Origin of the sequence: Marinifilum caeruleilacunae (genome assembly GCF_013141825.1) — a bacterium.
Lineage (GTDB): Bacteria > Bacteroidota > Bacteroidia > Bacteroidales > Marinifilaceae > Marinifilum > Marinifilum caeruleilacunae.
In genome coordinates this window covers 1-84,641 of record NZ_RZNH01000023.1, presented here as the reverse complement: position 1 = coordinate 84,641, position 84,641 = coordinate 1, and the positions used below count along the sequence as shown (strand labels likewise).

General features: G+C 36.7%; 66 protein-coding genes and 1 tRNA gene. 41 read left to right on the top strand and 26 right to left on the bottom strand.

Translation table 11 applies throughout. The annotated features are described in order from the left end of the window. Positions 1 to 187: 187 nt before the first annotated feature. The 4 genes from radA to panC all read right to left on the bottom strand — a co-directional run bounded on the left by radA (position 188) and on the right by panC (position 3,479). A complete protein-coding gene (gene radA, locus ELS83_RS13800) occupies positions 188 to 1,564 on the bottom strand; it encodes a DNA repair protein RadA (RefSeq protein WP_171596145.1) in 1,377 nt (458 codons plus the stop codon). Between the two features lie 29 nt (positions 1,565 to 1,593). After that, complete coding sequence (rfaE2, locus tag ELS83_RS13795) at positions 1,594 to 2,091, bottom strand: D-glycero-beta-D-manno-heptose 1-phosphate adenylyltransferase (protein ID WP_171596144.1); 498 nt, start codon at positions 2,089 to 2,091, stop codon at positions 1,594 to 1,596. Between the two features lie 179 nt (positions 2,092 to 2,270). After that, entirely contained in the window at positions 2,271 to 2,621 is a 351-nt protein-coding gene (gene panD / locus ELS83_RS13790) for an aspartate 1-decarboxylase (protein WP_171596143.1), read from the bottom strand. Positions 2,622 to 2,639: 18 nt separating this feature from the next. Beyond that, positions 2,640 to 3,479, bottom strand: coding sequence for a pantoate--beta-alanine ligase (panC, locus tag ELS83_RS13785; RefSeq protein WP_171596142.1), 840 nt, complete (start codon positions 3,477 to 3,479; stop codon positions 2,640 to 2,642). Positions 3,480 to 3,672: 193 nt separating this feature from the next. Between panC and ELS83_RS13780 the strand changes: the two genes are divergently transcribed. Beyond that, positions 3,673 to 4,482 (top strand): glycogen/starch synthase, encoded by an 810-nt coding sequence (locus tag ELS83_RS13780; protein ID WP_171596141.1) that lies wholly within the window; start codon positions 3,673 to 3,675, stop codon positions 4,480 to 4,482. 248 nt (positions 4,483 to 4,730) lie between these two features. Further along, positions 4,731 to 6,566 carry a glutamine--fructose-6-phosphate transaminase (isomerizing) gene (gene glmS / locus ELS83_RS13775; RefSeq protein ID WP_171596140.1) on the top strand — a complete coding sequence of 612 codons (1,836 nt, stop codon included), beginning with the start codon at positions 4,731 to 4,733 and terminating at the stop codon, positions 6,564 to 6,566. 88 nt (positions 6,567 to 6,654) lie between these two features. Here the strand turns inward: glmS and rfbB are convergent, their stop codons facing one another. Together rfbB and galE (ELS83_RS13765) are read right to left on the bottom strand one after the other, a co-directional pair. After that, positions 6,655 to 7,710, bottom strand: coding sequence for a dTDP-glucose 4,6-dehydratase (gene rfbB, locus ELS83_RS13770; RefSeq protein WP_171596139.1), 1,056 nt, complete (start codon positions 7,708 to 7,710; stop codon positions 6,655 to 6,657). 22 nt (positions 7,711 to 7,732) lie between these two features. Then, complete coding sequence (galE, locus tag ELS83_RS13765; protein WP_171596138.1) at positions 7,733 to 8,767, bottom strand: UDP-glucose 4-epimerase GalE; 1,035 nt, start codon at positions 8,765 to 8,767, stop codon at positions 7,733 to 7,735. A gap of 174 nt (positions 8,768 to 8,941) precedes the next feature. Between galE (ELS83_RS13765) and ELS83_RS13760 the strand changes: the two genes are divergently transcribed. After that, complete coding sequence (locus ELS83_RS13760; RefSeq protein ID WP_171596137.1) at positions 8,942 to 9,895, top strand: HU domain-containing protein; 954 nt, start codon at positions 8,942 to 8,944, stop codon at positions 9,893 to 9,895. A 71-nt stretch (positions 9,896 to 9,966) separates the two neighbouring features. On the opposite strand, the gene metG is transcribed toward ELS83_RS13760, so the two are convergent. Then, positions 9,967 to 11,997 (bottom strand): methionine--tRNA ligase, encoded by a 2,031-nt coding sequence (gene metG, locus ELS83_RS13755; RefSeq protein WP_171596136.1) that lies wholly within the window; start codon positions 11,995 to 11,997, stop codon positions 9,967 to 9,969. A gap of 201 nt (positions 11,998 to 12,198) precedes the next feature. Between metG and ELS83_RS13750 the strand changes: the two genes are divergently transcribed. Beyond that, positions 12,199 to 13,101, top strand: coding sequence for a S66 peptidase family protein (locus tag ELS83_RS13750; RefSeq protein WP_171596135.1), 903 nt, complete (start codon positions 12,199 to 12,201; stop codon positions 13,099 to 13,101). 12 nt (positions 13,102 to 13,113) lie between these two features. After that, positions 13,114 to 13,479: a YraN family protein gene (locus ELS83_RS13745; protein WP_171596134.1), complete on the top strand. Its 366-nt coding sequence runs from the start codon at positions 13,114 to 13,116 to the stop codon at positions 13,477 to 13,479. Here the strand turns inward: ELS83_RS13745 and ELS83_RS13740 are convergent. After that, on the bottom strand, positions 13,476 to 13,877 hold the full coding sequence (locus ELS83_RS13740) for a response regulator (RefSeq protein WP_171596133.1): 402 nt from the start codon (positions 13,875 to 13,877) through the stop codon (positions 13,476 to 13,478). The genes ELS83_RS13745 and ELS83_RS13740 overlap by 4 nt on opposite strands. A 493-nt stretch (positions 13,878 to 14,370) precedes the next feature. Between ELS83_RS13740 and ELS83_RS13735 the strand changes: the two genes are divergently transcribed. The 13 genes from ELS83_RS13735 (at position 14,371) to ELS83_RS13675 (ending at position 31,385) form a co-directional block, all read left to right on the top strand. After that, a complete protein-coding gene (locus ELS83_RS13735; protein ID WP_171596132.1) occupies positions 14,371 to 14,724 on the top strand; it encodes an MmcQ/YjbR family DNA-binding protein in 354 nt (117 codons plus the stop codon). 29 nt (positions 14,725 to 14,753) lie between these two features. Next, a complete protein-coding gene (locus tag ELS83_RS13730; protein ID WP_171596131.1) occupies positions 14,754 to 15,926 on the top strand; it encodes a C1 family peptidase in 1,173 nt (390 codons plus the stop codon). 157 nt (positions 15,927 to 16,083) lie between these two features. Further along, positions 16,084 to 16,638, top strand: coding sequence for an RNA polymerase sigma-70 factor (locus ELS83_RS13725; protein WP_171596130.1), 555 nt, complete (start codon positions 16,084 to 16,086; stop codon positions 16,636 to 16,638). Between the two features lie 96 nt (positions 16,639 to 16,734). Beyond that, complete coding sequence (locus tag ELS83_RS13720) at positions 16,735 to 17,898, top strand: FecR family protein (protein ID WP_171596129.1); 1,164 nt, start codon at positions 16,735 to 16,737, stop codon at positions 17,896 to 17,898. A 121-nt stretch (positions 17,899 to 18,019) separates the two neighbouring features. Beyond that, complete coding sequence (locus tag ELS83_RS13715; protein ID WP_171596128.1) at positions 18,020 to 21,646, top strand: SusC/RagA family TonB-linked outer membrane protein; 3,627 nt, start codon at positions 18,020 to 18,022, stop codon at positions 21,644 to 21,646. Between the two features lie 19 nt (positions 21,647 to 21,665). Then, positions 21,666 to 23,087 carry a RagB/SusD family nutrient uptake outer membrane protein gene (locus ELS83_RS13710; protein WP_171596127.1) on the top strand — a complete coding sequence of 474 codons (1,422 nt, stop codon included), beginning with the start codon at positions 21,666 to 21,668 and terminating at the stop codon, positions 23,085 to 23,087. A gap of 2 nt (positions 23,088 to 23,089) precedes the next feature. After that, entirely contained in the window at positions 23,090 to 23,995 is a 906-nt protein-coding gene (locus ELS83_RS13705; RefSeq protein WP_171596126.1) for a substrate import-associated zinc metallohydrolase lipoprotein, read from the top strand. Positions 23,996 to 24,076: 81 nt separating this feature from the next. Continuing rightward, positions 24,077 to 25,090, top strand: a complete 1,014-nt coding sequence (locus tag ELS83_RS13700; RefSeq protein WP_171596125.1) for a GntR family transcriptional regulator — start codon at positions 24,077 to 24,079, stop codon at positions 25,088 to 25,090. Positions 25,091 to 25,221: 131 nt separating this feature from the next. Continuing rightward, positions 25,222 to 26,385 carry a galactokinase gene (locus tag ELS83_RS13695; RefSeq protein WP_171596124.1) on the top strand — a complete coding sequence of 388 codons (1,164 nt, stop codon included), beginning with the start codon at positions 25,222 to 25,224 and terminating at the stop codon, positions 26,383 to 26,385. Between the two features lie 17 nt (positions 26,386 to 26,402). Then, positions 26,403 to 27,449 (top strand): UDP-glucose--hexose-1-phosphate uridylyltransferase, encoded by a 1,047-nt coding sequence (locus tag ELS83_RS13690; protein ID WP_171596123.1) that lies wholly within the window; start codon positions 26,403 to 26,405, stop codon positions 27,447 to 27,449. A gap of 82 nt (positions 27,450 to 27,531) precedes the next feature. After that, positions 27,532 to 29,193, top strand: a complete 1,662-nt coding sequence (locus tag ELS83_RS13685; protein WP_171596122.1) for a sodium/sugar symporter — start codon at positions 27,532 to 27,534, stop codon at positions 29,191 to 29,193. 73 nt (positions 29,194 to 29,266) lie between these two features. Beyond that, positions 29,267 to 30,286 carry a UDP-glucose 4-epimerase GalE gene (gene galE / locus ELS83_RS13680; RefSeq protein WP_171596121.1) on the top strand — a complete coding sequence of 340 codons (1,020 nt, stop codon included), beginning with the start codon at positions 29,267 to 29,269 and terminating at the stop codon, positions 30,284 to 30,286. A gap of 91 nt (positions 30,287 to 30,377) precedes the next feature. Next, on the top strand, positions 30,378 to 31,385 hold the full coding sequence (locus ELS83_RS13675; protein WP_171596120.1) for an aldose epimerase family protein: 1,008 nt from the start codon (positions 30,378 to 30,380) through the stop codon (positions 31,383 to 31,385). A 148-nt stretch (positions 31,386 to 31,533) separates the two neighbouring features. Here the strand turns inward: ELS83_RS13675 and ELS83_RS13670 are convergent, their stop codons facing one another. The 3 genes from ELS83_RS13670 to ELS83_RS13660 all read right to left on the bottom strand — a co-directional run bounded on the left by ELS83_RS13670 (position 31,534) and on the right by ELS83_RS13660 (position 38,874). Next, positions 31,534 to 32,517 (bottom strand): LuxE/PaaK family acyltransferase, encoded by a 984-nt coding sequence (locus tag ELS83_RS13670; RefSeq protein WP_171596119.1) that lies wholly within the window; start codon positions 32,515 to 32,517, stop codon positions 31,534 to 31,536. Between the two features lie 95 nt (positions 32,518 to 32,612). Next, positions 32,613 to 37,550 carry an Ig-like domain-containing protein gene (locus ELS83_RS13665; RefSeq protein ID WP_171596118.1) on the bottom strand — a complete coding sequence of 1,646 codons (4,938 nt, stop codon included), beginning with the start codon at positions 37,548 to 37,550 and terminating at the stop codon, positions 32,613 to 32,615. A 136-nt stretch (positions 37,551 to 37,686) separates the two neighbouring features. Next, complete coding sequence (locus ELS83_RS13660) at positions 37,687 to 38,874, bottom strand: phosphoglycerate kinase (protein WP_171596117.1); 1,188 nt, start codon at positions 38,872 to 38,874, stop codon at positions 37,687 to 37,689. A gap of 343 nt (positions 38,875 to 39,217) precedes the next feature. On the opposite strand from ELS83_RS13660, the gene ELS83_RS13655 reads away from it, so the two are divergent. The 10 genes from ELS83_RS13655 (at position 39,218) to ELS83_RS13610 (ending at position 51,643) form a co-directional block, all read left to right on the top strand. Further along, positions 39,218 to 40,342, top strand: coding sequence for a DNA polymerase III subunit (locus ELS83_RS13655; RefSeq protein ID WP_171596116.1), 1,125 nt, complete (start codon positions 39,218 to 39,220; stop codon positions 40,340 to 40,342). A gap of 215 nt (positions 40,343 to 40,557) precedes the next feature. Then, on the top strand, positions 40,558 to 41,712 hold the full coding sequence (locus tag ELS83_RS13650) for a PSP1 domain-containing protein (protein WP_171596115.1): 1,155 nt from the start codon (positions 40,558 to 40,560) through the stop codon (positions 41,710 to 41,712). Then, positions 41,709 to 42,179: a gliding motility lipoprotein GldH gene (locus tag ELS83_RS13645; RefSeq protein ID WP_171596114.1), complete on the top strand. Its 471-nt coding sequence runs from the start codon at positions 41,709 to 41,711 to the stop codon at positions 42,177 to 42,179. Before ELS83_RS13650 ends, ELS83_RS13645 begins: the two co-directional genes overlap by 4 nt. Positions 42,180 to 42,200: 21 nt before the next feature. Next, complete coding sequence (gene trmB / locus ELS83_RS13640; RefSeq protein ID WP_171596113.1) at positions 42,201 to 42,944, top strand: tRNA (guanosine(46)-N7)-methyltransferase TrmB; 744 nt, start codon at positions 42,201 to 42,203, stop codon at positions 42,942 to 42,944. Continuing rightward, complete coding sequence (locus ELS83_RS13635) at positions 42,944 to 43,282, top strand: MGMT family protein (protein ID WP_171596112.1); 339 nt, start codon at positions 42,944 to 42,946, stop codon at positions 43,280 to 43,282. The genes trmB and ELS83_RS13635 overlap by 1 nt, the downstream gene beginning before the upstream one ends. 110 nt (positions 43,283 to 43,392) lie before the next feature. Further along, a complete protein-coding gene (locus ELS83_RS13630) occupies positions 43,393 to 44,490 on the top strand; it encodes an Mrp/NBP35 family ATP-binding protein (protein WP_171596111.1) in 1,098 nt (365 codons plus the stop codon). 226 nt (positions 44,491 to 44,716) lie between these two features. After that, the gene (gene porW / locus ELS83_RS13625; protein WP_171596110.1) at positions 44,717 to 48,298 is read left to right on the top strand and encodes a type IX secretion system periplasmic lipoprotein PorW/SprE; all 3,582 of its coding nucleotides are present in this window, start codon (positions 44,717 to 44,719) and stop codon (positions 48,296 to 48,298) included. Positions 48,299 to 48,329: 31 nt separating this feature from the next. Next, the gene (gene porX, locus ELS83_RS22575) at positions 48,330 to 49,889 is read left to right on the top strand and encodes a T9SS response regulator signal transducer PorX (protein WP_171596109.1); all 1,560 of its coding nucleotides are present in this window, start codon (positions 48,330 to 48,332) and stop codon (positions 49,887 to 49,889) included. A 20-nt stretch (positions 49,890 to 49,909) separates the two neighbouring features. Further along, positions 49,910 to 50,326, top strand: a complete 417-nt coding sequence (tsaE, locus tag ELS83_RS13615; RefSeq protein ID WP_171596108.1) for a tRNA (adenosine(37)-N6)-threonylcarbamoyltransferase complex ATPase subunit type 1 TsaE — start codon at positions 49,910 to 49,912, stop codon at positions 50,324 to 50,326. 93 nt (positions 50,327 to 50,419) lie between these two features. Further along, positions 50,420 to 51,643 carry an alanine dehydrogenase gene (locus ELS83_RS13610; protein WP_171596107.1) on the top strand — a complete coding sequence of 408 codons (1,224 nt, stop codon included), beginning with the start codon at positions 50,420 to 50,422 and terminating at the stop codon, positions 51,641 to 51,643. A 3-nt stretch (positions 51,644 to 51,646) separates the two neighbouring features. Here ELS83_RS13610 and ELS83_RS13605 read toward each other — a convergent pair whose 3' ends face one another. Together ELS83_RS13605 and ELS83_RS13600 are read right to left on the bottom strand one after the other, a co-directional pair. Continuing rightward, positions 51,647 to 52,486: an HAD family hydrolase gene (locus tag ELS83_RS13605; RefSeq protein WP_171596106.1), complete on the bottom strand. Its 840-nt coding sequence runs from the start codon at positions 52,484 to 52,486 to the stop codon at positions 51,647 to 51,649. A gap of 72 nt (positions 52,487 to 52,558) precedes the next feature. Beyond that, positions 52,559 to 55,972 (bottom strand): hypothetical protein, encoded by a 3,414-nt coding sequence (locus ELS83_RS13600; RefSeq protein WP_171596105.1) that lies wholly within the window; start codon positions 55,970 to 55,972, stop codon positions 52,559 to 52,561. A 176-nt stretch (positions 55,973 to 56,148) separates the two neighbouring features. Between ELS83_RS13600 and ELS83_RS13595 the strand changes: the two genes are divergently transcribed. The 4 genes from ELS83_RS13595 to gltX all read left to right on the top strand — a co-directional run bounded on the left by ELS83_RS13595 (position 56,149) and on the right by gltX (position 62,703). Beyond that, positions 56,149 to 57,378 carry a 3-deoxy-D-manno-octulosonic acid transferase gene (locus ELS83_RS13595; protein ID WP_171596104.1) on the top strand — a complete coding sequence of 410 codons (1,230 nt, stop codon included), beginning with the start codon at positions 56,149 to 56,151 and terminating at the stop codon, positions 57,376 to 57,378. A gap of 370 nt (positions 57,379 to 57,748) precedes the next feature. Continuing rightward, entirely contained in the window at positions 57,749 to 60,301 is a 2,553-nt protein-coding gene (locus ELS83_RS13590; protein ID WP_171596103.1) for an adenosylcobalamin-dependent ribonucleoside-diphosphate reductase, read from the top strand. A 404-nt stretch (positions 60,302 to 60,705) separates the two neighbouring features. Beyond that, positions 60,706 to 61,092: a response regulator gene (locus tag ELS83_RS13585; protein ID WP_171596102.1), complete on the top strand. Its 387-nt coding sequence runs from the start codon at positions 60,706 to 60,708 to the stop codon at positions 61,090 to 61,092. Positions 61,093 to 61,170: 78 nt separating this feature from the next. After that, positions 61,171 to 62,703, top strand: coding sequence for a glutamate--tRNA ligase (gltX, locus tag ELS83_RS13580; protein ID WP_171596101.1), 1,533 nt, complete (start codon positions 61,171 to 61,173; stop codon positions 62,701 to 62,703). A gap of 90 nt (positions 62,704 to 62,793) precedes the next feature. On the opposite strand, the gene ELS83_RS13575 is transcribed toward gltX, so the two are convergent. Continuing rightward, complete coding sequence (locus tag ELS83_RS13575) at positions 62,794 to 64,506, bottom strand: glutamine--tRNA ligase/YqeY domain fusion protein (RefSeq protein ID WP_171596100.1); 1,713 nt, start codon at positions 64,504 to 64,506, stop codon at positions 62,794 to 62,796. 300 nt (positions 64,507 to 64,806) lie between these two features. Here ELS83_RS13575 and folB point away from each other — a divergent pair, with 300 nt between their 5' ends. After that, positions 64,807 to 65,157, top strand: a complete 351-nt coding sequence (folB, locus tag ELS83_RS13570) for a dihydroneopterin aldolase (protein WP_171596099.1) — start codon at positions 64,807 to 64,809, stop codon at positions 65,155 to 65,157. A gap of 117 nt (positions 65,158 to 65,274) precedes the next feature. Then, positions 65,275 to 65,345, top strand: a tRNA-Cys gene (locus tag ELS83_RS13565). A 533-nt stretch (positions 65,346 to 65,878) separates the two neighbouring features. Here the strand turns inward: ELS83_RS13565 and ELS83_RS13560 are convergent. Continuing rightward, entirely contained in the window at positions 65,879 to 66,112 is a 234-nt protein-coding gene (locus tag ELS83_RS13560) for a hypothetical protein (protein ID WP_171596098.1), read from the bottom strand. Between the two features lie 162 nt (positions 66,113 to 66,274). Here ELS83_RS13560 and ELS83_RS13555 point away from each other — a divergent pair, with 162 nt between their 5' ends. Continuing rightward, on the top strand, positions 66,275 to 70,393 hold the full coding sequence (locus ELS83_RS13555; RefSeq protein ID WP_171596097.1) for an NACHT domain-containing protein: 4,119 nt from the start codon (positions 66,275 to 66,277) through the stop codon (positions 70,391 to 70,393). A gap of 579 nt (positions 70,394 to 70,972) precedes the next feature. Here the strand turns inward: ELS83_RS13555 and ELS83_RS13550 are convergent. From ELS83_RS13550 to ELS83_RS13500, 11 genes are all read right to left on the bottom strand, one after another. Continuing rightward, positions 70,973 to 71,809, bottom strand: a complete 837-nt coding sequence (locus ELS83_RS13550; protein ID WP_171596096.1) for a hypothetical protein — start codon at positions 71,807 to 71,809, stop codon at positions 70,973 to 70,975. A 164-nt stretch (positions 71,810 to 71,973) separates the two neighbouring features. Further along, the gene (locus ELS83_RS13545) at positions 71,974 to 72,648 is read right to left on the bottom strand and encodes a hypothetical protein (RefSeq protein ID WP_171596095.1); all 675 of its coding nucleotides are present in this window, start codon (positions 72,646 to 72,648) and stop codon (positions 71,974 to 71,976) included. Beyond that, positions 72,635 to 73,375, bottom strand: coding sequence for a TIR domain-containing protein (locus tag ELS83_RS13540; RefSeq protein WP_171596094.1), 741 nt, complete (start codon positions 73,373 to 73,375; stop codon positions 72,635 to 72,637). Before ELS83_RS13540 ends, ELS83_RS13545 begins: the two co-directional genes overlap by 14 nt. 4 nt (positions 73,376 to 73,379) lie before the next feature. Then, a complete protein-coding gene (locus ELS83_RS13535) occupies positions 73,380 to 73,856 on the bottom strand; it encodes a toll/interleukin-1 receptor domain-containing protein (protein WP_171596093.1) in 477 nt (158 codons plus the stop codon). 910 nt (positions 73,857 to 74,766) lie between these two features. Beyond that, positions 74,767 to 75,450: a hypothetical protein gene (locus ELS83_RS13530; RefSeq protein WP_171596092.1), complete on the bottom strand. Its 684-nt coding sequence runs from the start codon at positions 75,448 to 75,450 to the stop codon at positions 74,767 to 74,769. A gap of 90 nt (positions 75,451 to 75,540) precedes the next feature. Next, positions 75,541 to 75,870: a hypothetical protein gene (locus tag ELS83_RS13525; RefSeq protein ID WP_171596091.1), complete on the bottom strand. Its 330-nt coding sequence runs from the start codon at positions 75,868 to 75,870 to the stop codon at positions 75,541 to 75,543. Between the two features lie 33 nt (positions 75,871 to 75,903). Beyond that, positions 75,904 to 76,140: a hypothetical protein gene (locus ELS83_RS13520; protein WP_171596090.1), complete on the bottom strand. Its 237-nt coding sequence runs from the start codon at positions 76,138 to 76,140 to the stop codon at positions 75,904 to 75,906. A 132-nt stretch (positions 76,141 to 76,272) separates the two neighbouring features. Next, positions 76,273 to 76,902 carry a recombinase family protein gene (locus ELS83_RS13515; protein WP_171596089.1) on the bottom strand — a complete coding sequence of 210 codons (630 nt, stop codon included), beginning with the start codon at positions 76,900 to 76,902 and terminating at the stop codon, positions 76,273 to 76,275. After that, positions 76,899 to 78,242 (bottom strand): hypothetical protein, encoded by a 1,344-nt coding sequence (locus ELS83_RS13510; protein WP_171596088.1) that lies wholly within the window; start codon positions 78,240 to 78,242, stop codon positions 76,899 to 76,901. Before ELS83_RS13510 ends, ELS83_RS13515 begins: the two co-directional genes overlap by 4 nt. A 439-nt stretch (positions 78,243 to 78,681) precedes the next feature. Further along, on the bottom strand, positions 78,682 to 78,975 hold the full coding sequence (locus tag ELS83_RS13505) for a helix-turn-helix domain-containing protein (protein ID WP_171596087.1): 294 nt from the start codon (positions 78,973 to 78,975) through the stop codon (positions 78,682 to 78,684). Between the two features lie 43 nt (positions 78,976 to 79,018). Further along, entirely contained in the window at positions 79,019 to 79,255 is a 237-nt protein-coding gene (locus ELS83_RS13500; protein ID WP_171596086.1) for a helix-turn-helix domain-containing protein, read from the bottom strand. A 135-nt stretch (positions 79,256 to 79,390) separates the two neighbouring features. Here ELS83_RS13500 and ELS83_RS13495 point away from each other — a divergent pair, with 135 nt between their 5' ends. From ELS83_RS13495 to ELS83_RS13470, 6 genes are all read left to right on the top strand, one after another. After that, entirely contained in the window at positions 79,391 to 80,014 is a 624-nt protein-coding gene (locus ELS83_RS13495) for a helix-turn-helix domain-containing protein (protein WP_171596085.1), read from the top strand. An 18-nt stretch (positions 80,015 to 80,032) separates the two neighbouring features. Further along, positions 80,033 to 80,815, top strand: a complete 783-nt coding sequence (locus ELS83_RS13490; RefSeq protein ID WP_171596084.1) for a hypothetical protein — start codon at positions 80,033 to 80,035, stop codon at positions 80,813 to 80,815. Between the two features lie 528 nt (positions 80,816 to 81,343). After that, on the top strand, positions 81,344 to 82,162 hold the full coding sequence (locus ELS83_RS13485; RefSeq protein ID WP_171596083.1) for a hypothetical protein: 819 nt from the start codon (positions 81,344 to 81,346) through the stop codon (positions 82,160 to 82,162). A gap of 19 nt (positions 82,163 to 82,181) precedes the next feature. Beyond that, positions 82,182 to 82,670, top strand: a complete 489-nt coding sequence (locus ELS83_RS13480) for a hypothetical protein (RefSeq protein ID WP_171596082.1) — start codon at positions 82,182 to 82,184, stop codon at positions 82,668 to 82,670. Between the two features lie 174 nt (positions 82,671 to 82,844). Next, the gene (locus ELS83_RS13475; RefSeq protein ID WP_171596081.1) at positions 82,845 to 83,699 is read left to right on the top strand and encodes a toll/interleukin-1 receptor domain-containing protein; all 855 of its coding nucleotides are present in this window, start codon (positions 82,845 to 82,847) and stop codon (positions 83,697 to 83,699) included. Between the two features lie 245 nt (positions 83,700 to 83,944). Beyond that, positions 83,945 to 84,433 carry a hypothetical protein gene (locus ELS83_RS13470; protein WP_171596080.1) on the top strand — a complete coding sequence of 163 codons (489 nt, stop codon included), beginning with the start codon at positions 83,945 to 83,947 and terminating at the stop codon, positions 84,431 to 84,433. Positions 84,434 to 84,641: the final 208 nt, after the last annotated feature.

Genomic DNA, 84,641 nt, shown 5'->3' with positions numbered 1-84,641 from the left:
ATCTGTTTGGATCTATAATAACAAGAGACCTCATTTGAGTTTGAATTATAAAACACCTAATTTTATACATCAAAAATCCAGTGAGGCTAGCCTCACTGGATCATATAATTAATTTATAAATGTGTCAACCTATTTTAGGACGACTCATGCCATAAAAATGTGAATGTAATCTGTACAGATCGAACTCTTACTGTCTGAATAAAGTTTGAAACACCTGGCCCACCTTACTCACCAAGTGCACTTTAATTTTAAACTTTGAGATATCCAATCCTTTTGAGTTGTGTTTTGGAATAAAAATCTGTTTAAAACCTAATTTTTCGGCTTCGCTAATTCGTTGATCGATACGATTTACCGGGCGGATTTCTCCTGATAATCCAATTTCTCCGGCAAAACAAACTTCTTTCGGAATGGCGATATCGGTACTTGATGAAAGTACAGCAATAATCACAGCCAAATCGATGGCAGGGTCGTTTACTTTTATTCCTCCGGCAATATTCAGGAACACATCTTTGGTCGACAAGCGGAATCCGGCACGTTTTTCGAGAACTGCCAGGAGCATATTTAATCGACGCAAGTCGAAGCCGGTTGAAGAGCGCTGTGGCGTACCATATGCAGCCGAGCTTACCAATGCTTGTATTTCGATTAGAAAAGGTCGCATGCCTTCAATCGATGCTGAAATGGCAGTTCCGCTTAAGCTTTCATCTTCCTGGGATAAAAGCAATTCCGACGGATTGGAAACTTCACGTAAGCCTGTGTGCTGCATTTCGTAAATTCCCATTTCGGAGGTAGAGCCAAATCGGTTTTTTGTAGCTCTCAAAATGCGATACATGTGGTTTTGATCGCCTTCGAACTGAAGAACCGTGTCAACCATATGTTCCAGAATTTTTGGTCCGGCCAGGTTGCCATCTTTGGTAATGTGTCCAATTAAAAGTACCGGAACAGCCGATTGTTTGGCATATTGCAGCAGTTGAGAAGTACACTCTCTAATTTGAGAAACACTACCGGGTCCCGCCTCTATTCTCTCTGTTGCAAGGGTTTGAATCGAATCGATTACAACAATATTTGGTTTGGTGTTTTTAATGTGAGAGAAGATATTCTCCATTGAGGTTTCACTAACAATCAGACAGTTGTCGTTGTCCGAATTGATACGGTTTCCTCTCAATTTAATTTGTTGGGCACTCTCCTCTCCCGAAACGTAAAGTGTTTTGTAGTTTTTTAGATGTAAAGCAATTTGCAGGGCTAAGGTTGATTTTCCAATGCCAGGTTCTCCACCAATCAGAATCAGCGATCCAGGAACCAAACCTCCACCCAGTACACGATTCAATTCCAGGTTTTGGGTGTTGAATCTTTTTTCTTCCGACGATGAAATTTCGGATATTTTTAGAGGTTTGTTTTTGCTGTCGCCTGATGTGCCAACAACATTTACATTTTTCGATTTGACAACAATCTCTTCTACAAATGTATTCCATTCGCCACAAGATGGACATTTACCTACCCATTTGGCCGATTCGACACCACAATTCTGACAGAACCATGCACTTTTTGTTTTTGCTTTAGCAACCATGAAATGAATTACGAATTAAAAATTACGAATTACCCTTCGCGTTGAATTTTTTTGATGATACCTGTTGAAGAAAATCCTTGGATAAAATCCAGGGTTTTGATTTCGCCTCCTTTTGCTTTAACGATATCATATCCAACAATATCTTCAGCATTGTAATCGCTTCCTTTTACCAAAATATCAGGCTGAACAAAATCAATTAAATTGTAAGGAGTATCTTCTTCAAAAAGAATCACCATATCAACAAAACCAAGCGAAGCCAGCAAGAGCGCACGCGAGTATTCGTCGTTAATGGGGCGTGTAGGGCCTTTTAATCTTTGAGTCGATGCATCGGTATTCAGGCCAATAATCATTTTGTTTCCCATAGATGCAGCCGAAGCCAAATACTCCAGGTGACCACGATGAACAATATCGAAACAGCCATTCGAGAATACGATTTTTTCTTCTTTAAAACGCCAGGTTTGTAAAAGATTATAGGCATCTTCTTTTTTGAAGATGATTTTATTTTTGATCAATTGTAATTTATCCATTTTTTGTAGATTTTGCTTAAAGGTAAGTTTTCGATTAGTTAGAAACAAGGAGAAATAGCCTTCCGGTTTCTATTGACTCATTTACAGCTTTTATTCAAAATGATAAGCACTTTTTCTGCTGTAGCACAAAAAAAGGCTGATCCCGAAAGAACAGCCTTTTGCATGTATTCTAATTAAATTTAGATCAATTTATTAGTTGCCGTGTCTGGAAATACCAGGCTTGGTTCCCAGCTCTTTGCTTCCTCAAAATCCATCGATGCATAGGAGATAATGATAATCACATCGCCAACAGCACACTTTCTTGCAGCAGCTCCGTTCAAGCAAATAGTACCTGAACCTCTTTCGCCACGAATCACATAGGTTTCTAAACGTTCACCATTGTTAATATTCACAATCTGAACCTTCTCATTTTCAATAAGGTTTGCTGCATCCATTAAATCTTCATCAATGGTTACGCTACCAACATACTGAAGATCTGCACCAGTTATCGATGCCTTGTGAATCTTCGATTTACAAACTTCAATGTACATTTTAATTTTAACTAATATTTAAAAAGTTATATTATCAATTAATCGAATTTTTCCTACCTGAACGGTGATACACCCAACTTTTACATTGTTTTCGTCCCAGCTTTTAACAGGCTGCAAGTATGTATCATCAACAATTTCAAAATATTCGACCGAAAGATATGGGTTTTTATTGATTTCATCAACTACCCAAGCTTTCAATTCGTTTACACTTAAATCGGCTGCTAAGTTACAAGCTTTAAACAAAGTTTCAGATATTTTAGAAGCATTTTTTCGTTGCTCTACCTCAAGCAGTAAATTTCTGGAGCTCATTGCCAAACCATCTTCTTCCCTGATAATCGGGCATGGAACGATATTTACATTTAACTTAAGATCTTTCACCATCTGCTTAATAACAGCTACTTGTTGAAAATCTTTTTGACCAAAATAGGCATTATCGGGAGTAACAATGTCGAAAAGTTTGCTTACCACCTGTGCAACACCATTAAAATGACCTGGTCGATTTTTTCCTTCCATTACCTGATCAAGCTTTCCAAAATCAAACACGCGAGTATCTGGTTCTGGGTACATTTCTTCCACTTCAGGAATAAAAATTAAATCAGGATTGTATTTCGAAAGCTTATCAAGATCCTCTTCAATACATCTTGGATAGGTTTTTAAATCGTTCGGGTTATTAAACTGTGTTGGATTTACAAAAATGCTTACAACTGTAATGTCATTTTCGTCTACAGATTTTGCTGTAAGTGACAAGTGTCCATCGTGTAAGGCACCCATAGTTGGTACGAATCCGATGCTTTTTCCTTCCTCTTTAAACTTGCTGATTTTAGCTTTTGTTTCAGCAACAAGTTTGATTATTTCCATCCCGTTTCAAAAATCTTACAAAACCATTTCGGTTTTTGGTTGAGACTGCAAATAAAATAAATAATTAAATACCTGAGAAATAATAAGTGCATTTAATTGTTTTGTAGGTGCTTTAACCCTTAATAAAGATCAAGTTTGTTAAATATTTTTATTAATTTTGCGCAGATAATCTGTATTAATATTTAGCGACTATATGGAAAAGACAAAAGTATTGTTTGTTTCACAAGAAATTACCCCTTACCTTCCTGAAACTGAAATGTCTGAAATCGGAAGATACCTTCCCCAAGGAATCCAAGAAAAAGGAAAAGAAATTAGAACATTCATGCCTCGTTACGGTTGCATTAACGAAAGAAGAAATCAGTTGCACGAGGTAATCCGCTTGTCTGGTATGAATTTAATTATTGATGATACGGATCATCCGTTGATTATCAAGGTTGCTTCGATTCAGGCGGCAAGAATGCAGGTGTATTTTATTGATAACGAAGACTATTTCCACAGAAAACAAATTTTAACGGACGAGAACGGTGATGGATTTGCAGATAATGACGAGAGAGCAATTTTCTTTGCACGTGGAGTTCTGGAAACGGTAAAAAAATTACGTTGGGCACCAGATGTAGTTCATTGTCAGGGATGGTTTACAGGCTTAACGCCTTTGTATTTGAAGAAAGCATTTAATGAAGATCCTTTGTTTACAGACACAAAAGTGGTGTTTTCTGTTTACGATGATGAATTTGCAACACCTTTTAGTGCTGATTTCAAATCAAAAGCGATTATTGAAGGTGTTGAGGAAGATGACGTGAAAGTTTTGGAAGGTGCGAATTATGTGGCACTTCACAAATTGGCGATCGATCAATCTGATGCAATAATTATGGGTAGCCCAAATATTAATGAAGAAATTAAGGCTTATGCCGAAGCTTCGGGCAAGCCTTTTATGCCTTATAAAAACAAAGAAGAATACGTTTCAGCTTATTCTGAATTCTACGATGAATTGGTTGCTGAATAGTAAAGTCTTAATAATATTCAAAAATGCATTATAACTTCGGTTGTAATGCATTTTTTATATGGATATAAATTCAAGTTAAGTTTGGTCGGTAGGCGAACTTATTATATTTTTAGGAGGAATTTATTGATAATTGAAATGAACTTACAGATTTAAAGCTAACTCTCAAATAATTAGGTTTGTAGGTCGATGTTTCAATTTAAAATTATAAACCAGTCTCGAGTGGTACCGAGATTGAAATATGTGTATTTATGTGTGGAATAGTTGGTTATATTGGCGATAAGGATGCTTATCCTATTTTGGTCAATGGCTTAAAAAGATTGGAATATCGCGGTTATGACTCTGCCGGTATTGCACTTCGAACAAACCAAACTCAAGTATTTAAGTGCAAGGGTAAGGTAAAAGATTTAGAAAATCATGTAAAAGGTCATGATATTTCGGGTTCAATTGGGATTGGACATACCCGTTGGGCAACCCATGGTGAACCAAACGATGAAAATGCTCACCCTCACCGATCAATGAATAACAAATTTGTGATTATTCACAATGGTATTATCGAGAACTATGCTTTTTTGAAAGATAAGTTATTGAAACGAGGATATACTTTCCAGAGCGAGACTGATACCGAAGTATTGGCTAACCTAATTGAATACATCTACCTAAAAGGAGAAGTTACTGCGGAAATTGCGGTGCGTTTGGCACTTACAAAAGTTGTGGGAGCATACGGATTGGTTGTAATCTGCGAAGATGAACCTAATCAGTTAATTGCAGCGCGTAAAGGTAGTCCGCTTGTTGTTGGAGTTGGAAATGGTGAATATTTCCTGGCATCCGATGCAACTCCAATTATCGAGTATACTCAAAGTGTAATTTATCTGAACGATGATGATGTTGCCATTATTAATCGTGATGAGTTGGTTCTAAAAACACTTCAGAACGATAAGTTAACACCTCATGTTCAGCAGTTGGATTTGGATATCGAGCAAATCGAAAAAGGTGGATATGAGCATTTTATGCTGAAGGAGATTTTTGAGCAAACAAGCTCAATTCATGATACAATTCGAGGTCGAGTTTCTGCTCAAAACAAAGAAGTTTTCCTTGGCGGGATTAACGATGTAATACCAAAATTGGTAAATGCAAGAAGAATCCTGATTATAGGTTGTGGAACTTCATGGCATGCCGGTATGGTTGGGGAGTATTTATTCGAGGAGTTTGCAAGAATTCCTGTAGAAGTAGAATATGCATCTGAATTCCGTTACAGAAACCCTGTAATTTTTGAAGATGATATTGTACTTGCTATCAGTCAGAGTGGTGAGACTGCCGATACTCTAGCTGCTATTAAGCTTGCTAAAGAAGCAGGAGCAACTGTTCTGGGTATCTGTAATGTGGTAGGTTCTAGTATTCCTAGAGAAACCGATGCTGGAGTGTATACTCACGCAGGTCCGGAAATTGGGGTGGCATCAACCAAAGCATTTACGGCTCAGGTTACCGTTCTTACCATGATGGCCATGTTGGTAGGATTCAGAAAAGGAACTTTGGCAAAAGAGGAATACCATAAGCTAATCGAGGAGTTTTCAAATCTTCCAGAGAAAATCGCGAAAATTCTTGAAAAAGATCAAGATATTAAAGAGTTATCGAAAAGATATATTGAATCTACTAATGCTCTATACCTGGGTCGAGGCTTCTTGTTCCCGGTTGCATTGGAAGGAGCGCTAAAACTAAAAGAGATTTCTTACATTCATGCCGAAGGTTATCCTGCTGCTGAGATGAAGCATGGTCCGATTGCATTAATCGATGAACACATGCCTGTATTTGTTGCAGCAACAAAAGATAAGTCTTACGAGAAGATTGTGAGTAATATCCAGGAAGTGAAAGCACGTAAAGGTCATGTAATTGCTATTGTAACCGAAGGTGATACAGTAATTGCTGATATGGCTGATTACGTAATCGAAATTCCGGAAACTTTGGAAGCTTTGGCTCCATTATTGACAGTGGTTCCATTCCAGTTGATCTCATACTACATTGCAGTATTACGTGGTTGTAATGTAGATCAGCCGCGTAACCTTGCAAAATCGGTTACTGTAGAATAAGAAATTCAATTTTCAAACATATAAAAAGAGCAATGACAATGTCATCGCTCTTTTTTTGTATCTGGCAACTTCTATAAAAGAAGATTATTTATCTTTTTTCGTACTGCTGTTCGTAGTACTTTTCGTAATCTCCCGAAAGGATATTTTCCAGCCATTCGGTGTTGTTGAGGTACCAATCGATGGTTTGTTCAAAACCTTCTTCGAACTGAATGCTTGGTTCCCAGCCCAATTCATTTTTTATTTTTGTTGCATCAATTGCATATCTTAAATCATGCCCCGCACGATCTTTAACAAAAGTGATCAGTTTCTGAGAAGTACCTATTTCCTGAGCCATTTTCTTGTCCATAATATCGCAAAGTTTTCTCACCAAATCGATATTGGCCCACTCGTTGTTACCACCAATATTATAGGTTTCGCCAATTCTTCCCTTGTGGTAAATCAAATCAATGGCTAAAGCATGATCTTCCACAAAGAGCCAATCCCTAACATTTTCGCCTTTCCCGTAAATTGGCAATGGCTTTGAGTTTTTGATATTGTTGATAACCAGTGGAATCAATTTTTCGGGGAATTGATTTGCACCATAATTATTGGAGCAATTTGATAAGATTACTGGCATTTTATAAGTATGGAAGTAGGCGCGCACCAAATGATCGGAACTAGCCTTGGAAGCAGAGTAAGGACTTCTTGGATCGTAAGGAGTAGTTTCCAAAAACTTACCGGTTTCGCCTAAAGAGCCATATACTTCGTCGGTTGAAATATGATAGAATCGCTTTGTTTCGAAACTGTCTTTCCAAATTTCCCTGGCAGCATTCAATAAATTCACTGTTCCAATAATATTGGTAGTGATAAAAGCCATAGGATCTGAAATTGAGCGATCTACATGCGACTCTGCCGCAAGATGTAGCACGCCATCGAATTGAAACTCTTTAAATAAATCATGAATAAAATTCATATCCGTAATATCACCTTTTACAAAAGTGTAATTTGGCTTTGAATCGATATCCTTAAGATTTTCAAGATTTCCGGCATATGTAAGTGCATCCAGATTAATAATATGATATTCTGGATATTTGTTTACAAAAAGCCGGACAACATGTGAGCCTATAAAGCCTGCACCACCCGTGATTAGTATGTTCTTTTTCATTGATGCGATTTTTTGTATGATTTTATTTTGCTTCCTGCTCCATGATGCTAACTTGCCAATTCCAGGCAGAAAGCAAGGTGTCGTCGAGTGTACTTTCCGATTTCCAACCTAAATTCTTGTTGGCAAATGATGTGTCGGCAAAAATTTGTTCAACATCACCATGTCTTCTGTCCACAATTTTATGAGGAACCTTTTCGCCAGTTGCTCTTTCAAAACCTTCAATAATCTCAAGTACTGAAACGCCCTCGCCTGTACCCACATTAAAATACTCGTAATTCGATTCGTTTTTGTCCTGCAATAATCTTTCAATGGCTACAACATGAGCCTTGGCAAGGTCAACTACATTAATGTAGTCTCTAATACACGAACCATCAGGAGTATTATAATCGTTCCCAAATACGCTAAGCTCTGGACGAATTCCGGCAACGGTTTGAGTCAAAAATGGAATTAAGTTATTCGGTACGCCCAAAGGCAGTTCACCAATTTTAGCACTTGGATGAGCTCCAATCGGATTGAAATATCTTAAAGCAATCCCTTTTAATTCAGGATGAGCTTTTACTGTATCGCGAATGATATCTTCACTAATCGATTTTGTGTTACCATAAGGAGATTCGGCTTCTTTTCGAGGTGTAGATTCTGTTACCGGCAATTGATCGGGTTGACCATAAACGGTACAAGATGAAGAGAAAACCAAATTTGGAATATTGTGCTCCTTCATGGCCTCCAGTATATTCATCAAGGAATTTAAATTGTTACGATAGTACATTAAAGGTTTGGCAACCGATTCACCCACAGCCTTATTGGCTGCAAAATGAATGATAGCTGATAAATTAGGGTATTTCTTGAAAAATTCAGCGGTTTCTTCCTCTTTGCTCAGATCGACCAGTTCGAAAATTGGTCGAATTCCTGTGATGGCTTCAATACCATCTAATACTTCAATTTTTGAATTGGATAGATTATCGGCCACGATTACTTCAAAACCATTGTTTTGCAATTCTACAGCAGTGTGAGATCCAATATATCCGGCACCGCCGGCAACCAAAATTTGCTTTTTCATAATTTATTTAGTCTATCAATTTAACAAGTAAAATTAAGTCCTTTTTTAATGATTTGATTCAGTAATTTAATTAATTTAAAATTAATTACGGAATGCATTGATTTAAAGTTAATTGCTTTTTATACGAAAAGAATCCATTTGAGTGACATTTATTTTTAATTATATTTGTGTATTATGCTTGAGATATCTAAATACATACAAGATTTATTGTTTGTGCACGATTGTGTGATTCTGCCTGGATTTGGTGGCTTTGTTGCGAACTATCGCCCAGCTGCAATTGATGAGAATCAGCAAATGGTTTTTCCTCCTTCCAAAGATTTGGGATTTAACCGTAATCTAACACAAAATGATGGATTGCTAATTAACCATCTGGCAGAATCGGAAAACTTAAGTTACACCGAAGCCGAAAAGGCGGTGCTGTTTTTTGTTGAAGATATTCGAGTAAGGATTCAACGAGGAGAGAAGGTTGAAATAGAAGAGGTTGGGATATTTTTTAACGACAAAAAACACAACCTGCAATTTGAGCCTATTGCCAATCAAAACTACCTGGTTGATAGTTTGGGGCTCGAGCAATTTGTTCTTCCAAGTATCAACAAACCTATCGAGGAGAGAATTCCATCGATTAGCGAGAACACACAAAAGTTTAAAGGATTTTTCACCAAAAAACGCATTTGGTATACATCTGCGGCGGCAGTTTTGTTGCTTGCAGTTGGTGTATTGCCTATGAATTCTGAAAGAAATTCATTTTTAGATTCTGCATCGATGAGTTTTTCTGGTGATAAAAAAACATTAACTGAAAGTCATGTTCAATTGAAGCCACAAATTTCGCCTGTTGAGGAATTGGTGAAGTATGAACCTAAAATTGAAAAACAATTGGTTCCTGTTGAAATCACGAAAACGACCCAAAACAAATTTTACCTTATTGCAGGTAGTTTTACAACTGTTGAGAATGCAAAGATTTTGCAGGACGAGTTAAAATCAAAATCCTATCCTGCTGTAATTATTAAGAATAAGAATTTATTTTCGGTTGCATTAAGTCAGTTTAATAGCAGACAAGAAGTGGATGCTTTTAAGAAAAAGGCGATTGCTGCAAACCCTAAATCATCTTATTGGGTGTTAAGGAAGTAAAAAATAAAATTACTGATAAAAAAAAAGCGCTTTCCAAAAGGAAGCGCTTTTCTATTATGTGCATTATTCTTTTATCTAATTTCCGAACCTGGTTTTACTGCCTGATCAGGAGAAACAAAAGATAGTTTACCATCTGCATCTTCAGCCATAAGGATCATTCCTTGCGATTCGATTCCTTTTAATTTCTTAGGCTCTAAATTCACCAAAATACTCACTTGCTTTCCAATGATTTCTTCTGGCTTGTAGTGTTCAGCAATACCCGAAACCACAGTTCTCTGATCGATTCCGGTATCAACAGTTAACTTCAAAAGTTTCTTTGTTTTCGCAACTTTTTCAGCTTCTGTAATGGTACCTACACGAACATCCATTTTCATAAAATCATCGAAATTGATGTTATCTTTAGCAGGCGTAACCGGCTTGTTTTCCGCTTCGTTGGCTGCTTTGGTAGCCAAAAGCTTGTCAACTTGCTCTTGAATTGTTGCATCTTCGATTTTTTCGAACAACAAAGTAGCTTTGTTAATTTGATGACCAGCTTCGATTACATTCTCACCAATATTCTCCCAGGCTAATGCTTCAATATTTAAGAATTCTCTTAGTCTAATAGCAGTGAATGGAAGGAATGGCTCCATCAAAGTTGAAAGGTTGGTAGAAATCTGAAGACAAATGTTCATAATGGTCTTCACTCTTTCTTCATCTGTTTTAATTACCTTCCAAGGTTCTGTATCAGCAAGGTATTTATTACCCAAACGAGCAAGGTTCATTGCTTCTTTCAAAGCTTCACGGAAATGATATGTTTCAAGATTCTTCTCAACATTTGCTTTAATTACCGGAATTTCAGCAAGAGTTTCTTTATCGAAGTCATTTAACTCGCCAGCTTCAGGAACAATTCCTTTGTAATATTTATGAGTTAACACCAATGCACGGTTCACAAAGTTTCCTAAAATCGCAACCAGCTCATTGTTGTTTCTTGCCTGAAAATCTTTCCAGGTAAAATCGTTATCCTTGGTTTCAGGTGCATTAGCTGTTAATACATAGCGCAAAACATCCTGCTTTTCTGGAAATTCTTCAAGGTATTCGTGCAACCAAACTGCCCAGTTTCTCGAAGTCGAAATTTTATCGCCTTCCAGATTTAGGAATTCGTTTGAAGGAACATTTTCCGGAAGAATATAAGAACCTTCAGCTTTTAGCATCGACGGGAAAATAATACAGTGGAATACAATATTATCTTTTCCGATAAAATGAACCATTTTTGAATCTTCGGCTTTCCAGTATTTTTCCCAATCCGGAGTATGCTCTTTGGTTGCCGAGATGTATCCAATTGGAGCATCAAACCAAACGTATAACACTTTTCCTTCGCCACCATCAACAGGAACCGGTACACCCCAGTTCAAATCTCTGGTTACGGCACGTGGGTGAAGACCATTGTCAAGCCAAGATTTACATTGTCCGTAAACATTTGGTTTCCATTCTTTGTGTTCTTCAAGAATCCATTGTTTAAGATATGGTTCATATTTATCCAATGGCAGGTACCAGTGCTTGGTTTCTTTAAGTTCTGGTTTGTTACCAGTGATTGATGATCTTGGATCGATAAGGTCAGTAGCATTTAATGATGTACCACAACTTTCGCACTGATCACCGTAAGCACCTTCGCTTTTACAATGTGGACAAGTTCCTGTAATGTATCTGTCTGCAAGAAACTGATTGGCTTCAGCATCATAATACTGCTCACTGGTCTTCTCGATAAATTCACCTTTTTCATGCAAGGTTTTAAAGAATTCCGAAGCTGTTTCGTGATGAATATCATTACTGGTTCTCGAGTATACATCGAAAGAGATACCAAATTTCTCAAATGAATCTTTAATAATGTTGTGATATTTATCTACAACATCCTGAGGAGTAATGCCTTCTTTTTGAGCTTTAATGGTAATTGGTACACCATGCTCATCGGAACCACCAATTAAAAGAACATCCTCACCTTTCATTCTAAGATATCTTACGTAGATATCGGCAGGAACATATACACCAGCAAGGTGGCCAATATGAACAGGACCATTTGCATATGGAAGAGCTGTAGTTACAAGAGTTCTGTTAAATTTCTTCATTTGAGATATGTTTTGTGATTTGAAAATAATATTCCTTCTGACTATTTATTTTCAATACATTATTTTGCTTACTTATGAATTGAAAAACATGCGGTTTAACAAATCGATGGCAAAGATAAGATAGAATTATCAAAAAATATTGTTCTTCGTTTGTATTTTATTCTTAATTTGAACTCACTTTACAATAAAAACTAAATAAATATGTATCAGCCTGCTGCCTTGCAAAAAGGAGATAAAATTGGAATTATTTCACCTGCTGGAAAGATCGATCCTGAAAAAGTTGGTATTGCAGTTACCAAATTGGAAGATTTGGGCCTGAAAGTAGTGCTGGGCAAGCATGTTTTTGATGAGTATCATCAATTTGCCGGGCGAGATTTAAATCGCCTAAAGGATTTGCAACAAATGTTGGATGATCCTGAGATTAAGGCAATACTTTGTGCACGAGGAGGATATGGTTGTGTGCGAATACTAGAATATGTAGACTTTGATCTCTTTCTTCGTAAACCTAAATGGATTGTTGGATATAGCGATATTACTGTTTTTCATAGCTATCTGAATAATATTCTGGAAGTGGAAAGTTTACATTCTGTAATGCCAATCAATTTTCTGGATGATGAGTCGGGAAAATCGGTACAATCTATGTTCGATGGAATTATGGGGAAAGTAGAAGATTACCAAATACCTTCGAATGATTTGAATCGATTGGGCGTAGCCGAAGGTGAGCTTATTGGTGGAAATTTATCCATATTATATAGTTTACGGGGTACGATTATGGACTTTGAAACTCATGGTAAAATACTATTTATCGAAGATGTAGGCGAAGAGTTGTACCATCTTGACAGAATGATGAATAACCTTAGAATGGGTGGAAAATTGTCGGAATTGCAAGCCTTGGTAGTGGGAGGATTCAGTTTGATGAAAGAAGGTGAACCAAAATTTGGAAAAACTGCCTATGAAATTATTCAAGAGTCGGTGTCAAACTACTCCTTCCCGGTTGTATATGGTTTTCCTGCAGGTCATATAAACGACAACTGGACCTTACCACTGGGCAGATATGTGAAAATAAATGTTGACGTGAACGAGGTGAAGTTTACCTGGCATTAAAAATACTTGCACATGGCAAAGCATAATGAATTGGGGAAGTTGGGAGAAGATCTTGCAGTAAAATATCTCGAAGAAAAGGGGTTTAATCTACTTGATCGAAATTGGATATATCAAAAAAAAGAACTTGATATTATTGCCTTAAAAGATGATTGCCTTGTTGTTGTTGAAGTGAAATCTCGCTCAACTGATTATTTTGAACACCCTACTGATGCCATAAGCCTTTCGAAGATTAAATTTATTGTCAGAGCTACACAGGCATACGTAGATTTAAGAGAAATTAAACAAGAAGTAAGATTTGATGTCGTTAGCGTAATTAAGCGTGAAGAAAAATTTGTGATTGAACATATCGAAGATGCATTTATAGCACCTGTTGATTAATCTGCCAAATACTTATCAATGGTAGCAAGCAACTCTTCAAATCGGATTGGCTTAGCCAGGTAATCATCACAACCAGCATCCAGAATTCTTTCTCGGTCGCCTTCCAGGGCATAGGCAGTTTGGGCGATAATAGGTATTTCGCTATGACGTTTTTTAATTCTTCTGGTAGCTTCACATCCATCCATTATTGGCAAACGTATATCCATTAGAATTACGTCAACATCTTGAGTAAGGTCGACAATATCAACAGCTTCCTTGCCGTTTTTTGCCCATAATAATTCAGATTCGGTTCTGCTTAATGCAGCATCGAAAAACATATTATTGATTTCCTCGTCTTCAACAATGAGGATTCGTTTATCTTTCCAGTTGTATTTTTGGGTGTAGCTAACTTGATTCATAACAAAATCTACTTTTAAAAAGCGTTTATGATGTTATAAATATACAAAATCAAGACTAGTTAAAAAAAAATCATTTTCAGAGCTCTTACTCGGAATATATGTTTTGGGATTGTAGAACTCAGTGTATTGTAGGGTTTTGAGAGATAGTTAAGTAAAACTTAAACAAGTGTTAGAGTTAACATAAAGCGCATGTTCGATCATGTTGAATCTAAGTTTGTTTTATGTTGATAAGCTTTTATCAATTCTTTGTGTTCAATTGTCGTCATTTTATCAAAATTAACGCTGAACTGAAAAATTGATCCGATCTGAGGTGAACTGGAGACATCAATTTCTCATTTTAATTAATTGAAGGATTTGCATTCAAATTTTAGTATTTGCAAGAATGCTTTTAATTTTTTTTAAAAGTCATTGCGCTGATCGTTAAAAGATGTCTGTAAAACTATCTATATTTGTTTGTCTTGATTTTAAGAGATTTTTAATAAACCATTACATCATGAATATTGAAGAGCTGAGAATGTATTGCTTATCAAAGAAGGGAGTTACTGAAAGTTTTCCCTTCGATGAAGAGACTTTGGTTTTTAAAGTTCTGGACAAAATGTTCTTACTCACTAATATCAATAAAGAGCTGAGTATGAATGTGAAGTGCGAAGAAGATATCGCCGTGGAATTACGTGAGGAATATTCGGCAGTTTTGCCAGGATATCATATGAATAAAAGGTACTGGAACACAGTATTGATCGACGGTAGTGTTTCGGATGATCTATTGAAAAGTTGGATCGATAAATCCTACCATCTAGTTATTGAGAAAATGCCTAAGAAAAAACAGGCAGAACTAAATATGATGTAATTACATACCTTAAACTTAAACAAAAACAAATGAATAAATTACTCCTTACATTACTGTTGTTAAGTGGTTTGCATGTGGTAAATGCACAGGAACAACAGGAAGAAAAGAAATTTACAACAGTTACAGAGGTGAAAACCACAAACGTAAAAAATCAACAAAGCACGGGAACTTGTTGGTGCTTTGCAACAATGTCTTTTATCGAGACTGAACTTTTGCGAATGGGTGCTCCTGAAATTGATTTGTCGGAAATGTATATCGTTAGAGAGGCTTATTCACAGAAAGCAAAACGATATTTTAGATTGCATGGAAAAGGCAATTATAGTGAAGGTGGACAAGCTCATGATGTTATGAATGTTGTAAAAACTCACGGATTTGTACCTGAATCAGCTTATTCGGGGAACGAATACCAGGGCGATTTTCATATCCATAGAGAAATGGTGAAATCAACCAAAGCCATGATGGATGAAATTGTAAAAAATCCGAATAAAAAAATTACACCTGTGTGGTTTGCTTCTGTAAACGGTGTGCTTGACACTTATATGGGTAAATTGCCAGAAACTTTTGAATATGAAGGAAAGCAAGTAACACCTCAGAAGTATGCTGCCGATTTGGGTTTTAATACAGAAGATTATATCGAATTAACATCCTATACACATCATCCTTTTTATTCAAAAATTAATTTAGAAATTCCTGATAACTGGTCGGATGACTTGTACTATAATGTGCCTATCGAAGAACTGATGGAAGTGATGGATAATGCTTTGAATAATGGATACTCGGTTTGTTGGGATGGTGATGTTAGTGAAAAAGGATTTTCTCACCGTAAAGGATATGCAGTTTTACCAAGTGTAAAGGAAACAGATATGAGTAATTCTGAAATTTCTAAATGGGAAGATGGTGTAGAAAATAAAAAAGAAAAGACACAAAACACGAGTAAAGAGCCTAAGGTGAGCCAGGAGTTGCGTCAGAAAACTTTTGATAATTTCCAAACAACCGATGACCATTTAATGCATTTAACAGGGATTGTAAAAGACCAGGATGGTACCATTTATTACAAAACTAAAAATTCATGGGCCGACGATAGCAATAAATTTGGCGGTTACTTAAATATGAGTGAATCCTATGTGAAATTGAAAACTGTTGCAATAATGGTTCACAAGGATGCCGTTCCAAAACAAATTTTAAAGAAATTAGGACTTTAATAAAAAGAGATCAGATTACAAGTAAGGGTGTCTGTTTAAGGCACCCTTTTTGTATATAGTAATTTGTGATTTAGTTGTTTAAAAAAATTGAAACACTAGGAAAGTATAGATTTCTAAAATTATTTTATAATATTGTCTGTCCAATTAGAATTTTTATATGCCAACAACTGCTAACATAGCAATCGATAAGTTTAGAGGTGGGAGTCAATCTGCTTTCAAAAATTTGTATGATAAATACTACGAGGCATTGTTCTTATTTGGACAAAAATACATTCCCAATAGCGATGTTGTTGAAGATTTGGTTCAGGAAAGTTTTATCAAAGTTTGGGAGAAAAAGTCATCCTTTTTTCATGAAGCAGCTTTAAAAGCCTATCTGTATAAAACAGTTCGCAATGCCTGTTTAAATTATTTAGATCATCAGAAAGTGGAGAGAAACTACGAAAGTCAATCTAAGGAAGATGTTCTTAGCGAAGACTATTTTCTAAATAATGTAATTGATGAAGAGGTGAACCGGATTATTGCAGAAACGGTAAATAAACTTCCAGAATCGGCAAGAATCATTTACCTGCTAAGTTTAAAGGGCCTTAAGAATGCTGAGATTGCTGAAGACCTGAATATCTCTATTAATACCGTAAAAACACAAAAACAAAGAGCAAGTAAATTCCTGAAGGAAAACCTAAAGGATTTGTTTACAATGTTGTTATTTCTATAGACTACCTACCCCAATGAGAAAAAAAGTGATAAATTTTAAATGTTTTGTCACCCTTTTTTGAACCTAAACTGTTTTAGCACATATTAAGTGAAAAAGATGAAGGAAGATTTAAATTCAGGATTTAAAATTGCTGATTTAATCGTTAAGCGATTGGAAGGTCGATTAAGCGATGAGGAAAGCCAGTACCTGAATAATTGGAAGAATGAAAAAGAGGAGAACCTTGCTTTGTTCCACAGTCTTTCACAAAGTCCTGAAAAGCAGTATTTCGATCGAGAATTAAAATTGGAAAAAGCCAATAAAGCTGCAGGTTGGGATAAAATTCAATCGAAAATTAGAAAAGATAAAGTTCGAAAATTAAGGTTGAATGTAATGAGAATTGCGGCAGTTTTGATTATTGCCATTGGAACGACCTTCTTCTTTTCAACACTTATTGATCAAAGCTCTGATGGACTTATCAATCCTGGCAGACATCAAGCTGTTTTAATCACGAGCGATGGCGAGCAATATCAGCTCGACGAAGAAATCACGCTAAGTGAAGGTGATGTAGTCATTTCGAACAGTACAAAAGAATTGATATATCAAAAAAGATCAGATAACAACAAAACGCAATTAACCTATAATACCATTATTATTCCCAAAGGGGGGGAATATAAGTTGACACTGATGGATGGAACCAGAATTTGGCTGAATTCAAATTCGAAACTTAGGTTTCCATCAGAATTTGGATCGGGGGTAAGAAAAGTAGACCTAGAAGGGGAGGGATACTTTGAAGTAGCTAAAGATCCGGCTCATCCATTTGTTGTCGACGTAAATAAAGCACAAGTGAAAGTGCTTGGTACCTCGTTTAATGTAAATGCCTACCCCGATTTAAACGAAATTGTAACTACCTTAGTCGAGGGTAAGGTTGAAGTTCGTGATACCATATTTGGCAGTAAAGATCAACTAATGCCAAACGACCAGTACCTTTTCAATAGGGTTACAGGTAAAGCCAAAAAGCATGTAGTTGATACAGATGTATTTACTGCATGGAAAGATGGGAGATTTGTTTTTGAAGATGAGAGCTTGGAAAAGATCATGATGAGACTTTCAAGATGGTATGATGTTGAAATTATCTTCTTAAATGAGTCTGTAAGAGATTTAAGATTTACAGGAGATCTTACCCGATACGACAATATCGATCAGATATTGGAGTTGATTGAGCTGACAAAAAAAGTGAAATTCACTATAAAAGATAGAAGCCTACTAGTAGAGGAAGTGTAAAAAAAACCGGGATTTGCTGCCACAAATCCCGGACAAAGCCAATAAACACTACTTTATTAGAAGTGTAATACTAACCAAATCACAGCTCAAAATTATGAAAAAAAATCGGAATTAGTCGTTTATGCAGAAAAGAAAAGAGTTTTTTGCAGTAAGACTCCTGTTTTTCTTCTTGCTATTTGTGTTTTCTGGACAAAAATCCAGAGCCTTGCCCCAGGAAGAAAGACTAGAGTTAAATATGAAAGGTGTTGATTTGATTCAGGTAATTTCTGAAATCAAGGAAAGGACTGATTATACTTTTCTGTATAGCGTTGACGACATAAAGAAAGTAAAAGGAATAAACCTTTCCGGCCCACCTAAAAGTGTTAAGGATATTCTAACTCAATGTTTATCAGAGTCAGGATTGACCTATGAAATTAGAGATCGTCTAATTATTATCAAACCTGAATCTAATGGTAAAACTTCTGACGAATCAGGTAAAAAATCTGAACAAGTAAAAAAGTTTAGCGGGAATATTACTGATCGTAAAGGTATGGCCTTGCCCGGAGTATCAGTTTTAATTAAAGGAACGTATTTCGGAACTTCGACCGATATTAACGGTAACTATTCCCTGATTGCAGCCAATGATCCAAATACTATCCTGGTTTTTTCATTTATAGGCATGGAAACCAAGGAAATTCGTGTTGGGGAATTGGAAAATTTAGATGTAATTCTCTTTCCTTCTGATGAAAAACTTAGAGAAGTTGTTGTCACTACCGGGTTTCAAAAAATAGACCGAAGTTTATTTACCGGTGCAGCAAATAAATTAAATCAGGAAGATATTGCCCTAAGCGGTATTGCCGATGTGAGTCGTTCGCTGCAAGGGCATGTTTCCGGAGTTCAGGTAGATAATATATCCGGAACTTTCGGAACATCACCTATTGTTCGTATTCGTGGTAAAGCATCGATTAATGGAAGTAACAAGCCACTGTGGGTGGTCGATGGCGTTGTTCAGGAAGATATCGTAGAGCTTACCAATAATGATTTAACCTCTGGAAATCTATCCACTGTATTAAGTTCTGGTGTAGTGGGTATAAATCCAGATGATATCGAATCCTATCAGATCTTAAAAGATGCATCGGCGACCGCCTTATATGGGGCAAGGGCCATGAATGGTGTAATTGTTATTACTACAAAACAAGGAAAAACGGGGAAGCCACAGGTTCGCTATTCGGGTAGTGTTATTTTGCGTCAGAAACCAAGCTACTCTCAATTCGATATTTTATCATCCAACGAAGAGATGGTCTTATATGAAGAGCTTTATGAGAAAGGCTGGATTGATATTGCACAAGCATCGTCGGCTTCGAATCATGGAGCATTAAGCAAAATGTTTAACGAGATTGCAAACAACAATTTAAGTTGGGGACCTGATGGAGGCTTGAACTACCAGTTCTTGTCGAAGTATGCAAACACAAATACCGATTGGTTTGATGTTTTATTTCAAAATTCACTTTCTCAACAACATTCCTTTGCCATATCAGGAGGAGATGATAAATCTCGTTATTATGGCTCTTTGGGATATTATCATGACAATGGTCAAACAGTTGCCGATAATGTAAAAAATTACACCGCTTTAGCGAAGGCCGATTTTGATGTTTCAAAACGATTGAAGCTGGGTTTTAAATTATCTGCAAACAAGAGGGATCAGCACTTGCCAGGATCAAAGGATAGGAAGTTCGAACCAATCACAGGTATTTATGAGCGCAATTTCGATATCAACCCATTTAATTATGCATTGTATACCAGCCGCAGTATAAGGCCATATGACGACCAGGGCGAACTGGAATATTTTAGAAGAGATTATGCCCCATTTAATATTTTGTATGAACTCGATCATAATTATGTGAATGTTGATGTAGACGATATTTTGTTCCAGGGTGATTTGCAATTTGCAATTACCTCGAAGCTTAGGTTTCGTACAAAATTTCAAGGGCGTTGGGTAAGTACTTTGCGGGAGCAGAAAATTCACGAATCATCAAACCATGCAGAATCTTATCGTGCAGATAATCCTTTATTTGTAGACCGAAACAGTTTCTTGTTCGATGATCCGGATGCTCCTGAAAGAGATCCATATACAGTTTTACCTCGTGGGGGATTTTACAACACAACCAAAAATACGCTAACCAGTTATTTTGTTAGAAATATTGTTGATTGGAAAATAAAATCGGATCATGACCACATTGCCAATTTATTGTTCGGACAGGAAATAAGGTATACCGACAGAGTAGAAACCCACAACGAAGAATGGGGATATCTTTATAATGAGGGAGGGCTAATTGTGACCGACCCTAATGTAGCCAGGTATTTAAAATTCCGTGATCAGAAAGACCATTACAGGTATAAGGAAAAATATAGGTTTACCGGTATTTTTCTAACGGGAGCTTATTCTTATAAAGGAAGGTATATCTTTAATTCTACATTTAGATATGATGGTGATAACCGACAGGGAAAGAATAGTGATTCGAGGTATCTGCCAACCTGGAACATTAGTGCTGCCTGGAATATGCACGATGAAGATTTTATGAAAACATTCAATTTTATCGATCGATTAAAATTGAAGGCAACATATGGCTTGTCGGGCGATAACGGCGTAGGGGCAAGTCCATCTCTTATTTTAAAAGCCGATCAACCCTTAAGACCAACAAGTGGCGATGGAGAAACAATTTTGTATATAGATGAATTGGCCAATAAGGATCTTACCTGGGAAAAATTGTATGAATTCAATATGGGTATGGAATTGGAAGTTTTTAAAGGACGATTTTATGCCGATCTGGAATACTATCGAAGAAAATCGAAAGATTTGCTTGGCTTTGTAACAACAAGTGGAGTTGGAGGAATTCGCACGAAGTATGGCAATGTAGGAGAAATGGAAATTAATGGATTCGAATTCACTCTAAGCTCACAAAATATTCGGGAAGGTAATTTTAAGTGGGACACGCGACTTACCTTTAGTTATGGCAAAGACAAGATAACAGAATACTTTGATGAGCCTAGAATTGGAGATGCAATTCAAACATTAGGTACCAACATAAAAGGATACTCTTCGAATAGTTTGTTTTCAATTCCTTTTGCAGGATTAGATGGGAATGGAGTTCCTCTGTTTTACGGACCGGATGGGAGAACAATCCAAAGCCTGAACCTTCAAAAAAGAATTGATATCCTGAATTACTTAAAATACGAAGGTCCGACTACACCTAAAGGGTTTGGAGGCTTAGAAAATATATTCAAGTACAAAAACTGGACTCTTTCCCTGGGTATCAATTATCGATTTGGCAATAAAGTTAGATTGGAAGATGCGTTTAGCGATAGCTATGATGATTATTCAAGTTTGCCAGGTGGACTTAAAAACAGATGGAGAAAAGCAGGCGATGAACATGTAACCAATATTCCAGCCATACTTAGCAGATGGGATTCGGAAGCCCTTAGCGATAATGGTTTGAATCCATACCAACTGTATAACAAGAGTACAGCAAGGGTCGCCGATGGAAGTTTTGTAAGAATTAAAAATATTAGTCTGAACTATAACCTGCCCGATTCCTGGCTAAGATCCTTGAATTTACAATCGGCAAATATAAAATTACAAGCCTATAATTTAGGACTGTTATATTCCGATAAAAAGTTAAATGGAATTGATCCTGAGTTCTTTCAATCGGGAGGAATTTCTCTACCAATGGCCAGAACTTATAGTTTTTCTGTAAATTTAGGCTTTTAATTGATACCGATTTGGCTTGATGAAAAGACTCTTATGCATACTACTGTTGGCTCTTGGCCTGTTTTCATGTGATTCTTACCTGGAAGAGAATCCCGATGACAGGAAAGAATTAAAAACAGTTCATGATGCAGCAAAGTTGGTTGCCAATTCGTACAATCAGGGTACTTATTTATTTATTGAATGGATGACAGATAATGTTACTGCCATTTCCGATAATACCCAGCGAGAACACATGACCGAAGCCTTTACCTGGTCGCCAATGGACTCTTATGAATCGCAGGAATCGCCAACCTATTTTTGGGAAAATGCATATTATGCCATTGCTCATTGTAACGAAGCTCTTGCCGTAATTGACGAACTAAATGGAGATGAGGATTTAAAGGCTGTGGTAAGAGGAGAGGCTTTAATATCAAGGGCCTATAACCATTTCCTTTTGGTAAATGTATTTTCTAAACATTACAGCCCCAATACTGCTGCCGACGACCTGGGAATTCCATATGTAGATGAGGTGGAAGATCAGCTATTTAAAAATTACCCAAGAGGAACGGTAAAAGAAGTTTACGAAAAGATTGAAAGTGACCTTACAACAGGACTGTCTTTACTGAAGGATGATTATTTTGTAGGTTCAAAAAAATATCATTTTACTAGAAAGGCTGCCTATGCTTTCGCAGCTCGTTTCTACCTGTTTAAAAAAGATTATTTAAAGAGTTTACAATACTGCGATCTGATTTTAGATGGTAACCCATCCATATATGTTCGCAACCTAAGCCAAATTTACCAGGGAACCAACTTTGACGAAATGGCATCTAAAAATTCTGATGTCAACGAAATCTCCAACCTAATTGCAATTCGAAAGGAAACTTTTTATGCAAGAGCCAATTACGGATACAGGAGTAGCAATGCTATATTCGATATCATTTATTCAAATAATTTGCAAGAAGAGAATGACATAAGGGATCAGCGATGGAGCTATAACACTGGTGCTATTGTGGCACCGAAATACAATGAACTATTTCGCTACACAACTTCGAATACCGGTTTTCCATATTTTATTCAGAATGAACTGAAAGGAGAAGAAGTACTCCTTAACCGGATGGAATGCCATATCATGAACAGTGAATTTCAAAAAGCACTGGATGATTATCATGTTCTTGCAATAAAGCGCTACGAGAGCGGAGGAATCGTGGATATTGAAAAAATAAAAGCCTTCTATTCCTTATCGGATACAAAAAATGCCATGATTCGTTTTTTACTCGATGAAAGAAGAAAAGAGTTTCTGGATGAAGGATTAAGATGGTTTGACATCAAAAGGTTTGAATTGCCAATCACTCATATTGATATCCAAGGAAACGAATATCAGCTAATTCCCAACGATATAAGAACGGCTGTACAATTGCCTGAATCGGCAATCGCTAATGGCATTACACCAAATCCCAGGTAAATATGAAACTTACATTTACATCTCGTTTTCTGTTTGTTATTGCCCTGATACTGCTGCAGTTTTCCTGCGACAAAAATGATGGTGAAAAATACGTGGCTCCTGAAATAGAATTATCCAACCATCCTAATGATGTATACTTGCGCGAGAACATTTTGAAAGAATATGGTACCGCAATTCGTTGGAAATGGGATCAGCGATTTATAAGAAAAGGACAGTCAGCCGAACCCATTAAAGAAGATCTTGTAATTCCCATTACCAAGATTGTAGAAGATTTGTGGATTAAACCATTTATTGCCTTATCAGACGATTCTGAAAAATTTATTCGGGACTACATGCCAAAAGAGTTGGTATATATTGGTTCATACATATACAATAGCAATGGATCGGCTATCTTGGGATACTCCGAAAGTGGTGCCAGGATAAGTCTAATGAATTTGAATTCATACGATCTAAAAGATCGAATTTGGCTGGAAGATGTTTTGATTACCATGCATCATGAATTCGCTCATATTGTACACCAAAATAACGGAATGCCAAAAGCTTATCATCTCATCTCTCCCAAAGGATACTTAGGCGAAGGTTGGAGAAATGGAGTTTCGTTTACCGATGCAATAAAAAGAGGCATGGTATCGGCTTATGCCACGGATAATCAGTACGAAGATTTTGCAGAATTGACTTCGCGATATTTGGTGCAGGATACCATTTACTTTAATTCTACCTATCTTAAAGATTGGGATTGTGCCCAGTTTATCAATCCGGAATCGTGTCATGAAATTAATGAAGGCCGAGAATTAATCAGGCAGAAGTTGAATGCAATAAGAACCTTTTACCTGGATGAATTTAATATCGATATTAAAATTTTAAGGGATACGATTCAAAAGAGAATGTCAGCCTACGAAAATATGTAAGGATGATAAAAACCATACCGGTTGGTATCAGTAGGTGAATTTTTTGTTATCTTTGTTCTTACACAAATAAATAGAACTGAAATGCCATCAGAGATTTTTAAGGTTCAAACCGAATCTGGTACACCAAAATACAAACAATTAATCAATTCTTTACTACAATCTATCGACAATGGCGATGTTGCTGTGGGCGATAAATTGCCATCAATTAATTCTATATGTAAGGAATTTGCATTGTCGAGAGATACAGTTTTAGTGGCTTTTAATGAACTAAAAGTGCGTGGTGTTATATCGTCGGTTCCAGGAAAAGGCTACTATTTGGCAAGTACATCTACCCAGTTTAAAAAGAATATTTTTCTGCTTTTCGAAGAATTCAATGTGTTTAAAGAGATCCTTTACAATTCATTTATCGAGAACCTAAACGATAAAGCAAGTGTTGATATCTATTTTCATCACTTTAACCGATCTGTTTTTAAAGAATTAATTGAGAACAATCATGGCAAATATACTTCCTATGTAATTATGCCTGCCAAATTTAACGATGCCTATAGCGTATTGAAACAATTGCCTGAAAAGGAGGTGTATATTCTCGATCAGACAAACTCTACCTTAAAAAAACATTTTCCGGCAGTCTATCAGAATTTTGAGAAAGATATGTTCACAGCCTTGCAGTCTGGCCTGGATTTGTTAGAGAAATATGAGAAAATTTATCTGGTTTACCCAGGTGGTAAAGAGCCGGTAGGTCAATTAAAAGGTTTCAGAAAATTTGCTAGTTATTACGAAGACAAATGGGAAATGGAGGTTATTGACTCCTTGAAGGATCAGGAAATTAAATCGGGTGAAGTTTATATTGTACCAAATGATAATGACCTGGTTACTCTTGTGAAGGAGGCAAAAAATCTAAAACTGAAAATTGGCTCAGATCTTGGAATTATATCTTATAACGATACTCCATTAAAGGAAGTTGTTGCAGATGGGATTACAACCATAAGTACAGATTTTAAGGAAATGGGTAAAATTTTAGCTGAATTGGTTCTAAATTTAAAAAATGAATTGATAGAAAATAAATCAAGCTTAATAAGGCGCAAATCCCTTTAAAAATAAGCTAACGGATGATATTTAAAAGCTCCTGTTCTTCGGAATTGGAGCTTTATTTTTATGTGATGTTTTTGCAATTCAATAAAAAAAATCTAAATTCGCCTACCAGTACCAACCAGTAAGTAATAATTATGCAAGTTAATGAATTGAAAAAGGAGTTTGAAAAATTCTATGGTGACGGAGAATGTCATGTGTATTTCTCTCCAGGCCGTGTAAACCTGATTGGAGAACATACGGATTACAATGGGGGATTCGTATTTCCATGCGCATTGTCATTCGGAACCTATTGCATATTACGGAAAACAAATAATGATTATTTCCAGCTTAGATCATTAAACCAGAAGAAATCTTACAAACTTCGACTTGATGAGTTGAGCAAACCTATGGAGAAAGGCAATTGGGCAAACTATGTGCTTGGTGTAATTGCTCAGTTTGCAAAAGATGAATTGTTTCCTGACAGTGGTGCTGATATTTTGTTTTGGGGAAATGTGCCCAATGGAGCAGGTTTATCATCCTCGGCATCTCTCGAGGTTGTTACCGGGGTTGCAATTAATCAGGAATATCGTTTTGGAAAAGATCAATTAAGCATCGTAAAATACAGCCAAAAAGCCGAGCACGAGTTTGCAGGTGTAATGTGTGGTATTATGGATCAATTTGCCTCGGGAATGGGGAAAAAAGATCATGCGATTTACTTGAATTGTGATAAGCTTGAATATGAATTGGTACCCATAAAGCTGGAAGGCGTAAAAATTGTGATTGGCAATACTAATAGCCCACACAGTTTAGACGAAAGCAAATACAATGAACGAGTTGCTGAATGTCAGGCAGCTGTTAAGGCAATTAACCCCTCCAGGAAGATTGCCAATTTAGGTGAATTGTGCCTGACAGAATTCAACTCTCTCGAAAATACGATAGAAGACGAGCTAATACGAAAAAGAGCTCGCCATGTGGTAAGTGAAATTGAAAGAACTCAAAAGGCAGTCGAAGAGCTTAAAAAAGGAAACCTCTTTGAGTTTGGACAATTGATGAACAAATCACATGATTCACTTCGCGACGACTATGAAGTAACTGGTCGCGAATTGGATTGCATGGTGAATGCAGCACGAAAAATTGAAGGAACCATAGGTTCCAGAATGACAGGAGGTGGATTTGGGGGTTCAACTGTTAACCTGGTAAAAGATGAATTTGTAGAAGAATTTATCGAAAAAGTAGGAAAAGAATATACCCAAAATACGGGTATTGTAGGAGAATTTTACGTTGCCGAGATAGGCGACGGAGGTAAAAGAATTGAATAATCTAAAAAAGATTTCAGATGGCGAAATTTGATTACATTGAGAACCCACATCGCAGGTATAACCCATTAAATGGAGAATGGATTTTAGTATCACCACACAGGTCGAAAAGACCTTGGCAAGGCCAGGTAGAGAAAGTGATAGAGGAGAAAAGGCCAGAATACGATCCGAGTTGTTACCTCTGCCCGGGAAATGAAAGAGTGGGAGGCGAAAAAAATCCAGATTATGAAGACGTATACTCTTTTCAGAATGATTTTAGTGCACTCTTGCAGGATACTCCTGAAGGCGAATTCTCGGATGGAGAATTATTTAAAGCACAAAGCGAATCCGGAATTTGTAAGGTAATATGCTTTAGTCCGAATCATAGTCTAACCGTTCCTGAAATGAAAGTGGAAAATATTCGCAAGGTTGTTGATTTGTGGTGCAAAGAGTATCAAGAGTTGGGCGAGAAAGAGGAGATAGGTTACGTTCAAATCTTCGAGAATAAAGGAGCAATCATGGGTTGTTCAAATCCGCATCCTCATGGACAAATCTGGGCTTCAAAACTGGTTCCTCTCGAGCCATCTAAAGAGTCAGAAAACCAATTGGTTTACTATAAAAAACATGGCAGAACCATGCTGTCGGATTATCTGCAATCGGAATTAGAGAAAAAGGAAAGAATTTTGGTTGAAAATAATTCTTTTGTAGCTTTAGTACCGTTTTGGGCTGTTTGGCCTTTCGAAAGCATGATTATTAGCAAAAGAGCGGTGTCGAATCTATTGGAATTGACCGATGAGGAGAGAACCGATTTGGCAGACATTTATAAGAAATTAACGATTATGTACGACAACCTTTTTGAGGTTTCGTTTGCATATTCAGCAGGATTGCACCAGGCTCCTACTGATGGAGAAGAGCATCCTGAGTGGCATTTACACATGCATTTCTATCCACCTTTGTTACGCTCGGCTAGTGTTAAAAAATTCATGGTAGGATACGAAATGCTGGGTACGCCACAGCGCGATATTACTGCAGAAGGTGCAGCAAAACGATTACGAGAATTATCTAAAACACATTATAAATCGAGATAAGATTTCATTGAAGAATATTTATCGATATTCAAATGAATCTATTATCTCAACCCGATGAAATTCGGGATTTAAATCTAATAAAATGGCGAATACATTTTCTTTCCTTGATTATGTGATTTTTATCGTTTACGGGATTGTAATTGTTGGTGTAGGATTGTGGGTGTCTCGAGATAAAGAAGGTCACCAAAAAAATGCTGATGATTACTTTTTGGCATCAAAGTCATTGCCTTGGTGGGCGATTGGGGCTTCATTGATCGCCGCAAACATTTCAGCAGAACAGTTTATTGGAATGTCGGGATCTGGTTTTGCAATCGGTCTGGCAATTGCCTCCTATGAATGGATGGCAGCTCTAACTCTGATTATTGTAGGAAAATATTTCCTGCCAATTTTCATTGAGAAAGGTTTGTATACCATTCCTGAGTTTGTTGAGAAACGATACTCAACAAATCTAAAAACAATATTGGCGATATTCTGGATTGCACTTTATGTATTCGTTAACCTAACCTCGGTATTGTATTTAGGAGCTCTCGCTCTTGAGACAATTATGGGAATTCCAATGATTTACGGAGTAATTGGATTGGCTCTGTTTGCAGCCAGCTATTCTTTGTATGGAGGTTTATCTGCAGTAGCGTGGACCGATGTAATTCAGGTGGTATTCCTAATTTTAGGTGGTTTGGTAACAACTTACCTTGCTTTAGATACAGTTTCGGGAGGTGAAGGTGTTTTAGCCGGATTTAAACACATCTACGAAGCAGCTCCTGATAGTTTTCATATGATTTTGGATAAGGCTCATGATCAATACAAGAACCTTCCTGGTTTGGGCGTAATTGTGGGTGGTATGTGGGTTGCTAATCTTTACTATTGGGGATTTAATCAGTATATCATCCAAAGAACTCTTGCAGCCAAGTCGCTTCAGGAATCCCAAAGAGGGATTGTTTTTGCAGGTTTCCTTAAGCTGATTATCCCTTTGATTGTAGTAATTCCTGGAATTGCGGCTTATGTAATGGTTAATGATGGAACTATTATGGCTTCATTAGGAGATGCTGCCCAAAATAATGTACCGAGCATGGAATCTGCAGATAAAGCCTATCCTTGGTTACTGCAATTTTTACCAACAGGATTAAAGGGAGTGGCATTTGCAGCATTGGCGGCAGCTATTGTGTCTTCTTTGGCTTCGATGTTGAATTCTACTTCGACTATTTTTACAATGGATATTTATAAGCCATATTTTAATCCGAATGCTAGTGATAAAGAGACTGTAAATACCGGAAGAATATCAGCAGCCGTTGCTCTTGTTATAGCAGGTTGTATTGCTCCATTATTAGGAGGTTTAGATCAGGCCTTCCAATTTATACAAGAATATACAGGTGTTGTTAGTCCGGGTATTCTAGCTGTGTTTATGCTGGGATTATTCTGGAAAAAAGCAACAAACAAAGGTGCTATTGTGGGTGTTTTATCATCTATCCCAATTGCCATGTTCTTTAAAGTTGGACCTAAAGGTTGGCTTACAGGTAGCGGTATAGAGGGAATTTTTCCAAACTTACCATTCCTTGATCAGATGGGGTACACGGCCCTGCTTTCAGCAGCTATTATTGTTTTAGTTAGTTACATTCAGAACAAAGGAGCTGATGATGCTAAAGGAATCGAAATCAGTAGAAAAACATTTGCGACAGGTAAAGTATTTAATATTGTTGCCTATGCAATCTGTATATTATTGGTTGCACTATACGCAATCTTCTGGTAGTATAGAATAAAAATATTAGGATGGCACACTTTCACGGGAAGTGTGTCATTCTTATGAAATATCAATGATAAGAATGAAAAAGAAGGTTTTAGTAACGGGAGGAACCGGTTATATAGGTTCGCATACTGTTGTTGAGTTACAAAACAGTGGGTTTGAAGTTGTAATTGCAGATAATCTTTCCAATTCGAAAATTGAAGTGCTGGATGGTATCGAGAGTATCACAGGCATTCGTCCGTTGTTTGAGAAGATTGATTTGAGTTCAGAAAATCAGTGCATAGATTTTTTCAAGAAATACAATGATGTACAGGCCATTATTCATTTTGCAGCATCGAAAGCTGTAGGCGAATCGGTTGAAAATCCATTATTGTATTACCGAAACAATTTGAATTCGCTGATGAATATTCTTGCAGCAATGAAAGAACATTCCATTTCCAATCTTGTGTTTTCTTCATCATGCACCGTATATGGTCAGCCCGATCAATTGCCGGTAACAGAATCTACACCTCGAAAAGAGGCCGAATCTCCATACGGAAATACAAAATCGATATGCGAGGATATCATTCGTGATACAGTGAAAGCTCATTCCAACTTAAAGGGGATTGCACTTAGATATTTCAATCCGATAGGAGCACATCCAAGTTCAAAAATTGGTGAATTGCCATTGGGTGTTCCGAACAACCTTATTCCTTTTTTAACACAATGCGTGGCAGGAATACGACCTGAATTAAGTGTGTTTGGGAATGATTACAATACGGCCGATGGATCTTGCATTAGAGATTACATCAATGTTGTTGATTTGGCAAAAGCTCATGTGGTAGCCATTGAGAGATTGATGAAGGATGGCAATAAAGAGAACTACGAATATTTTAATGTAGGTACAGGCAAAGGGGTATCGGTATTGGAGATCATTGAGTCTTTCGAGCGATCGACAGGAGAGAAAGTACCTCATAAAATTGTAGGTCGCCGAGCTGGCGATATCGAGCAGATTTATGCAGATACATCTTTTTCGAACCAGGAGTTGGGATGGAAGTCGGAAAAAAGTTTGGACGAAACTTTACTTTCGGCCTGGAATTGGCAAAAAACCTTAGAATAAATTAAAAACGAATAGCTGAAGAAGTGCGCAAACTTCTTTTTTAATCAGGAAAAGATTGAATAGCTTTACCTGATGATTTAAAAATAAAAGCATGCAAGTTTATACCCTCAAAAACAATTACATAGAAATTGATTTTATCCCAAGAGGAGGTCAGATTATTGCGATTAGAGTTCCCGATGCAAATGGGAATGTAGCCGATGTAGTTGTTGGTTACGATACCCTTGAGGAAACTCTTGCCGGCGATGGGTATTTTGGTGCACTCTGTGGTCGTTATGCCAACAGAATTGTGAAAGGTCGGTTTGAGATTGATGGAGAAAAATTCCAGTTGGATTGCAACAATGAAACCAATCATTTACATGGTGGTTTTGATGGATTTCATGCAAGAAACTGGGAGGTTAATGCTCTTGTTTCGGAGAAATATACTCAAGCGTATCAATTAAAGTTAAGCAGCGAAGACGGCGATCAAAATTATCCTGGAAAGCTGGATGTGAGTGTGACATATGGATTGACAAATAACAATGAATTGGTGATTGAGTACGAGGCGGAAACATCAAAGCCGACTGTTATTAATTTAACCAGTCACCCATATTTTAACTTGCACGGTGCAGGTAATGGTTCTGCCGTGAACCACGAGTTGCAATTGAACGCTTCAAGGTACACACCTATTTCTGCCAGTTTGGGAACCACTTCGGGAGAAATTGCATCGGTTATCGATACACCTTTCGATTTTACCAGTCCAAAATCGGTAAAGCTGGCTTGCGAGAGCAATCATGAACAAATCAATTTATTTGATGGAATCGACCACAATTTTGTGATTGATCATTATGATGGTTCGGTGCGCTTAGCGGGGACGTTGATGGATCCGGAATCGGGACGCAAAATGGAAGTGTACACCGATCAGCCAGGAATACAAATCTATACCGGGGCACATTTCGATGGTTCAACAAAAGGCAAAAAGGGTGCGCCTATCGAGCAATGCGCTGGAATTGCCATGGAAACACAAATATTCCCAAATTCGCCGAATTACGAGCACTTCCCTAATGCAATATTGCAACCAGGTGAAAAGTACAAGCACATTTGTATTTATAAATTTTGCTAAGAAAGGTAGTATAAAAGCGATAGGAACAATATCAATAAGAAAACTCAATACTATAAATAGTATATAGGCGTATACCCTTTCTTAAAAGGATGCCTTAAACATCAAACAGAGTTGGTTTACATTCATTTAGACTCTGTTTGGTGTTTTTTTATTCATTTACAAGTAAGTTACACCCGCGAATATCAGAATGGTCGAATCGGCCAAGAATTTCAAAACTTCCATCTGTGTGGATTTTTCCAAGATCCTGCGTCTCAATAAACGAACAGGAGTGCACATTAGCCAAATCAATTACATTTACACCACCCGTTCTGCCCGTTTTTTCGTACGAGAAAGGATCGTAGGTATCTCGAATCAGAATTTTCATCCAGTTTGGTGTATGGAATAAACTCCTGCCTTTCGAATAAGCCTGTGATAAAAGTTCTGTCATACCATATTCAGAGTGAATTTCGCTTACTCCCAATTTTGTGCAAAGAAATTTATGCAATTCTTCACGCGTAATTTCCTTCCTTCTACCCTTCATTCCTCCTGTTTCCATGATAATCACATCGGAGAAATCCAATTCATAATTTTCGGCCAAATCGAGCAAAGCAAAACTCACACCCAATAGTAAAATTTTCTGCTTTCTTTGTTTTAAATCTGCAATGGTCTCAATCAACTCTTCGTGGTTGTGCAGGTAAAAGCCACTTTTGGGATGCTTGCTGTCACGAATCAAATGTTCCATCATGTAAATTAGCGATGAGCCTTCTCGTTCGAGATAGGATGGCAGCAAGGCCAAAACACAATAATCTGTAATCGATCCGTAAAAATCTTCAAATCCTTTTGTGAAACTTTTTTCGTAAATACTTACATCGGGAACAAAATGCCGGCTGGTTAAAATCCCGGTAGTTCCACTACTGGTAAAAGTTTCCACAGCAGGATCATTTCCAGAAACTACTTTTCGTGATTTAAAGAATTCAATCGGAAGAAAAGGAATATCAATGATTTGCTTCACCTGATTTACATCCTTTTTCAGATGTTGAAGATATTCCCTGTAAACGGCATTATTTTCCGCCTGGTAACGAAAAATCTCCAATGCCACTCTCTCAAACTCTTCTTCATTCGATATGGAAAATATCTTATCCTGCCAATTCATTTCTACTCCTTATTTGTTTTGGCTACAAAGGTAATTGATTTTTATGAGGCATTTTCATAAAAAAAGCCGACTGATTTCGAGTCGGCTTTCCTGTTTTATTGATGATATAACTTCGGATTTGGTTTTGGATAAACAGTGATTGTGATTTCGCTGGATTCTATGCTGCAACCTAAACTATCAGTCACCTCCACTTTCACTTTATCTCCATTTACAAGGCTGTTCACGGTAAATGTATTTCCTGAAACTCCAGAGCTTTGCTCAACATTATTTACATAGAACTTATAAGAATAAGCAGGATTTCCATTGCTGGCATTTGCAGTAAAAATGGCATCTTCAGCTTCGCAAACTTCATTGCCTGCAGGCCCGTTAATACTTACACTTAAGTTCGAACTTACCACAATTTGAACAATGTGAGTCGAAATGTTGCCATGAATATCTTCAGCTTGCCAGGTCACATTAGTTGTTCCCAAAGGGAATGATTCACCATCAAGACTACTACCACCACCATTGTAATTGTGAGTCAAGCTTTGAATACCACAATTATCGGTAGCCGTTGCATCAAATGTAGTTCCACTTATAAGGTATTCACATCCGGCAGTGTTGGGGTTTAGATTACGATCAGAAACATTATTTAAACTTGGATCTTCATCATCGCTTACCGTAACGGTAAAGCTTGATTGAACGGGGCCATTTCCTGAGGCATCAGTATATTCAAAAGTTACAGTTGTTATTCCCACTGGAAAATTAGAGCCGCTTGATAACCCGGCAATTAATGTTCCATTCTGATCTCCATCACAATTATCGGTAAAAACCGGACCCGTGTAATTTACTTTGGCTCCACAAATGCCTGCTTCGGCAGATACATTAATATTTGCCTGTGCCGATTTTAGGGTAGGAAGGCTGTTGTCTACCACCGTTATATCTGTGGTACATGTTGTGCTTGAAAGATCTTCATCGGTAACAGTTAAAGTTACCGAAACAGTTCCTTTATCCGAGCAATCGAAAGTATTTGGAGATACCGATAAACTTACGGTTCCACCATCATTGTCATCATTCGAACCATTGTCTATTTCTGAAGGATCTAATGTGTAATTTCCTGTTGCATCGAGGTAAATTGTTACACCACTTTTACAAAGTGCCACCGGAGGATCATTATCAACCGTCACGTTTATCGATACTGTTGCAATATTCGATTCGGCTCCCGAATTGTCTTTTATGGTATAGGTGAAACTATCGGCTCCCGTGTAATTATTGTTTGGTGTATAAGTTACCTCGCCAGTCACGAAATTTTGTGAAAGGCTACCATTCGAGGGGCCCGTTTTAATTAAAACACTGGCCTTGTCAATGGTTTGATTGCCATCAATATCCGAATCGTTGGCCAGTACATCAATTGTAACAGCAGTATCTTCGTTGGTTGAGGTATTGTCATCAACAGCAACTGGTGCAGCATCGTTATTAAAAATTACGCTAATGCTAACACTTGCCTGAACCGCATCACCATTGCCATCGGTAATTTCGTAGGTGAATGCATCGTTTCCAAAATACTCTGAATTTGGCATATAGCTAAAGGTACCATCGGCATTCAAACTTAAGGTACCATTGCTTACATCACTTACAACACTATAAGTAATTGGCAAGTCGAACAGGTTCGAATCATTCGAGCTTACATCATCATTCAATTGTGTATCTTCAGGCGTAGAATAGCTATCGTTTACAGCAACTGGTAAATCGTTAATCGGATTCACGGTGATATTTACTGTTGCAGTGGATTGGTCTCCATCCACATCCTGAATGGTGTATTCAAAGGAATCAGCTCCATTGTAATTGGAATTTGGCGTATAGGTAAAACTGCCATCGTTATTGATTGTTAAGCTTCCATTAGCAGGATTTGTATTGCTAACAACAGTAACCGGAGCATCACCCAGTCCAAGGTCATTGGTCATTACATTATCGCTTATACTATCATCTTCATCAACTGTATAGCTGTCATTTTTCGCCACTGGAGTATCATCATCGTCTATAATTGTACCTGTGGCTGTGCTGATACCAATATCAACTTTGTTAGGAGGATTTCCAATTTCGATGCTAAAGTTCTCGTTGCCTTCCTCTTCTGTATCCTGAACGGTTGAAATGCTAATGGTCATGCTACTTTGGTTGGCAGGAAGTGTAACTGATGTCCATCCCGAGCCATTAAAATCTGTTGGACTAACAGCCGTACCATTACTTGTGCGATATTCAAAATTTATATCGGTGCTTCGAACAGGGCTTACCGTTACTGTAAAGTCGATTGCACTTCCCTCTGTTGCCGATGCATCGGATATGGATAGGGTTGGATTTCCTTCGTTATCGAGTATGGTTCCTGTAGCCGAAGTGTTGCCCAGGCTAGCATTACTTACCGAAGAAAAGTTTACCACAAACTCTTCGGTTTGTTCATTTGCATTGTCATCTTTTGTTACAAAAGCTGGGAAATTTACGCTTGTTGATCCCGCTGGAATGCTTATGGTTCCAGAAGAGAAAGATGAAAAATTGATAAAGTCGTTTTGCTTGGCGTTGCCCGGACCATTGCTTAAAACAATCTGGTAATCGAATGTAATATTTACATCGGCCGGATGGTCCAAAACTGCCTGGAAAACAATATCAGTTCCTTCAATTTCACTGGCATCCGAAATTGTGATGCTTGGCATTGCGTCATTATCTGTAATGAATATGCTTGCGTTTGTATTTCCTGCAGTCGCATTGCTCAAATTACTCAATTGCAGATCGAAAAATTCATTCGACCCTGGTTCATAAACATTGTCATCAGTAATGGAAATGGTAATAGCCTTGTCTTTTTCTCCAGGGTTAAAGGTGATGGTACCCGAATAAGTTGCAGCAGTAAAATCATCGGGATGTGTGGCGGTATTATCAGAAATGCTGTAATCTGCTGTTACCGTTTTACCACTTTCAGTGTTCAGACTCACTTCCAAACTCACCGTTCCTGCATCTTCATTAAAAGTTTGGTCGTTAACCGATATTGTAGGCGGTGTATCATTATCCTGAATGGTTGCCGTTCCCGAAACGATACTCTCTACTGCCTCCACGACATTAGTAATGCTCAAACTAAAATCTTCATCATTCTCGTTTAAAATGTCGTTGGTAATGGGCACCGAAATATCTACAAAGGAATCGCCCGAGGCAATGGTTGCCGTACCCGTAGTCGGACTGTAATCCTGACCACTGGCTGCAGTTCCTGCCGTAGTAAAATAATCAAAAGTTACGTCTACATTATCGGCGGCCAACCAAGGGTGAGAGAGTTCAACCCTAAACACCGCATTCAAATCTGTTCCTTCCGTAACTGTAATGTTCGTACTGGTTACCGATAAACATGGGAGAATCCGAATCTCGTTTGAAGGAAAGGATTCGGTGTTTGAATCGCCACATGGAGATAAACCGGTTACCTTATATCTACCAGGATTATTAGGCTGAAAAGTTGAATTGTTTTCACCAGTAATTACAACTCCATCTTTGTACCAATTGTAGGAGGTAAAGCCCGAAGCAGTAAGAATCACATTATCGCCACATAAACCTTGTTCGGCAATATCCGGACTTTGGTTTACTTGCGGGATATCTCCGAATCCAGAGTAGAATCCACCACCACCAACATTACCACTTTGTACGGCAAGCATGGCGTTCAATGCTCCACTTGATGTAATTTTAAAGATCCAATTTGAACCTCCTCCATACATGGCTTTCTGCAATTCAGACTTTGGAATATTGTATGCATCCCAGTAGTTGTTGCCAGCTACATCTTTTCTAAAACCATTGGCCAAATTTACGCCGTTAAGCTGTATTTGTGACCCTTTTTGAGTAACCAGTTTTAAAACCGGACTCACAGTTAAACTGGATAGTTTATTTGTAAATGCAATGGTAACTTCTTTGTCGGCAGTACATTTTAAAGGTGGAATAAAACACAAGCCAGCTGTCTGCTTTTTATTTGCTCCCGATAGAGTTTGGTATACAAATACTTTCTTATTGGCGTCGATATACAGATTGCCATCGGTTGTATTGCTAAAATCGTTAATGTTGGTAAAGAAATAATCACCTGCATTAGCAAGTGTCGTGGTTTTTGTATTGTTTTTATAGGTAATTACAGTATTGTCTTCGGTAGCAATTACCAAAGCTCTTTCGTTTTGCTCAGCACCGCCAGTTTTTCCCTCTCCTTTAATCAGGATATATTCATCGCCCACAACATCGGTTGGTACCAACTGGTCAAAACCAACATCACGACCAGGATTATTTCCTGGTTTCCCAGAAGCACACATCGATCCGGAACTAACAGCAATTGGCTTGTTAGAGCTAATGTGAGTACCGTTAATAACATTCAGGTTTGAGGTTTGTTTTTTTAGATCGTTGATACTAATCCCAACCACATAAGACTGTCCTTTATTTAAACTAATGGTAAAGGTATTGGGTTGATTTTTTAGATGTGCCCGTGGGTTGCTAATGGTAACATTGGTATTGTTCTCGGTTGCCATAACACCAATAAAATGGCCATTATGCCCATCGTAACTTCCCGATGTGGAATACATGTGTCCACTGTAAAAATCGGTTCCCAAACCAGTAGTTCCCTTGGAAGTAAGCAGGTCTCCCTGGGCATTTGATTTATTCTGAATACTCACAAAAAACTTTTTCGAACCAGATACAATCAATCCTTCAGTATCAAGAACTTTATTCAAATCGCCAGTTCCAATAATCCCTTGTGATTGTAGTATCCTTCCCGGCCAGTTTAAGCTGACTTTCCGCGGAGAAGAATTTGATAAACTTACGGTTCTTACAAATGTACCATCGTTGTTGGTAATGGTAACATCAAATGCAGTGGTTTCTGTGGTAGTTAAGACCAACTGGTGATCATCTACATTGGCTTTTGAGTTCGTAAATGAGCACATTGGTGGAATATAGTGAAGACTATCCACTTGTGCTTCCGACTTTTTACTAATCAATAATAGGGAGAAAACAAAAGCAGTATGAAAGATAAATTGTAGAAGTCTTTTCATAGTAAACAGTTAGTAGTTTAGCTTAATACTACGCAAATAAACTTAATTTGTTTTTATTTTGATACTGTAAAATAAAAAAAGCAGTCTCGAAAGACTGCTTTAACTTCCCAAATGGGAAAATATATTGGATCGTTAATTATCCTCTAATCGCTGCTACACCTGGTAATTCTTTACCTTCGATGTACTCAAGAAGTGCACCACCACCAGTTGATACGTAGCTTACTTTATCAGCTAAATTGTACTTGTTAATTGCTGCAACAGAATCACCACCACCAATTAAAGAGAAAGCACCTTTCTCAGTGGCAGTTACAATGGCATCAGCAATTGCTTTTGTTCCTTTCGCGAAAGTATCCATTTCGAATACTCCTACAGGACCGTTCCAAAGAATTGTTTCCGACTCTTCAATTACTTTCTTGAAGTTTTTAATGGTTTCTTCAGCAACATCTAATCCCATCCAGTCAGCTGGAATTTCTGATACATTACACACTTTTGTATTTGCGTCGTTTGAGAAATCATCAGCAACTAATGCATCAACAGCAAGGTGAAGTTTTACATTGTTTTCTTCAGCTTCTTTAAGAATTTCTCTTGCGATATCTAATTTATCATCTTCAACCAAAGAGTTTCCGATATTACCACCCATCGATTTTACGAAAGTGTAAGTCATACCACCACCAATAATCAAGTGGTCAACCTTAGGCATTAATGTTTTGATGATATCAATTTTTGAAGAAACTTTAGCACCACCCATAATTGCAGTTAATGGACGCTTAGAATCTTTCAATACTTTATCAACGCTCGATAGCTCACCTTCCATTACATAACCGAACATTTTGTCCTCTGGGAAGAATTTAGCAATTACAGCAGTTGAAGCGTGAGCACGGTGTGCAGTACCAAATGCATCGTTGATCCAAAGATCAGCCAAATCAGCTAATTTTTTAGCGAAAGCTTCGTCACCCGCTTTTTCTTCACCGTAAAAACGAAGGTTTTCCAACAATAGAACTTCACCTTCTTTAAGCTCAGCAGCCATTGTTTTAGCGCTTTCACCAATACAATCATCAGCAAATTTCACATCAACACCTAATTTTGCTGAAAGGTGAGAAACGATGTGCTTCAATGAGAATTTTTCATCAACACCTTTTGGTCTACCAAGGTGAGACATCAAAATCACTGATCCGTTTCCTTCTAATACCTTTTTAATGGTTGGAAGTGCAGCACGGATACGTGTGTCATCGGTAATTTCGAACTGATCGTTCAAAGGCACATTAAAATCTACTCTGATAATCGCCTTTTTTCCTGAAAAATTGTATGAATCAATTGTTTGCATTGGAATAAGTCTTTAATTTTTTTCTTCCAAACAAAGGTATGTTTTTATTCAAATTGCTGCAAAAAAGATATGGAATTCATTTGTAATAAACTGATGATCAGCTTAAAATAAAGCATGTGTAAAACGCTTTGAAACGATTGCATAAATTTTTCTTTATTATAAAATCAAGCTCAAAACGTCATTTTTTTCAGCTTTGCTACTCATCTTGGCTCAAAGTGAGAAAGCTCTGCTATATTTTTTTAACTTTGGATACCCAGATGTACCTTTGCAATCTGTTAGTCGAAGGATGATTTGTTAGACGAAAGCATTCATGTGCTTGGTAACCGGTTCATAATAGAAATTCATGCAATTTAAAGATATAATTGGCCACAAAGAGGTCAAACAGCGTTTTATTCAAACTGTTAAGGAGAACAGGGTAAGTCATGCCCAATTGCTAATTGGTCCGAAAGGAGTTGGCAAATTGTCCATGGCTATAGCGTTTGCGCAATATGTTTCTTGTTTGGATAAACAGGATCATGATTCTTGTGGTGTTTGCTCATCCTGCAGAAAGTACAATAAATTGATTCATCCCGATTTGCACTTTGTTTTTCCGGTGGTGAAAGGCAAAGGTTTTACCAATCCGGTAAGCGATAATTTTATTGAACTCTGGCGTTCACAGCTTGAAAGCGATCCCTATTTCGATATCGGCGATTGGTATCGAACTTTGGGAGTAGACAATTCCCAGGGGATGATTTATTCTGGCGAAAGCAATGAAATTATCAGGAAGCTTAATCTGAAAACTTATGAATCGGATTATAAGGTCATGGTAATTTGGTTGCCCGAAAAAATGCATACTTCCTGTGCCAATAAATTGCTTAAAATGATAGAAGAGCCACCTGTGAAAACCTTGTTTTTTATGGTAGCCGAAGAGCCTGACAAAATTCTTCAAACCATTTTATCTAGAACCCAGCTTATCAAAATTCCGGCCATCGATCAGGAATCTTTATCTGTAGCCGTAAAAAATGAATTCAACCTTAACGATCAGGAATTAAAAAATGTGGTTCGTTTATCTGAAGGGAGTTATCGAAAGGCAAGAATCCTAATTCAGAATTCTGATGAAAATGCAGAGAATTTCGAGAGTTTTGTTTCCATCATGAGACATTGTTATGCTCGCAAAGTACTCGATATTATGGAATGGGCAGAAGAAATTTCGGGCATAGGTCGCGAACGTCAGAAAAGTTTTCTGAACTATTGTGTTCGCATGATACGTGAAAATTTTATTCTGAACCTAAAGCAGCCCGAAATGGTTTATTTGAGTGGGGAAGAAATGAATTTCTCGCAACGATTTTCACCCTTTATCAATGAAGATAATGTTTGGATGATAGCAGATGAACTTTCGAAAGCCTACTCAGACATCGAGCGGAATGCCAATGCTAAAATTGTTTTTCTTGACCTGGGTTTAAAGCTGGTTAAATTACTGCGACCATAGGTGGTATCTTTCGAAATCAAGATGAGTATAAAACTTCGAAATGCCAGTTTGTTCTTTCAAATCAATAAAGTGAATTCGTGAACATCCCTGACTTTTATGCTGAATATTTTTAATGGAACTCAGCTTATTAATTACACGAAATCGTTACCTTTAAAGGTTTGTAAATTAAATTCGTTAATTTTGCGGTCGATTATCGACTAATAATCAATATATATATGACAGAAAATAAGGAACTAAAAGGAAAATGCAACGGCTGCTCATCCAATAAAAGAGACCATCGTTTGTTGGCAGGTAAGCTGGATGTATACGATTGGTTAAAAGATGTTCCTGAAAGTGCACAATGTCCAGATGTTGTTGAAATAAAATTTAAGAATACCCGTAAGGGGTTCTATTCAAATACAAATCAATTAAGATTACAAAGAGGTGATGTGGTTGCAGTAGAAGCATCACCAGGACATGATATTGGGATTGTATCCTTAACAGGCGATTTGGTGGTGGAGCAAATGCGCAAGCAAAAACTCGACCCACATACTTACGAAGCAAAGAAAGTATACAGAAAAGCCAAACCTGTTGATATCGACAAATGGCATGAAGCCATTGCACTGGAACACAAAACCATGATTAAAGCACGCCAGATTTCAGCTGAGTTAAAGCTGGATATGAAAATTGGCGATGTTGAATACCAGGGAGATAAGACAAAAGCAATCTTCTATTATATTGCCGACGATCGAGTTGACTTTAGACAGCTGATTAAGGTGCTTGCAGAACAATTCAAAATTAGAATTGAAATGCGCCAGATTGGTGCACGCCAGGAAGCCGGTAGAATTGGTGGAATTGGTCCGTGTGGTAGAGAACTATGTTGTTCTACCTGGATTACCAATTTTGTTTCGGTAACAACAAATGCTGCTCGTTACCAGGAAATATCATTAAACCCTCAGAAACTAGCGGGACAATGTGGCAAATTGAAATGTTGCCTGAATTTTGAGTTAGACTGTTATATCGATGCTCAAAAGGATTTTCCAAATACAAGCATTCCTCTGGAAACAAAAGATGGTACAGCCTATCACCAGAAAACAGATATCTTCAAACGACAAATGTGGTATTCGTTCGATAAGTTCAATTCGATGAATATGGTTCAGCTGTCTGTTGACAGGGTGAAGGAAGTGATCCGCCTTAATAAAAAAGGAGTAAAAGTAGATAAGCTACAATCAGATAAGTCGAATGATGCTAAAAAGTCGCTGGATTACGAAAATGTAGTAGGACAGGATAGTTTGAATCGTTTCGATAAGAAAGAGAATCCAAATAAACGAAGAGGAAAAAGAAAATTCCGTCGTAAACCTAGAAAAACAAGTAAGCCAACAAAGTCATGAAGCAAGTTTTCAGGATGTTGTGTGTAGCTGTGATTGTTCTTTCAGCTCAAGCATGCGATTCAAATCGTGTATACGAAGAGTATCAGAAAATTCCGGATTATAGCTGGAATTTAAACCATACCCTGCGTTTTGAGATTGAAGTTACAGATACAATTCATGCTCACAATTTGTATGTAAATGTGCGAAATACGGGTGCATATGCCTACAGCAATATGTGGTTGTTTTTGAAGAGAACATCGCCCGATGGTAGCGTGGTCGAAGATAAATTTGAATGCAATCTGGCTACCGAAAAAGGGGAATGGTTCGGAAGTGGATTTGGTGATATTTTCGACTTACAAATTCCTTATCAGCAGAATATCGTTTTTCAAAAACCAGGTACATATGTGTTTGAAATTGTACAGGGAATGCGCGATGAGGACTTAAAGGAAGTAGTAAATGTTGGCTTAAGACTGGAAAAAGCAAATTAATAAAATATTTAGCGATTAGTCGTGGGAAAGAATAAATTACAGCGTTTTGCTGAGATGGATACTTTTGGTAATGTGTTTCAACCAACTCACAATGAAGTCTGGGAGAAAAATTACCATTTGAAGGGGAAATGGAATAAAGAAGTTTTTAAGAACGAAAACCCAATTGTTTTAGAGGTTGGTTGTGGAAAAGGTGAATATACCGTAGGACTGGCCCGAAAATTCCCAAATAAAAACTTTATTGGCATCGATATTAAAGGTGCAAGAATGTGGCGTGGAGCTAAAACCGCGATCGAAGAGGGCTTGGATAATGTTGGTTTTATCAGGACCAAAGCAGAATTGCTGGAGTCGATTTTTGCTTCGGGGGAAATCTCAGAAATCTGGATTACCTTTCCAGATCCTCAGATGAAAAAAGAGAGAAAAAGATTAACTGGAACCCGCTTTCTGACGCTGTATTCAAACTTATTAACAGATGATGGAATTATCCATTTGAAATCGGACAGTAACTTCTTATACGAATATACTTCATACGTAATCAAAGAAAATGATCTTGCCGTAGATGTGGACACCAACGACCTGTACAATTCAGGAAAGGCAGATGATATTCTTTCAATCAGAACTTTTTATGAGCAGCAATTTCTCGACAGGGGAATTCCGATTAAATACCTAAAATTTAAATTGGAAGGTAAATCGGAGTTTACAGAGCCCGATGTTGAGATTGAAATGGATTCTTACCGAAGTTTTGGCAGAGACAAACGCGAACAATAATGTCCGATTTGTATGATAGAATTTACGAAGTGGTTCGGCAAATTCCTGCCGGAAGAGCAAGCAGCTATGGTGCTATTGCCAAATTTGTAGGTTCGCCACGAGGTTCGCGAATGGTTGGTTGGGCCATGAATCAATCGCATTCGAGTGGAGCTTATGTACCTGCCCATCGGGTTGTGAATCGATTGGGGATGCTCAGTGGAAAACATCATTTTCCAGGAGAAAACTTGATGCAGGAATTGCTCGAAAATGAAGGAATTATAGTTGTTGATGACCAGATTCAGGACTTCGATAAAATATTTTGGGATCCGATGAAAGAACTTGATTGGGATTCTATTTAAATTCATTCTAAATATTTACCTTTGCAAGTGTCGTATCGAATTCACGATCAGGTAAACTGGAAGCGATTTCGATCTTAAAAATTACTTTACAGAATTAATAGTCATAGATCATGAGTTATACTCAAAAACAAATTACGGACGCATTAAAATTGGTTCAATTTCCGGGTACCGATAAGGATATTATGGGATTGGATATGGTTCGTAATATCAAGATAGAGGGAAAGAAAATTGGCTTCGATTTGGTATTTCAAAAATCAGACGACCCAAATATCATTCCTCTGAAAAAAGCATGTGTATCGGCAATTCTAAAATTTGTTGATAAGGAAGCTGAAATTAAGGGAAACATTAAGGTAAAAGCAATGCACGTTGTTGACGAACCGACTGTTTTGCCAAAGGTGAAAAATATTATTGCAGTTGCATCGGGTAAAGGTGGTGTTGGTAAATCAACCGTTTCATCCAACCTGGCAGTTGCTTTGGCAAAATCAGGCGCAAAAGTAGGTCTGATCGATGCCGATATTTTTGGTCCATCGGTACCTTTGATGTTTGGAGCTGAAAGCGCTCGTCCAAACCTGATTAATGTTGATGGGAAAGACCTGATTGAGCCACACGAAGCATATGGAGTAAAAATGCTTTCGATTGGTTTCTTTGTGGATCCTGCCCAGGCAACAGTATGGCGCGGACCAATGGCTTCGAATGCCTTAAAACAAATGATTGAAGAAGGAAACTGGGGCGAATTGGATTATGTACTAATCGACTTGCCACCGGGAACCAGCGATATTCACCTAACACTGGTGCAAACAGTTCCTGTAACCGGAGCCATTGTGGTTAGTACTCCACAAGAAGTGGCACTGGCTGATGCCATTAAAGGAATCAGCATGTTCGAAGGACCAGGTGTAAACGTTCCTGTTTTGGGAATGGTGGAAAATATGGCCTGGTTTACTCCAGCAGAATTGCCTGAGAATAAATACTATATCTTCGGTAAAGATGGATGTAAAAAACTTGCCGAAGAGAAAGGAATTGATTTGCTAGGTCAAATTCCTATTGTTCAAAGCATTCGCGAAGGTGGCGATAATGGGAAACCAGCTGCGGTTAACGAAGATTCGGTTGTTGGAATGGCTTTCGCCGATTTAGCAGCCAAACTAAATGCGGTTGTAGATTCAAGAAACCAAAATTCGGCACCAACTGAACGTGTGAAAATTACGCGATAAGTAAAAAAACAAGATAAAGAATTAAGGAGCATTTTTTGCTCCTTTTTTTATTCCCCGAATAGAACTATTTTTAGATTTTATTTAATAAATTTCAGATTTTAGAATAATAAAGTTCTACACTTAACAGTTATACCATTTTGGGAATCTAATAAACTAAGAATAACAACAATAGACTTCTGCATGCAAGGCAGGAAAAATGTTGTGTTATCAAACAAAACATAAAGCTTTGACTCGAAAATATATTCAATTCGCCTTAACGATTATTTCTGTTCTGATTTTTGCATATGCTTGTTCAAATCAGAAGAATACTTTTGTAAGCAGACAATATCATGCTCTTACTACTCATTATAACGTCTATTTTAATGGAAAAGAAAGCTTAAAAGAAGGTGAACAGAGAATAGAAAACGGACTTCAGGAAAACTATACGATTTTGTTGCCGGTGTTCGAATATCAGAATCCTGCTGCCAGAACCACTTCCTTTTCGAGTATGGACAGAGCCCTGGAAAAAGCAACCAAGGCCATTAAAATTCACTCTATCACAAGAAAGCCCAAAAGAAAAAAGGGAAATCAATCGGAGAAGTATAAGGAGTTTAGAAAGAAGAAAGAATACAACAATTGGATCGACGATTGTTACATGCTGATTGGAAAAGCCCAGTTTTACAAAGGGGAATATCATGTGGCAGAAAAAGCTTTTGATTTTATTCTTCGCGAATATCCGGAATCAGACCTGGTATCGGAAGCAAAGCTATGGAAAGCGGTGAGCTTAATCGACAGGGGGGAATTTATTTCGGGAGGCGAAATATTAGACCGTATTGATGACAGAAAGGAACTTTCGAAAGATGATTTGGTACGTATCGAAGCCTTATATGCCGATATGGCAATTCGACAGGAGCAATACGATGATGCAGTTCCAGCATTGGAAAGATGCATTGCCATTACCAAAAAGAAACACAAGAAAGCTCGTTACTATTACCTATTGGCTCAAATTCATCAGAAACTCGACAACCCGGGAGAGGCTTCACGCGCATTTCAGCAGTTGATCGATTTGAATGCCAATTATGAAATGACCTTTAATGCCAAAATTAGCCGAGCACTATCTTACACGGGTGCCGAAAATGGTGAGGAAATTAGAAAAGGTCTACGAAAAATGCTGCGCGACGAGAAGAATAAGGAATACAAGGACCAGATTTATTATGCAATTGCCGAAATGGATGTGGTGGATGAGAATATGGAATCGGCCATAGAAAATTACTGGGAGTCGACCAAAGTTTCTTTGTTCAACGAAAACCAAAAAGCAATCTCATTCCTGAAACTTGGCGATTACTATTTTGGAGAGGAGACCTACCCAAAAGCACAGATGTGTTACGATAGTTCCATGACATATCTTGGAAACGATTATCCGAACTACAATCAAATTTCGGAACGAGTGGGCAATCTAACTGAACTGGTGAACAATCTGAATATGGTGGTTCGCGAGGATAGTTTGCAACGAGTGGCACTAATGAGCCAGGCCGATCGTGATCGATTGATCAGTCAAATGATCAAAGAAGTAGCCGACAAAGAAAGAGAGAGAAGAGATCAGGAAGCTGAGGCGCAATCAGACAGAGCTTTCTTTAGTCAGAACAATATGCTAGGCAATACGGTGAGTAGAAATCAAAGCCAGGGCAACTGGTATTTCTACAACCCAACAAATATTGGTTTGGGAAAATCAGAATTCCAACGCAAGTGGGGAAGGCGTAAACTGGAAGACAACTGGAGAAGAAAAAACAGGTCGAGCTTCACACCTGATGATGTGGAATTTATTTTAGAACAGGAAAAAGGCGATGGAATCAGCAAGCAGTCGAAAAAGAAAGATCCCAAAAGCCGTGAATATTATTTGGTGGACTTGCCAATGACGAAAGCTGCAATGGTAAAATCCAATGAAAGAATCATGAAAGGCTTGTACCAGGCTGCTTTGGTGTACGAGGAAAAACTGAAAAATGAGGAGAAGGCCCTGGAAAGCCTGGAAACTCTTTTGGAGCGATTCCCGGAAAATCCATATCTTTTGTCGGCTTACTATCATGCTTATGCCATTAATAAATCCTTAAACCGAACGGCTAAATCTGATTTTTACAAGCAGAAAATTTTAAGAGAATTTAAGGGAAGCGAATATGCCAAGGCCTTAAGCGATCCAAATTATCAATCCAAACTCGATGCTGAATACCAAAGAGCACACCAGCTGTATGCACAAGCCTACGAAGAGTTCCAGAACTACTACTATTTTAAAGTAGTTAGTCTTTGTAACGAAGGATTGTTAAGATATCCTGAAAGTGATTTACGCCCAAGATTTTTATTCCTGAGAGCCTTAAGTGTGGGCAGAACCCAGGATGTCAATACTTTTAAACAGTCGCTCGACCAGGTCTTGAAATCGAATCCTACCAAAGAAATTGCGCAAACCACAAAAGCAATTCTTGCAGGATTGGAAAAGGGAGCCGTTCCGGTTGTATATACTGCAAGAGACATGGAGCTGGCCCGACAAAACAGGTTGCTTCGAAACTGGAGAATTGAAGGCGATCAGGCAATGGTTGAGGTGAAAGATAAAAAAGGCAAAGCTGAAAAACCAAAAAGTCTGTATCAGTTTAAAGCTGATGACGAACACTACTTTGTCTTGATGTTCTCTAAAAAAGATGGAGATCCTAACAGAACACTATTCAACGTTTCGCGATACAATTCGGATGCCTATAACAGCCGTACTTTTAAAGTGGATCGTCTATCGCTCGATAAAGAGCAAATCATGATTTTGGTGAAAGGCCTAAAGGATAAAGAGGATGCCTTGAATTATTTTAACGGAATTATTACCAGTGGCAAGCCATATAGTGGTTTAGAAGATGTTGATTACAGAAACTTTGTGATTTCCCAGGCCAATTTCGACCAGTTGAAAAAGGCAAAAGATGTAGAGCAATACCTTGATTTTTATACCAAAAGCTATTTTAACGTAGAGCGTAAGCCAAAACAATCAACGGTGAAAAAGCAAGGAAAACTGGTTGCGGTAAACAACAATTTAGACTCAACTGCGTTTGTTTTAAATCAGTCAGATAATCACAAATTTATTTTATTGGTTCCGGCACGTAAAGTGAATATTGGCAAACTGAGAAATGATATTTACAATCACGATAAAGATTACAGTGTATTGAGAGAGCAATACGATAATGATCTAAACATGATTGTTGTAAATAATATCGGTTCGAAAACTGATGCAATGAAATATTTCAGAAAACTGGTTTCGGATGATGCCATTTACACACAATTGGAAAGTGTAGATTATCGAAACTTTGTAATCAGCGAGGAGAATTTCAAGAAGTTTTACGTAGAGAAAACTTTGTTCCCATACCTGGATTTCTTTAAAAAGAACTATTTAGATGCAAAGGATGTTGCTCCGGCAGTTAAAGAAGATCAAATGGTTCAGGATGGAATTTATCAGTTCAATGAAAAGGTATATCATTATTTTGCCCTGGTTTATACCAAGGCCAATGTGAACAGAAAACAGTTGCTTACAGGAATTAAAAGATACAATACGGGAGAATTAAAAATTCAAGTTCGTGAGCTGGATGATGAGCGTGAGGTGCTGTTGGTAACAAACATGAGAAATAAAAAACAGGCAATGATGTATTTCAGGGCCATTGTTACCAATCGTGATTTGTTTGCACCTGTGGAAAAAGTGGGATATCGCAATTTTGTGATTTCCGATGAGAACTTTGAGGTATTTGTGGAAGACGGAGGAGATACTGCCAAGTATCTGGAATTCTTCAAAAAATACTATTTGAAATAGAATTTTTAGTAAAGATTAAATTGATGTAAGCGTGAAAGAAAATACCATACTTTGGGTTGACGACGAGATAGAATTATTGAAACCTCATATTATATTTTTAGAGGAGAAAGGATACGAAATTGTATCGTGTAACAATGCTTACGATGCACTCGATTTGGTGAAAACTTCTCATTTCGATTTGGTATTGCTCGACGAGAATATGCCTGGAATGAGTGGATTGGAAGCGCTTAGCGAGATCAAATCGGTCGATTCTGCCCTGCCAATTGTAATGATTACAAAAAGCGAGGAAGAAGACATTATGGATGAGGCAATCGGCAAGCAAATATCCGATTACCTGATTAAGCCGGTTAACCCGAAACAAATACTGCTTACGCTTAAAAAACACATCGATAAAAAACGTTTGGTTTCCGAAAAAACAACCATGGCCTACCAGTCGAAATTCGGTCAAATGGGAATGGAGATTAACGATTGCCGCGATTTCGACGACTGGATGAAGATGTATCGAAAACTGGTGTTCTGGGAACTGGAACTTGCCAATATCGAAGATTCGGGAATGGATGAAATTCTTCGCATGCAAAAAACCGAAGCCAACAATTTGTTTGCACGTTTTGTGAAGAAAAACTATATCGATTGGATGGATCCTGATGAAGAAGATAAACCTCTTCTTACGCCTAATGTTTTTAAAGAAAAAGTGTATCCTTTGCTTGATAAGGGAGAGAAAGTTGCATTTATTTTAATTGACAACTTGCGCTACGACCAGTGGCAAACTTTATACCCGGTAATTAGCGATTACTTTGTGGTGGAGGAAGACTCCATGTATTATTCCATTCTTCCAACTGCCACCCAGTACGCACGAAACTCAATGTTTTCAGGCTTAATGCCTTTGGATATCAAAAAAAGGCATCCCGAGCATTGGATTGAGGAAGACGAGGAAAGCAGCAAGAATATCCATGAAGAAGACTTTATTGGATTCCAATTGAAACGCCATTATAAAGATTACACTTATCATTACGAGAAAATCAACAATGAAAAAATGGGGGCCAAGGTCCTGGATAATTTAAACTCCATTTTGAATTCACAATTGAGTGTATTTGTATACAATTTTGTTGATATGCTATCGCATGCCAGGACAGAAAGTGAAATGATTCGAGAGCTGGCTGCCGATGAGGCTGCTTATCGTTCCCTGACTCTTTCATGGTTCGAACATTCCATGCTTTTAGAACTGATCAAAAAGCTGTCGGAGCAGAATGTAAAGCTTGTAATTACTACCGACCATGGATCTATTCGGGTACAAAATCCGATTAAGGTAATTGGCGACAGGCAAACCAATACCAACCTTCGTTACAAACAGGGAAAGAACCTGAATTATAAGTCGAAAGAAGTTTTTGAGGTTACAGAACCACGAAAAGCGAACCTACCGCAGGTAAATGTAAGTTCTTCTTATATCTTTGCATTCGGAGAGGACTTTTTGGCATATCCGAACAATTTTAATTATTACAGCTCCTACTATCGAAATACTTTCCAACACGGGGGAATTTCATTGGAAGAGATGATTGTTCCGCTGATAACATTGAGTCCGAAGAAAAATTAAATACAAAGATTTAGCAGGAAATGACGGAATTAAAAATCAATTCGCTGGAGGATATTAACTCTGTTGCAGCTGAATTTATTAAGCTGGTAGGAGACAAGAGAATTTTTGCAATGCATGGTGCAATGGGTGTTGGTAAAACCACATTTGTAAAAGCAATTTGTGAGGAAATGGGTGTTCAGGATACCATAAATAGTCCAACATTTGCCATTGTAAACGAGTACCATACGGCAAAAGAAGATATTATTTATCATTTCGATTTTTATCGTATCGATGATGTGCAGGAAGCTTTCGATTTTGGCTACGAAGATTACTTCTACAGCGAGGCCATGTGCTTTATTGAATGGCCAGAAAAAATCGATTCGATTCTACCAAATGATACCATCGAGGTTCACTTTAAGGAAGAGGCTGATGGCAGCCGAAGCATCCGTATTCTCTAATCAGAAATAGTCTAAGCTGAAAAACGCTAAAAATTTCTTAAATTGTAATGTCTTACCTCGTGTAAGTTTCCATTTTTAATTACAATATAGCATATGGCGCCGTTAAGTGAAGGATCAAAGAATTTTCCTCTGGGACATGAATTTTACCAGCCTAAGGAAGAAATGTTGGAATTAGAACGCCGACGCAAACAATTGGTAATTGGTATTCCCAAAGAAGAATATCGAGGTGAAAACCGTGTTTGTCTTACTCCACAGTCAGTAGAGTTACTCGTGAATAATGGACACGAGGTAGTGCTTGAACGCGGTGCTGGTCTGGCTTCCAATTACACCGATAAGGAATACAGTGAGAATGGCGCACGTATTGTTCTGGAGAAAAAGGAAGTCTATCAGTGCGATACGGTAATGCAGGTTTCCCCGTTCTCAAGTGCCGAAATTGATATGCTCAGGGGCAATCAAATCCTATTTTCAGCTTTGCAACTTAAAAGTCAGTGTGGCGAAAATGTTCGCAAACTGATGCAAAAAAAGGTGACTGCCATTGCTTTGGAACTGGTAAAAGATCGCGATAATTTTTATCCGGTAGTTCGTTCTATGGCCGAAATTGCAGGGATTTCTTCAATCATGATTGCCGGGGAATATCTAAGTAAGGCTCATGGTGGAAAAGGCGTTATGCTGGGTGGAATTACCGGAATTACACCAACCGAGGTTATTATTTTAGGAGCCGGAACTGCTGCCGAGTATGCAACAAGAGCTGCTCTTGGCCTGGGAGCAATGGTAAAAGTTTTCGACGATTCAATCTATCGCTTGCGCCGATTGGAAGATCATTTGGGGCATCGGGTTTTCACATCTATTTTCCATCCGCATGTGCTCGAAAAAGCCTTGGCTTCGGCCGATGTGGTAATTGGTGCTTTGCGCCATGGTACCGAAAATGTTGGCTATATGGTAACCGAGGAGATGGTAGAAAAAATGAAACCAGGCTCCATTGTTATCGATCTGAGTATCGACCAGGGCGGATGTTTCGAGACTTCTATGCTCACTAATCATAAAGATCCGGTATTTAAAAAACACGGTGTATTGCACTATTGCGTTCCCAATGTACCTTCGCATGTGGCCAGAACAGCTTCGCTTGCACTGAGTAATATTTGTGCTCCTTTGTTGCTGAATATCGGACAGAATGGCGGCGTTCATAAATTCATTAAGAACGATATTGGACTGCGTCATGGAACCTATGTGTACAGGGGAATTCTAACCAACCGAAGGTTAGGCGATACATTTGGAATTCTGGCCAAGGATATCGATTTATTGCTGGCTGCAATGTAAGTCTTACCTTACCGTACATTCACTCAATACCTTTTCAACAGCTAAGGCAAAACCATCATCAATCACACTTTCAGTGACCTGATATTTGTCCTTGAGTTCGTGTGGCGCATTTTCAACAACGTAGCTGTGCTTTCCCCATTCCAGTAGGTCGATATCATTGTAGTCGTTACCGATCACAAAAGAATCATTTGCACTTAATCCTAACTGATTGCAAAGCCATTCGCAACCATGACCTTTCGAAATGTGTAAAGGGAAAATCTCCATCCAGATCGATTCATGATCCAAAGGTGAAGTGGCACGTATGATTTTAATGTCGTCAAATTTGGTCTTGATTTCTTCAAACCAGTCAACCTTATTGGGCAGAATGGCCAATATCTGGCAAGCATCTCTTTTGGTGTCGCTGATATTTCCAACCGGAGTAGAAAACTGTTTGTAGAGGTTTAGTCTTCTATCGAAATCCTGGTTCTTGTTGCCACTTTTATAGTACCAAAACTGGTGATTGTTGGGAATCGGATCTAAAATCATAAAATCGATTTCATGATCCACCAAAATTTTAGATAGCTCTAAAACCTCTTCAGCTTCAATTTGTTGGGAGTAAATCAACTCTTTTGTTTCCCACCTCATGATTCCGGCACCAGACGAAAAAATCAGGTAATCGATAGGAAAGTCCTCGGGCAAAACAGCCATGGCAGAGTATAAAGTTCTTCCGGTGGCGATTACTCTTGTAATATTCGATTTTTTGAGTTGCTCCAAACATTCATAATTCTTCTTACTTACTTCGCCCATCGATGGTAGTAGTGTGCCATCCAAATCGCTTACTACAATTTTAATCTGATCTGCCATAAATATCTAATACAAATTTTACCCAAAAGCTAAATTTACAGTTTTAAGTTGAAAGAAAGGGGCAGAAATCACTTAAAAATATGCCCTCACTTCCATGCTGCCAACATGAATGGTTTTGCCACCTTCACTTTGTCGGCCATTGTAACTGATATTCATTTGAAATACTTTCGAAACTTGCTGATTGTAAGCCAGGCTCCAGGTTGAATTGTTGCCGGGTAAAAATCCTTCCAGCATTTCGTAGGCTATTGAACTGTTGGTATCCGCATTGTAATCGAGATGCAGGAAATTTAAATTGGCCAGCAGTTTGCCAGTTTTTGTAATGGCATATTGGCAATTGGCTCCCACATTATGCGTTGTCGATTCTTCGCTGGCCAGTTTATTCCGCTTACGCTGATAAGTGTAGTTTAGGCCAAACTGAAACACCAGGCTGGTTTGAAATTTTAGCTGAAGTTCATTTTTAATTTCCTTCAAGTTGTAATCCTGCTTGGCAAAAACCTCGTGGTACAAGCTTTTTTTGCTGTAATCGGTTCGGTTCGACAGCTGGCTCGATTTGCCCATGTTCCAGTTGAATCGAAATCCATTCTGGGTCAATCTTCTTCTTTCAAAACCCTGGGTAAGCAATTGTTTGTTCCTGCTGCTTAAATGAATGATGTCCCAATTGGTTTTAGATTTTGCCTTTCGGTACGAAAAAGTATTCTGAAAACTCGAATTGATGGTAATTAAGTTCTCGTCAGACGAATGGGTTTCAAAAGGATTTGCATACAGATTGAAATCATTGCTCAAGCTCTTTTTCGATAATCGGTAAGCAAAGCGGTTGCTAAATCTGGAAAGGAAAGTGACAAATTTCGATTTTGACTTGATTCTTCTCAATCGAAGGGTAAAGGTTTGTCTGAAATCACTCGTATACACCTTATCGTAATTGTTGGTGTTGGTGGCAATTCGAATGTAATTGGCCTCGTCTTTAAAGGTGGCAATTTCAAACTCATTCAGCTCTTTCGCACCATTTCCGTTGTAATCTGTCCAGCGGTAAACTCCTTGTCCATCGTTAACTTCTACGTACGAAAACTCTTTTTCACTTTCCAGGCCCGAACCCAATTCGTAATAGGTAGATGTCTGCAACAAACCCTTTTTAATTCTGGCCTTGTGTTCCAGCTTGCCCAAAAATGTATTTTCAGGCTCTTCATTTGTAAGGGAATTCTCGCTAATGGATAAGCGACGGTAGATACTCTCAATTTTTAACTGGTTGTTCCGGTTCTTTTTCAGCCAGATTTTTCCACCAATGTCTTCCGATTCACTCTGCGACTTTAGCTCATTATCCATTGGCATAAAATCTTTCCTTTTTCTGTAGTAAGCCTGGAATTGATTTTGGGTAGAATCACTGTTTTCCATATAAAATTTGTAGGAGTGATACGAGAAACTGTTGGCCAGTAAAGTCTTATCGTCCGATTTTTCGATCTTGTTGTTTTCATTCTCTGTTTCAATCCCGATTTTTAGAATTTTGCCTGTGTAAGCAGCATCGAGTTGGTGTCTGTAGAATTTACTTTCCACCTCGCGCTGATCGGTATTCAGTAAATTCCCATTCAAACGTACCGACCATTTCTTTCTCTGATAATCTAAGTTTACATTTTGATTAATCCCTTCGTAGCCAGAACCTCTGTTCAAAATCGAAATGTTATGAGAAGCAGTTCCCCACTTTAAATTCCTAAACTGGTTAGCCAATGAGAGGTAGCTTTCATTCTTCTTATTTTCATCATCAGAGATGTTCCAGTCGCGATTGAATTCCACCGATCGGAAATTCTCAATTTCAGCAAAATTTTTCTGAATAAAATGCATTTTCAATTCAGATATCAGCACTTTGCTGCTGTCAGTAATCTCGCTCTTCTTGCGTATCAGGAGGTCGGCAGCAAGTCCCTGGTTGTCGCTGTCATCAAGCGATGAAAAGCTATTCAGGTCTCGATTGCTCATGGCAATTTCGAATCTTGATCGGAGATTTTTTGCAAGCTGGTAATCGGCTCCCAAACTTAGCATTTGCTGTTTTTGCGGCGGAATCAATTTTGCCACCGGGGCATACTCTCCTTGTGGTACCCCGTCAAGCGGATCAACCCATTGATACACCCTGCCATTGGCCACGCTGTTCACCTGTATGTAATTGCCTCCATTGCTGCCCACAAAAGAGAAGTTCACCCTGTAAATGGCCTCTTCAGGTATTGTCGAGTATTCGTAAATATCATAGGTAACTTGATTCACCTCCCTTGAGACTTTTCGGTACAGCACAAAATCGTTGGAGTATTCCACAATCTCTTCGTTGGGAACAACTGCCAGGTCCAGCTTATCGCCTATCTCGCTTAACAACTGTTTGTTTTCATTGCTAAGGGTTTGATCCAGTGGCTGATTTTTACTATCCTGTTCATGGTAAAAATTGAACCAGATTTTTCCTTTTTTCGTTTGATATTCGTTGGCATTAAAGATCAGGTAACGGGAATAATTTTCTTCCGAATACTCAAATTCTACCACGATTCGTGAATTTCTCGTAATGGGTCGTTGGGTGGTAAAACTCAATTCGGCTGTGTTGTAGTTGATCACATAATCGTAGTTTTCGCCACGAGTCATTTTTTTTCCATCAACAAAGACCTTTTCCGAGCCAGCCAAAACAACAATAAAGCTTTCGTTGTTCACACCTGTTAAGCGATAAGGACCTTGAATTCCTTCCGATCCCTGAATTTCCATTCTTCGAAACTTTCCTTTGGCAATGGAAGCACTAATCGTAGATTTCAACTCATTTCCATTTTTCCCTTTAGAAATCAAACCAGAAAATTTGCCACCCTGTACCTTTTTATAAAAGCGCATAAAATTGCCTTCCGGCGATTCAATTTCATAATCCCCAAGGGTGAGTTCTCTTTTGTCATCGAATAGTTTAATGTAAATTCTGTCGAAATCCTGTATCGACTGGGTATTGCCGTCGGGCTGAATGGGAATGTTATTGTCTGATATGGCAGCCAGGATATTGACATCTTCGCTCAATTTGCCGGAAAGCTGAAGATTCAGATTTGAATTGGTTACCACATCCTGGTTGTTTCCATAGGAGATTCCGCGTGAATAATTTCCCTGTTTTTGCAGTTGACTGCTATTTAAGATGCCCCGGTTATTCGATCTGTATTCCGTCGAACGAATTCTTGGGCGCGCATCGCCTGCCAGGTTCATGTCCGAAATATCCCGTGTATAGAGTGGTTTGCTGATATTGTAGTCGTAGATTCTGTATGTAATCAGGAGTGAATCTCCCACTTCTATCAATTTTGGATCGGCAATGAGTTCACCCTTTCCTGGATCGATACGATACCAGCTTTTATCGATTTCCTGATTTTGGTGAAACAGTTTTACCGTAGCAGGCAGAATGAGTAAGGAATCAAGCTGAGTGGTATCCTTTTGAATTAGAATTTGCTTTATCCTTAGGTTGTTTTGGCTAAAACCAACTTCTTGAATGCACAAGATCAGAGCTAATATGACAAGGATTCGAACTTTCAAGAGAGTAATTACTTTGGGTCAGATTTTATACTTTGAGATGATTCACTTCATCAATAACGAAATCTGATCTTTAAAATTATTAGTTTTGCAAAGAATAAAGATAGCGAAGCTGTTCCGTTAAATATTAATTTTTTTCAAATATGGTTCTTTTTTACAACCTGTCGATTCGAATGTATGTTCTTTTGGTAAGAATTGCTGCTTTTTTTAACCCCAAAGCCAAGCAGTGGGTTGATGGCAGGAAAAATCTATTTACAAAGCTTGAAGAGGCCGTAAAGGGAGAAGAGAATATTGTTTGGTTCCATTCGGCTTCTTTGGGAGAGTTCGAACAGGGAAGACCAGTAATTGAAAGTTTTAAGGAGCAGTATCCCGAATATAAAATACTACTTACCTTCTTCTCTCCTTCGGGATATGAAGTGAGAAAAAACTACGAAGGAGCCGATTATATCTTTTATTTGCCTGCCGATTTTGCATCCAATGCCAAACGCTTTATGAATATCGTTCAGCCCAAAATGGCATTCTTTATCAAGTATGAATTTTGGCACCACTATTTAAAGGAGCTGAAGAAAAGAAATGTACCTACTTATATATTCTCTACCATATTCAGGCCAAATCAATTGTTCTTTAAAGGATATGGCGGCTTTTACAAGAAGATGTTGACTGCCTTTACTCACCTGTTTGTACAAAACCAGGAATCGGTGGATTTGTTAAAAGGAATCGGCTTTTCTAATGTTACCTTAACAGGTGATACCCGATTCGATCGTGTATACACCATTGCAACAGGATCTAAATCATTGCCAAAAGTGGAGGATTTTGCTCAGGGCCGAGAAGTGCTGATTGCCGGAAGCACCTGGCCGAAAGACGAGGAGAATATCACTCGCTATATCAATCAAAGCAAGAACTCTTACAAATACATCATCGCTGCTCACGAAGTAGACGAGGATCATATTAATAATATTACTGCAAAGATTGAAAAGTCGTGGGTGCGATACACCAAGGCCACAAAAGAGCAGATTGATGCTGCCGAAGTTTTGGTGATCGACTGTATTGGGGTGCTGTCGTCCTTGTATCGATATGGAAGTGTATCCTACATTGGAGGTGGATTTGGAAGAGGAATTCACAACACCCTGGAAGCAGCAACATTTGGATTGCCGGTAATTTTTGGACCCAATTATCACAAATTTCAGGAGGCAAAAGACCTGATCGAAATTGGCGCTTCAAAATCTTATGAAAACTACGAAGAATTAGAGAATTTGCTTGATTTATTCTACAATAATCAGGAAGATAAAGAAACTGCCGGCGAAAAATCCAAAAACTACGTCGATAAAATGAGAGGCGCAAGCGCTAAAATTTTATCGGAAATTAAGGTCTGATTTTACCCTCTTTTTTGAACCCCCAGTCTTTACTGGGGCTGCCACGTTTTTGCCATTTTGTTTTTATCAACTGCTCAAATTTAGTGACGAAATAATTTGTTTAAGTCGATAAGTTTTGCTATCTGAGAAGAGGCGAAAATTTTCCTTTTGGACAACTTTTTGATTTTTTTAAAAAATTAAAATGCAGAAAATCAATAAATTAACAACAAATTGTGGATAACTTTTCATTAAAATTTTATTTCCTTGTTGTACAGAAAGGGTGCTTTGTGTAAATTGCATATTACAAAATGAGGCCGGGGCAATCCGGTCATTTTGTTGATATAGAGAGATAAGAAACTCACAATACAAACCACTTTTTTAAAGAACCTGAATGGAAGTTAAGGAGAAGCAAAAACAAGCAGCAGAAATGAGAGAGACTTTCAACCCTGAAGAAGCCTTTCAAGCGTCTTTCGAATATTTTAATGGAGATGAGCTGGCAGCACGTGTTTGGTTGAACAAGTACGCACTGAAAGATTCGTTTGGAAATATTTATGAAAAGACTCCGGATGATATGCATCATCGAATTGCAAGTGAAATTGCAAGAATCGAGAAGCGATATCCAAACCCTCTTAGCGAAGAAGAAATTTTCGCAGTACTGAAAGATTTTAAGTACATCGTTCCTCAAGGAAGCCCAATGTCGGGAATTGGTAACAAATTCCAAATTGCATCTTTGTCGAACTGTTTCGTAATTGGTAACGATGGTGATTCTGACTCTTATGGTGGAATCATGAAAATCGACCAGGAACAGGTACAGTTAATGAAGCGTAGAGGTGGTGTTGGACACGATTTGTCGCATATCCGTCCGAAAGGTTCTCCTGTAAAGAACTCTGCATTGACTTCTACAGGTATTGTTCCATTTATGGAGCGCTACTCCAACTCAACCCGCGAGGTGGCCCAGGATGGTCGTCGTGGTGCGCTAATGTTGAGCGTTTCGGTAAAGCACCCGGATTCGGAAGAGTTTATCGATGCTAAAATGGAGCAGGGTAAAGTAACCGGAGCGAATGTTTCTGTGAAAATTCACGATGAATTTATGCAGGCAGTGATCGATGAGAAACCATACACTCAGCAATACCCGATCAATTCGAAAAATCCGACTTACCAAAAAGACATTAACGCCAATAAACTTTGGAACAAGATTGTTCACAATGCATGGAAATCGGCTGAGCCGGGAATTCTGTTCTGGGATACCATCGAAAAAGAATCGGTGCCTGATTGTTATGCCGATTTAGGATACAGAACCGTTTCAACCAACCCTTGTGGTGAGATTCCATTGTGTCCTTACGATAGCTGTCGCCTTTTGGCAATTAACCTGTACAGCTATGTAGAGAACCCATTCACGAAAAAAGCCAGCTTTAATTTCGACTTGTTCAAGAAGCACGTAGCTCTTGCTCAGAGAATCATGGATGATATCATCGATTTGGAATTGGAAAAGATCGATGCAATTATTGAGAAGATTGATGCAGATCCGGAAGGAAGCGAAATTAAGAGAGTAGAAAAAGAACTTTGGAACAACATTAAAACCAAGGCAAACGAAGGAAGAAGAACCGGAGTTGGTATTACTGCCGAAGGAGATATGATTGCTGCCCTTGGAATGTGTTATGGTAGCGATGAAGCCATCGATTTTTCTGAAAAAGTTCACCAGACAATCGCTGTTGAAGCTTATCGTTCATCGGTTTATTTGGCTAAAGATCGTGGTTCTTTCGATATTTTCGATATCAAAAGAGAAAGCAAAAACCCATTTATCCTTCGTTTGAAAGAAGCCGATAAGGATCTTTACAAGGATATGGAAAAGTATGGTCGTAGAAACATTGCCTGTTTGACCATTGCGCCTACAGGAACAACCAGTTTGATGACACAGACAACTTCTGGTATCGAGCCTGTGTTCTTGCCAGTATACAAGCGTCGTCGTAAGGTAAATCCGAACGATAAGGATGTAAGAGTTGACTTTGTTGACGAGGTTGGCGACAGCTGGGAAGAGTTCGTTGTATTCCACCACAAATTTGTTACCTGGATGGAAGCAAATGGAATTAATGCAGCTCAGCATTTTACCGATGAAGAGGTGGACGAGTTGGTGAAAAAATCGCCATACTACAAAGCAACTTCAAATGATGTTGACTGGTTGCAGAAAGTTCGTATGCAAGGTAGAGTACAGAAATGGGTGGATCACTCGATTAGTGTAACTGTAAACCTTCCTGCTGATGTACCGGAATCATTGGTTGGAGAACTGTATATTGAAGCCTGGAAAAGCGGCTGTAAAGGTTGTACCGTTTACCGCGATGGATCTCGTTCGGGTGTATTGATCGCTAACGACAAGAAAGAAGAAGAGACCAATGTGGTGCCAGAGAAGCGTCCTGCTGAATTGGAAGCTGAAGTTGTTCGTTTCCAGAATAACAAAGAAAAATGGATTGCTTTCATTGGCTTGTACAAAGGACAGCCTTACGAAATTTTTACCGGTATTGCCGATGATGAAGAGGGTATTCTATTGCCTAAATCAGTAAGCAAAGGGATTATCATCAAGCGTAAGGATGCAGAAGGAAATACACGTTACGACTTCCAGTTCTGTAACAAGCGTGGTTTTAAAACGACTTTCGAAGGATTATCATACAAATTCGATAAGGAATACTGGAACTATGCGAAATTAATTTCAGGTGTATTGCGTCATGGCATGCCTATCGAGCAGGTGGTAAACCTGGTTGCAGGTCTACAGCTTGATAGCGAAAATATCAACACCTGGAAAAATGGTGTGGAACGTGCGCTTAAAAAGTACATTCCAAATGGAACCAAAGCAAAAGGGATGACTTGTACCGATTGTGGATCGGATCATATCATCTACCAGGAAGGATGTTTGATTTGCCAGTCTTGTGGAACTTCAAAGTGTGGATAACCACTTTATTATAACAAACCACTTTTAAATTAAGGAGTCTTTTTAAGGCTCCTTTTTTTGTGCCTGCTTCATTGCGTTTATAGATATTATTGTGAATTATTAGTAAAATTGTTGTAAAACAGTTGTATCGTAAGTAAAAAGCTTTATTTTTGTTTCAATCAGTTTAGAATTTAGTTTTACAACTTATAAATAGAAAGTTGATTTGTAATCAACCATAGTGAGTTCAGGAACTTGTCAAAAGACTGTTTAAATTTATTTCTGTTGTTAGGGCTTTTCTTCGGGAAGCCCTTTTTTACTTTGATACTAAAAAAGTTCAGATTAAAATCGGATTTCTTTTGTCTTATCATAAAATCTTCTAACTTTGGTATAGGACTACAAATTGCGTAAAATTAGACAATCTACTTATGGACATATCTCCTGAATACAATTGGGAAGGGAAAGTATTACTCATCGCCGAAGACGAAGATTTTAACTACATTTTTTTAGAGGAAGTACTTATTGATACCAACGCGCAATTGATCCGTGCCAAAGATGGTGAAGAGGCCATCCGATTATTTGAAGAGAATCCCAATATCGATTTAATTTTAATGGACATGCAAATGCCCATCATGAATGGCTACGATGCAACCCGAAATATCAAGCAATTGAACCAGGGAATTCCCATTATTGCACAAACGGCTTATCACTATGGCGAGGCTTACGAGGAAATTATGTCGGCAGGTTGCGACGATTTCGTAACCAAACCCATTGATATTACCGGCCTGAAAGATGTGATTGCCCGTTTTCTATAATTCCATCATTTTTAATTTCTCACCTTACTTTTCTTTTGCCATTTTCTTATCTTTGCTGCCAAATTAACGGATAATAAAATGAGCGAAAAGAAAGTCAGAGTTCGATTTGCACCAAGTCCGACAGGACCGTTGCACATGGGTGGTGTAAGAACAGCCTTATTTAACTATTTATTTGCAAGAAAGCACAATGGTGAATTTTTGTTGCGTATCGAAGATACCGATCAGACAAGATATGTACCAGGAGCCGAAGATTATATCGTAGAAGCACTGCAATGGTGTGGAATTAGTATTGATGAAGGCGCTACTGTTGGTGGTGAATTTGGCCCTTACCGTCAGTCGGAACGTAAGCCAATGTACAAAGAGTATGCTGACCAGCTGATTGCTTCGGGCGATGCATATTATGCCTTCGACACGCCGGAAGAGCTGGATGCGATCCGTAAGAAATGTGAAGAAGAGAAGAAGACTTTTATCTACAATCACGAAACCCGTGATACTTTAAATAACTCGCTGGCTTTATCGGCCGAAGAGGTTCAGAAAAGAATTGATGCCGGCGAAGCTTATGTAGTTCGTTTTAAAATGCCTGTTGGCGAAGAATTGCACATGGACGACGAAATTCGCGGTCATGTGGTGTTCAACACCTCTACTTTGGACGATAAGGTATTGTTTAAATCGGATGGAATGCCGACTTACCACCTTGCCAATGTGGTAGACGATTACCTGATGAAAATTTCGCACGTAATTCGTGGAGAAGAGTGGTTGCCATCGATGCCATTGCACGTATTGTTGTACAGACAATTGGGATGGAGTGCGGATATGCCAAAATTTGCTCACCTGCCGTTGATTTTAAAGCCTGTTGGTAAAGGAAAATTAAGCAAGCGCGATGGCGATAAATTGGGATTCCCGGTTTTCCCATTGTTGTGGACCGATCCGAAAAGCAATGATATTTCGTCGGGATACCGCGAAGATGGATACTTCCCGGAAGCATTCGTAAACATGTTGGCTTTCTTAGGTTGGAACCCAGGAACCGAGCAGGAAATTTTCTCAATGGAAGAGCTTGCACAGGCTTTCTCATTGGAGCGTGTAAATAAATCGGGAGCGAAATTCGACCCTGAAAAAACCAAATGGTTCAACCGCCAGTATTTGGTGAACAAGAGCGATGAGGAAGTAGGAAGCTTATTTGCCGAAGAGGTATTAAAAGCAAAAGGAATTGAAGCCGATCAGGCCAAAGTAAACCGTGTATGCGGCATGGTAAAAGATCGTGTTGACTTTATTGCTGAGCTTTGGGATCAGGTGAACTTTTTCTTTGAAGCACCAAAAGAGTACGATGCCAAAACAGTGAAAAAAGGATGGAAAGAAGATACTCCAGCTTTAATGGCTGAATTGAAAGGCATTTTGGAAGGAATTGAAGATTTCTCATCGGCAAATTCTGAAGAAATTGTAAAAGGATGGATCACTTCCAAAGAAATTGGTTTTGGAAAAGTGATGAACCCATTCCGTTTGGCCATGGTAGGTGCCGGAAAAGGACCTCACATGTTCGACATTATCGAAATTCTTGGCAAAGAAGAATCGATTGCCAGGTTGGATTTTGCAATGGAGAATATCAAGAAATAATCCATATACAGAATAAAGAAAAGAGGCTGTCCATTTGGGCAGCCTCTTTTTATTTGTCTTGTAGCTTACAGCTGTATGCCGAGAGCTCTTTTATTTTTTCTTCTGAGCTTTTGCCCACGAATCTTTCAATGAAACCGTACGGTTAAACACCAGCTGATCGGCATTCGTGTCCTTATCAACCGAGAAGTATCCCAAACGGGTAAACTGGAAGTGCTCTTCCGCTTTCGCATCTTTCAGGATTGGCTCAACGTAACACGCTTTCAAAACCTCTAAAGAATCAGGATTAATGAAATCTTTAAAGTCTTTGTCTTTGTGCCCGTCAGGCGCTTCATCGTTAAACAGGCGATCGTACAAACGAACTTCAGCTTTAGCAGCATGCTTGGCCGATACCCAGTGAAGGGTTCCTTTTACCTTGCGCTTGCTCTCTTCGGTTCCGCTACCACTCTTCGATTTTGGATCGTAAGTACAGTGAATTTCTGTGATCTTACCATCGGCATCTTTCACCGCTTTTTCGCACATTACAATATAACCTGCTTTTAAGCGAACCTCGCGACCTGGAGTCATTCTAAAGAATTTGCGTGGTGCATCTTCCATAAAGTCGTTGCGCTCGATATACAGCTCACGAGAGAATGGAATTTCGCGTGTTCCCGCATTTTCATCTTCCGGATTGTTATCGATGGTCAACCACTCTTCTTCTCCTTCGGCATAGTTGGTAATGACCAATTTAACCGGATCCAATACACCCATTACACGAGTTGCTGTTTTGTTCAAATCTTCGCGAACACAGAACTCAAGTAAAGAAACATCAATTACATTGTTACGCTTTGCCACACCAATGGTATCGGCAAAATTGCGGATAGATGCAGGCGTGTAACCTCTTCGGCGCAAGCCCGAAACGGTTGGCATTCGCGGATCATCCCATCCATTTACATGCTTATCGTTTACCAATTCGAGCAACTTACGCTTACTCATTACGGTATAACTCAGGTTCAGACGAGCAAATTCGCGCTGTTTTGGCCTGTAATCGGTATCGGTTAGGTTATCGATAAACCACTCGTAAAGCGGACGGTGCACCTCAAATTCCAGGGTACAGATCGAGTGAGTAATTCCCTCGATATAATCCGACTCGCCGTGAGCGTAATCATACATCGGGTAAATACACCAATCGTCGCCAGTACGGTGATGATGCGCATGCATAATACGATACATCAAAGGATCGCGCATGTGCATGTTTGGTGAAGCCATATCGATTTTAGCACGCAATACTTTCTCTCCATCCTTAAACTCACCATTCTTCATTCTTGCGAACAAATCAAGGTTTTCCTCTACACTTCGATTACGGAAAGGACTCTCGGTTCCCGGAACAGTTGGACTCCCTTTCTGCTCGGCAATTTGCTCTGCAGTCTGATCGTCAACATAGGCCTTACCATCTTCAATTAGTTTTACGGCCCAATTGTACAGCTGATCGAAATAATCAGAGGTGTACAATGGATCGCCATCCCACTGGAATCCTAACCACTTAATGTCTTCCATGATGGAATCAACATATTCGGTATCTTCCTTTACAGGGTTGGTATCGTCGAATCGTAAATTACATTTTCCCTGGTATTGTTGGGCAAGGCTAAAGTTCAGGCATATTGCCTTTGCATGACCGATGTGAAGATACCCATTTGGTTCTGGTGGGAATCGGGTGTGTACTCTTCCATCATTTACATTGTTTTGCAGATCTTCCTCGATGATCTGTTGGATAAAATTCAGAGATTTTTCGTTTGTATTCTCTTCCTTTACAGTTTTGTTATCCATGTTTTTCAATTTAAAATGATACAATGATTTGTCTCGGATTCGAATGAATCCTGCCTTGCTTTTCGTTTCGAATTGCACAAACATAAATTTACAATAATTCTTTACATCCGTAGCAGATTGAAAACGAAAAAACAAAAGTAGATAAAATACGCTAAAATCAATTACGATTTGGGCATTAGGAAGGATGATTTTGCTTAAAAAATTGCATTGATATGGCCCCATATTCGTAATTCCTCTTTTGTAATTCGTAATTTTATTTTTAATCTTTTAATTTCGCCTCAAAATATTAAGGACAAACAGATGGGAATTATCGAATTGGAAGGCATGGAATTTTATGCCTATCACGGATGTTTTAAAGAGGAGCAGATTGTAGGGAACAAGTTTACCGTTTATGTGCGCATGGAGTACGATGCAAGCCAGGCAGCAAAAAGCGACAATATTGGCGATGCTTTGAACTACCAGCGTGCCTACGAAAAAATTAAAGAGCAACTGCAAATTAAATCGCATTTGCTGGAACATGTTTGCGAAAGAATTTTGGATATGCTCTACGAAAACTTCGCCGAATTGAAGCATGCAACGGTAAAAGTATCGAAAATGAACCCGCCAATGGGTGGACAAATCGAAAAAGTTAGCCTAACATTAAGCCGTTAAGCTATTGATAATACTAGCGTTGCATTTTTCCTGTAATTTTTTTGTTACAAAAGCTTCCAAAAAGTTTGCACAGGTAAAACAGAAATTTATATCTTTGCAACGCCTTTAAGGAAAAAGGGTCTCTTGGCCGAGTGGCTAGGCAGTGGTCTGCAAAACCATCTACGGCGGTTCGAATCCGCCAGAGACCTCAAGATGAAAATCTCAAAACCCGTAACTAATAATTAGTTGCGGGTTTTTTCGTTTTTAATGTTGCCGCTTTTGTTGCCGTTTTTGAATTTTCTTTAATTAATTATCCCATTGGAGATATTCAAATGTGAAATGAATATTCCACAATAATATGTCTGAAGAATTAGATGTAAGTTCCATCAGAACTTAAATCCTTCTTTGCAACTATTAGTTGTTGTGTGAGTTATGCATTTTGATTTTTGGAAGCATACCCTAATTTACTCCCTATTAATTTTTAGGTAGTTATGGATTGTGGCGTACTTTATTAATAAATTCATCTTTATAGCTCTTCGTGCTATTAGAATCAAATGTATAAAGAATGGTTTTCACACCTGCTGTATTTGAAACTAATGAGAAAAAATCTTTGTTCCCCAAATAGTTGATCCATGAAAATGAGGTAGCAGGGATGGGATGTTAATTCCATAATCCTTGCTCTCGTAATGAAAAACTTCATTTTTCACATATGTAATCGATTAATGCAAATTAACTCACGAATCTAGTTGTTTGTCGGGAAAGATGAGCAGGCTCCAAACTCATTATTTGGTTTTGTACTCTCCGAAAATGCCAGGTATTTTTTCAATTCTTTCTTCAGTTCCTTTAATTTTCCGGCATTAGCATTATCCTCATACAAGTTGTTTTGCTCTTTGGTATCACTTCCCAAATCATACCGCTGGTCGGCATCAAAATAGTGCTTGTATCTTTTAATAGATCGAAACTTGTATATCTTCAAGTAAAAAAGTTCACTTTTCTCGAACGTTAAACAATTTTTATCTGGAGACATACACTTTAATAAAAGACAAAATATCATTAAAACCATAACTAATATTTATTACATTAGACATGGTATTGAGAAAATACATAAAAGATATTAATAATCTTATTTTTATTTCTAATGGGAACATCACAAAAGCAAGAAGAATGCAAATACATAACCCCATATTTAAAAGAATATACATCACTAAGTGAGCTTATTGATAAGAAAAACACCGGATTATATGGAAGCAGGTACACTTGGGAAGAAATCTTATTAAAGAAAACTGTAGCTATACTTGGAGAACCTGGATTTGGAAAAAGTAGGTTGTTGCGTGAATTAGTTAAAAATACTCCTAATGCAATTTGCGTTGATTTAAAATCAGTTCAAGATAAAAAAATTATAAATATTCTTAAAACAAAATATTGTATTGAGGAGAATGAGTTTGAAATAGAGAATATAAGTGAGAGCACTATTTGCTTTGACGCTTTAGATGAAGTAAAAGGAGATAATTTTTTAGGTATAGTAGATCAAATTAATGAGTTTATTCAAGATAATAAGGAAACTAAGATTATTCTCTCTTGTCGCATTAATCATTTTGAAAAATGGAATCCTAACATCCCTCTTGATTGCTTCTTATCAATTGCCCCATTAGATTCTCAAGGTATTTTTGAGTTCCTCAAAAATGGTAATCTAAGCGATGACGAATTTGATAAGGTGTGGAAAAAGTATCGCTCCCCTCATTTAGTTTCGGTTATACAAACTCCCCGATATTTAGAAATACTTTTAAACTTATTCAAACATGATGGAGTTGATAAAGTTTTAAATTTAACGAAGATCTCACTATTTGATGAGTTGATTAACAGTCACCTCTCTATTGAATCGAACAAATTAACTTCAAATAATATTAACGAGAATATCTATATAAAAAGAGTTCAACAAACACTAGCTCTTATAATGGAGGTGAACCAAACAAACTTAATCACGGAAGAAGAGTTTTGGACTATTGTGGATGATGTTAAATCGGAGATTTTTACCTCTCATAGTATTCACTATATACCGGATTTTTGGGAAAGAACATTAATTAAGAAAAATGCTAATAATGAAATTGAGTTTCAAAATACTGAAATACAAGAGTATTTAGCAGCAAGTGAAATTAACCGTTTAGGAAACCTTGAGCAATCAATTTTTGATTTTGCATTTGATCCTCTATTAAAAGAAGTACTGCCTTCTTGGTACAATACTTTATCTTTCTTAATAGATCTAAACCCAACTTTGTTTAAAAGCTTATTGAACTTTACAACAGGAAATAATCACAAAATAATTCATACCGAAGATGTTTTTAAATTAATCCGACCAAATAGTAATAGTTTTACTGAAGAAGAAAAAGCTGGCATTTTTAACTTCATTTTTACATATTTTCAAAATAATGGTATCTGGATTCCTTTTGAAGTAGAAGAATCATTGCCTACATTTTACACGGCTAAAAATAAAGAACTACTTATAAACTCTATTGATGCAAGAAGAAGCAAAGGGGTTATCCTAGAAGTAAAGCGAGGCAATACAGCTTCCATAGTAAAAGGACTAGTAAAACAAAACAGTATAGTCAGCTCAGAATCTAGTTATTGGAAACGCAATTTTACAAACTGGCTAAAAGAAAATAAAACCCTAGCTGATTCCGCATACTCTCGATTTATTTTGGAAGCTCTAATTTCCTTTAATGATATTGATTCTTTAAAAGAAATTCAAGATACTTATGAATTAGGAGGAGGTTTATATAAGGAGAAATTTATACGGGGCTGTGCTAAAATAAATCCTGATGACGATTTCTCAATTCAACACTTCATAAAAGCATTCTTGAGTCCTTCAATGTCGATGCTAGACTACTATGCCCGGGAAGCAATTTCTAAATTGAATAAAAAAGAAAGTATTTTAAACTTTCTAAGTTCATGCTTAGAAAATAGAAGACTATTAATAAAATTTAATTCCCAATTTGAAGATCAATGGAGAAAAGAAATTGATCACAACTTAATTCACTTCCTAGATAATGTTGATAAATTCTGGGATCAAGAAATTTCAACACTATTAAATAACATCATTCTCAACGTCTATTTGAATGATAGAATTTGGGAATTAAAAAGTGGTAAATTCATATTCTCTTTACTTGATTTACTAAAGTCACACGATAAAAATTATCTTTTCCATTTAATGACTAATATTAGTACTTCGAATAATAAGAATAGTAACTACTATGATATTACAACTTGTTTTGCCCATCTAATTGAAGAAGAACAAACTGAGAAATTTATAGAGAAATTTTCAACCTTATTCCCATCTGTACAAATTTTAAGCGTCTTCTTAACAATTGAAAATAGATATCCTGAGAAGATATCTGTAGTCGAAATAGCTAAAAGGGTATTGCATAAAGAATACGAGGAAAACAAGCAACACTGGCTGGAATATGACAAGAGGCATCCCCAAAAAGAATCATCTGATGAATCTGTATATGCTGAATTCCTTTATAAACTTGAACCAGAAAAAGACAGATACATGTCTGATCTTTTTGATTACTACATAATTAACCATGAAAAATTAATAAATAAATTAACATCTGAAGATAAAGAAAGACTCAAAGATTTAATTATAAATATCTTACAGAGATCTCCTAAAAGTGCTAAACTTGAAATTACTGAAAAAACGAATAATGGAAGCACATACACCGTAACAAACTGGATTCATGAATTTATAGCATGCGTAAACTTACTATCAAAATATAATAACGAATTAAATATTAATATTACTGAGTTTCGTAAGAATATAATTCAAATCCTGCCCTTTTCATATAATGATACCGTTCGCAACGTTCTCACCTTATTGGGCAATCAAATCACTAATGATGAAATAAACTCCCTAATGGAAGTTTATGACAGCAGCGCTTCTGATGATATAAAAACCCATTTGCCCAATGCATTAATTGCAACCGCTAAAAAATATCATATAAAAGAAGCAATTCCAGTTCTTCAATACTTTGTAGATCTGGATGCATCAAATATAGATCGATATTACAGAATAGAATCATTAAATCTTCTTGGCATACTCTTAGACAATGAAGAATACTTTTTAAAAATATTTGAAAAATTCTCGAAAAGTAATGATGATGATCTTAAAGTAGCGGAAGAAGCAAATACACAATTAATAATTCGTTATCGTAATGAAAGTGCTATAAAATGGAGATTTAAACAACTAAATGAAAGAGCATTTGAATTCACTAGACCTAGGTCAGAAGGAGCTCGAATAGTATCTGGTGAAGAGTCCGAATTAACCAGTAAAACTTTTGGTAGGGCATTACTTGAGATTTCTGATCCTGATTTAAAATTATATGATGATTTTGAGAAACTACTGAACTTCGCCCTAAGAGTAAGCGAAAATAATGAAAAGATGGAGTTATACTCTCAGTATCTACTTGAGTTATTTTGTATGTATCTCAATAACCTTAAAACAAATAAAAATTACATCCCAATTGATCGATTTGAAAAATGGATATTAAAAAATGAATCTAAAAAAGGAGTTAATTGGCTAAAATATAAACTATTTGAAGCCAAGAGAATCTATATGAATTACCTATCTAAACCCAAGAATATAAGGGATTCAGTAAGAAAATACAATATCCAAAAAGACAAACACTTCAGTTCGATCTATTCAACAATAGATTTGATCAATGTAGCTGAAGATATCATTGAAACTGACATTAATCGCTGGGCTAGGTCGGAAGGAGGATATCGTATCTTTTATGATTTTGATTTAATAAAGAATGATAATAGTAAAGGAAAAACTAGAAAACCAGCTAAAGCCCATGAAGAATTTGTTCAAAAAACTATTAAATCGCAATTTGAACTAGGCTTTCTAAGGAGAGAATTTCGTGAAGCGGATTTAAACGTTATTCGTGAACCTCAGCTCTTAAATGACAAAAAACCGGATTTTTTGGTTTCATATGGCTTGAGTGGTAGAATAATAATAGAAATCAAGCTAAGCGATAACAACGAAGTAAAACTAAAGAAGAAAGGTGATTACTATCAAAGCTGCCATCGCTATAAGAAAAAGATTACAAATTATCCTAAAGGATTTGGTACAACTCAAGGAATCTTTCTTATTGTCAACCTAGTAAAGAAGAGAAGTGAATTCAAAACGCAGATTAACAAACTAAAAGATTTATATAATGACACCGATATTAAAGTTGTAGGTTTAGATTGTTCGATCTAAATACAAAAGAAATTAGAGGTACTAATTCTGGATTTCTGGGTGCTAATTGTATAATGTCAAAGCTAATTGGACACATTAAGGACTCATTTATTTCTTCAGTAAAACAAGTTACTCCAATATTTGAAACGCATTTTCTTTTAACTGATTCAAAGCTTAGTAAATTGTCCTTATTTTCAAACTCTATTAGATTTAAATTACAGTCAAAAGGATCATTAAAACTTTCAGGTTTTGATAGCCAGAAATAGTTCTCATGCAACGAAGCAATACTTAAAAGATTCGTGTCATAAAATTTGTAAAGATTCTCTGGTTTCAATGGGCATGGTTTACCGCCAATATGATATGCTTTCTATTCAAATCAGAATCAAATACATATTAGTATCTATTATTAAGTCTAATTTCCTTTTTTCATTTAATCTATTTGCATCTAGTTTCAATAAATTATCGTCAGCCGTTAAATTGTATGGGGGACAGCGGATTACGGAAAGTTACTCTATCAAATCACACCAGAGTTTATGCGAGAACTTAACCTTGAAGTTAGCACTTAACCCGTTATGAACTATGAAATTATGTAAGCAGTACTTATCTATGATGATATTCGACTTCATTTTCAGTTAACTCTGACCGTCCTTTAACTTTGAAATCTACTTTTAATACCTTCAATTCATCTATATATCCAATCTTTCCATTTTTATGTATAAATGGAGCAAAGTAAAATTCCTTTTTCTCTCTTTTCTTTTGTGATTCGATGAATTGAGTAAAGAACATACCATTAGTCATTTTCAAATTTTTCCAATAAACCATTTGTATAACCATAGATTGTTGTTCTTTGCCATATTTCTCCAACTTCATTTTATCTTTTTCGCTATTAAATGATTCATCTAACCATTTTCTATCTGGATTAGCATACAAGTAAGTCGAATAACTAACATCATCTTCATAAATAAAGGATATGCAAATATTATTATCAAAATCTGTGTCACTATTTTGATTCCACTCTCTTATGTATGAAAAAAAATTGTAAGCATAGTTCTCATCCTTATAAGCAGGTCCAAAATAGTTTGGATAATTCTCGTATCCTTCAACTTCTTCGTTTGTTATGAAGTACCCATTGGTCACCCATTGGTCATAGTCAATTTTAAAGTCAGGAAATGGTTGTACAATCATGACGGAATATTCAAACAATGCCTTTTCTATTAGAGTCTGAATGGCAAATAACACAATGGTTACAATTATTCCAACGTGGTAGGGTAAAACGAAAAAACTAATAAGAATACCAAGAAGCGCTAATCCTCTTAGAATCCACTTTATATGTTTTTCAAACTTTTCTTGTATTATGAGTTTTGGATAATATTTTCTCCATTCTAAGCGAATTAATGTCCTTGAGTCAACTTTCCAGTTTCCAACTTTAATTTTCATATTTGATGTTACTTTCTTAGCCTGTATTGTTTACAAAGGTATAAATATGCGGAGTGCAGAATTTCAATGTTCAAACCTATCAAACCTCTACACAATTTAGATATCGCTTTAAAGTTAAAAGCCAGCACAATAGCCCGCATTACGTATATTTTTTGTTGACACTGTTATTCCTTGCCTTTTATAATTTTCTTTAACTCTTTTGCATAATCAATAAGAAGTCTATTCACATCTTTCATCGAGTTAATCAAATTGTTATAGTCATCATAATCTTTTTGAATCTGCTGAGGACTTCTACCATTACTTTCATCTTCCAATAATTTTTCTTGATACCATTTACGAAACTTTGCCTGATATTCTGTAAGATGTGGTCTTAGTCCGATGTTTAAAACATCAGATAATAATTTAATTAAAGACTCGGAAGAGTCATTAACAAGTAATAAATTACCTGAAAGTTGTTTCAACTCTTCTCTAGTGACTTGAAACAATGAATACCATGAATTATAAACTTCAACTATAACATCTTTGTCTTTATCGATTTCAATTGCAGCTTTGCGAGTAATGAGTTCAATGTATATTTTATGAGCGATTTCAATATTTTGATAACTCCTTTTTACCTCATATTCAATTTCAGCATTACCCAATTTATATTTTAATTTAACAGGCACTATCTCATTTTGGACATTATTTTTTTTCCAATTAAATAGGTATTTAAATATTTGATATCCTACTATTATTAATAATACTGAGATTGCAAGAGCAATTACGCTAATAGACATAGTAAAGACCCAATCTATTTTGTCAAATGACACATCAATTATTTGCACTTTATTGCCAACCATTTGCTGATTTATTATTTATAAAACTTGGATAGGAATTATCTGGATTTATCCTATTTCTTCTAACAAAAGCATCATGAATCCACCCTTGAACTATTTCAGGATTCTCTGACCAATGATGCAAAGATGCAAAACCATTTTTATGGTTATCATAAAGTCTTGGTGGAATGATGTTAGGATGATAATTTGGTTTCCCATAATCTGGATGTGTTGGCAAAAAAATACCAATTAAACCACACCTTGGATTTTTTTGACTAGCTCTTATACTAGAACCAATTTCCCAATCTACATATTTTCGGCTCCATGTTTTCGGACCAATAAGCACTACCGTAACCGTGGCATCTGCAATAAATTCATCTCTAATTTTTTGCCTAATCGTTTCAGTTTTTAAACCTAATGCAATATCACCATCATTTACTGCTTTATTAACAAAACCATCCGTATTCAAAGAAAAAAGGTGTTCAAAACGTTCTTTCCAATAGTTTCCACAAATATCGTAATTACTACATTTTGAGTTTAATTGAAATGGATTTAATCTATTTCGACCACAATAGCCATTACATTTATTAAATTCTACTATTGGAATTGAAACCAATGGATTTTGAATAGTTGAAAGTATACCTAATTGTGGTGAAGGTGTACGTAGAATATATTTTGTTCCGCATGGTTTGTTTTTCTCTTGACACCCATGCTGAAAACTTATAAATACTTTATGTCTTGGAATTGCCATGATACTATGTTATGATTGCGTCCATTACATTACTAAGAGGATGTAAAGAACTTTTGTAATCTGAATAATTGCGACTTTCAAGTATAACTGAGCTTCCATGTTTTCTTACAAACTGATTAATATCGTAAATATCTCGAATAATGGGTGCTGTTTTTATATAATCTGGCAAATCAGAATTCCTAATCCCTTGAAGTGTTAAAGTAGCTAATTCTGTAGTATCATATCCATATCCAACCTCAAAAGGAACCCATTTAGAGTATAAGGTATTTGGAGAAATAATGCATAACATATGAGTTGAACTTCTAATGCCCTTTTTTATTGCAGCAACAACACCCTTAGGATTATCGTCTCTATCTGCTTGTTGTAATTCTCTGTCGAATTCATCAAAATACACATCAATATTAACAGACTTTAAATAATCCGCAATTTGCTTAGCCTGCTCACGATCTCTTTTTTGATGACTTATAAATACTTTTGCCATTATTTATCTAGTTTATAAGTTGTATTTTAATAGTGGTCAACTATGTTATAACAACCATATGGTTGTTATTTCTCTCATATTCTTCTTAAAAAGTGTTATTGTTTAATACTTTTCATGATTTATTAATCAATCATGAACTTTAAAATTAACATATTGATTACGAATCATATTAGAATCATAATATAATTGTTTGACACTTATACAATATCTATTAAGACTAAATTAATTAATATTATATAAGTAAGTGATTCATTGTTGGTATGCCTTGTATAAAAAGATTGTATTCCCAAGTGAATTTTGATTTATATCTATACAAACATTAAAAAGCTTAGATACCTAAAAGGAGTCTAAAGGAGAATACCTTTCTCAAAATCAATTTAGTTGTTATTAAGTATCACTTAGATATCTTGAGACGTTTCCTACATATTGGTTAGAAATTACTTTGTAATCAGATTTTCAAAAGACTTGTTATCAATTAAAAATAAGTTTGTTAATGTGATTTTTAGTGTGGAGAAAATAAACGGTTTCCCACCTTTGAAGCAGGATAATAGGGATAATGCCTGTATGGAGTGATGAAATTTGTTTTTGTAAAATGTTCTTATTCCATTGATTAGGCATTTTTTCTTTATGCTGAATATCAGGGATAAACTCTTTTAAACTCCCTTGAAGTACCTTTCAGACAGATAAATGATTTCAGGATTGGGATTTGAAGCTTTCACTTCTCATTTTCAGGATAAAAGAGATGGATTAAAAATAACTTTATCTTCCTTCAAAGTACCTTAAAGAAGGATAACACTCGTTGGAAAAGAAAAAAGACCAATCAATATTTCTGAATATCAGCTATTAAACTGAGTCAGAAACACCAATTAGCCCCATGATAGGATATTTAGAAGTGGTTTAGAAGAACCTTTTAAATGTCTTCATCCTCATTCGAGGATTCAAAATAGGCCTGTAAAGTTCTAAATATCTGCATCTGTTCCTCATGATTCTTGGCAAATAGGAAGTACAGTACTTGTATTAAGTTTTCCTGTATGTCTGGTTGCATGCGTCTTATAGAGTCTACAATCTGCCTTTCTTGTATGCTAATTTGCTCCTCTACACCGGATAATCCCTCTGACTTGATAGGAATCACATTACTTGCAAAGGCTCCTAATGCGGTTTGAATGGCTGGCATTTGAGAAATAGCCGTTACAGTATCCTTAGTGGTATTTGTACTTGCTTCAGTCAACTCCTTTGCATGCTTCTCTTTTAAATCACTGATTTTATCCTGTAATCTCTCGATCTTAAAATCATTTTTAAGGTTAGTATCTTCCAGTGTTTTAATTTTGCTCTCATACTCGGTTTTAAGGCTCATAATTGCATTAAAGTGTTCCCGATCCAAGCTTCGTAGTTCTTGGATGGTTTCCGCTTTAATTTGCCTTGCTGCTAAAAATTCCAAGTCTTGGGCCGTTAAAGTATCTTCTGAGTCCTCTAACTCCTTTTCTCGTCTTAATTCTACTCTTATTTTATAAGCCTTGTTCCTGCAACTTATAGAGCAGTAACGACTATCTGATCTTTTCCCTATGATGGGCTTATTACATACTTCGCATTCCATTTTTTCTATGTGTTTTTAATTGTTGGTATAAATGATTCTGATTTTATATCTATGGTGGATTATCCTGTATATCCGGTTTCACCTTTTAATCTATGCTGCTTTCAACTTTGGATACTTGGCAAGTGTTCTGGTGATAATCCGGTCAAATTCGTTGTAAATGGTTTCTGCTGCCTTTTCACTGGATAAATCACACTGACTGATCTCTAAAAAAGTATCTCTACACTCTTCACAAGCTTTGTCTACTTCTATTTCATCACTTGTAGAATCCAATCCTAACAAGGTGATTAATGACCACCATTTAGAGAGTTTCATGGTTAATTCAATTCCTCCGGTTAATCTTTCAATGGCCGTAAATGTCCTTTCCACAATCACCATGGATTCTATGATATCTATCAAAGCCTTTTTCTTACTGTCTTGCATTTTTAAAATTCTTATCGTCTTTACTTCTTGATTTTACACTTGTCCTTCTTTTAACTTTTTCATTTGATCTTTTCCAAGACCAATTTCTGATCGTTTTCTCAAATCGATATTTTCATGGATGTATCGTACTTGTTCTTCGAATAGCACTTGATCTCCTTTTATCTGCTTTCGAAATACGGGATCCATTTTTTTGATCCTCCGATTTAGGGTTGAATAAGAAACTCCCAATTCAATGGCAAGTTCCTTTCGGTTCATTGTTCTGTAATTCATTTTTAATTTATGTAGTGGTTTGAATGAAATTCTTGTTTTGTATTCATTTTAGCGTATAGCCTTTTGTCCTCACACCTGAATAGGGTCAAAAGCATCAATACTGACTCTTTTTGTGTATTCATTGTGGTGAGGCTAATTTGAATACGCTTTTTGTGTGTCTAAATGCTTTTTGACTCGCTGAACGGTGGAAACTGATTTTTTAACCAACTTGGCAATATTCCTGATCGACTTTCCATCTCCCAACAATTCGATAATGTCTTCATGTTGTTTTTCGAATTGCTCATCTGTCATTTTTCCTTTACCGGCATGTAGCTTGTAAATTCCTTTTGCTTTGGCAATGGCAATTCCTTCAGCTTGTCTTTCCTTGATCCGGTCATATTCCATTCTTGCAGCCAAAACCATTAAGGCGGACATGAAGTCAAACATTTGATTGTAGTGGCCGTTGATGTAACTTTTCATTCCAATTTTCTGAATGGTAACCGTGATCTCATTGTCTTTCATGATTTCAAGGGTTTTTAGCATGTCTGATACATTTCTACCCAAGCGGTCAAAATTCCAGACTACCAGCCCAGAGATTTTACCTTTCTCAACTGCATCTAGTATGATCTTTCCTGCTGGTCTTTCTTCAAAGGGTACCATACCGGAATGTTTATCTATGACCAATTCACCATCTACATCTTTGAGACCATCCACCTGACGATCTTCCTTTTGTCCTATGGTTGAAACTCTGGCATATTTGTAGACTTTCTTATCTGTGCTCATGCGCTCTTTAATTTAGTTTTAGGGTTGATATCATTTGATTCTGTCTTCTTTTCAAATTCTTGTATAAAGAATCTTGCTGCCGAGCCGTGGAAGTATCTTTTTCTCCCATTGGCCGAAACAACTATTGAGGTTCTTCTCATTGGTTTTCCTCTTGGATGATTTCTTTTGTTTTTGGGGTTGGTAGTTCTGACAAGCTGCAACTGGCTACCGATTTCCTTTATAATTTTGGTAATCTCTTTTTCCTGCTTTAGCCTTTTGGTTTTTCTCTTTTCTGAAATTTTAAGGTTATAGGCCGTATCCCTGCACTTTCTGTTATGGGAACAATATTTTGAACCTTTTCTTTGGTGTGTGATTTCCTTTCCGCATACCTCACAATATCTTTTCTCTTTTTTTACCTCCCTCTGGTCGGCCGGATCGCACCATACAATACATGGTGTATTCGTACCCTTTTTTTCTGCGTTGTTTGTATTGATTGGGTTTGGGAAGAAAAGGCTTTCAAATTCGGTGTATCTGTCCCCTTTTTTACTGCGTGAAAAGGCTTGAAGTTCCAATAGAATTAGGTCTTTCAGGATGGTTTTAATGTTGCGTTTGGCGTACTTGTCTATGAGTTTTTCCAGTAGCTTTTTGTTTTGGTTTCTTTCCTTCCGGCAACGATCATCCTTTATCCACCAATCAGGATTTCTTAAATCCCTGAATTTGTTTCTGTATTTAATTGGAAGCCTGCGAGGTGTCTTGATCTGATTCCATTCAAAGAAAATGGTTTCATCAATGAATCTTACATACTTAGCAGCTATCAACTTGCTAAGTTTTTCCTTATTCATTAAATCGGCCAAAGTTCTAATATGGAAACTTTCAACAGCCCTCATTTTGGTGAACTTGGTTTCTATGCGCAGCCTTTCTGACTGTAAACAGGCTTGTTCCATCTTATCGTAGAACTTGTATGTGGTGTTGGTGGTTTTAAAGCGGTACCCATAACCGGTTTTCCCGTTTATTTCCATGTCTGAACCTTCCACGCCACGACAATATAAGATGCTATCTAAAAAGCCTTTGGTATCTATTTTTGACTTGGTAGTATCCAAATTCAGACCAATTTCAAAACCTCTTAGTAGGGCCTTTTCCGGTATTACTCCGAACTCTGAAAGGAGGCTAACTGCCTTTACAAAATCATCAAATGTAAAACGATCTCCATTGTGTAATCCTTCATTGTAATACTTATGGATAGATCCTTTGATTTTTACTTTCCCTTTGGGTTCTATGGTAAACTCCAAACCATTGTAATATGCTTTTTTACTGCCAATTAACTCACCGGTATCAATTGAGGTCAATACATTGAATTTCAACTTTGAGTGGTTTAACCACTGGCTGATATCAAAGTCAGTAAGTTCTATGATAATGCAATCTATCACTGGTGAGAGAGGAGTATAAAAGGCGGTTAGTTATTTGTCCAAAAATAATGGTGCATGCGTATCAAAAATTTGTGCGTATCCTGCTTTCCAAAGTCGGATTTTTCAGAATTTTTCAATCTGAAAAAATGGTGTATCTGTACCTATTTTTATTGGCGTGCTACATTTAGTTTTAGAATGTAAGTTTCTTTTGTGCAGTTTTTTACAGGCTTACTTTTAGTTTTTCTTTCCGGTGCAGAAAACACATATACACTTATAAATGCAAGGCATGAAAATATGTGAAAGTAGACTCCGTAGAAAACTCCTATTAAAGCCCCAATAGCTAAGAATAAAAACAAGATTCGAAATACTAAATTGGATCTATTTGAAAATGTAATCATAGTCTATCTGAATATTTCGAACCGTCTAAACTCTCAATTATTTCTTCTTTCTTATAAAAAGCTCGGTTACCTAATTTATATCTGGTTAATATGCCTTTTTTAGCCCAATCATTTAATGTAGGAGGAGTAATCTTAAGCCACTCCATAACATCTTTAGGGCTTAATAGAGTTTCTTGTTTTACTGGCTTGATATATTGCTCTAACTCAGACAGCTTTTGTGTAAGTAATTGAAATTGTTTTGTCAGATCTGAAGCATTCATTTCAGAGACTTGTAGTATTTTCTCAGTCATATTTGCGCTGTATAATATAGATTGAAGAGTTGTTTTATACTCATTAAAGATTTATAGTGTCAACTATTAGATCTATTGCTTTCGATTCCTTTTTGTAATCTTCAACAACTTCACATGTTGCTACCAATATTTTTTTGATTGTGCCCAATGAAGGAGTTTTATTACCATTAAAAAACTGAGTAACAAGCGATCTGGAAACACCACACTTATGTGATATTTTAATTTTAGCTCCTCTAGGAAGCTTATTTCCAAGCTCTTTTATTTTACTTTTATTTTCCATATTTTTATGAGATAAAATGGTTAACAAACTGCGAACGTAACAACTCATTCGCTATTACAAAACAACGCAATAAATGAATACAAAACAACTCTTTAGTGAGTTGTTTTGTAATTTATTTTTTGAAACAATTTAAAAATGACTGTAGCTGAGCGTCTTAAAGAATTGAGAACTGAGAAAAATTTATCTCAAAATGAATTTGCTGAAAAGCTAAACGTGTCCCGATCAACATTAATGTTGATTGAACAAGGCAAAAGAGAGATAAATACTAAAATATTAGAATCTCTTAAGAGAGAATTTGAGATATCAACAGATTGGATATTATTTGGAGATGGCACCAAGAAAACAGATGATAATCATGACTCTAAAAACTTATCAGATATCATTTTGAAATCTAACATGATGCTAGAAATGATTAAATATTATCATACTGCTTTAATGTTTCAAACCGTTAATTATAATAGTAGCGATTCAACCATCAAGGATTCTAAATCAAAAAGAAAGACAGAATATTTTAAAGACCTTTCTAGTAAGTTTACAGAAATAGATTCAATCCGAAATAAATTCATTAATCTACAATTAGAATCCTTACCAATTCACAAAGAAGATATTGAACAGTTTAGCGAATTAACGAATGAAATGTTTCAATCATTTTATAGAGATCTTCATCCATATATATCAAGATACAGACATAAAATAATAGAGGAGTTCTGGTATGAAACTAAAATTGAAGATGAGATTCTCCCAGATGATGAAGCATAAAGAAACTACCTAATCATTATGAAAAAATCATTCTTCATTTTATCTCTAATCCTGTTTGGATTCATTGATAGTCTTGCCACTATGCAAGCTTCAGATAAACTAATAATGGGGAGCGATACTTTATATTTAGATAGATCTCCAATAGAAATCCTCCCTGAAGTTTGTAAAAAAATACAGGATAAAGAAAAATCAATTTACTCTTGTTGTTGGAATGGTTTTACAGCTGAATGGGTAATTGAAAATGATGTCTTATATCTGCAAAACATATACAGTTTTTCGACTGGCCGAAAAATCAATAAACGATTACAAAAAATTCTTAATACGAAATTTATTAATGGCAAAATTAAAGCTGATTGGGTCACCGGAAGTTATTATGGAGGCTTTGGTAGACAATTAACCCGTTTATATGATATTGTATATGAAAAAGAACTATTATTTGAAATCAAGAATGGCAGTATTCAAAATATTGAAAAGTTTAACTCAAAAAACATTGAATATTCGATAAATAAGGAAAACGTAAAAAGCTTTATCTATCGAAATTTTAATTGGGAATTATTTGATGATAGCATAGAATTCGATGAAGAGGTAGGCTTTTTTATAGCAGCCAATAAAAAAGGGAATCTTATAAAAATTAAGATTGAATCCTACTGTGATGTAAAAATCGAAAAAGAGATTAGAAGAATACTAAAATTAATCCCGAATTGGGGTACCTATTACAAAGATGGTATTGTTCAATCATTTTTTGACGATTATTATCTTGTATTCAATAATAAGCAAATGATAAAGTTCACCCATAAATAAGACCTTATTTACATGMAACAAGTAATCCTACTAACTCTTCTTATCTTCTTTGCAATACCCACCATATGAATACGGAAAAATCATTGAAAATGGAATAAAATATCAGACCAATGAAAAGGACACCATCATAATAGTGGAAACAATAATTTGGTACGATTTATAAGCAAAAACTTAAAGTACCTAAATCCGCTCAAAAAGATCTAATTGAAGGTAATAACTGTTGTCAAAATTTCTGAAAATCTTGATTTTGCAAATTGGCTGAAAAGGAAAATTAAAATATCAAATTCAATTTCTATCCTATCGCTTCTAAACTGGGAAGTGATTTCATAGAGGAAATTGAGAGAACCTAATTTCACCCCCCCCTCTCTTTTACTACAAATAAAAAAGATTTTAGTAAGTTTAATAAAACAAATAACTATTACGTTTATATCTTCATATTAGGCGTGTATAAGTAACTAGTTGCGCTTCTATACAAGTTGTGCGTCATTCAAGATCGAGACCAAAACATACACGATTTGAGATAATTATATGGTAAAAATAACTAAGAAAATTCTTGAAATTAAAAATTACAGAGAAACAAGGAATTCTGACAGTAGTGATGACTTCATGTTGACAATTTCAATGAATCTAATAAGAAATTTAGGAGATAGAAATAATTTTATTCATAAAGAACTTGATTATTATAAGGAAAACAATAAAAAACTAGATAAGAACTTGAAAATAGTTACGGGACTTTATGTTTGTTCCTTAATTACTTGCTGGGAGACATTCTTCAGAGATTTATTTATTTTTCTGTGTGATTCTGATGAAGCAATAAATGACAAATTGAATGAGTCACTAAAAGGTGAAATACCGCTTGATTTAACTATTGGAGAATTTTTAGCAAGAAAATATAATTTTCAAAATCTAAATCAAACTAAGGAAGCCTTTGATAGTATTTTTCAACGAGATACAACAACACTTACTGAGTATTTTACAAGTGAGGTTTTTGAAGGTGTTCTTCATAAAGATTATTCATTAATATTTAAATGGATTCATGATGGAGTATTTAAAGAGAACGTTGATCGTGTATTGGAAAAAGGATTTGAAATAAGACATAAGGTTACACATGACGCGAATTACCTAATTGACTTTGATAGCAAGTTATTAGCAGAAATAGAGTGTGTTTTTCAAATAATTCCTCAATTTTTTATTTCAAGTTTTGCTGCAAAATATTCACAAAATAGATTAGTATTTAATATAAAGGAGAAATATATCAGAATCACTGATAACCCAATGAAAGACGAGAAGAATTATGCATTTAATGTCAAAGATTTTATGGCAGAAGACTATGAAATTGTTAACTAATAATGAAGATTAAAATATTATGGCTGATAATACAAAGGAGATTCAAGAGGCAAGAGCAAAACTAAAGCAATTGATATTGGATGAAGTCAAACCAATGAGAAAGAAGCTTGACGATTTATTGAATAAAGAAGCAGAAAGGTTATGCCCATTTGCGGTTGGTGATATAATCATTTTAGACAACGGAAAAAAAGGGATTATAAAAGAAATAAACTACTATTCTTTAAATTATGATTTTGGCGAGGGTGAAGAATTTGATTTTATTGAACGATTTGATGATATCGAATATATTTATGCTTACATGCTTGATGATAAAAAGTTTTCAATTACGTGGAGCGTGTCTGGATTAAGAATGATTAATAATGGAACAGAGGAAGGTAAAGTTCCGTTTAGGGCTATTTCTCCAGATAAGTATGAGATAGATATTTCAAATAAGATCGTTAAGAGAAAAACACTAAATGGTTTAGTTGCGGATGAAGATTTCTTAACAAATTTCGGTACGATTGAATAAAGAACGCACGCACAACAATGTAAGTACAAAATAGGCGAGATAGTAGTAAGTTCAAGGGCTTTAGCCCCCTTCAAAATTGTAACGGTTTGAAAAGTTTGAAGCCAGCAATCGCCTACTTTGCATATGCTCAACGTTAGTGGCAATACAAGAGCCGTCCATCATAAACAATAAACAATGAGAGAAATATCATTTTTATCAGGAAAAGCAATTGTTTCAAGAATTGATTCACATACATACTTTGATTGGGTATTTGAATATGCTTATGTGGGTGAAAAAAAGGTGTATACGTTTGAATTTATAAAGAATTATCAAATAGAGAATATTTTTATTGAAGAATTGACTAAACGTTATCTAATTTCAAGCTTTGTAAAAGAGGATGATTCGGTCAAAGATTTCTTTCAAGAAGGTACTTTTAATAGAATGGTGAAAAAAATAAAACACATACACCATTATCACTGGACTATTAATTCGGTGCCAAGAAAGGATTTATTTCTTCAATTAAATATAAAAAATCACACGCAGAAATATGTTGTTTTCGATTTGACATTTATGGGTTATAAGTATATAAGAAGAGACATTAAATTGCCCATGGATTTATATGAGGAATTCGCAGAAAAAGGTAGACCTGTTATTAAATTTATGAAAGATTACAAAGTATTTATAGCACATGCTTCTGAAAACAAGAATAGTGCAAGGAAAATTGCGGAAAATTTAACGAAAAGTGGATATCAAGTTTGGTTTGATGAATGGGAAATTAAAGTTGGAGATTCAATTGTAGATAAAATAAATGATGGAATCCAAGATTCATCCTTTATGGTTGTTTTATTCTCTAAAGATTCAATAAATAAGCCATGGGTAAAAAAAGAAATGAATTCAGGTTTAATGGTTGAATTAAATAAAAGAAACGTATTTGTTTTACCTGCACTTATAGAAGATTGTGATATACCACCATTATTCTCTGATAAAAGATATGCTGATTTTACAAAATCTTTTGACCATGGATTTGATGAATTAGTTAAATCGTTATAAGAAGTAATCCACTAACAATGCATCATAAGTAATGCAAGGAACGCAGCATTTCTGAGAATTTGTGCGGTATTTGAGCCCTGCCAAATCTACGATTTGACGAGCAAATTAAAATTTGAAAGTTAACTGTAAATCGTAGTTTTGGCTAATTAGCTATTTGAGACAGTTGTGGGTTAAACCCCGCATTACTCATATGTGAGCCGTTATGGACAATTAAAAAAGACCCAAAATTTAAATAATTCTCAACAATGAAATTTGATAAAGAAATAGATTTGATGTTAGACAAGCTATATAAGCTGGATACTTATTTGCTTCAAAAAAATCTCAACATAAATGAAAGAACTTTAACTCACAGGATGGGTATTTATCTTCAAGAATTATTTCCATCACTTCACGTAGATTGTGAGTACAATAGGATGGGGAGAAAAACTTCTTGGGGTATTGAATATACAGAAGGAGATTATTTCGCTAAAACAGTTTGTTTATCTAATGGTTCAGTTAGTGAAGAAGATGATAATGGCTCAAGAGTATTTCCAGACATAATAATTCATAATAGAGATACTGCTGACAACTATGCCATAATTGAAGTAAAAGTCCAATGGAAAAACGGAAAAGCAGGGCAAGATCATAAAAAACTGGATGCTTACATAAATGACTTGGGATATCATTGTGGGTATTATATCGAACTAACTGAGAAGCGAAATGACGTAATAATCAAAAAATATAACTGTGCATAACAACTAAGCGTTCAACAAAAATAACAATCCGTCAGGTATAAAAAACAAAAAGCTTAACTTAGTAGTATCCCATAAAGTGTGTAACTAAAGTTATTCTGATTTTTTCTGAGCCCAAAATTAGCTCAAGAAAAAAATCGGAAATAACTTTAGGTTGAAAGTCAAACTTTTAAATCACACATTATGGATGCAAAAGATTTTATGTCGGATG

Bases quoted from the DNA above. Each gene is read 5' to 3' on its own strand.
- ELS83_RS13735 (WP_171596132.1), top strand. From the start codon at position 14,371: ATGAATATTGAAGAGCTGAGAATGTATTGCTTATCAAAGAAGGGAGTT.
- ELS83_RS13470 (WP_171596080.1), top strand. From the start codon at position 83,945: ATGAAATTTGATAAAGAAATAGATTTGATGTTAGACAAGCTATATAAG.
- ELS83_RS13720 (WP_171596129.1), top strand. From the start codon at position 16,735: ATGAAGGAAGATTTAAATTCAGGATTTAAAATTGCTGATTTAATCGTT.
- ELS83_RS13695 (WP_171596124.1), top strand. From the start codon at position 25,222: ATGCAAGTTAATGAATTGAAAAAGGAGTTTGAAAAATTCTATGGTGAC.
- ELS83_RS13595 (WP_171596104.1), top strand. From the start codon at position 56,149: ATGGTTCTTTTTTACAACCTGTCGATTCGAATGTATGTTCTTTTGGTA.
- gltX (WP_171596101.1), top strand. From the start codon at position 61,171: ATGAGCGAAAAGAAAGTCAGAGTTCGATTTGCACCAAGTCCGACAGGA.
- ELS83_RS13490 (WP_171596084.1), top strand. From the start codon at position 80,033: ATGAAAAAATCATTCTTCATTTTATCTCTAATCCTGTTTGGATTCATT.
- ELS83_RS13480 (WP_171596082.1), top strand. From the start codon at position 82,182: ATGGCTGATAATACAAAGGAGATTCAAGAGGCAAGAGCAAAACTAAAG.
- ELS83_RS13535 (WP_171596093.1), bottom strand. From the start codon at position 73,856: ATGGCAAAAGTATTTATAAGTCATCAAAAAAGAGATCGTGAGCAGGCT.
- ELS83_RS13685 (WP_171596122.1), top strand. From the start codon at position 27,532: ATGGCGAATACATTTTCTTTCCTTGATTATGTGATTTTTATCGTTTAC.
- panD (WP_171596143.1), bottom strand. From the start codon at position 2,621: ATGTACATTGAAGTTTGTAAATCGAAGATTCACAAGGCATCGATAACT.
- ELS83_RS13515 (WP_171596089.1), bottom strand. From the start codon at position 76,902: ATGAGCACAGATAAGAAAGTCTACAAATATGCCAGAGTTTCAACCATA.
- tsaE (WP_171596108.1), top strand. From the start codon at position 49,910: ATGACGGAATTAAAAATCAATTCGCTGGAGGATATTAACTCTGTTGCA.
- ELS83_RS13665 (WP_171596118.1), bottom strand. From the start codon at position 37,550: ATGAAAAGACTTCTACAATTTATCTTTCATACTGCTTTTGTTTTCTCC.
- ELS83_RS13700 (WP_171596125.1), top strand. From the start codon at position 24,077: ATGCCATCAGAGATTTTTAAGGTTCAAACCGAATCTGGTACACCAAAA.
- ELS83_RS13590 (WP_171596103.1), top strand. From the start codon at position 57,749: ATGGAAGTTAAGGAGAAGCAAAAACAAGCAGCAGAAATGAGAGAGACT.
- ELS83_RS13780 (WP_171596141.1), top strand. From the start codon at position 3,673: ATGGAAAAGACAAAAGTATTGTTTGTTTCACAAGAAATTACCCCTTAC.
- ELS83_RS13705 (WP_171596126.1), top strand. From the start codon at position 23,090: ATGAAACTTACATTTACATCTCGTTTTCTGTTTGTTATTGCCCTGATA.
- ELS83_RS13500 (WP_171596086.1), bottom strand. From the start codon at position 79,255: ATGGAAAATAAAAGTAAAATAAAAGAGCTTGGAAATAAGCTTCCTAGA.
- ELS83_RS13760 (WP_171596137.1), top strand. From the start codon at position 8,942: ATGCTTGAGATATCTAAATACATACAAGATTTATTGTTTGTGCACGAT.
- ELS83_RS13655 (WP_171596116.1), top strand. From the start codon at position 39,218: ATGCAATTTAAAGATATAATTGGCCACAAAGAGGTCAAACAGCGTTTT.
- ELS83_RS13610 (WP_171596107.1), top strand. From the start codon at position 50,420: ATGGCGCCGTTAAGTGAAGGATCAAAGAATTTTCCTCTGGGACATGAA.
- ELS83_RS13740 (WP_171596133.1), bottom strand. From the start codon at position 13,877: ATGAATCAAGTTAGCTACACCCAAAAATACAACTGGAAAGATAAACGA.
- rfaE2 (WP_171596144.1), bottom strand. From the start codon at position 2,091: ATGGATAAATTACAATTGATCAAAAATAAAATCATCTTCAAAAAAGAA.
- ELS83_RS13520 (WP_171596090.1), bottom strand. From the start codon at position 76,140: ATGAATTACAGAACAATGAACCGAAAGGAACTTGCCATTGAATTGGGA.
- ELS83_RS13645 (WP_171596114.1), top strand. From the start codon at position 41,709: ATGAAGCAAGTTTTCAGGATGTTGTGTGTAGCTGTGATTGTTCTTTCA.
- panC (WP_171596142.1), bottom strand. From the start codon at position 3,479: ATGGAAATAATCAAACTTGTTGCTGAAACAAAAGCTAAAATCAGCAAG.
- ELS83_RS13585 (WP_171596102.1), top strand. From the start codon at position 60,706: ATGGACATATCTCCTGAATACAATTGGGAAGGGAAAGTATTACTCATC.
- folB (WP_171596099.1), top strand. From the start codon at position 64,807: ATGGGAATTATCGAATTGGAAGGCATGGAATTTTATGCCTATCACGGA.
- ELS83_RS13605 (WP_171596106.1), bottom strand. From the start codon at position 52,486: ATGGCAGATCAGATTAAAATTGTAGTAAGCGATTTGGATGGCACACTA.
- ELS83_RS13545 (WP_171596095.1), bottom strand. From the start codon at position 72,648: ATGGTTGGCAATAAAGTGCAAATAATTGATGTGTCATTTGACAAAATA.
- ELS83_RS13660 (WP_171596117.1), bottom strand. From the start codon at position 38,874: ATGCAAACAATTGATTCATACAATTTTTCAGGAAAAAAGGCGATTATC.
- rfbB (WP_171596139.1), bottom strand. From the start codon at position 7,710: ATGAAAAAGAACATACTAATCACGGGTGGTGCAGGCTTTATAGGCTCA.
- ELS83_RS13575 (WP_171596100.1), bottom strand. From the start codon at position 64,506: ATGGATAACAAAACTGTAAAGGAAGAGAATACAAACGAAAAATCTCTG.
- ELS83_RS13485 (WP_171596083.1), top strand. From the start codon at position 81,344: ATGGTAAAAATAACTAAGAAAATTCTTGAAATTAAAAATTACAGAGAA.
- ELS83_RS13540 (WP_171596094.1), bottom strand. From the start codon at position 73,375: ATGGCAATTCCAAGACATAAAGTATTTATAAGTTTTCAGCATGGGTGT.
- ELS83_RS13525 (WP_171596091.1), bottom strand. From the start codon at position 75,870: ATGCAAGACAGTAAGAAAAAGGCTTTGATAGATATCATAGAATCCATG.
- galE (WP_171596121.1), top strand. From the start codon at position 29,267: ATGAAAAAGAAGGTTTTAGTAACGGGAGGAACCGGTTATATAGGTTCG.
- ELS83_RS13550 (WP_171596096.1), bottom strand. From the start codon at position 71,809: ATGAAAATTAAAGTTGGAAACTGGAAAGTTGACTCAAGGACATTAATT.
- ELS83_RS13555 (WP_171596097.1), top strand. From the start codon at position 66,275: ATGGGAACATCACAAAAGCAAGAAGAATGCAAATACATAACCCCATAT.
- ELS83_RS13690 (WP_171596123.1), top strand. From the start codon at position 26,403: ATGGCGAAATTTGATTACATTGAGAACCCACATCGCAGGTATAACCCA.
- ELS83_RS13725 (WP_171596130.1), top strand. From the start codon at position 16,084: ATGCCAACAACTGCTAACATAGCAATCGATAAGTTTAGAGGTGGGAGT.
- ELS83_RS13750 (WP_171596135.1), top strand. From the start codon at position 12,199: ATGTATCAGCCTGCTGCCTTGCAAAAAGGAGATAAAATTGGAATTATT.
- ELS83_RS13670 (WP_171596119.1), bottom strand. From the start codon at position 32,517: ATGAATTGGCAGGATAAGATATTTTCCATATCGAATGAAGAAGAGTTT.
- ELS83_RS13650 (WP_171596115.1), top strand. From the start codon at position 40,558: ATGACAGAAAATAAGGAACTAAAAGGAAAATGCAACGGCTGCTCATCC.
- ELS83_RS13475 (WP_171596081.1), top strand. From the start codon at position 82,845: ATGAGAGAAATATCATTTTTATCAGGAAAAGCAATTGTTTCAAGAATT.
- ELS83_RS13505 (WP_171596087.1), bottom strand. From the start codon at position 78,975: ATGACTGAGAAAATACTACAAGTCTCTGAAATGAATGCTTCAGATCTG.
- ELS83_RS13675 (WP_171596120.1), top strand. From the start codon at position 30,378: ATGCAAGTTTATACCCTCAAAAACAATTACATAGAAATTGATTTTATC.
- metG (WP_171596136.1), bottom strand. From the start codon at position 11,997: ATGAAGAAATTTAACAGAACTCTTGTAACTACAGCTCTTCCATATGCA.
- ELS83_RS13710 (WP_171596127.1), top strand. From the start codon at position 21,666: ATGAAAAGACTCTTATGCATACTACTGTTGGCTCTTGGCCTGTTTTCA.
- ELS83_RS13630 (WP_171596111.1), top strand. From the start codon at position 43,393: ATGAGTTATACTCAAAAACAAATTACGGACGCATTAAAATTGGTTCAA.
- ELS83_RS13495 (WP_171596085.1), top strand. From the start codon at position 79,391: ATGACTGTAGCTGAGCGTCTTAAAGAATTGAGAACTGAGAAAAATTTA.
- galE (WP_171596138.1), bottom strand. From the start codon at position 8,767: ATGAAAAAGCAAATTTTGGTTGCCGGCGGTGCCGGATATATTGGATCT.
- ELS83_RS13730 (WP_171596131.1), top strand. From the start codon at position 14,754: ATGAATAAATTACTCCTTACATTACTGTTGTTAAGTGGTTTGCATGTG.
- ELS83_RS13635 (WP_171596112.1), top strand. From the start codon at position 42,944: ATGTCCGATTTGTATGATAGAATTTACGAAGTGGTTCGGCAAATTCCT.
- ELS83_RS13715 (WP_171596128.1), top strand. From the start codon at position 18,020: ATGCAGAAAAGAAAAGAGTTTTTTGCAGTAAGACTCCTGTTTTTCTTC.
- radA (WP_171596145.1), bottom strand. From the start codon at position 1,564: ATGGTTGCTAAAGCAAAAACAAAAAGTGCATGGTTCTGTCAGAATTGT.
- ELS83_RS13745 (WP_171596134.1), top strand. From the start codon at position 13,114: ATGGCAAAGCATAATGAATTGGGGAAGTTGGGAGAAGATCTTGCAGTA.
- glmS (WP_171596140.1), top strand. From the start codon at position 4,731: ATGTGTGGAATAGTTGGTTATATTGGCGATAAGGATGCTTATCCTATT.
- ELS83_RS13530 (WP_171596092.1), bottom strand. From the start codon at position 75,450: ATGGAATGCGAAGTATGTAATAAGCCCATCATAGGGAAAAGATCAGAT.